The 114,265-nt window shown below is 70.3% G+C and carries 102 protein-coding genes and 4 tRNA genes (1 of these 106 cut by a window edge); 41 read left to right on the forward strand and 65 right to left on the reverse strand.

Features of this window, described 5'->3' with window-relative positions:
* Positions 1-152: 152 nt before the first annotated feature.
* Positions 153-2,744 carry an ATP-dependent chaperone ClpB gene (clpB, locus tag ACGFJ7_RS43900; RefSeq protein ID WP_360248120.1) on the reverse strand — a complete coding sequence of 864 codons (2,592 nt, stop codon included), beginning with the start codon at positions 2,742-2,744 and terminating at the stop codon, positions 153-155.
* A 119-nt stretch (positions 2,745-2,863) separates the two neighbouring features.
* Here clpB and ACGFJ7_RS43905 point away from each other — a divergent pair, with 119 nt between their 5' ends.
* The 4 genes from ACGFJ7_RS43905 (at position 2,864) to ACGFJ7_RS43920 (ending at position 6,320) form a co-directional block, all read left to right on the forward strand.
* Positions 2,864-4,060, forward strand: coding sequence for a sugar efflux transporter (locus ACGFJ7_RS43905; protein WP_360248118.1), 1,197 nt, complete (start codon positions 2,864-2,866; stop codon positions 4,058-4,060).
* Between the two features lie 2 nt (positions 4,061-4,062).
* Entirely contained in the window at positions 4,063-4,560 is a 498-nt protein-coding gene (locus tag ACGFJ7_RS43910; protein ID WP_360248116.1) for a cation:proton antiporter regulatory subunit, read from the forward strand.
* An 8-nt stretch (positions 4,561-4,568) separates the two neighbouring features.
* Complete coding sequence (locus tag ACGFJ7_RS43915; RefSeq protein WP_392648183.1) at positions 4,569-5,771, forward strand: cation:proton antiporter; 1,203 nt, start codon at positions 4,569-4,571, stop codon at positions 5,769-5,771.
* Positions 5,772-5,873: 102 nt separating this feature from the next.
* Entirely contained in the window at positions 5,874-6,320 is a 447-nt protein-coding gene (locus tag ACGFJ7_RS43920; RefSeq protein ID WP_360248113.1) for a hypothetical protein, read from the forward strand.
* 31 nt (positions 6,321-6,351) lie between these two features.
* On the opposite strand, the gene ACGFJ7_RS43925 is transcribed toward ACGFJ7_RS43920, so the two are convergent.
* From ACGFJ7_RS43925 to dnaK, 4 genes are all read right to left on the reverse strand, one after another.
* A complete protein-coding gene (locus ACGFJ7_RS43925) occupies positions 6,352-6,786 on the reverse strand; it encodes a heat shock protein transcriptional repressor HspR (RefSeq protein WP_360248111.1) in 435 nt (144 codons plus the stop codon).
* Positions 6,787-6,808: 22 nt separating this feature from the next.
* On the reverse strand, positions 6,809-8,008 hold the full coding sequence (dnaJ, locus tag ACGFJ7_RS43930) for a molecular chaperone DnaJ (protein WP_392648186.1): 1,200 nt from the start codon (positions 8,006-8,008) through the stop codon (positions 6,809-6,811).
* A gap of 70 nt (positions 8,009-8,078) precedes the next feature.
* Positions 8,079-8,696 (reverse strand): nucleotide exchange factor GrpE, encoded by a 618-nt coding sequence (gene grpE / locus ACGFJ7_RS43935; protein ID WP_360248107.1) that lies wholly within the window; start codon positions 8,694-8,696, stop codon positions 8,079-8,081.
* Positions 8,693-10,579 (reverse strand): molecular chaperone DnaK, encoded by a 1,887-nt coding sequence (gene dnaK / locus ACGFJ7_RS43940; protein WP_360248105.1) that lies wholly within the window; start codon positions 10,577-10,579, stop codon positions 8,693-8,695. The genes grpE and dnaK overlap by 4 nt, the downstream gene beginning before the upstream one ends.
* Positions 10,580-11,062: 483 nt before the next feature.
* On the opposite strand from dnaK, the gene ACGFJ7_RS43945 reads away from it, so the two are divergent.
* From ACGFJ7_RS43945 to ACGFJ7_RS43955, 3 genes are read left to right on the forward strand one after another with little or no spacing between them, the layout of a single operon-like run.
* Positions 11,063-12,700 carry a GTPase domain-containing protein gene (locus ACGFJ7_RS43945; RefSeq protein ID WP_360248339.1) on the forward strand — a complete coding sequence of 546 codons (1,638 nt, stop codon included), beginning with the start codon at positions 11,063-11,065 and terminating at the stop codon, positions 12,698-12,700.
* Positions 12,697-14,379, forward strand: coding sequence for a GTPase (locus ACGFJ7_RS43950; protein WP_360248103.1), 1,683 nt, complete (start codon positions 12,697-12,699; stop codon positions 14,377-14,379). The genes ACGFJ7_RS43945 and ACGFJ7_RS43950 overlap by 4 nt, the downstream gene beginning before the upstream one ends.
* Positions 14,380-14,413: 34 nt before the next feature.
* Positions 14,414-15,625 (forward strand): hypothetical protein, encoded by a 1,212-nt coding sequence (locus ACGFJ7_RS43955; RefSeq protein ID WP_360248101.1) that lies wholly within the window; start codon positions 14,414-14,416, stop codon positions 15,623-15,625.
* A gap of 4 nt (positions 15,626-15,629) precedes the next feature.
* Here ACGFJ7_RS43955 and ACGFJ7_RS43960 read toward each other — a convergent pair whose 3' ends face one another.
* Positions 15,630-17,402: a hypothetical protein gene (locus ACGFJ7_RS43960; RefSeq protein WP_392648190.1), complete on the reverse strand. Its 1,773-nt coding sequence runs from the start codon at positions 17,400-17,402 to the stop codon at positions 15,630-15,632.
* Positions 17,403-17,895: 493 nt separating this feature from the next.
* Here ACGFJ7_RS43960 and pdhA point away from each other — a divergent pair, with 493 nt between their 5' ends.
* The 6 genes from pdhA to ACGFJ7_RS43990 all read left to right on the forward strand — a co-directional run bounded on the left by pdhA (position 17,896) and on the right by ACGFJ7_RS43990 (position 27,731).
* On the forward strand, positions 17,896-19,035 hold the full coding sequence (gene pdhA, locus ACGFJ7_RS43965) for a pyruvate dehydrogenase (acetyl-transferring) E1 component subunit alpha (RefSeq protein ID WP_360248097.1): 1,140 nt from the start codon (positions 17,896-17,898) through the stop codon (positions 19,033-19,035).
* The gene (locus ACGFJ7_RS43970; RefSeq protein WP_392648193.1) at positions 19,035-20,021 is read left to right on the forward strand and encodes an alpha-ketoacid dehydrogenase subunit beta; all 987 of its coding nucleotides are present in this window, start codon (positions 19,035-19,037) and stop codon (positions 20,019-20,021) included. The genes pdhA and ACGFJ7_RS43970 overlap by 1 nt, the downstream gene beginning before the upstream one ends.
* Positions 20,022-20,026: 5 nt before the next feature.
* On the forward strand, positions 20,027-21,472 hold the full coding sequence (locus ACGFJ7_RS43975; protein WP_360248095.1) for a dihydrolipoamide acetyltransferase family protein: 1,446 nt from the start codon (positions 20,027-20,029) through the stop codon (positions 21,470-21,472).
* Positions 21,473-21,648: 176 nt separating this feature from the next.
* Complete coding sequence (locus ACGFJ7_RS43980) at positions 21,649-21,786, forward strand: hypothetical protein (RefSeq protein WP_179855508.1); 138 nt, start codon at positions 21,649-21,651, stop codon at positions 21,784-21,786.
* A gap of 311 nt (positions 21,787-22,097) precedes the next feature.
* On the forward strand, positions 22,098-25,895 hold the full coding sequence (locus ACGFJ7_RS43985; protein ID WP_392648197.1) for a hypothetical protein: 3,798 nt from the start codon (positions 22,098-22,100) through the stop codon (positions 25,893-25,895).
* Between the two features lie 63 nt (positions 25,896-25,958).
* Positions 25,959-27,731 carry an NHL domain-containing thioredoxin family protein gene (locus ACGFJ7_RS43990; protein ID WP_392648200.1) on the forward strand — a complete coding sequence of 591 codons (1,773 nt, stop codon included), beginning with the start codon at positions 25,959-25,961 and terminating at the stop codon, positions 27,729-27,731.
* A 90-nt stretch (positions 27,732-27,821) separates the two neighbouring features.
* On the opposite strand, the gene ACGFJ7_RS43995 is transcribed toward ACGFJ7_RS43990, so the two are convergent.
* The 3 genes from ACGFJ7_RS43995 to ACGFJ7_RS44005 are packed head-to-tail and all read right to left on the reverse strand — an operon-like array spanning position 27,822 to position 30,005.
* Positions 27,822-28,571, reverse strand: a complete 750-nt coding sequence (locus tag ACGFJ7_RS43995; protein WP_392648272.1) for a LamB/YcsF family protein — start codon at positions 28,569-28,571, stop codon at positions 27,822-27,824.
* The gene (locus ACGFJ7_RS44000) at positions 28,567-29,397 is read right to left on the reverse strand and encodes a biotin-dependent carboxyltransferase family protein (protein ID WP_392648203.1); all 831 of its coding nucleotides are present in this window, start codon (positions 29,395-29,397) and stop codon (positions 28,567-28,569) included. Before ACGFJ7_RS44000 ends, ACGFJ7_RS43995 begins: the two co-directional genes overlap by 5 nt.
* Positions 29,394-30,005, reverse strand: a complete 612-nt coding sequence (locus ACGFJ7_RS44005; protein WP_392648206.1) for an allophanate hydrolase subunit 1 — start codon at positions 30,003-30,005, stop codon at positions 29,394-29,396. Before ACGFJ7_RS44005 ends, ACGFJ7_RS44000 begins: the two co-directional genes overlap by 4 nt.
* 53 nt (positions 30,006-30,058) lie before the next feature.
* Between ACGFJ7_RS44005 and ACGFJ7_RS44010 the strand changes: the two genes are divergently transcribed.
* Complete coding sequence (locus ACGFJ7_RS44010) at positions 30,059-30,736, forward strand: hemolysin III family protein (protein WP_360248085.1); 678 nt, start codon at positions 30,059-30,061, stop codon at positions 30,734-30,736.
* Here ACGFJ7_RS44010 and ACGFJ7_RS44015 read toward each other — a convergent pair.
* On the reverse strand, positions 30,715-31,101 hold the full coding sequence (locus tag ACGFJ7_RS44015) for a helix-turn-helix domain-containing protein (RefSeq protein ID WP_360248083.1): 387 nt from the start codon (positions 31,099-31,101) through the stop codon (positions 30,715-30,717). The genes ACGFJ7_RS44010 and ACGFJ7_RS44015 overlap by 22 nt on opposite strands.
* A gap of 101 nt (positions 31,102-31,202) precedes the next feature.
* Between ACGFJ7_RS44015 and ACGFJ7_RS44020 the strand changes: the two genes are divergently transcribed.
* Positions 31,203-32,036, forward strand: coding sequence for an SDR family oxidoreductase (locus tag ACGFJ7_RS44020; RefSeq protein WP_392648210.1), 834 nt, complete (start codon positions 31,203-31,205; stop codon positions 32,034-32,036).
* 72 nt (positions 32,037-32,108) lie between these two features.
* Here ACGFJ7_RS44020 and ACGFJ7_RS44025 read toward each other — a convergent pair whose 3' ends face one another.
* Positions 32,109-32,393 carry a DUF6458 family protein gene (locus ACGFJ7_RS44025; RefSeq protein WP_360248080.1) on the reverse strand — a complete coding sequence of 95 codons (285 nt, stop codon included), beginning with the start codon at positions 32,391-32,393 and terminating at the stop codon, positions 32,109-32,111.
* Between the two features lie 87 nt (positions 32,394-32,480).
* Between ACGFJ7_RS44025 and ACGFJ7_RS44030 the strand changes: the two genes are divergently transcribed.
* Positions 32,481-33,002: a histidine phosphatase family protein gene (locus ACGFJ7_RS44030; protein WP_360248078.1), complete on the forward strand. Its 522-nt coding sequence runs from the start codon at positions 32,481-32,483 to the stop codon at positions 33,000-33,002.
* On the opposite strand, the gene ACGFJ7_RS44035 is transcribed toward ACGFJ7_RS44030, so the two are convergent.
* Positions 32,999-35,911, reverse strand: a complete 2,913-nt coding sequence (locus ACGFJ7_RS44035; RefSeq protein ID WP_360248076.1) for a FlgD immunoglobulin-like domain containing protein — start codon at positions 35,909-35,911, stop codon at positions 32,999-33,001. The genes ACGFJ7_RS44030 and ACGFJ7_RS44035 overlap by 4 nt on opposite strands.
* Positions 35,912-36,071: 160 nt before the next feature.
* Positions 36,072-37,928 (reverse strand): acyl-CoA dehydrogenase, encoded by a 1,857-nt coding sequence (locus ACGFJ7_RS44040; RefSeq protein WP_360248074.1) that lies wholly within the window; start codon positions 37,926-37,928, stop codon positions 36,072-36,074.
* A gap of 286 nt (positions 37,929-38,214) precedes the next feature.
* On the opposite strand from ACGFJ7_RS44040, the gene ACGFJ7_RS44045 reads away from it, so the two are divergent.
* On the forward strand, positions 38,215-38,412 hold the full coding sequence (locus tag ACGFJ7_RS44045; protein ID WP_360248072.1) for a hypothetical protein: 198 nt from the start codon (positions 38,215-38,217) through the stop codon (positions 38,410-38,412).
* Here ACGFJ7_RS44045 and ACGFJ7_RS44050 read toward each other — a convergent pair.
* A complete protein-coding gene (locus tag ACGFJ7_RS44050; RefSeq protein WP_360248070.1) occupies positions 38,409-39,539 on the reverse strand; it encodes a SpoIIE family protein phosphatase in 1,131 nt (376 codons plus the stop codon). The genes ACGFJ7_RS44045 and ACGFJ7_RS44050 overlap by 4 nt on opposite strands.
* Before the next feature lie 100 nt (positions 39,540-39,639).
* On the opposite strand from ACGFJ7_RS44050, the gene ACGFJ7_RS44055 reads away from it, so the two are divergent.
* Complete coding sequence (locus tag ACGFJ7_RS44055; protein ID WP_360248068.1) at positions 39,640-40,194, forward strand: phosphoribosyltransferase; 555 nt, start codon at positions 39,640-39,642, stop codon at positions 40,192-40,194.
* Here the strand turns inward: ACGFJ7_RS44055 and ACGFJ7_RS44060 are convergent.
* A complete protein-coding gene (locus ACGFJ7_RS44060) occupies positions 40,191-40,454 on the reverse strand; it encodes a YciI family protein (protein ID WP_360248333.1) in 264 nt (87 codons plus the stop codon). The two genes, ACGFJ7_RS44055 and ACGFJ7_RS44060, sit on opposite strands and share 4 nt — an antisense overlap.
* Before the next feature lie 33 nt (positions 40,455-40,487).
* Between ACGFJ7_RS44060 and ACGFJ7_RS44065 the strand changes: the two genes are divergently transcribed.
* The 3 genes from ACGFJ7_RS44065 to ACGFJ7_RS44075 all read left to right on the forward strand — a co-directional run bounded on the left by ACGFJ7_RS44065 (position 40,488) and on the right by ACGFJ7_RS44075 (position 42,417).
* Positions 40,488-41,348, forward strand: a complete 861-nt coding sequence (locus ACGFJ7_RS44065; RefSeq protein WP_392648214.1) for an LLM class F420-dependent oxidoreductase — start codon at positions 40,488-40,490, stop codon at positions 41,346-41,348.
* Positions 41,349-41,422: 74 nt separating this feature from the next.
* Positions 41,423-41,917 carry a YcxB family protein gene (locus ACGFJ7_RS44070; protein WP_360248064.1) on the forward strand — a complete coding sequence of 165 codons (495 nt, stop codon included), beginning with the start codon at positions 41,423-41,425 and terminating at the stop codon, positions 41,915-41,917.
* Positions 41,914-42,417: a hypothetical protein gene (locus tag ACGFJ7_RS44075; RefSeq protein ID WP_360248062.1), complete on the forward strand. Its 504-nt coding sequence runs from the start codon at positions 41,914-41,916 to the stop codon at positions 42,415-42,417. Before ACGFJ7_RS44070 ends, ACGFJ7_RS44075 begins: the two co-directional genes overlap by 4 nt.
* A 163-nt stretch (positions 42,418-42,580) precedes the next feature.
* On the opposite strand, the gene ACGFJ7_RS44080 is transcribed toward ACGFJ7_RS44075, so the two are convergent.
* Positions 42,581-42,651 (reverse strand) — tRNA-Gly (locus tag ACGFJ7_RS44080).
* Positions 42,652-42,705: 54 nt separating this feature from the next.
* Positions 42,706-43,200 (reverse strand): pyridoxamine 5'-phosphate oxidase family protein, encoded by a 495-nt coding sequence (locus tag ACGFJ7_RS44085; RefSeq protein WP_360248060.1) that lies wholly within the window; start codon positions 43,198-43,200, stop codon positions 42,706-42,708.
* A 76-nt stretch (positions 43,201-43,276) separates the two neighbouring features.
* On the opposite strand from ACGFJ7_RS44085, the gene dcd reads away from it, so the two are divergent.
* Positions 43,277-43,855, forward strand: a complete 579-nt coding sequence (gene dcd / locus ACGFJ7_RS44090) for a dCTP deaminase (RefSeq protein WP_360248058.1) — start codon at positions 43,277-43,279, stop codon at positions 43,853-43,855.
* A gap of 203 nt (positions 43,856-44,058) precedes the next feature.
* Entirely contained in the window at positions 44,059-44,694 is a 636-nt protein-coding gene (locus ACGFJ7_RS44095; protein WP_360248056.1) for a class I SAM-dependent methyltransferase, read from the forward strand.
* Between the two features lie 22 nt (positions 44,695-44,716).
* Here ACGFJ7_RS44095 and ACGFJ7_RS44100 read toward each other — a convergent pair whose 3' ends face one another.
* The 5 genes from ACGFJ7_RS44100 to ACGFJ7_RS44120 all read right to left on the reverse strand — a co-directional run bounded on the left by ACGFJ7_RS44100 (position 44,717) and on the right by ACGFJ7_RS44120 (position 49,995).
* Positions 44,717-45,412, reverse strand: coding sequence for a hypothetical protein (locus tag ACGFJ7_RS44100; protein ID WP_392648217.1), 696 nt, complete (start codon positions 45,410-45,412; stop codon positions 44,717-44,719).
* A 533-nt stretch (positions 45,413-45,945) separates the two neighbouring features.
* On the reverse strand, positions 45,946-46,665 hold the full coding sequence (locus tag ACGFJ7_RS44105; protein ID WP_360248052.1) for a hypothetical protein: 720 nt from the start codon (positions 46,663-46,665) through the stop codon (positions 45,946-45,948).
* Positions 46,666-46,715: 50 nt separating this feature from the next.
* Entirely contained in the window at positions 46,716-47,546 is an 831-nt protein-coding gene (locus ACGFJ7_RS44110; RefSeq protein ID WP_360248050.1) for a LamG-like jellyroll fold domain-containing protein, read from the reverse strand.
* Positions 47,547-47,621: 75 nt separating this feature from the next.
* Entirely contained in the window at positions 47,622-48,668 is a 1,047-nt protein-coding gene (locus tag ACGFJ7_RS44115; protein WP_360248048.1) for a hemolysin family protein, read from the reverse strand.
* Positions 48,661-49,995, reverse strand: a complete 1,335-nt coding sequence (locus ACGFJ7_RS44120) for a hemolysin family protein (RefSeq protein WP_360248046.1) — start codon at positions 49,993-49,995, stop codon at positions 48,661-48,663. The genes ACGFJ7_RS44115 and ACGFJ7_RS44120 overlap by 8 nt, the downstream gene beginning before the upstream one ends.
* Before the next feature lie 101 nt (positions 49,996-50,096).
* On the opposite strand from ACGFJ7_RS44120, the gene ACGFJ7_RS44125 reads away from it, so the two are divergent.
* Positions 50,097-50,765 carry a GPP34 family phosphoprotein gene (locus ACGFJ7_RS44125; protein ID WP_392648221.1) on the forward strand — a complete coding sequence of 223 codons (669 nt, stop codon included), beginning with the start codon at positions 50,097-50,099 and terminating at the stop codon, positions 50,763-50,765.
* Between the two features lie 4 nt (positions 50,766-50,769).
* Here ACGFJ7_RS44125 and ACGFJ7_RS44130 read toward each other — a convergent pair whose 3' ends face one another.
* The gene (locus tag ACGFJ7_RS44130) at positions 50,770-52,902 is read right to left on the reverse strand and encodes a heterodisulfide reductase-related iron-sulfur binding cluster (RefSeq protein ID WP_360248042.1); all 2,133 of its coding nucleotides are present in this window, start codon (positions 52,900-52,902) and stop codon (positions 50,770-50,772) included.
* Between the two features lie 170 nt (positions 52,903-53,072).
* Positions 53,073-53,336, reverse strand: a complete 264-nt coding sequence (locus ACGFJ7_RS44135; protein WP_097326897.1) for a cell division protein CrgA — start codon at positions 53,334-53,336, stop codon at positions 53,073-53,075.
* A 179-nt stretch (positions 53,337-53,515) separates the two neighbouring features.
* Here ACGFJ7_RS44135 and ACGFJ7_RS44140 point away from each other — a divergent pair, with 179 nt between their 5' ends.
* Positions 53,516-54,328, forward strand: a complete 813-nt coding sequence (locus tag ACGFJ7_RS44140) for a DUF881 domain-containing protein (RefSeq protein ID WP_360248040.1) — start codon at positions 53,516-53,518, stop codon at positions 54,326-54,328.
* Positions 54,329-55,109: 781 nt separating this feature from the next.
* On the opposite strand, the gene ACGFJ7_RS44145 is transcribed toward ACGFJ7_RS44140, so the two are convergent.
* Positions 55,110-56,120, reverse strand: a complete 1,011-nt coding sequence (locus ACGFJ7_RS44145) for a hypothetical protein (RefSeq protein WP_392648224.1) — start codon at positions 56,118-56,120, stop codon at positions 55,110-55,112.
* A 211-nt stretch (positions 56,121-56,331) separates the two neighbouring features.
* Here ACGFJ7_RS44145 and ACGFJ7_RS44150 point away from each other — a divergent pair, with 211 nt between their 5' ends.
* Genes ACGFJ7_RS44150 through ACGFJ7_RS44160 form a run of 3 tightly spaced genes read left to right on the forward strand, consistent with a single transcriptional unit; the run spans position 56,332 to position 58,206 of the window.
* Positions 56,332-57,243, forward strand: coding sequence for a class E sortase (locus tag ACGFJ7_RS44150; protein WP_392648227.1), 912 nt, complete (start codon positions 56,332-56,334; stop codon positions 57,241-57,243).
* Between the two features lie 5 nt (positions 57,244-57,248).
* Positions 57,249-57,554 (forward strand): hypothetical protein, encoded by a 306-nt coding sequence (locus tag ACGFJ7_RS44155; protein ID WP_360248034.1) that lies wholly within the window; start codon positions 57,249-57,251, stop codon positions 57,552-57,554.
* A 1-nt stretch (position 57,555) separates the two neighbouring features.
* Positions 57,556-58,206, forward strand: a complete 651-nt coding sequence (locus ACGFJ7_RS44160; RefSeq protein ID WP_360248032.1) for an aminodeoxychorismate/anthranilate synthase component II — start codon at positions 57,556-57,558, stop codon at positions 58,204-58,206.
* A 7-nt stretch (positions 58,207-58,213) separates the two neighbouring features.
* Here ACGFJ7_RS44160 and pknB read toward each other — a convergent pair whose 3' ends face one another.
* From pknB to ACGFJ7_RS44195, 7 genes are all read right to left on the reverse strand, one after another.
* Positions 58,214-60,061: a Stk1 family PASTA domain-containing Ser/Thr kinase gene (gene pknB / locus ACGFJ7_RS44165; RefSeq protein WP_360248030.1), complete on the reverse strand. Its 1,848-nt coding sequence runs from the start codon at positions 60,059-60,061 to the stop codon at positions 58,214-58,216.
* Entirely contained in the window at positions 60,058-61,374 is a 1,317-nt protein-coding gene (locus ACGFJ7_RS44170) for a protein kinase (RefSeq protein WP_360248028.1), read from the reverse strand. The genes pknB and ACGFJ7_RS44170 overlap by 4 nt, the downstream gene beginning before the upstream one ends.
* Positions 61,375-61,376: 2 nt before the next feature.
* Positions 61,377-62,873 (reverse strand): penicillin-binding protein 2, encoded by a 1,497-nt coding sequence (locus tag ACGFJ7_RS44175; protein ID WP_360248026.1) that lies wholly within the window; start codon positions 62,871-62,873, stop codon positions 61,377-61,379.
* Complete coding sequence (locus ACGFJ7_RS44180; protein WP_360248331.1) at positions 62,870-64,327, reverse strand: FtsW/RodA/SpoVE family cell cycle protein; 1,458 nt, start codon at positions 64,325-64,327, stop codon at positions 62,870-62,872. Before ACGFJ7_RS44180 ends, ACGFJ7_RS44175 begins: the two co-directional genes overlap by 4 nt.
* 79 nt (positions 64,328-64,406) lie before the next feature.
* Positions 64,407-65,786 (reverse strand): PP2C family serine/threonine-protein phosphatase, encoded by a 1,380-nt coding sequence (locus ACGFJ7_RS44185; protein WP_360248024.1) that lies wholly within the window; start codon positions 65,784-65,786, stop codon positions 64,407-64,409.
* On the reverse strand, positions 65,783-66,268 hold the full coding sequence (locus ACGFJ7_RS44190; RefSeq protein WP_360248022.1) for an FHA domain-containing protein: 486 nt from the start codon (positions 66,266-66,268) through the stop codon (positions 65,783-65,785). The genes ACGFJ7_RS44185 and ACGFJ7_RS44190 overlap by 4 nt, the downstream gene beginning before the upstream one ends.
* Before the next feature lie 5 nt (positions 66,269-66,273).
* A complete protein-coding gene (locus ACGFJ7_RS44195; protein ID WP_360248020.1) occupies positions 66,274-67,065 on the reverse strand; it encodes a DUF3662 and FHA domain-containing protein in 792 nt (263 codons plus the stop codon).
* 196 nt (positions 67,066-67,261) lie between these two features.
* Between ACGFJ7_RS44195 and ACGFJ7_RS44200 the strand changes: the two genes are divergently transcribed.
* The 3 genes from ACGFJ7_RS44200 to ACGFJ7_RS44210 all read left to right on the forward strand — a co-directional run bounded on the left by ACGFJ7_RS44200 (position 67,262) and on the right by ACGFJ7_RS44210 (position 69,391).
* A tRNA-Leu gene (locus tag ACGFJ7_RS44200) sits at positions 67,262-67,344 on the forward strand.
* 557 nt (positions 67,345-67,901) lie between these two features.
* Positions 67,902-68,672: a WecB/TagA/CpsF family glycosyltransferase gene (locus ACGFJ7_RS44205; protein ID WP_360248329.1), complete on the forward strand. Its 771-nt coding sequence runs from the start codon at positions 67,902-67,904 to the stop codon at positions 68,670-68,672.
* A 122-nt stretch (positions 68,673-68,794) separates the two neighbouring features.
* Positions 68,795-69,391, forward strand: coding sequence for a hypothetical protein (locus tag ACGFJ7_RS44210; protein WP_360248019.1), 597 nt, complete (start codon positions 68,795-68,797; stop codon positions 69,389-69,391).
* On the opposite strand, the gene ACGFJ7_RS44215 is transcribed toward ACGFJ7_RS44210, so the two are convergent.
* From ACGFJ7_RS44215 to ACGFJ7_RS44225, 3 genes are all read right to left on the reverse strand, one after another.
* Positions 69,388-69,813, reverse strand: a complete 426-nt coding sequence (locus ACGFJ7_RS44215) for a hypothetical protein (protein WP_360248017.1) — start codon at positions 69,811-69,813, stop codon at positions 69,388-69,390. The two genes, ACGFJ7_RS44210 and ACGFJ7_RS44215, sit on opposite strands and share 4 nt — an antisense overlap.
* Before the next feature lie 116 nt (positions 69,814-69,929).
* Positions 69,930-70,154, reverse strand: coding sequence for a DUF397 domain-containing protein (locus ACGFJ7_RS44220; RefSeq protein ID WP_360248015.1), 225 nt, complete (start codon positions 70,152-70,154; stop codon positions 69,930-69,932).
* On the reverse strand, positions 70,118-70,999 hold the full coding sequence (locus ACGFJ7_RS44225; RefSeq protein ID WP_360248327.1) for a helix-turn-helix transcriptional regulator: 882 nt from the start codon (positions 70,997-70,999) through the stop codon (positions 70,118-70,120). The genes ACGFJ7_RS44220 and ACGFJ7_RS44225 overlap by 37 nt, the downstream gene beginning before the upstream one ends.
* A 385-nt stretch (positions 71,000-71,384) precedes the next feature.
* On the opposite strand from ACGFJ7_RS44225, the gene ACGFJ7_RS44230 reads away from it, so the two are divergent.
* Complete coding sequence (locus ACGFJ7_RS44230) at positions 71,385-71,684, forward strand: hypothetical protein (protein ID WP_360248013.1); 300 nt, start codon at positions 71,385-71,387, stop codon at positions 71,682-71,684.
* A gap of 4 nt (positions 71,685-71,688) precedes the next feature.
* Here the strand turns inward: ACGFJ7_RS44230 and ACGFJ7_RS44235 are convergent, their stop codons facing one another.
* Positions 71,689-72,735, reverse strand: a complete 1,047-nt coding sequence (locus ACGFJ7_RS44235; RefSeq protein WP_392648235.1) for a PASTA domain-containing protein — start codon at positions 72,733-72,735, stop codon at positions 71,689-71,691.
* A gap of 167 nt (positions 72,736-72,902) precedes the next feature.
* Between ACGFJ7_RS44235 and ACGFJ7_RS44240 the strand changes: the two genes are divergently transcribed.
* Positions 72,903-75,032 carry a hypothetical protein gene (locus tag ACGFJ7_RS44240; protein WP_392648237.1) on the forward strand — a complete coding sequence of 710 codons (2,130 nt, stop codon included), beginning with the start codon at positions 72,903-72,905 and terminating at the stop codon, positions 75,030-75,032.
* Here ACGFJ7_RS44240 and ACGFJ7_RS44245 read toward each other — a convergent pair.
* Together ACGFJ7_RS44245 and ACGFJ7_RS44250 are read right to left on the reverse strand one after the other, a co-directional pair.
* Positions 75,029-76,492 (reverse strand): glutamate--cysteine ligase, encoded by a 1,464-nt coding sequence (locus ACGFJ7_RS44245; RefSeq protein ID WP_392648239.1) that lies wholly within the window; start codon positions 76,490-76,492, stop codon positions 75,029-75,031. The genes ACGFJ7_RS44240 and ACGFJ7_RS44245 overlap by 4 nt on opposite strands.
* Positions 76,493-76,640: 148 nt before the next feature.
* Positions 76,641-77,219 (reverse strand): YceI family protein, encoded by a 579-nt coding sequence (locus tag ACGFJ7_RS44250; protein ID WP_203774324.1) that lies wholly within the window; start codon positions 77,217-77,219, stop codon positions 76,641-76,643.
* Between the two features lie 104 nt (positions 77,220-77,323).
* Here ACGFJ7_RS44250 and ACGFJ7_RS44255 point away from each other — a divergent pair, with 104 nt between their 5' ends.
* Complete coding sequence (locus ACGFJ7_RS44255) at positions 77,324-77,818, forward strand: MarR family transcriptional regulator (protein WP_360248006.1); 495 nt, start codon at positions 77,324-77,326, stop codon at positions 77,816-77,818.
* 324 nt (positions 77,819-78,142) lie between these two features.
* Here the strand turns inward: ACGFJ7_RS44255 and ACGFJ7_RS44260 are convergent, their stop codons facing one another.
* The 12 genes from ACGFJ7_RS44260 to ACGFJ7_RS44315 form a co-directional block, all read right to left on the reverse strand.
* Positions 78,143-80,572 (reverse strand): helix-turn-helix domain-containing protein, encoded by a 2,430-nt coding sequence (locus ACGFJ7_RS44260; protein WP_360248004.1) that lies wholly within the window; start codon positions 80,570-80,572, stop codon positions 78,143-78,145.
* A gap of 79 nt (positions 80,573-80,651) precedes the next feature.
* Entirely contained in the window at positions 80,652-81,806 is a 1,155-nt protein-coding gene (locus ACGFJ7_RS44265; RefSeq protein WP_392648276.1) for an acyl-CoA dehydrogenase family protein, read from the reverse strand.
* Positions 81,807-81,826: 20 nt separating this feature from the next.
* Positions 81,827-83,344, reverse strand: a complete 1,518-nt coding sequence (locus ACGFJ7_RS44270; protein ID WP_392648242.1) for an acyl-CoA carboxylase subunit beta — start codon at positions 83,342-83,344, stop codon at positions 81,827-81,829.
* Between the two features lie 216 nt (positions 83,345-83,560).
* The gene (locus ACGFJ7_RS44275) at positions 83,561-84,925 is read right to left on the reverse strand and encodes a chaplin family protein (protein WP_360248002.1); all 1,365 of its coding nucleotides are present in this window, start codon (positions 84,923-84,925) and stop codon (positions 83,561-83,563) included.
* Between the two features lie 278 nt (positions 84,926-85,203).
* Entirely contained in the window at positions 85,204-86,250 is a 1,047-nt protein-coding gene (locus ACGFJ7_RS44280; protein ID WP_360248000.1) for a hypothetical protein, read from the reverse strand.
* 145 nt (positions 86,251-86,395) lie between these two features.
* Positions 86,396-87,274: a hydroxymethylglutaryl-CoA lyase gene (locus ACGFJ7_RS44285; RefSeq protein ID WP_360247998.1), complete on the reverse strand. Its 879-nt coding sequence runs from the start codon at positions 87,272-87,274 to the stop codon at positions 86,396-86,398.
* A 7-nt stretch (positions 87,275-87,281) separates the two neighbouring features.
* The gene (locus tag ACGFJ7_RS44290; RefSeq protein ID WP_360247996.1) at positions 87,282-88,610 is read right to left on the reverse strand and encodes a biotin carboxylase N-terminal domain-containing protein; all 1,329 of its coding nucleotides are present in this window, start codon (positions 88,608-88,610) and stop codon (positions 87,282-87,284) included.
* Between the two features lie 5 nt (positions 88,611-88,615).
* The gene (locus ACGFJ7_RS44295) at positions 88,616-89,221 is read right to left on the reverse strand and encodes a TetR/AcrR family transcriptional regulator (protein ID WP_360247994.1); all 606 of its coding nucleotides are present in this window, start codon (positions 89,219-89,221) and stop codon (positions 88,616-88,618) included.
* Between the two features lie 52 nt (positions 89,222-89,273).
* Complete coding sequence (locus ACGFJ7_RS44300) at positions 89,274-92,021, reverse strand: tetratricopeptide repeat protein (protein ID WP_392648247.1); 2,748 nt, start codon at positions 92,019-92,021, stop codon at positions 89,274-89,276.
* Complete coding sequence (locus ACGFJ7_RS44305; RefSeq protein ID WP_360247990.1) at positions 92,018-93,757, reverse strand: HSP90 family protein; 1,740 nt, start codon at positions 93,755-93,757, stop codon at positions 92,018-92,020. Before ACGFJ7_RS44305 ends, ACGFJ7_RS44300 begins: the two co-directional genes overlap by 4 nt.
* A gap of 69 nt (positions 93,758-93,826) precedes the next feature.
* Positions 93,827-94,726, reverse strand: coding sequence for a sulfurtransferase (locus ACGFJ7_RS44310; RefSeq protein WP_360247988.1), 900 nt, complete (start codon positions 94,724-94,726; stop codon positions 93,827-93,829).
* Positions 94,727-94,747: 21 nt separating this feature from the next.
* The gene (locus tag ACGFJ7_RS44315) at positions 94,748-95,521 is read right to left on the reverse strand and encodes an SGNH/GDSL hydrolase family protein (RefSeq protein WP_392648250.1); all 774 of its coding nucleotides are present in this window, start codon (positions 95,519-95,521) and stop codon (positions 94,748-94,750) included.
* 141 nt (positions 95,522-95,662) lie between these two features.
* Between ACGFJ7_RS44315 and ACGFJ7_RS44320 the strand changes: the two genes are divergently transcribed.
* From ACGFJ7_RS44320 to ACGFJ7_RS44335, 4 genes are read left to right on the forward strand one after another with little or no spacing between them, the layout of a single operon-like run.
* Positions 95,663-97,396, forward strand: a complete 1,734-nt coding sequence (locus tag ACGFJ7_RS44320) for a proline--tRNA ligase (protein ID WP_392648252.1) — start codon at positions 95,663-95,665, stop codon at positions 97,394-97,396.
* 28 nt (positions 97,397-97,424) lie between these two features.
* A complete protein-coding gene (locus tag ACGFJ7_RS44325; RefSeq protein ID WP_360247982.1) occupies positions 97,425-97,817 on the forward strand; it encodes a CBS domain-containing protein in 393 nt (130 codons plus the stop codon).
* Positions 97,818-97,841: 24 nt separating this feature from the next.
* A complete protein-coding gene (locus ACGFJ7_RS44330; protein ID WP_360247980.1) occupies positions 97,842-98,276 on the forward strand; it encodes a SufE family protein in 435 nt (144 codons plus the stop codon).
* A gap of 11 nt (positions 98,277-98,287) precedes the next feature.
* A complete protein-coding gene (locus ACGFJ7_RS44335) occupies positions 98,288-98,929 on the forward strand; it encodes a DsbA family oxidoreductase (protein ID WP_360247978.1) in 642 nt (213 codons plus the stop codon).
* A gap of 25 nt (positions 98,930-98,954) precedes the next feature.
* Here the strand turns inward: ACGFJ7_RS44335 and ACGFJ7_RS44340 are convergent, their stop codons facing one another.
* Entirely contained in the window at positions 98,955-99,506 is a 552-nt protein-coding gene (locus tag ACGFJ7_RS44340) for a YbaK/EbsC family protein (RefSeq protein ID WP_360248319.1), read from the reverse strand.
* 104 nt (positions 99,507-99,610) lie between these two features.
* Here ACGFJ7_RS44340 and ACGFJ7_RS44345 point away from each other — a divergent pair, with 104 nt between their 5' ends.
* Positions 99,611-100,204 (forward strand): hypothetical protein, encoded by a 594-nt coding sequence (locus ACGFJ7_RS44345; RefSeq protein ID WP_360247976.1) that lies wholly within the window; start codon positions 99,611-99,613, stop codon positions 100,202-100,204.
* 3 nt (positions 100,205-100,207) lie between these two features.
* On the opposite strand, the gene ACGFJ7_RS44350 is transcribed toward ACGFJ7_RS44345, so the two are convergent.
* The 4 genes from ACGFJ7_RS44350 to ACGFJ7_RS44365 all read right to left on the reverse strand — a co-directional run bounded on the left by ACGFJ7_RS44350 (position 100,208) and on the right by ACGFJ7_RS44365 (position 103,410).
* Entirely contained in the window at positions 100,208-100,609 is a 402-nt protein-coding gene (locus ACGFJ7_RS44350) for an NUDIX domain-containing protein (protein ID WP_360247974.1), read from the reverse strand.
* Between the two features lie 132 nt (positions 100,610-100,741).
* On the reverse strand, positions 100,742-102,034 hold the full coding sequence (locus ACGFJ7_RS44355) for a cyclopropane-fatty-acyl-phospholipid synthase family protein (protein WP_360247972.1): 1,293 nt from the start codon (positions 102,032-102,034) through the stop codon (positions 100,742-100,744).
* Positions 102,035-102,123: 89 nt separating this feature from the next.
* The gene (locus ACGFJ7_RS44360) at positions 102,124-102,660 is read right to left on the reverse strand and encodes a helix-turn-helix domain-containing protein (RefSeq protein ID WP_360248317.1); all 537 of its coding nucleotides are present in this window, start codon (positions 102,658-102,660) and stop codon (positions 102,124-102,126) included.
* Between the two features lie 78 nt (positions 102,661-102,738).
* On the reverse strand, positions 102,739-103,410 hold the full coding sequence (locus tag ACGFJ7_RS44365) for a DUF6461 domain-containing protein (protein ID WP_360247970.1): 672 nt from the start codon (positions 103,408-103,410) through the stop codon (positions 102,739-102,741).
* Between the two features lie 109 nt (positions 103,411-103,519).
* Between ACGFJ7_RS44365 and ACGFJ7_RS44370 the strand changes: the two genes are divergently transcribed.
* Positions 103,520-104,083, forward strand: coding sequence for a DUF4190 domain-containing protein (locus ACGFJ7_RS44370; protein ID WP_392648258.1), 564 nt, complete (start codon positions 103,520-103,522; stop codon positions 104,081-104,083).
* A 98-nt stretch (positions 104,084-104,181) separates the two neighbouring features.
* Here ACGFJ7_RS44370 and ACGFJ7_RS44375 read toward each other — a convergent pair.
* From ACGFJ7_RS44375 to gyrB, 6 genes are all read right to left on the reverse strand, one after another.
* Positions 104,182-104,257 (reverse strand) — tRNA-Ala (locus tag ACGFJ7_RS44375).
* A 20-nt stretch (positions 104,258-104,277) separates the two neighbouring features.
* Positions 104,278-104,406: a DLW-39 family protein gene (locus ACGFJ7_RS44380; protein ID WP_360247966.1), complete on the reverse strand. Its 129-nt coding sequence runs from the start codon at positions 104,404-104,406 to the stop codon at positions 104,278-104,280.
* Between the two features lie 153 nt (positions 104,407-104,559).
* Positions 104,560-104,633, reverse strand: a tRNA-Ile gene (locus ACGFJ7_RS44385).
* A gap of 80 nt (positions 104,634-104,713) precedes the next feature.
* Positions 104,714-105,607, reverse strand: coding sequence for a DUF3566 domain-containing protein (locus tag ACGFJ7_RS44390; protein ID WP_360247964.1), 894 nt, complete (start codon positions 105,605-105,607; stop codon positions 104,714-104,716).
* A 3-nt stretch (positions 105,608-105,610) separates the two neighbouring features.
* Complete coding sequence (gene gyrA, locus ACGFJ7_RS44395; RefSeq protein ID WP_392648262.1) at positions 105,611-108,121, reverse strand: DNA gyrase subunit A; 2,511 nt, start codon at positions 108,119-108,121, stop codon at positions 105,611-105,613.
* A 105-nt stretch (positions 108,122-108,226) separates the two neighbouring features.
* A complete protein-coding gene (gene gyrB / locus ACGFJ7_RS44400; RefSeq protein WP_360247962.1) occupies positions 108,227-110,173 on the reverse strand; it encodes a DNA topoisomerase (ATP-hydrolyzing) subunit B in 1,947 nt (648 codons plus the stop codon).
* Positions 110,174-110,715: 542 nt separating this feature from the next.
* On the opposite strand from gyrB, the gene ACGFJ7_RS44405 reads away from it, so the two are divergent.
* Positions 110,716-111,282, forward strand: a complete 567-nt coding sequence (locus ACGFJ7_RS44405) for a hypothetical protein (protein WP_360247960.1) — start codon at positions 110,716-110,718, stop codon at positions 111,280-111,282.
* An 11-nt stretch (positions 111,283-111,293) separates the two neighbouring features.
* On the opposite strand, the gene ACGFJ7_RS44410 is transcribed toward ACGFJ7_RS44405, so the two are convergent.
* From ACGFJ7_RS44410 to dnaN, 4 genes are all read right to left on the reverse strand, one after another.
* Positions 111,294-111,941: a DUF721 domain-containing protein gene (locus tag ACGFJ7_RS44410; RefSeq protein ID WP_392648278.1), complete on the reverse strand. Its 648-nt coding sequence runs from the start codon at positions 111,939-111,941 to the stop codon at positions 111,294-111,296.
* A gap of 202 nt (positions 111,942-112,143) precedes the next feature.
* On the reverse strand, positions 112,144-113,274 hold the full coding sequence (recF, locus tag ACGFJ7_RS44415) for a DNA replication/repair protein RecF (protein ID WP_392648265.1): 1,131 nt from the start codon (positions 113,272-113,274) through the stop codon (positions 112,144-112,146).
* Between the two features lie 7 nt (positions 113,275-113,281).
* A complete protein-coding gene (gene gnd, locus ACGFJ7_RS44420; RefSeq protein WP_360247956.1) occupies positions 113,282-114,157 on the reverse strand; it encodes a phosphogluconate dehydrogenase (NAD(+)-dependent, decarboxylating) in 876 nt (291 codons plus the stop codon).
* Between the two features lie 40 nt (positions 114,158-114,197).
* A protein-coding gene (dnaN, locus tag ACGFJ7_RS44425; RefSeq protein ID WP_360247954.1) for a DNA polymerase III subunit beta crosses the window boundary here: on the reverse strand, positions 114,198-114,265 show its 3' end. The gene runs 1,066 nt beyond the window's last position; 68 of the gene's 1,134 nt are visible here — the last part of the coding sequence; its start codon lies off the right edge, out of view; its stop codon occupies positions 114,198-114,200.

Raw genomic sequence — 114,265 nt, forward strand, 5'->3', positions numbered from 1 at the left:
CTCGATCACCGCCCACGCCTTGTCCGTCAGCTCACCACGCCCAACACCCGACACATCAACCAGAACTGATCAACTGATCGGCAGGACACGGCCTAAGCGAAAGGCCCCGGGGATGCCCCCGGGGCCTTTTTCTTTCAGCCGCGTCTGACAGTTCAGCCGCGTGTGACAGTCAAGCCGTCCCCGCCGGGGAGCAGGTCGACGACCACCCGGTCACCGTCGAGGATCTCCCCGGCCAGCAGGGCCTTGGCCAGCGAGTCGCCGATCGCCGACTGCACCAGCCGCCGCAGCGGCCGCGCGCCGTAGATCGGGTCGTACCCGTGCTCGCCCAGCCACTCGACCGCCGGCGAGGTCACGTCGAGCGTCAGCCGCCGGTCGGCCAGCCGGGTCCGCAGCCGGCCGAGCTGGATGTCGACGATCGCGGCCAGGTCGTCCTTGGTCAGCGCGTGGAACACCACGATGTCGTCGAGCCGGTTGAGGAACTCCGGCTTGAAGTGGGCCCGTACGACAGCAAGCACCTCGTCGCGCCGCTCCTCGTCACCCATCGTGAAGTCGGCCGTCTGCGACCCCAGGTTGGAGGTGAGCACCAGGATCGCGTTGCGGAAGTCGACCGTACGGCCCTGACCGTCCGTGAGCCGGCCGTCGTCGAGCACCTGCAACAGCACGTCGAAGACGTCCGGATGGGCCTTTTCCACTTCATCGAGCAGGACCACGCTGTACGGGCGGCGGCGCACCGCCTCGGTGAGCTGCCCGCCCTCCTCGTATCCGACGTATCCGGGCGGGGCGCCGACGAGCCGGGCCACCGAGTGCTTCTCGCCGTACTCGCTCATGTCGATGCGGACCATCGCCCGCTCGTCGTCGAAGAGGAACCCGGCGAGGGCCTTGGCCAGCTCGGTCTTGCCGACGCCGGTCGGGCCGAGGAACAGGAAGCTGCCGGTCGGGCGGTCGGGGTCGGCGATGCCGGCGCGCGCACGGCGTACGGCTCCGGCCACCGCCGCGACGGCCTCGCGCTGGCCGATGACCTTGGCCTGCAGTGACTCCTCCATGCGCAGGAGCTTGGCGGTCTCGCCCTCCATCATCCGGCCGGCCGGGATGCCGGTCCACGAGGAGATGACCTCGGCGATGTCGTCGGCGCCGACCTCCTCCTTGACCATCGGCGGCTCGGCGTGGGCCTCCTGCTCGTCGGCCTCGGAGGCGGCCCGCAGCTCCTTCTCCAGGGCCGGGATCACCTCGTAGAGCAGCCGCGACGCCTCGAGCAGGTTGCCGTCGCGCTGGGCCCGCTCCTGCGACGCCTTGGTCTCGTCGAGCCGCTTCTTCAGCTCGCCGACCCGGTTGAGGCCGCCGCGCTCGCGCTCCCACCGGGCGTTCAGCGCGGTCAGTTCCTCCTCGCGGTCGGCCAGGTCGCGCTCGAGGCGGCCGAGCCGGTCGCGGGAGGCCGGATCGGTCTCCTTCTCCAGGGCCAGTTTCTCGACCCGCATGCGGTCGACCTGGCGCTGAAGCTGGTCGAGCTCGACCGGCCGGGAGTCGATCTCCATGCGGAGCCGGGACGCGGCCTCGTCGATCAGGTCGATCGCCTTGTCGGGCAGGAAGCGGTCGCTGATGTAGCGGTCGGACAGCGAAGCCGCCGCGACCAGGGCGGCGTCGGTGATCTGCACCCGGTGGTGCGCCTCGTACCGGCCCTTGAGCCCGCGCAGGATGCCGATGGTGTCCTCGACGGTGGGCTCGCCGACCACGACCGGCTGGAAGCGCCGCTCGAGGGCCGGGTCCTTCTCGATGTGCTCGCGGTACTCGTCGAGGGTGGTCGCGCCGACCATGCGCAGCTCGCCGCGGGCCAGCATCGGCTTGAGCATGTTGCCGGCGTCCATCGAGCCCTCGCCCTTGCCGGCCCCGACGACGGTGTGCAGCTCGTCGAGGAAGGTGACGACCTGGCCGTTGGAGTTGCGGATCTCCTCGAGGACGCTCTTGAGCCGCTCCTCGAACTGTCCGCGGTACTGCGCGCCGGCGACCATCGCGCCGAGGTCGAGCGAGACCAGTTTCTTGTCGCGCAGTGTCTCGGGCACGTCGCCGGCCACGATGCGCTGGGCCAGGCCCTCGACGATGGCCGTCTTGCCGACGCCGGGCTCGCCGATCAGCACGGGGTTGTTCTTGGTACGCCGGGAGAGCACCTGCACGACGCGGCGGATCTCGGTGTCCCGGCCGATCACCGGGTCGATCCGGCCCTCGCGCGCCTGGGCGGTCAGGTCGACGCTGTATTTCTCCAGCGCCTTGTAGGTGGACTCGGGGTCGTTGTTCGTCACCCGCCGGTCGCCGCCGCGGACCTGCGGGAACGCGGCGACCAGGGCCTCCTCGGTGGCGCCGACGTCCTTGAGCGCGCGGCCGACGGCACCGCCGACGCGGGCCAGGCCGGCCAGCAGGTGCTCGGTCGACACATACTCGTCGCCGAGCGGCTGGGCGATCAGCTCGGCCTCGCCGATGGCGTTGACGAACTCGCGCGACAGGCTGGGCTCGGCCGTGCTGGCGCCGCGCGCGGACGGGAGCTGCTCGAGGGCGCGGGCCGCCACCCGGCGGACATCCGCGGGGTTCGCCCCCACCGCGCGCAGAAGGGCCGGCGCGGTCGAACCGCCGGTGTCGAGAAGCGAAAGCAGCATGTGCCACGGCTCCACGGTGGCGTGCCCGCGCCGTCCGGCGTCGGCGACCGCCCCCGTGATGACATCGCGGCTCTTGGTGGTGAGGCGTTCGGCGTTCATGCGCTCCCCTGGATGAGGCAAGACTTGAGCGTAAGCCACTCAACTCTAGCGCGCCCCGCAAGTGATCGTCACCACGAGCCCAAGAGAACACCCCCTCACTCGTTGTAACGTTAAACAACGTGTCGAAACGCCTGCTCCCCCTCGCCCTCATCTTCGTGGCAGTCGGCATCTCGACCTCGTTCGTCGGCCCCTACCTGGCCCTTTTCCTCAGCGACGCGGTACACGCGGGACCGATCCGGACCACCGCGTTCCTGATCGCCGCCCCGCTCGCCGGCGTCCTCGTGTCCTGGCTGATCGGCCGGGTCTCGGACCGCCGGCCCATCCGCCGCAAACTGCTCATCACTGCCGCGCTCGCCGGCCTGGCCGGCACGGCGCTCACCGCCGTCGTCCGCGACTACTGGCTGCTGCTCGCGCTCACCGTGACTCTCACGGCCCTGGCCGGCACGCTTTTCCCACAATCTTTCGCGTACGCCCGTCAGGTGCTCCAGAGCGGCGACCCCAAGAAGGCGGCGCTCGGCATCAGCACGCTGCGCACGCTGTTCTCGGTGGCCTGGGTCGGTGGCCCGCCGCTGGCCGCGCTCGTGCTCGCCGGGCACGGCTTCGGCTGGACGTACGGGCTGGCCGCGATCATGTACGCGGTCACCGCCCTCATCGTGGTCCGCTGGTTGCCCGAGGTCCGCAAGCCCGCCGGCGACGGCGGTCACGACCTGCCGGACGCGATCGCCCCGGTCCCGCCCCGGGCGACGCTGTTCCTGATCGTCGCCGGCTTCACCGTCGTGCAGACCGCGGGCACGCTCGCCGTGCAGGCGATGCCGCTGTACGTCAGCACCGACCTGGGCGGCACGGTGCGGTCGGCCGGCCTGATCCTGGGCCTGTGCGCGGCCCTGGAGATCCCGCTGATGCTCGGCTTCGGCGTGCTCACCACCCGGGTGCCGTCGCGGACGCTGATCCTGATCGGCGTGTGCTGCGCGATCGCCTACCACGCGGTCGCGGCCAGTGCCGGCTCCATCTGGGTGCTGGCGGCGGCCCAGCCGCTCAACGCGGCCGCCATCGCGGCGATCAGCGGGCTCGGCATCTCGTACATGCAGGACCTCATGCCGGGTCATCCCGGCCGCGCCACCACGATGATCACCAACACCTTCACGACCGGGCAGATCCTCGCGGCCCCGGCGTTCGGCCTGGCCCAGGCGTACGGCTTCCGCCTCGCGTACGTCATGAACCTCGTTCTCTGCGCCGTCGGGCTGGTCCTGTTGATCAGCGCGCGACGTGCCGTCGCCGCACCGGAACGGCGGGCCGACGCGCTGTTACCGTTGTGATCGTGCGCGTACGGGTGGAACAGACTCCTCTGCCGGGTATAGGCGTTCGGCACGACCTCGTCACGTCCTCGGGACGGACGGTCGGTGTGGTCTCGCACCGTAACGGCCGGCGCGACCTGGTCCTGTACGACGTCGACGATCCCGACGCGTGCCTGGCGTCGATTCCGCTCACCGACGACGAGGCCGAGGCCCTGGCCGACGTGCTGGGCGCCTCCCTCATGCTCGGCCAGCTCGCCGGCCTGCGCCAGCAGGCGGCCGGGCTGCTCACCGAGCAGATCGGCCTGGGCGCCGGATCGCCGTTCGTCGGCCGCAAGCTGGGCGACACCCGCGCGCGCACCCGCACCGGGGCGTCCATCGTCGCCGTCATGCGCGACCGCGAGGTGATCGCCTCGCCCGGCCCGTCGTTCGTCTTCGAGCCCAACGACGTGGTCGTGGCCGTCGGCACCCGCGAGGGCCTGGACGGCGTCACCGCCATCCTGGCCGGCGACAACGACGGCTAGGCACACGCGTGCACGACACCACGATCCTGCTCATCGAGGTAGGAGCGCTCCTCTTCGCGCTCGGAATGCTCGGTCGCCTGGGCCGCCGGATCGGCCTGTCACCGATCCCGCTCTACCTGCTGGCCGGTCTCGCCTTCGGGCACGGCGGCCTGGTGCCGCTCTCCGCCAGTGAGGAGTTCATCGAGGTCGGCGCGGCCATCGGCGTGATCCTGCTGCTGGTCATGCTGGGCCTGGAGTACTCGGCCGGCGAGCTCGTCGGCAACCTCCGCGCGGCCGCGCCCGCCGGTCTGATCGACGCGCTGCTCAACGCCCTGCCCGGCGCCGGCTTCGCGCTGCTGATGGGCTGGGACTGGCGGGCCGCCCTGGTGCTGGCCGGCATCACCTGGGTCTCGTCCTCCGGCGTGATCGCCAAGGTGCTCGGCGACCTGGGCCGGCTCGGTAACCGCGAGACCCCCGTGATCCTCTCGGTGCTGGTCATCGAGGACCTCGCCATGGCCTTCTACCTGCCGCTGGTCACCGCCGTACTGGCCGGGGTCGGCCTGGTCGGCGGGGCCAAGGCACTGGGGGTCGCGGTGGTCACGGTGGTCGCGGTGCTGGTCGTCGCGATTCGGTACGGCAAGCAGATCAGCACCCTGATCTCGGCTCAGGACGCGGAGGCGCTGCTGCTCGGCGTGCTCGGCCTGACCCTGTTCGTGGCGGGCGTGGCCGAGGAGCTGAAGGTCTCGTCGGCGGTCGGCGCGTTCCTCGTCGGTATCGCGATCTCCGGACCGGTCGCCCACCACGCGACGCAGATGCTGTCGCCGCTGCGCGACCTGTTCGCGGCGGTCTTCTTCGTCTTCTTCGGGCTCTCCACCGACCCGGCCGAGATCCCGCCGGTGCTGCTGCCGGCGCTCGGCCTGGCCGTGCTGACCATGGCGACCAAGGTGGTCACCGGCTACCTGGCGGCGCGGCGGGTGGGCATCGCCCTGCCCGGCCGGCTGCGGGCCGGCCTGGCTCTGATGCCGCGCGGCGAGTTCTCGATCGTCATCGCCGGCCTGGCCGTGGCCTCAGGGGTGGAACCGCGGCTCGCCCCGCTCGCGACGGCCTACGTATTGATCACGGTGGTTACCGGTCCGCTGCTCGCGCGTCTGCCCGATTACCAGTGGTTCAAGAACTTTGTCCGCCGCCGCATGCACCCTCAGCAGGTGCCGGTGCTCAAAGCTACTGACTAGTATCCGATTGTGACGCCGTGACACTTCCGTAGGACATCGTCGGCGCGCTACCGTTCCGCTCCGACAACTACGTGTTATCGGGACTTTCTGGCAGGCGGCGGCGTGACAGTGCGTGAGTCGACTTTCTTCGGGTTCGCCAATCCGGTCGATCCTCGGCCGGAGGAACTCCAGGCGTGGGCGTACCACCCTGATGCCGTGCCGCTCGACGCCATGCCACCCGACTGGGACCTGCTCATCTCCGGCGACGTGCTCGCGCCGGTCCTGTTCGAGCTGGCCATGGACAGGCAGTGCCCGGCCCGGCGCTTCGCGCAGCATTGCCTGTACATCTACGCCGCCGACGGCGTCCGGCAGAACGCGACCGGCCAGCGCAAACGCCGCCTGAAGAAGTTCGTGGAGCGCGCCGACGAGGTCGGCGACGAGCCGATGCAGATCTGGGCGCACAACTGCCGCATGCTGATGAGCCGGCCCGAGATCTTCGATTACTCCGACTGGATCGAGGGCGGCCTGGTCCGCCAGCCCCGGCGGCTCGGCCACTACAACCGGCGCTGAGGCGGCCCTCACCAGACCGCCTCGCGCTCTCCTACCTGTCCGAAGCCCGGCGCGGGCGCCAGACCACCAGCGCCGTCGACTGCCTTTCCTGGCGCACCAGGTCACGGCGGCCGTACGGGCTTTCCATCTGGGCGATCCGGTCGTACGCGGCGGTGAGCTCCTGCTCCAGCTCCTGCACCCGCTGTTGCAGGTCACCGACGAGTTGCTCGAGCCCGATGATCCGCTTCACGCCGGCCAGGTTGACGCCGTCCTCCTGGCTGAGCCTCTGCACCTCACGCAGCAACGCGACGTCCCGCTCGCTGTACCGGCGACCGCCGCCGCCGGCCCGGCCCGGCTGCACCAGGCCGAGCCGGTCGTACTGTCGCAGCGTCTGCGGGTGCATCCCGGCCAGTCGAGCCGCGACCGAGATGATCAGAACCTTCGCGTCGGAGGCCTGCTCGACCGAGATGCTGATCTCCTCATGCATGTGCCACCTCCTTCAACGGGTCCTAGCTGCCCCGGCGAACCCGGGCCTCGAGCCGCTCCCGCCCGGCGGGCGGGGTCAGCTTGGCGAAACGCTCGAGCGCGTCCCGGGCTTCCCCGGTCACCTCGCTCGGCACCTGAACGTCGACGGTGACGATGAGATCGCCCGGCGGTCCGTTCTTGCGGGCCACACCCTTGCCCCGGGCCCGTAGTTTCCGGCCGCTCGGCGTGCCGGGCGGCACCCTCATGGTGACGGGTCCGTCCAGAGTCGGCACTCGCAGATCGGTGCCGAGAACCGCCTCGGCGATGCTGATCGGTACCGACAGCGTGAGATCGTCACCCGTACGACCGAAGATCTCGTCCGGTCGCACCTGGACCTGCACGTAGAGATCGCCCGCCGGGCCGCCCCGATCGCCCGGCTCGCCCCGGCCGCTGAGCCGGATGCGCTGGCCGTCGGCCACGCCCGCGGGGAAGCGGACGTTTATCGTGCGGGCCTTGGTGACCCCGCCCGTGCCCCGGCACTCCGGGCACTTCTCGTCGACGATCGTGCCCGCGCCCTGGCACTCGCGGCACGGCTCGGAGAAGCTGAACGACCCCTGGTTCCGCGAGATCAGGCCGCTGCCCGCGCACTGCGGACAGGTCCGCGGTGACGTGCCCGGCTTGGCCCCGCTGCCATGACAGGTGTCGCACTCGCCGGCTGAACGCAGCGTCAACGGTAGCGTCGTGCCGCGGACCGCCTGAGCGAACTCGAGCGTCACCTCGGTCTCGACATCACGGCCGCGCCGCGGTCCTCGTCGGGCGGCGCCACCACCAGGCCCACCGCCCGAGAATATCGAGCTGAATATGTCCGAGAAGCCGGCTCCGCCGAACCGGCGGTCACCCGCGGCGCCGCCACCGGCCGCGCCCGCGTTGCTGAACCCGCCGAACAGGTCCGACGGGTCGAACTGACCGCCGGCGCCGGAACGGGCGCCGCGCCGGAACGCGCCGGAACCGAACAGCGAGCGCATCTCGTCGTACTCTTTGCGCTTCTTGTCGTCCGAGAGCACGTCGTACGCCTCGGAAGCGGCCTTGAACTTCTCCTCCGCCTCCTTGTTACCGGGGTTGCGGTCGGGATGCAGGTCCCGGGCGAGCTTCCGGTAGGCCTTCTTGATCTCGTCGGTCGGAGCGGACTTGGGCACGCCGAGAACGGCATAGAAGTCCTTTTCGAGCCAGTCCTTCGAGCTCATCCCGCCTCCCCCCTCCTACGGGCAGGTCCCGCCCACCGCGGCGCGGTGGGCGGGACGAACATCTGAGAGATCACTCCGGGTCGGCCACCGCGACCAGAGCCGGCCGCAGCAGCCGCTCGCCGAGCGTGTAGCCCCGGCGCATGACCTCGACACAGGTCGGCTCCGTGACGTCCGGGGACGTCTGGTGCGCGACCGCCTCGTGGCGGTTGGGGTCGAACGCGTCGCCCTTCTCGCCGAAGGCGGCCAGCCCGAGCTTGCCGGTCGCCGTGATCAGCGACTCGGCCACCGAGGCGAACGGACCGACCAGGTCACCGTGCTCACGGGCCCGGTCGATGTCGTCCAGCACCGGCAGCAGGGCGGTCAGCACCGCACCGGTGGTCTGCTCGGCCGCCGCACCCCGGTCGCGGTCGACCCGCTTGCGGTAGTTGGCGTACTCCGCGGTCACGCGCTGCAGGTCGTGGGTCCGCTCCTCCAGGTCGTTCCGCAGGGCCTCCAGCTCGGCGCCGAGGCCGGGCTTGGTCTCCTCCGGATCGGCGGCCTCGGCCGCCGGCTCCGGAGTCTCCCCGGCGTCCTCCGGGTCCTCGGCCCGGTGAGCACCGGCCTCACCCTTCGGATCGATCTTGCGGCGGTCCCGGATGACGACCCGCTCGGTCGCCTGACCGTCGTTCTCGTCGTCCGTGGCACTCACTTCTTGTCGTCCTCCACGATCTCGGCGTCCACGACGTCGTCGGCACCGCCGGCGGAGCCGGCCGAACCGGTCGTGGCGCCACCCGGAGCGGCACCCGGCGCGCCCGGGTCACCCGCGGCACCGGCGCCGGCGGCGGCCTGAGCGGCGTCACCCTGCGAGTAGAGGGCCGAGCCGGCCTCCTGGGAGACCTGCGAGAGACGCTCGTGGGCCGCCTTGATCTTCTCGATGTCGGTGCCGCCCAGCGCGCCGCGGAGCTCGCCCAGCGCCTCGCCGATCTTGGTCTTGCTGTCCTCGGGCAGCTTGTCGCCGCTCTCGGCCAGGAACTTCTCGGTCTGCCACTGCAGCTGCTCGGCCAGGTTGCGGGCCTCGGCGTCCTCGCGGCGCTTCTTGTCGTCGTCCGCGTGGTCCTGAGCGTCGCGCATCATGCGCTCGATGTCGTCCTTCGGCAGCGCGGAGCCGCCGGTGATCGTCATCTTCTGCTCCTTGCCCGTGCCCAGGTCCTTGGCGGACACGTGCACGATGCCGTTCGCGTCGATGTCGAAGGAGACCTCGATCTGCGGTACGCCGCGCGGGGCCGGAGCGATGCCGCTGAGCTCGAAGGTGCCGAGCTTCTTGTTGTACGCGGCCATCTCGCGCTCGCCCTGGAAGACCTGGATCAGCACGGACGGCTGGTTGTCCTCGGCCGTCGTGTAGACCTCGGAGCGGTGCGCCGGGATGGTGGTGTTGCGCTCCACCAGCTTGTGCATGATGCCGCCCTTGGTCTCGATGCCCAGCGAGAGCGGGGTGACATCGAGCAGCAGGACGTCCTTGACCTCACCCTTAAGCACACCGGCCTGCAGGGCGGCGCCGACGGCGACGACCTCGTCCGGGTTGACGCCCTTGTTGGCGTCCCGGCCGGTCATGCTCTTGACCAGCTCGGCCACGGCCGGCATACGGGTCGAGCCGCCGACCAGGATGACGTGGTCGATGTCGGCCAGCTTGACGTCGGCGTCCTTGATCGCGGACTCGAACGGGCCCTTGCAGCGGTCGAGCAGGTCCTGCGTCATGCGCTGGAACTCGGCGCGCGACAGCGACATGTCCAGGTGCAGCGGGCCGTCGGGGCCGGCCGTGATGTACGGCAGGTTGATGCTGGTGGTGGTGGCGGCGGACAGCTCGATCTTCGCCTTCTCGGCGGCCTCGCGCAGACGCTGCAGGGCCATCTTGTCCGAGCCGAGGTCGATGCCGTGCTCACCGCGGAACGTCTTGACCAGGTGGTCGATGATCCGCTGGTCCCAGTCGTCGCCGCCCAGGTGGTTGTCACCGGAGGTCGACTTCACCTCGATGACGCCGTCGCCCAGCTCGAGCAGGGAGACGTCGAACGTACCGCCGCCGAGGTCGAAGACCAGGACGGTCTGCTCCTTGGAGCCCTTGTCGAGCCCGTACGCCAGAGCGGCGGCGGTGGGCTCGTTGACGATCCGCAGGACGTTGAGGCCGGCGATCTCGCCCGCTTCCTTGGTGGCCTGGCGCTGTGCGTCGTTGAAGTACGCCGGCACGGTGATGACCGCGTCGGTGACCGTCTCACCGAGGTACGCCTCGGAGTCGCGCTTCAGCTTCATCAGGACCCGCGCCGAGATCTCCTGCGGGGTGTACTTCTTGCCGTCGATGTCGATCGACCAGTTGGTGCCGACCTCCCGCTTGACCGAACGAATGGTCCGGTCCGGGTTCGTCACCGCCTGGCGCTTGGCGACCTCGCCCACGAGCACCTCGCCGTTACGGGCGAAGGCGACGATGGACGGCGTCGTCCGGGAGCCCTCCGCGTTGGCGATGACGGTGGGCTCGCCTCCTTCCAGAACGCTGACGCAGGAGTTCGTGGTGCCGAGGTCGATGCCGACCGCACGTGCCATGGTGTTCCTCGCTTCTTACAGAGCTCGGTTCTTAACAAGGTTGAGTGGAACCGACTCAATGATGCCACGGGTACGCCCAACGTCAAATCGAAGTTGAGTCTGTCGGGCGCAACTACGATGCTTGCACACGCGCTCCAGCACTTCGGTAGATACCTGTCCGGTCACGGCATACCGGTACCTGTTGTTCTGTCTGCATAGATCGGGCACTCTTTACCCGTGACGACGCACGGTGAGGCGGTCGGTCCGTCGGCCCTGTCCGCCGTGTCCGATGCCACGCTTCCAAGCTCCAGCGCGGTTTCCGCCGATGCCGCGGACCACTCTGATCGTACGGAAACCGTCGTGTCCCGTCAGCCACATCCGGAACCCGCCGCCTCCTCGGCCGGGGAACCGCCAGCCGTCGAGCTGCCGCCGGCTGTGGCGAAACTCGCCGCTGCCCTGACCCGGCTGCGGGCCGCGATCGACACCGCCGCGTACCCGCTGCTCATGCCGTCGGCCGAGGACGCCAAGCGGGTCGGCGCGGCTCTCGTGGCCCAGCTCGACGACTACCTGATCCCCCGGCTGACCCGGCTCGACGCGCCCCTGCTGGTGGTCGTCGGCGGCTCGACCGGCGCCGGCAAGTCGACACTGGTCAACAGCATCGTCCGGGCCCCGGTCAGCCAGGCCGGCGTGCTCCGGCCGACCACCCGCTCCCCGGTCCTGGTGAGCAACCCCGGCGACCAGCCCTGGTTCCGGCAGGGCGAGCTGCTGCCCGGACTGGTGCGCACCCACGAGTCGAGCACCGACGCGCGGACCCTGCAGCTCGTCTCCGCCCCCGGCCTCGGCGCCGGCCTGGCCTTCCTCGACGCGCCCGACATCGACTCGGTCGTCGACCTCAACCGCAAACTCGCCGCCCAACTGCTCGCGGCGGCCGATCTGTGGCTGTTCGTCACGACGGCCGCGCGCTACGCCGACGCCGTGCCCTGGGAACTGCTCACCACGGCCCGCCTGCGCGGCACGGTGATCGCCCTGGTCCTCGACCGGGTGCCGCCGGAAGCGGCCGGCGAGGTCGCCACCCACCTGAGCGACATGCTGGCCGTGCGCGAGCTCGGCGGCGCCCCGCTGTTCGTCCTGCCCGAGACCCGGCTCGACGGCCAGGGCCTGATCCCGGAGGACGTGATCAAGCCGCTGCACGACTGGTTCGGCCAGCTCGCGGCCGACGCCACGGCGCGCGCCGCGGTCGTGCGCCAGACGCTCGACGGCGCGCTGACCGCGCTCGGGCCGGCCGTCGAGGGCCTGGCCGAGGCGGCCGAGGAGCAGACCCGCGCGGCCAAGGCGCTGAACGACCGGGTCGACGCCGCCTACCGCAACGCGCGGCAGACGATGACCGACGGCCTGCGCGACGGCCGGCTGCTGCGCGGCGAGGTACTGGCCCGATGGCAGGAGTTCGTCGGCACCGGCGAGTTCCTCAAGACGCTCGAGAACAAGGTCGGGCAGCTGCGCGACAAGCTCGTCTCGGCGCTCACCGGCCGCCCGCTGCCGGGCCGGAACCTCCAGTCCGCGCTCGAGTCCCAGCTGGTCACCCTGCTGCGGGCCATCGCGGCCGACGCCGCCGAGCAGGCGTACGCGGCCTGGCAGGCCCATCCGGCCGGCGCCGCCCTGCTCGAGCCCGGCCTGCAGCGCACCTCGGCCGACCTCCCCGAACGGGCGGAACGCCTGGTCCGCGACTGGCAGCAGTGGGTGCTCGGCCTGGTGCGCACCGAGGGCGCGGAGAAGCGGGTGGTCGCGCGCGGCGCGGCGTACGCGGTGAACGGCGCCGGCCTGGCCGTGATGATCGCCGTCTTCACCACCACCGCCTTCATCCCCACCGGGCTCGAGGTCGCCAGTGGCGCCGCGACCACGGTGGCGGCGCAGAAGGTGCTCGAGGCGATCTTCGGAGACCAGGCCATCCGTACGCTCGCCACGCAGGCCCGCGAGGACCTGATGTTGCGCGTCGGCGAGCTGCTCGACCAGGAGGCGGCCCGCTTCAGCGAACGCCTTACCGAGGCCGGCCTGTCCTCCGACCCCGGAGCCGAGCTGCGCGCGGCCGCCGTCGAGGTGGAGGATGCCCGTAAGGAGCTCGCGTTGACCGGGAACGCGTCATGAGCCTGGTGGAGAAGGTGCGAGGCGCACACAGCATGGACGACGGCCGCGTCGACCCCGACCGGCTGGTCCAGCGGCTCGAGGCCCTGGGCCGCTTCGTCCGGCTGGTCGACCCCCACCTGCCCGACAGCGAGCTGGTCGCGGCACACACGCTGATCGAGCGCGCCGGCAACCGGCTGTCGCTCTCCCGCGACCACACGGTGGTCGCGCTCGCCGGCAGCACCGGCAGCGGCAAGTCCAGCCTGTTCAACGCGCTGGCCCGGCTCAAACTGTCGCCGGTCGGCGTCCGCCGGCCGACCACCGGCGTCGCGCACGCCTGCGTGTGGGGCCCGCTGGAGCCGGCGAACAGGCTGCTCGACTGGGTCGGCGTGCTGCCGCGGCACCGCTTCATCCGGGAGAGCGCGCTGGACGGCGACGACGAGGCCGCCCTGCGCGGGCTGGTCCTGCTCGACCTGCCCGACTTCGACTCGGTCGAGCGTGGGCACCGGCTCGAGGTCGACCGCCTGCTCGGCCTGGTCGACCAGATCGTCTGGGTGGTCGACCCGCAGAAGTACGGCGACCGGATCCTGCACCAGGCCTACCTGTCCCAGTTCCGGTCCCACGCGGACGTGACGGTCGTGGTGCTCAACCAGGCCGACCGGCTGTCCACCCAGGACACCGAGCTGGTGCTGACCGACCTCAAGCGGCTGCTCGACGACGACGGGCTCGGCTCGGCGCCGGTGCTGGCCACCTCGGCCAAGCAGCCCGGCATGCTGGCCGACCTGCGGGGCGCCCTCGAGACCACGGTGGCGAGCAAGCAGGCCGCGCTGCGCCGGGTGGCGGCCGACGTCGACGCGGTCAGCCAGCCGCTGATGGCCATGATCGGGCCGCCGGCGGCCGAGGACGAGGTCGACCGGGCCACGGTCCGTCAGCTCACCGAGTCGCTCGCGGCCTCGGCCGGCGTGGGTGCGGCGGCCGACGCCGCCGCCGCGGCCTACCGGCACCGAGCCGCGGCCGCCACCGGCTGGCCACTCGTACGTGGCCTGCGCAAACTTCGGCCCGACCCGCTCAAGCGGCTCCACCTCGACAGCGAGACCGAGACCGACGCCGTCTCCACCGACATCGTTCCCCGCACGTCGCTGCCCGAGGCCGACGCGGCCCAGAAATCGGCTGTCGGCCTCTCGGTACGGGCCGTGGCCAGCCGGGCGGCGGCCCCGCTGCCCGAGGTGTGGACCCCGGCGCTGAACAACGCGGCCCGCTCCCGCGCGGCCGACCTGCCCGACGCGCTCGACCGCGCGGTCGGGGCGACCAAACTCGGCCTGGACCGGACTCCGCTGTGGTGGCGTGCCGTCGGCGCGCTCCAGCTGCTGCTGGTCGGCGCGGCCATCGTCGGGCTGGGCTGGCTGCTGGCCGGCTACGGGGTACGGATCCTCGGCCTGCCCGAGCTGCACAATCCGAAGCTCGGCGCGGTCCCCGTCCCGACCGCGCTGCTCCTCGGCGGACTGCTCGCCGGGGTTCTGTTGTGGCTGGTCCTCAAGCCGATCGTCGAGTGGGGATCGAGACGCGCCCGGAAAAAGGCGGAGCAGCGACTGCGTCAGTCGATCACCGAGGTCGCCCGGGAGTATGTGGTCGCTCCGGTCCGTGAGGTGCTCAACGCGTACGCACAAGCGCGTGAAGCTCTCACCGCGGTGCGTTCTGAATAACGCGGGTGGCCCCGGTCACGGGTACGCTCGCGACATGCCGGCACCTCAGACTCCGTACGAAGCGGTCCTGCACGCGGCCCGCGACGTGGCGAAGCTCGACTGCGCGCTGGACGCCGAGATGCTGGGCACCGCCCTGCTCGGCAGTGTCTACTCCGTGGCGGTCGAGGACAGGGCCTCCGCTGTGCGCGCCTTCGTCACCGACTTCCTCGCCGCCACCGCCCGCCGGCGCACCGCCGCGGCCACCACGATCCGCGAGGTCTTCGCGGCCCTGGTGCCCGACGCCGCGGGCGCCGACCAGGTGCGGCGCGGCGCGCAGGCGCCGTCGTGGGTGACGCAGCTGGGGCGCGTGCGGCCCACCGGGTGCTACGCCTACGGCGACGTGTACGGCGATCAGACGTCCTACCTGGTCACGTACGCCTATGAGGACACCGACGAGGGCGGCCCCGAGCACGCGGTCGTGGCCCTGGTCGACCACAACATCGGCATCACCAAGGACATCTTCGTCGGCACGTCGGCCGAACGCATCCTCGACCAGGTACGCCAGATGTGCGCCGACGACGAGCTGACCTGGTTCCGTGAGGAGGACCCGGGCCGGCTGCGCGGCGAGGTCAGCCGCCACCTGGAGATCACCGACGAGCTGACCGACCTGCCCGCCGAGGGCTCGCTCGCCACCGACCGGGCGCTGGCCGCGGCCCGGCTGGCGCTGCTGCCGCCGGCCACCACGCCGCCGCTGACCGAGCCGGCGGCGTCGGGCGGTCACGACCTGGTGCGCGACTTCCTGGCGTCCCCCGAGGCGGCCCGCTTCGGCCTGGACCGGATCACGGCCGACGACGAGCTGGCCTCGCTGCATTTCTGCATCAGCCTGATCCTCGACCACGCGGCGAGCCTGCCCGAGCCCGATCCGCTGCGCTGGAGCCCGGCGGTGGCCGGCCTGTTCCTGCTCGACTGGGTGCACCGGCGCGCGGTCCTCGACATGGACGACGCCGCGATGCTGCCCCGGGTGGCCCGCGCCTGGTCGGCCTACGCGACCCGGCGCCGAGACCTGCCCGAGTCGGCGGCCACACAGACCGACGAGGTCGTCGAGGAGATGATCCCGGAGTTCGCCCGGCTCTACGCGACGGGTGAGCGGCGCAGCCCCGCCACGGCGGCGGTGGCCCAGCTGATCTCCGAGGGCGTCGACCCGAACGACACGGACGCCATCGACGCCTGGATCGAGGCCAACCGCCACCGCCTCGACGGGAACTGACCACCTACCAGTTGGCGGTGTGGTCCTCGGCGTGGTGCCGCCCGACCCGCGAGCTGCGCCGCTGCTCGGGCGTCTGGTCGTCGGCGTGGTGCAGACTGCCGGCGCGATGGGCGCCCCGGTAGGACCGGTTGGCGATCTGGTTCTCCTCGGTACGGGGCTGAACGGTCCGCCCGTGGTAGCCGCCGGTGTTGGCGTAGCTGCGCTCGAGGATGCGGGTGGCGCGGATATTGTGCGGACGTTCGGTCACTGCTGACCTCCGGTGACGGATGACCTTCTTCTCGGGTGTCTTCTGGCCGCGCTCACAGCGACGGTCATGGGAGCGGTCGGGACGGCGGTGATGGGACGGCTTGTCCCCGCAACGCCCCCGCTCGTGGCAAGCGGGCTGCTCATCGGGTACCCGCGGCAGCTCCGGAACATGCGGCTTTCCGGGAATATCGGAATTATCCCCCCAGCCATGGCCGTCCGAGCCGTCGCCGCGATGCGAGCCGCCGTCGTCCGAGCCGTCGCCGCGATCCGAGCCGTCGCCGCGATCCGAGCCGTCGCCGCGATCCGAGCCGTCGCCGCGATCCGAGCCGTCGTCGCCATCCGCGCCATCGCCGCCGGAAGGACGCACCGAGTCACGACCCGAGCTCCCGTCCGAACCTCGGCCCGAGGAATCACCCGAAGGCTCATCCCTGTCGCGGCCCGAAGGCCCGTCCCCATCGCGGCCGGAAGGCTCCTCCTGGTCGTGACCGGAGGGCTCGCCCCCATCGCGGCCGGAAGGCTGGTCGCGGTCGCGGCCGGAAGGCTCGTCGCGGTCGCGGTCGCGGCCCGACGGCTCGTCGTGGTCGGAAGGCTCGTCCCAATCGCGGTCGGAAGGCTCCTCCTGGTCGTAGTCGGAGGGCTCGCCTCCATCGCGGCCGGAGGGCTTGTCGGCCGGGGGTGGGTTGTCTGCCGGCGGCGGGTCCTCTAGTTCGGGCTCGGCGGGGTCGTCCGGGACGGACGGCAGGTTCGGCACGGCGGGGATTCCCAGCCGGACCGGCGCCTCGGACTTCCGCCCTCCGGACCCTTCGGCGGCCGGGTGAGAGCGGTTACCGGAGGGACGGCCGGCCGACGGACCGCCATCGGACGCGTCGCCATCCGATGCACCACCATTCGAGGAGCTGCCGTTCGACGCGCCGCCGTTCGACCAGCCGCCGTTCGACGAGCCGCCGTTCGACGCGCCGCCGTTCGACCAGCCGCCGTTCGACGAGCCGCCGTTCGACGCGCCGCCGTTCGACCAGCCGCCGTTCGACCAGCTGTTGGGGGACTTCAGTGAAGGTAGGCCCGGCACGGGCGGCATGCCCGGGATGGGGGCGAACGGCCTGCCGGCGTAGTTCAGTGGCTCGCGCTTGCCCGCCTGGCCCAGTGGCTGTCGCTTGCCGGCCTGGCCCAGGAGGCGGCCCAGGCGCTTCGCGGCGTCGGCCGCCTGCTGTGCGCCCTTCGACGCCGGGGACTGGCCCGCGGGGGCCGGGCCGGCCGAGGACGAGGCCGACGGTGACACCGCGACCGGGCCGGGCAGGGCGGGGGGCAGCACCGGAACGTCCATTGTGTCGGTTCGGTCGCCGTTGATCTCGTTGGTCCCGGCGGTGATCGCGGCCAGGGTCGGTATCGAGGCCAGCCCCACCAGAAGCGCCACGATCAGCACATACCGGCGAGTGGGACCCGAGAAGCCGGTGTCGGCCCGGTACACGCCGTTGAGGCGCTTCCGCATCACCTTCATCGGCGGCACGAGGTCGTCGTCGCGCTGATCCGGCACGTCCGGTCTCCTCCTGAGGCTGCGAACTAAGGCTGCGAAATGGCGGCGAACTGTGGGTCACTGGCGTGTCACATGCAGGTCGGCGGGGCCGGGGCTGCAATGATCAACATTGATTCGTCACGGTTACCGGGGTGAACGACGCATAGGCGTATCGGCAGCGGCGGAATCGGCCTGTTCGTACGGTAGTGACCGTACGAAAACCACTTAATAGGACAAATATGGGCACCGATGTGACGCGCAAATTTCCCAGTTGTGATCGACCTGACCTGTAACGGGGCTCACGTTCTCTGTCAGGATGGGGGCGACGGCACCGCCGCCGTCGCCTCGTCGATCCAGCGGGGCGGGGGTGGGGGCCGTCACTCCCCGGCGGGGTCTCGGCCCGCGCCGAAACGCTGCGCGGCAACCTCACCCGGGCCAGGCGCGGCGACCGAGGCGGTTCGCCGCGTGGACGGGCAACACCCGCCGCGGCGCTGACACGAAACAGGGAGACACGATGGCGAACGGCGAAAGCGAAGTCGGTGCTGACGCACCGGCAGGCGGCTTCGTCCAACTGCTCACCCCGGAGGGGGAGCGCGTCGACAGCGTCACGACCGCGGACGGCACGACGTACTCCGCCGACTTCACCGACGAGGAATACCGCGGGCTCTACCGCGACCTGGTGACGGTCCGGCGGCTCGACAGCGAGGCGCTCGCGCTGCAGCGGCAGGGCGAGCTCGGCCTCTGGGCCAGCCTGCTCGGCCAGGAAGCGGCCCAGGTCGGCTCCGGACGAGCCCTGCGCCCGCAGGACATGGCCTTCCCCACCTACCGCGAGCACGGCGTCCTCTACACCCGCGGCATCGACCCGATCATGCCATTCGGCTTGTTCCGCGGTGTCGACCAGGGTGGCTGGGACGCCAACAAGTACAAGTTCAACGGCTACACGATCGTGATCGGGGCACAGACCCTGCACGCGACCGGGTACGCGATGGGCGTGACCATGGACGGCAAGACCGGCACGCCCGACGGGGAGGCCGTGATCGCGTACTTCGGTGACGGCGCCACCAGCCAGGGCGAGGTCAACGAGGCGTTCGTCTGGTCGGGCGTCTTCAACGCCCCCATCGTCTTCTTCTGTCAGAACAACCAGTACGCGATCTCCGAGCCGCTCGAGCGCCAGACGCGCATCCCGCTCTACCGCCGGGCCACCGGCTTCGGTTTCCCGGGCGTACGTATCGACGGCAACGACGTGCTGGCCAGCTACGCGGTCACCCGCTCGGCGCTCGACCGGGCGCGCCAGGGCGAGGGCCCGACGCTGATCGAGGCGTACACGTACCGGATGGGCGCGCACACCAGCTCGGACGACCCGACGCGCTACCGGATCGCCAGCGAGGTCGAGTCGTGGAAGGCCAAGGACCCGATCTCCCGGCTCAAGGCCTTCCTGGCCAAGCAGCAGATCGCCGACGAGGCGTTTTTCGCCGAGACCGACGAGGGCGCCAAGACGCTCGCCCTCGAGTTGCGCGAAAAGGTGCTGGCGATGCCCGACCCGCAGCCGATCACGATGTTCGACCACGTCTATCCGAACGGCTCGCCCGATCTCGACGAGCAGCGCCGGCAGTTCACCGACTACCAGGCTTCGTTCGAGGGGAGCGGACACTGATGAGCGACAACATCACCCTCGGCAAGGCGCTCAACCACGGCCTGCGGCGCTCACTCGAGGGCAACGCCAAGGTCGTCGTCATGGGCGAGGACGTCGGCAAGCTCGGCGGCGTCTTCCGGATCACCGACGGCCTGCAGAAGGACTTCGGTGAGGACCGGGTCATCGACACGCCGCTGGCCGAGGCCGGCATCGTGGGCACCGCGGTCGGCCTCGCGATCCGGGGATACCGGCCGGTCTGCGAGATCCAGTTCGACGGGTTCGTCTTCCCCGCGTACAACCAGATCGTCACCCAGGTGGCGAAGATGTCGTACCGCTCGCGAGGCAAGGTCAAGCTGCCCATCGTGATCCGCATTCCGTTCGCCGGCGGCATCGGCGCGGTCGAGCATCATTCCGAGTCCCCCGAGGCGTACTTCGCGCACACCCCCGGCCTCAAGGTCGTGACCTGCTCGAACCCGGCCGACGCGTACACGATGATCCAGCAGGCTATCGCCTCCGACGACCCGGTCGTGTTCTTCGAGCCGAAGCGCCGCTACTGGGAGAAGGGCGACGTCGACCTCGGCGCCGACCTGGCCGGCGCCTACCCGCTGCACAAGTCCCGGGTGGTCCGGCCGGGCACGGACGCGACGGTCATCGCGTACGGCCCCATGGTCCGCACCTCGCTCGACGCGGCCGCCGCCGCGGCCGAGGACGGCCGCAATCTCGAGGTCATCGACCTGCGGTCGCTGTCCCCGATCGATTACGAGCCGGTGTACGAGTCGGTGAAGCGCACCGGGCGCGCGGTCGTCGTGCACGAGGCGCCGGGCAACATCGGCCTCGGCGCCGAGATCGCCGCCCGGATCACCGAGCACTGCTTCTACTCACTGGAGGCTCCGGTGCTGCGGGTGACCGGCTACGACATCCCGTACCCGGCGGCCCGGGTCGAGGAGGAGTACCTGCCCGACCTCGATCGGGTCCTGGACGCCGTCGACCGTTCGTTCGGCTGGTGACGCCGATGTCCCGGATCAAGGAGTTCCCCCTGCCCGACCTGGGCGAGGGCCTCACCGAGGGTGAGATTCTGTCCTGGCTGGTCAAGGTCGGCGACACGATCGAGCTCAACCAGCCGATCGTCGAGGTCGAGACGGCCAAGGCGGCCGTGGAGATCCCGGCGAAATGGGGCGGCGTGGTCGCCCGCATCTTCGTCGAGGCCGGCACGACGGTCGAGGTGGGCTCGCCGATCATCGCGATCGACACCGACCCGTCGGCCGGTCCGCTGCCCGGTCTGGACGGCCCGGTGCCGTCGGCCGAATCGCTGGCGGCGGTGCAGATCGCGCCGGCCGAGGGTGCCGTCGAGCCGGGCATGGCCGGCAGCCCGGCGCCCAACGCCGGTCGCACTCCGGTCCTGGTCGGTTACGGGCCACGGACGACAACGGCGAAACGACGACCCCGATTGGGTACGCCCGCAGCGGCGCCGACGGGCACAGTCACGCCGCCCCCGCCTCCCGTGCCGGCGCCCGTTCCGGCTCCGGCTCCTGCTCCGGCCCCGCATGGGCGGACGGCCGGTCCGGTGCTCGCCAAACCGCCGGTCCGTAAGCTCGCCCGCGATCTCGGCGTCGACCTCGCCGCGCTCACCGGGACCGGGCCGCTGGGGTCGGTGACGCGTGACGACGTACAGCAAGCCGCGTCAGCGCGACAGCAAGCAGCGACCGCGGCACCCACCGTGACCACCGCCCCGGCCGCGGCGGTCTTCGACGCGACCCGCGAGCAGCGCATCCCGATCAAGGGCGTGCGGAAGCTCACCGCGGAGAACATGGTCGCGTCGGCCTTCACGGCACCGCACGTCACCGAGTTCCTGACCATCGATGTGACGCGGTCGATGAAGGCGCTGGAAAAGATCAAGGGACGGCGGGAGTTCCGCGACGTCCGGATCTCTCCGTTGCTCCTGGTGGCCAAGGCGGTGCTGCTGGCCGTCAAGCGTCACCCGATGGTCAACTCGACCTGGTCCGGCGCGACCAACGAGATCGTGGTCAAGGAGTACGTGAACCTGGGCATCGCGTCGGCGACCGAACGCGGCCTGATCGTTCCCAATATCAAGGACGCTGGGCGTCTCACGTTGCGGGAGCTGGCCGAGGCGTTGAACACGCTGGTCCAGGTGGCGAGATCCGGCAAGACGCCCCCTTCCGACATGTCGGGCGGGACGCTCTCGATCACCAATGTCGGGGTGTTCGGCGTGGACACCGGCACGCCGATCCTGCCGCCGGGCGAGTCGGCGATCCTGGCCTTCGGCGCGATCAAGCCGATGCCGTGGGTGCACAAGGGGAAGGTCAAGCCGCGCCAGGTCACGACCCTGGCACTCTCCTTCGACCACCGGATCATCGACGGCGAACTGGGCTCGAAGTTCCTGCGGGACGTCGGCGAGTTCCTCACCGACCCCGAGGGAGCGTTGCTGTCCTGGACCTAGGCACACCGAAGATGCGTAGGCAACCAGTTTTCTTGACCTACGATCGTTAGGCACGTGCGCGACGTCACCCCCTAAATCGATGGCAACTCGTCTCGGTGGGTAGCACAATGGACCTACCGAGACGAGCACCACGATGTGGCCGGATGATCCCGGCACAAAAGGGAAGTGACTTAGCAATGAGCATCGCCGACCGCCTCCGCCGGCGCCGGATGATCAACCGCGAGAACCGTGCCATCGACCGGGCCTGGATGAGCGCGCCCACCCAGTCGATGCGCGATGAGATCGCTCTCATGGCCCAGCGCCGCAACTTCTGACCCCACGGCGCCACGGCCCGTCCGGATTCACTCCGGACGGGCCGTTTGCATTTTCGTGTCACGCTTAAAGATCTCTGTCAGGTCCCCTTCCGGACGTACACCGGGATTCCTCCTGCCGCCCTCGCCCGGTACGGTTGGGCACGGTCAACGAGCCGGCTCGGCCGGTCGGCACGGGGGCCGGGGTTCACGGCCGTCATTCGGCCCGGGAGTCCCGCACGGCCTGGCCTCAGAGCTGGGCACGGCCTCCGGCGCCCGCCGGCGGTCGCGTCCGTGCAAAGCCCGGCACGGCCGAAATGTATGAGGAGGCGCTCATGACGTCCGAGGGGCATTACGCCGGTTCGCGACCGGCCGAGGCCACGTCGGGCGGACCCACGTCGGACGGTTTCCCGCCGGACACCGACGGTCAGCGGGCAGCGGGCCGGGCATCGGCCCAGCCGCCCGCCGATGGTTTCCCCAGCTCGTACGGCCCACCCCCGCAGGCCACACCGAACGGCGGCTCGCCGTTCGTGGTGCCCGCGGTCTCCTCCTTCGGCCCCGCGTCCGGCCCTGACGGCCGCGGCGGGACCCCGTACGGCGCGGCCCGCGTGCCGCAGCCCGAGGAGGGTGGCGCGCTGCCGCAGCGTGGGAGCGCTTCCCCCTACGGCTCGGTCTCACCCGGCGACTCGGCGTGGGCGCCCCAGGTGCGCTCCACCCCCGACGCGGACAACCAGTTCGTCCAGCGCCAGGGCGCTCCGCTCCCGCAGCGGAACGCGAACCCGGGCGGCACGGTGGACAACTTCGAGGGGTTCAACGGCTTCGCCGCCGGCCAGCCCAGCCGCGACCAGCCCAGCCGCGACCAGTCCAGCCGCGACCAGTCCAGCCGTGACCAGTTGAGCCGTGACCAGGCCGATCCGGTCGATCCGTCGACCGGCCGCCCGCCCGGCGTCTCGGCCTTCGACAATCAGCGCGTGCGTGTGCCCGGCGCCACCCTGACCGGCCTGCCCGACGCCCCGCCGCCGGTGCGCCCGACCGGCGCCCCCGAGGCCCCGCGCCCCGCAGCGGCGGCGCCGGCCCAGCCCTCGGCCCCGGCCCCGGCCGACCCGGCCGGCGGTTTCCCGCTGCGCGGCAGCGGCGGCAACGGCTCCGCGTTCCCGACCCGAGGCGGCGGCAGCGGCGGTTTCCCGCTGCGCGGCACGCCCGGCGGCCAGGACGCCGAGGCCCCGTCGGCCGTACCCCAGCAGGGCGGCGAACTGCCCGTCCGCACCCAGCAGTCCCCGTACGGCGAGGGCTCCCCCTCCGGCGGCTTCAGCGCGTTCGGCGGCGCCGCCCCGTCTGCCCCTTCCGCTGGGGAGGAGATCCCGCCTCACCCGTACCGGTCCGAGCCGTTCGCCGACCCGTTCGGTCGCTCGACCCCCGGCGAGCCCGGCCTTCCCAGCCGTGCGCCCGACGGATCCGGTGCGGCGCTGCCCGACCCGTTCGGCCGCGGCACCTCCGACGGTCAGGCACCCTTCGGTTCGGCCCATGCCGCGGCCGAACCGCCGGCGTACGGCTCCGCTCGCCCGGCTCCGTTCGGTGAAAGCGCGCCGGAGGAGAACGCCGGCTCCCCAGCGGCCTACGGCTCGGCCCGCCCGTTCGGGCCGTCCGACGCCGAGTCGCCCTACGGCGCACCCGCGCGTTCCGAGGCCCCCGCCTACGGCTCCAGCTCCGATTCCAGCTCCGATTCCAGCTTCGGCCCCGATGCCAGCTCCGGCTTCGGCCCCGGTTCCGGTTCCGGTTCCGGTTCCGGCTTCGGCGAGGCGGCGGCCGACGAGCACGCGCCCTACCGGCGTCCCGCGCCGACCGGCGACAGCCCGTCCGGATATCCGCAGCGGGTGCCCGGCGCCGCCCTCGGCGCCCTGACCGGCTCGGCCGGCCCCGACTCCCGCAACGGTGCGGTGCCGCAGCCCCGCGATGCCTCCGACCTGCCGCCCGGCGCCCCCGCGAGCGGTTCCGCCTCGGTCAGCCCCGCTCCGGGCTCGCCCTCGACAGGCGCGGCCACCTCCGGCTCGGCAGCACCCGGCGCCCCGGCGTTCGGTTCAGCCGGCGCGGCCCCGGCCGGCTCGTCCGGCGCGGCCCCGGCCGGCTCATCCGGCGCGGCCCCGGTCGGCCCACCCGGCGCGGCCACGTTCGGCTCGGCCGGCTCCCCCGCGTTCGGTTCAACGGATTCCTCCTCGTACGGCTCAGCCGACCCCGGCGCGTTCCGCTCAGCCGACTCCGCCCCGTTCGATTCAGCCGACCCCGGCGCGTTCCGCTCAGCCGACTCCGCCTCGGCGGGATCCGCCGGCTCGGCCTCCGGCGGACCGGCCGGATCCGGTGCGGTCGGTTCGGCACGACCGGTCACGGCCAGCGCGTCGGTGCCGACGACCAGCCGGGTCGCCCCGGTCGAGGCCACCGAACTGCCGCCGCAGGCAGCCAGCCCGCAGGCGCGGGTCTACGGCCGGGCGGCACCCGCCGAGCCCGACCAGGAAAGCGCCTCCTCCGCGAACTTCCCGTCGGCCCCGGCCCAGGACTTCCAGCCGGCCGCCGACTTCAGCGAGCCGACCGGCATGTTCACCGCGCGTCCCGACGAGGGCTTCGGCCAGCGCCCGGACGAGCCCGGCACCCCCGGCGTCGCCCCGCAGTCACCGGCCCGGGCCAGCGCCCGCGTCTCGCCCACCGGCGCCGCTTCGGCCTCGGCGGCGATCCCGGCCGGCGCCCCCGCCGCGCCGGAAACCGCCTCGCCTTACGGCCCCGGCGCGGACGGTTCGCCCTACGGCAACCAGCCCGGCTCCGGCCCGGAGGGCTCGCCCTACGGCGGTGGCACCTACGGCTCGCCCTCCAGCGGTGCGCCCGCCGGCAACGCTCCCGCCAGCGGCTCACCGTTCGGCGGTGGCACCTACGGTTCGCCCTCCAGCGGTGCGCCCACGGGTAACGCCCCCGCCAGCGGCTCACCGTTCGGCGCCGCCCCGGAGAAGCCAGCGAGCGGTTCGCCCTACGGCCAGCCCGGCGACGCCCCGTTCGGCCAGCAGAACGATTCGCCATACGGAGCCCAGCAGGGCGATTCGCCGTACGGCGGACAGCAGGGCGATTCGCCGTTCGGCGGACAGCAAAGCGACTCTCCGTTCGGCGGCCCGCAGGGCGACTCGCCATACGGCCAGCAGAGCGATTCGCCGTTCGGCGGCCAGCAGAACAGTCCGCTGTACGGCGGCCAGCAAGGCGACTCTCCGTTCGGCGGCCCGCAGGCCGACTCGCCATACGGCGCACAGCAGGCCGACTCCCTGTACGGCAAGCAAGGTGACTCGCCGTTCGCTCCGCAAGGCGACGGGCAGCCTGACTCGCCGTACGGGCAGCAGAACGACTCGCCCTTCGGTGCGCCCGCTGGGTCGTCGTTCGGGCCGCGGCCGGGTGAGTCGCCGAACGGCAACTCGCCGTTCGGGCCTCGGCCCGGTGACGCGCCGTTCGGGGAGCGTCCGGGGGCTCGGCCCGATCAGTTCAACGAGCTCACCACCGATGTCGCCGGCCGCGACCAGCAGCCCTACGTGCCCGCGCCCGCGCTGCCGCCGATGCCTCCAGGCCTCAACGGCTTCTCCGGGCCGAACGGCGGTCAGCCGGGCGGCTTCGTGCCGGGCAGTGGGCCCGACGGCGGCTTCGGGCCCGAGACCAGCGGCGGCTTCGGCAGTGCGGCGAGCCGGGCCACGGTGACCCCGCCCAGCCCGAACGACACCACCAGCTGGCCTGGTCCCGACTCCGACCAGGGCAAGTTCGACAGCTTCAAGCCGGACGCCCCGGCGGCGAAGCCGGAGACGCCGCACGTACGGGTGTTCCCGATCCTGCTCGCCGTCGTGCTCGGCGCGATCGTCCTGCTCGGTGTCGTCTTCGGCCTGGTGTTCCTGGTCGCCGGCGGCAAGGACGAGGCTGCCATGAAGACCGGCGACTGCGTCAAGCAGGACGGTTCGGCCGCGGTCAAGGCCGAGTGTGGCGGCAGCAACACCTTCAAGGTCGTCTCCATCGTGGACGACAAAACCCAATGCGCCGACCCGGCCAACCCGTCGGTTCTCACCACCACCGGCGACGGCAAGTCGCAGGTGCTCTGCCTCAAGCCCAACAAGTGACCGCCTTGTCATCCTGACCACCTTCGTGCCGTGCCGGCGTCGCCGGTACGGCACGATGGTCGGATGACTGGACGTGTGCGGGCGCCGGAGCTCCGGGGCCGAGGCTGGCTGAACACCGGTGGCCGGGATGTGACCCTCGCCGACCTGCGCGGCAAGATCGTCATTCTGGACTTCTGGACCTTCTGCTGCATCAACTGCCTGCACGTGCTCGACGAGCTGCGGCCGCTCGAGCAGAAGTACGGTGACGCCCTGGTCGTGATCGGCGTCCACTCACCGAAGTTCGAGCACGAGCGCGACCCGAAGGCGCTGGCCGCCGCCGTGGAGCGGTACGGCGTACACCACCCGGTCGTCGACGACGGCGACATGCACCTCTGGCAGCAGTACGCGGCCAAGGCCTGGCCCACGATCGCGGTCGTCGACCCGACCGGCTACCTGGTCGCCTCGATGGCCGGCGAGGGCCACGCCGAGGGACTGTCCCGCCTGATCGACGAGCTGATCGCCAAGCACACCGCCGACGGCACGCTGCACCGCGGCGACGGCCCGTACGTGCCGCCGCCCGCGCCCGACACCCTGCTGCGCTTCCCCGGCAAGGCGATCGAGCTGGCCAACGGAAACCTGCTGGTCAGCGACTCCACCGGCCACTCGGTGGCCGAGATCGAGGCGGACGGCGAGACGCTCGTACGCCGGTTCGGCCCGTTCAACGAGCCGCAGGGCCTGCTGCTGCTCCCGTCCGACGTCGCCGCCACCGCCGGCTACGACGTGGTCATCGCCGACACCGTGAACCACCAGTTGCGCGGGCTGCGCCTGTCCGACGGCGAGATCACGCTGGTCGCCGGCTCGGGCCGCCCCTGGCGTTCCGCCGTCGACGAGCACCCGCACGACGCGCTCGCCACCGACCTCTCCTCGCCGTGGGACCTGGCCTGGTTCGACGACAAGGTGATCATCGCGATGGCCGGCATCCACCAGCTCTGGTGGTTCGACCCGATCAAGCGCACGGTGGGCGTCTACGCCGGCACCACTGTCGAGTCGCTGCGCGACGGCCCGATTCCCGACGTCTGGATGGCGCAGCCGTCCGGCCTCTCCGTCGGCGGTGACCGGCTGTGGATCGCCGACAGCGAGACCTCGGCCGTCCGCTACATCGAGGCCGGGGTCATGCACACCGCGGTGGGCCAGGGCCTGTTCGACTTCGGTCACGTGGACGGCCCGGCCAAACAGGCTCTGCTCCAGCATCCGCTCGGCGTGGCCGCCCTGTCCGACGGCTCGGTCCTGATCGCCGACACCTACAACGGCGCTGTCCGCCGCTACGACCCCGCCACCGACACGGTTTCGACCGTCGACTCGGGCCTGGCCGAGCCGAGCGACGTGCTGGTCACCTCGACCGGCGACGTGATCGTGGTCGAGTCGGCCGCCCACCGGCTGACCCACCTGGCCCCCGGCGCCGTCCAGAGCGTGGCCGGGGAACGCCACCGCACCGAGCGCCCGCCCACGCCTGTCGCCTCCGGCGAGCTGACCCTGGACGTCATCTTCACACCGGCGCCGGGCCAGAAGCTGGACACGCAGTTCGGCCCGTCCACCCGCCTGGAGGTTTCCGCGTCGCCGCCGGAGCTCCTGCTTTCCGGCGCCGGCGTCACCACGGACCTGTCGCGCCCGCTGGTGATCAACCCCGACGTACCCAAGGGCGTTCTTCAGGTCGTGGCCCAGGCCGCCACCTGCGACGTCGACGTGGAGTTCGCCGCCTGCCACCTGACCCGCCAGGACTGGGGCGTCCCGGTGGTCGTCACCGCCGACGGCCCCGACCGTCTCCCGCTGATCCTCCGAGGCTTGGACGAGGCGTAGCCCAGGGCCCGCCCTCCCAGAAGGGGGCCCCCATCCTCTACAGCCATCCTCCCCGAATCAGCGATGACCGCGAAGAGGGCTGTGGATAACTCACGATCCTGTGGATGAAGCGAACGGCGCAACGGTCAGCCCGGCTTCGCGCAACCCCGCGCGGACCCGGGCGGCCAGCGACACCGCGCCGGGCGTGTCCCCGTGGACGCAGATCGACGTGACCGGCGACGGCACCACCCGGCCGTCGACGGTCTCGACCACCTGCTCGACCGCCATCCGTACAGCCTGATCCACCACCGCGTCCGCGTCGTGCAGCACCGCGCCCGGCTGCGAGCGCGGCATGAGCGTCCCGTCCGCCTGGTAGCCCCGATCCGCGAAGCCTTCACCCACCACGGTCAACCCGGCGTCAACAGCGAGCCGGCTAAGTGTCGACCCCGGCTGGCAGAGGACCGGCAGCGCCGCGTCGTAGGCGCGGACCGCCGCGACCACCGCCCCCGCCTGCACCTCGTCGACCGCCGCCACGTTGTAGAGCGCCCCGTGCGGCTTCACATACGCAACCCGGCCGAAGGCGCTCAACGCCCCGATCTGGTACAGGATGTCGTCGCGGAGCTCGTCCGGCTCGTACTCGATCCGCCGCCGTCCGAAGCCCGCGAGATCGCGATAGCCGACCTGGGCGCCGATCGCCACGCCTTTGGCGGTTGCCGCTTCGCAGACGCGCCGCATGGTGGACGGGTCGCCGGCGTGGAAGCCGCAGGCCACGTTGGCCGAGGTCACGATGTCGAGCAGCGCCTCGTCGTCGCCGAGGCGCCACCGGCCGAATCCTTCGCCGAGGTCGGCGTTGAGGTCAATGGAGGGCACGGAACCGAACCGTAGTCCCCGGCCGCGCCTGCGCGAGTGGGGTGACGTCGTCGACCACGCCGATCACCGGGTAGCCGCCGGTTGTCGGGTGGTCGGCCAGGAAGATCAACGGCTGCCCGTCGGCCGGCACCTGAATCGCGCCCAGCACCACCCCTTCGGAGGGCAGTTCGCCGGCCTTGGTGCGGGTCAGGGCGCTGCCGGCCAGCCGGCAGCCGACGCGGTTGCTCATCGGGCTCACCCGGTACGGGTTCTCGAACAGCTCCCGGCTCTCGTACCAGTCGTCGCGCGGACCGAGCCACACCCCGAGTTCCAGCTCCGTGGGGTGGTTAGCCGGCGAACCACCTTCCACGACCGCCGCCCCGCCGGCCGTTCCGATCGGCAGCGTCGCCCCGTCGGTGAGCTTGGCCGGCCCGAGCCCCGACAGCGTGTCGGTCGATCGGCTGCCCAGCACCGGCTCGACGTCGATCCCGCCGGCCACCGCGATGTAGGACCGCACACCCGTGGCGGCCCGGCCGATGTCGAGCACCGAGCCCGCCGGCACCTCGACCACGCCTTGAGAAAAAGCGCCTTGGAAAGAAGCGCCTTGGAGAGAAGCGCCCGTGACCGCGACCCGCGCCGCCCTCTCGAACCGCAGCGAGCATCCCATCAGCGTGGTCTCCAGCCCGGCCGCCTCCGGCGGGTTGCCGACCATCGCGTTGGCCCGCCGCAGCGCCGGCCCGTCCAGCGCCCCCGACCGGGGAACCCCGAGATGGGCGTACCCGGGCCGGCCGAGATCCTGCACAGTCGTCAAGGGGCCGGCCCGCATCACCGTGATCATGAGGTGGGCACGAGCTTCACGCGAGCTCCCGGGCTGAGTGTGGCCGGCGCGTCCCGGCGTACGTCAAATAATTTCAAGGCCGTACGGCCGACCAGCCGCCACCCGCCCGGCGAAGCTGACGGATAAATCCCGCAATAGGTGTCGGCAAGCGCCACCGACCCGGCCGGAACGCGAGGCCGCGGAGCGGCGAGCCGGGGAACCGCCCATTCCGATGGCAGGCCGCGCAGATAGCCGAAACCGGGAGCAAAGCCGCTGAAAGCCACCGTGAAGTCCGTCGTGACGAGCCGTCCGATCGCCTCGTCCACCGTCACCTGCCAGAGATCGGCGACGTCGGCCAGGTCTTCGCCGTCGAAGACGGTCGGCACTTCCACGAGCGGCCCCTCGACCGCCGGGGCTGCCTCCAGCGACGAGGCCCAGCTCTCCACCAGCGAAGCCGTGCCCGGAGCGACGCCGTCGAGCAGCACGGTCGCCGCCCCCGGAACGATGTCGATCACCGAGAGTTCACCTCGGCCGCGCCGCCGCCAAAGCTCCCGGCGCCACGATTCGACCTGGTCGGAGTCGTGGCACTCGATCAGCAGCGCAGTCGCGCCGACCTGTCGTAGCCTCATCACGACACCCTAGTTCTACTTGCCAGTAACTTACGATACCGTAACCTGGAGTCGTGACGACCTCCGCACCGTTTCGAATGAAGCCGGCCGATCTCGGCAAGCCGCGCCTTCGCGGCCGGTTGCACCAGTATGCGTTCTTCGTCGCCGTCGTCGGCGGCATCGTGCTGTGCTCGATCGCGCTCAGCCGACCGGGCTTCTCGCCGTTCTTCAGCGTCCTGGTCTACAGCGCGACCGTCTGCGGCCTGTTCGGCATCAGCGCGCTCTACCACCGTCGGGTCTGGAGCGAACGCGGCTACCAGATCATGCGGCGGGCCGACCACTCGATGATCTTCATCTTCATCGCCGGCACGTACACACCGTTCTGCGTCCTGCTGCTGCATCCGGGCAAGGCGACGATGATGCTGTCGCTGATCTGGGGCGGAGCCCTCGGCGGGGTGGCCCTCAAGACGATCTGGCCGCACCTGCCGCGCTGGGCCGGGGCGCCGCTCTACCTCGCGCTGGGCTGGGGCGCCGTCGCGATCCTGCCCGACGTCCTGCACACCGGCGGCGTCACCTGCCTCGTCCTGCTCGCGGTGGGCGGGGTCATCTACAGCGTCGGCGCCGTCTTCTACGCGCTGCGCCGGCCCAACCCGTGGCCCGCGGTCTTCGGTCACCACGAGTTCTTCCACGCGTGCACACTGGTGGCCGCGCTCTGCCACCACATCGCGATCTACTTCGCGCTGTACGCGTAGTCGGTCTTGACGCCCGGGTTGTCATAGGCGACCCGGGCCCGCTGCACATCCTCGATGTGGGTCTCGGCCCAGTTCTCCAGCGCCCTGACCAGTCCCAGCAGGCTCTGACCGAGCTCGGTGAGCCGGTAGTCGACGCGCGGCGGCACCTCGGCGTGCACCGTACGGATGATCAGGCCGTCGCGCTCCAGGCCCCGCAACGTCTGGGTCAGCATCTTCGGGCTCACGCCCTGGATCTTCTTCGACAGCGCCGTATAGCGCTGCGGCCCGTCGGCCAGCATCACCACGATCAGGACACTCCACGTGTCGCCGATCCGGTCGAGAATCTGCCGGCTCGGGCAGTCCTTCGCGTACGCGGTCACTTCCATGCGGGTAAGTATTGCACTCCAAGGTGCCTACTATCGAATGGGAAGTGTTGGCTGACCAGGCATGTTGGCTCCAACTGGCAGACCAATCCAGAGGAGCTCCCATGACCATCGTTGTTACCGGCGCCACCGGACATCTCGGCCGCCTCGCCATCGAGTCGTTGCTGGCCAAGGGCGTACCGGCCACTGACATCGTCGGCATCGGCCGCCAGGTCGAGAAGATCGCCGACCTCGGTGTGACGGTCAAGAAGGCGTCATACGAGGACCCGGAGAGTCTGCGAGCTGCCTTCGAGGGTGCGGACAAGGTCCTGTTCATCTCGGCCAGCGAGCCCGGCCAGCGCATCTCGCAGCACACCAACGTCGTCGAGGCCGCGAAGGCCGCCAGGGTCGGGCAGATCGTCTACACCAGCGCGCCGAAGGCCGACACCACCGACATGAAGCTGGCCGGTGAGCACGCGGTCACCGAAAAGCTGATCAAGGACTCCGGGCTTCCGTACGTGATTCTGCGGAACGGCTGGTACGTCGAGAACTACCCGGTCGACCAGGCGGTCGAGCAGGGCCTGGTCGGCGCGTCCGGCGACGGCAGGATCAGCCTGGCTCCCCGCGCCGACTACGCCGAGGCGGCCGCGGCGGTCCTCGTCACCGACGGGCACGAGGGCAGGACCTACGAGCTGGGCGGCGAAGCCCTCACCAAGGCCGAGCTGGCCGCCGAGATCTCCCGCCAGACCGGCAAGCCGGTGACCTACACCGACCTGGACGTCGACAAGTACATCGAGCTGCTGGTCGGCGTGGGCCTGCCGCGCGCGGCGGCCGAGGTCTTCGCCGACGTCGACCGGGCCACGGCGGAGGGCGCGCTCTTCGTTCCGCGCGACGACCTCGAGAAGCTGCTCGGCCGGCCGGCGACCCCGGTCGCGGACGCCGTCAAGGCCGCCGTCTGATCCGCCGGTGAAGCGCGCGACGCCGGCACGGCCGCTAGGGGGAAGCGGCCGGCCGGCGTCGCGGGTCTTTTGTCAGTAACCCGGGGGCGGGGGCGGCGGGGCGTCCTCGCGCCGGGTCTCGCGGTACTCGCTGCGAATCTGCTGGTTCGGAGCGACCACCGGAGCGGCGGTCTGCCGGGTCACCACCGTGCGGCGCCGGCTGTTCCAGTACCAAAGCGTGATGATGAGCCCGACCAGGCCGGCCGCCATCAGGATCCAGCCGATGATGTTGATGTCGAGCCCGCTGATGTCCGCGTTGACGGCGAACGCGAGAATCGCGCCTACCGCCAGCAGGAAAATGCTGCCGCCGATGCCCATCACGGGCCTCCTTGATCATCACCGGGGTCAATGCGTTGATGATGGGTTACCCACCCGCCCGATTCCTCAATCAGACAAACTGTCGGCATGACCGCACGGACGCTCGTTCTGCTCCGCCACGCCAAGGCCGAGATCATCGGCGACAATCAAGACGACTTCGACCGTAAGCTGACCGAGCGCGGTGAGGCCGACGCCGACGCCGCCGGCGCCTGGCTGGCCGACGAGCGCCTTCACCCCGACCTGGTCCTCTGCTCCACCGCCGCCCGTACCCGCCAGACCTGGCAGGGTGTCTCGATCGCGCTGGCCCAGGCCAAGCCGGGCGGCGGCGCTCCTGAGGTGCGTTACGAGGAGTCGCTCTACCTCGGCGGACGCACCGAGGTCTTCGACCTGTTGCGCGCCGTCCCCGACTCGGTTCGCACGGTCCTGGTGGTGGGCCACAACCCCACCGTCTCCGAGGTCTCGCTGCTCCTGATCCCGGACGAGCAGTACGACGGCAACGACATCGTGCTCAAGACAGCGGGGCTCGCCGTCCACCGGGAGGAAGGTTCCTGGTCGACGACGGAGCCCCGCGCCATGCACCTGATCGGGCGGCACACCGCCCGCGGTTAACGCTTGACGGTCACCGCCACGCTGCTGGCCCGGCCGTCGTTGTAGCCGGCCTTGCGGGCCACGACGGTGAGCACGAGCTTCTTGGCGCGCATCGCCTTGGTCAGCTTCAGCTTCGTGCCGGTGCTGATCAGCTTGCCGTTCAAGCGCCACTCGTAGCGGTACGAGTCCGGCTTGAACGACCAGCCGCCGGTGGAGACGGACAGGGTGCGGCCGACCTTGGGCGTGCCGAGGACGACCGGCCGCTTGGTGCTCCGGGGCGCCGCTCCCTTGGCGACCACGGCCGAGGCGGCCGACGTGGCGGCGCCGGACGGGTGACCGGCGCGGCTCGCCGTCACCGTGACGGTCAGGCGCTTGCCGAGCACGGCCGGACCGGGCCGGTACGACTGGAAGACCGCCCCCTTGATCGTCACGCCGTTCGCGGCCCAGCGGTAGGTGTACGCGGTCGGCGCGGGCGTCCAGGCGCCCACGACGGCCTTGACGACCGAGCCGACCGCGACGGCGCCGGTGATCGACGGCGCCCTGGTGGCCTTCACCGGAGCGGGCGGGGCCGGCGGCGCCGGCGGCGCCGCCACACCGGTGGTGAGCGCGGCGCCCTGGCCGTCGGCCGGCTGCACGGTCAGCGACCAGCCGTACGTGCCGTCGGCGACGGCCCGCCCGGCCGAGTCCTTGCCGTCCCAGGTCGCGGTGACCAGGCCACGGGCGGACGTGCCGGAAATCGTACGAAGCACCCCGCCGGCCGAGTTGCGGAAGGTCAGCTGCCAGGACGAGCCCGGCTTCGACAGCCACCAGCTGCCCGACCAGTTGGCGACGGTGGTCGGCACCGTGGAGTCGATGACGCTCAGCGCGGAGGTGGGAACGCCACTCGGGACCACGTGAACGCGCTCGTCCTGGTCGGCCCAGGCGACGCCGCCGCCGAAGCGGTCCACCGTCCACGAGTCACGCGGGCGGGTCGACGGCCCGACCGCGCCGATCACCCGGGCCACCTGACCGGGATGGTAGAGGTCGGTCAGCCTCAGCTCGCCTGCCTCGGTCTGCTCGGCGTAGTAGCCGTCGCCCAGCAGCACCCTCTGCCCCGGAGCGCCGACGTTGGTCTTCGCCACCCGGTCGTAGACGCCGGCGCCGTACACCGTGCCGTACTCGTTGCAGGCCCAGTAGACCCAGCGGCCGACGGCCTGCAGCTCGGTCGGCTTGCAGTCGTTGCTGGTCGTGAAGGACTCCACGGCGGTCGTGCCGGGGATGCGGGTGGCGGTCACCTTGCCGCCCTCGGCCGCGGCGCTCCACAGCGTGTTTCCCCAGACGGCGGCCGAGACGTAGTTGCGCTTCTGCACCACGGACCCCGACCGGAAGTCGCCGACGCTCTGCGCTCCGCCGCCGTTGTCGATCAGCCCGTACCGGCCGGACAGGTCGGTCAGATCGGCGGAGGAGAAGCCGGTGTTCACCGTCGGGCCCGCGGTCGAGGTGGACCCGTTGGCATACAGGACGGTCTTTTCGCTGTACGTGGCTTCGCGGCGCCCGTGGTACCCGGTGCCGTCGGCGAACATGGTGACGCAGGCCGGCTCGCTGCCGTTGATGTAGCAGGACGCGTCGTCGCCCATGAGCCAGGCGTCCTGGGTGCTCTTCTCGATCCCGGGCGTCCCGCCGGTGGCCAGCCAGGTGCTCCGGTACGCGCCCAGGTAGGTCGAGGGCTCGTAGATCGTGCTGTTGACCGCGGTGGTGAGGATGCCGCTGCCCAGCGCGATGCCCCACGTCCGGGCCGGCATCGGGGCCACGTCGGCCACCTCGGCCCGCTTGAGCGAGCCGTCGGCGGCCTGGGTGATCCGGTAGATGCCCCAGTCGAGGTCGCCGTACTGGACGAACTTCGCCGCGCCGGCCACCAGAACCGAGCCGTCCGGCGCCTGGACGATCTCGTGCGCGGCCGGGCTCATGACCTGGGTCAGGCCCGCGTCGGGCTCGTCGACCGGCAGCGACCACAGTTCCTGGCCGCGGTAGAGGTTGTTGCCGGGACCGACCGGGTCGACCGCGAGCAGGGAGGAGCCCACGATGCCGTACGCGGCGTCGGCGGTGAACGGCCCGGACTCGGCGGTCCGCGGCGCGGCCGTCAGATCGTCCCGGTCGAACACGTCCATCTGCGACCGGGCCCACCGGTTCCGCACGATCGACTCGGCGCCGAGCCGGAAGCCCTTGACCTCCCAGCCCTCGTCGTCCGCGCCGAGCCGGTCGGGCAGCGCGGAGGCGGCCGCGGTGGCCAGGTCCACGATGGACCAGTGGGGCCACTGGTCGCCCGCCACCTTGTAGCGCAGAATGACCGAACGGGCGTCACCGTCCTCGACGGTGATCTCGGTGGCGGTGTCGGGCAGCCCCGGCACCGCGGTCGCGGAACCGGCGCGCCAGACGTGGACCTGCTGCGGTCCGTCGCCCTCGCCGGTGCTGGTGAGCACCACGCCGCCGAAGGTGCCCTGGTATGAGTGCCCATCGGGCAGCACGAGCTCGCTGGTGACGGCGCCCGCCCCGGACTGGAGTGTGACCCGCCCGTCCTGGTACACCGCGACCGTGTCGCTGCCGGCGCCGTACCACCCGGGGCTCCATGACGGGCCCGACGGGAAGTTGCCGCCGTCCTGGTTGTACTCGACCTTCCTGGGCAGGCGGAAGGTCAGCGCGGTGGCGACCTGAGTGGCGTAGCTGGTCCAGAGGAGGCGGTCGTCGCCCTCCTGGGCCCAGAGGAAGCCGCTGGTGCCCGCGTTGAGGATGCGGGTCGCACGGGGGACGTACCGGGACGCGGCCGGGACGACCACCTCGCCGGCGGGCGCCGCCGTCGCTCGGGTGACCGGCGCCGCCTGGGCGGGCAGACCGGTCAGGATGATTCCGACGCCTAGGGCCGTTGCGGCCAGACTCCGGATGGCTGGAGCCACCGATCCTCCTGGAGGAGAAGAAAGAGAGGTGTGGTGGCGTTTCCGGAAACCGTCACGGAGCGCGCCCCCGCACGCGTGGAGCGCAGCGTAACAGTCATCTATCTCGAAGATCAACGAAAAAGGCCGGCCTTCCGGCCGGCCTTTCTCCTGGTGGAACGGATCAGAAAACGTCTTCGGACAGGTCCATCAGGTCCAGGGTGGTGTTCTCGATGATGCGGCGGTCGGAGCCGACGCGCGGCAGGATCTCGCGGACGAAGAAGCGGGCCGCGGCGACCTTGCCCTCGTAGAAGTTCTTGTCGGCGGCCGAGACCTCGCGGCCGAGGGCCTTGAGGGCCACGTCGGCCTGGCGCAGCAGCAGCCACGCGAGGACGACGTCGCCCAGCGCGAGCAGGACGCGGCGGGAGCTCAGGCCCACCTTGTACAGCTCGCGGGTGTCGCCGCCCTGCACCGCGGCCAGCCAGCCCATGGTCACGCCGAGGATCTGCTGGAGCTCGCCCAGGGCCTTGCCGAGGGCGAGGCGCTCCTCCTTGAGCTGGCCGTTGCCGGCCTCGCTCTCGATGAACGACTGGATCTCGGTGGCGAGGGTCGCCAGCGCCCGGCCCTGGTCCTTCACGATCTTGCGGAAGATCAGGTCGAGGCTCTGGATCGCCGTGGTGCCCTCGTACAGGGTGTCGATCTTCGCGTCGCGGACGTACTGCTCCAGCGGGTAGTCCTGCAGGAAGCCGGAGCCGCCGAAGGTCTGCAGCGACTCGTGGCCGAGCAGTTCGTACGCCCGCTCCGAACCGACGCCCTTGACCAGCGGCAGCAGCAGGTCATTGACCTTGCTCGCGGCCTTGGCGGCGGCGGTGTCGCCGGCCGCCTCGGCGATGGCGATCTTGTCCTGCCAGGTCGCGGTGTAGATGACCAGCGCGCGCAGGGCCTCGGAGTACGACTTCTGCAGCATCAGCGAACGGCGCACGTCGGGGTGGTGCGTGATCGTGACGCGCGGGGCGGCCTTGTTGTCGTTCTGCACCAGGTCGGCGCCCTGTACGCGGTTCTTCGCGTACTCGAGGGCGTTCAGGTAACCCGTGGACAGGGTGGCGATCGCCTTCGTGCCGACCATCATCCGGGCGTACTCAATGATCATGAACATCTGCCGGATGCCCTCGTGCTTCTCGCCCAGCAGCCAGCCCTTGGCCGGAGTGCCGTGCTCGCCGAAGGTCATCTCGCACGTGTTGGAGGCCTTCAGGCCCATCTTGTGCTCGACGTTCGTGGCGTAGACGCCGTTGCGCTCGCCCAGCTCGCCGGTCTCGGCGTCGAAGTGGTATTTCGGCACGATGAACAGCGACAGGCCCTTGGTGCCGGGGCCGCCCACACCCTCCACGCCGACCGGGCGGGCCAGCACGTAGTGGACGATGTTGTCGGTCAGGTCGTGCTCACCCGAGGTGATGAAGCGCTTGACGCCCTCGATGTGCCAGGAGCCGTCCGGCTGCGGGATGGCCCGGGTGCGGCCGGCTCCCACGTCCGAGCCGGCGTCGGGCTCGGTGAGGACCATGGTCGAGCCCCACTGCTTCTCGACGAAGAGCTTCGCCCACTGCTTCTGCTCCTCGGTGCCCTCCTCGTGCACGACGTGCGCGAACGACGGGCCGGAGGAGTACATCCAGACCGGGGCGTTGGCGCCGAGGATGTTCTCGGCGAGCGCCCACCACAGGGCCCGCGGGGCGAGGGTGCCGCCGAGGCTGCTCGGCAGGTCGAGGCGCCAGAACTCGGAGGCCATCCACTGCTCGAACGACTTCTTGAACGACTCCGACAGCGGCGCGGTGTGCGTGGCGGGGTCGAAGACCGGCGGGTTGCGGTCGGCCTCGGTGTAGCTGGTCGCGAGATCTTCGGTCGCGAGGCGGTGCACCTCGGTCAGAACGTCCTTGGCGGTCTCCGCGTCGATGTCCTCGTACGGCGCCTGGCCGAACGCACGATCAGCCTCGAAGACCTCGAACAGATTGAACTGGAGGTCCCGAAGGTTGCCCTTGTAGTGAGTCATGGTGCTGGCCCCGCTCTCCGAACGCCCGCCGGTCTTGGAGTTACCCGTCAGTAACCCCCACTGTATTACTGATCGGTAGAGGCGGACAAGCCGCAAGCCGTTTCGTGACCGACCACCCGCGTGTGGGGGTCTGTCCGTCGGTTCGCACATCAAACGCCTCCGATCGGGTGGGCAGCAGGACAGCCGTTCGGCTATTTGCGTGCTCCCATGCGCCCCAGACGTATCGGAGGGTTCTTCGGCTCGTTGCTGTGGATAGACGTTCATTCAAGCCGCCAAGGGGGCGCGCATGTTCGCCACGATCAAGAGCCTGATTCCGGAGCCTCGCCAGGCGGACCAGCCACGTCACTACGTCGGGCGCCACCGCAAGCCGGAACCCGTGCCCGTACCGATCTCGCCCGCGCCCGCTCCGCCCACCGGCGAGTCGGTTCCCGAGGGCGACGCTTCGGCTCTCGAGGGCAAGACCCAGGAGATCGCCGCGGCTTAACTGCCCGCGGCGCCGACCTCCCAGCTCGGCATCGGCATCGTCGCGCCGCCGTCCGGGCCCGCGTACTCCAGCAGGACCAGCGCGATGTCGTCCTCGAGACGGCCGTGCACCCAGTCGACCAGGGCGGTCTCGAGCGAGGCGAGACCATCACCGACCGTGCCGTGGCCCAGCAGCCGCCAGGCCCGGTCGGCGGTCGGGAAGAACTCGCCCTCCCGGCGGGCCTCGCCGAGCCCGTCGGTGAACAGCAGCAACCGGTCGCCCGGCTCCAGCCGCTCGACCCGCGCCTTCACCTCGGGCATGAAACCCAACGGGGGCGCCGGCGCCGGCGGCTCCAGCGGAATGACCTGGCCTCGCCGCAGCAGCAGCGGGGCCGGGTGTCCACAGTTGACGATCGTGAGCGTGCCGCCCCGCTCCTCGACCAGGGCCGCGGTCACGAAATCCTCGTCGCCGACGCTGCGCGCGACCGCCCGGTCGAGGTCGGTCACCAGAGCTTTCAGATCATTGCGTTCGTACGCCACGTGCCGGTACGAGCCGAGCACGATGCTGGCCAGGCGGACGGCGTCCAGGCCCTTGCCGCGCACGTCGCCGATGATGATGCGAACCCCGTACGGCGTGTCGAGCGCCTCGTAGAGGTCCCCGCCGATGTCGGCCGCGGCCGTGGCCGAGATGTAACGCCCGGCGACCGCGAGCGAGCCGACCTGCGGGCCGAGCGGCCGCAGAACCGCCTGCTGGGCGACCGCGGCCAGGCGCTGCAACTCGGCGATCTTGTCGTCCTGACGCTGCCTGATCATGGCCACCGCCGACGCGATGCCGGTGGCCAGCAGAATGCCGATCAGGTTGACCATGCCGGCCACGCTGACCGGCCCGGCCGCGCCGACGAAGGCCACCCCGACGATCGTCGCGACGATCCCGACGACGAGAACCGTCTGCCAGAAGGCGAAGACGGCGGCCAGGAACGGGACGGCCGCGAACAGGCCCACGAAGTCGGCGGTGCGCGGGTCGGCCAGCTCCACCGCGGACACGACGGCGAGCAGCACGACGGCCGCGCCGAGGCCGGCGCGGGATCCAGGGCTCAGCGGGCGGCGACGGCCCGACGACGGAGTAGGCATGGTTACGCGACACAGCATGCCCGATCAGAGCGACGGACTGCACTAACTTGACCCGTAGTCTGAGCGGGTTCTGACCGCGCGGCGGAATGCTTCAGCCGCACGATGACAGGATGTCGGCGTGGCGAGCGACTTCCGTGATCACCTTCGTGATCGCCTCAAGGCCGGTTTCCGCTGGACCGACCCCGGCGACGGCAGCGGCTATCTGGTCAGCGACCGGTCCGGCTGGTGGCGCGACCCGGTGATCCTCGACAAGCTCGGCGACGGCCTGGCCGGCCTGTTCCGCGCCGACCACCCGACCGTGGTGGTCGCTCCGGAGGTGACCGGTTTCCTGGTCGGCCCGCTGGTGGCCCGGGCGCTGGGCGTCGGCTTCGTCGAGGCCTACCGGGCCGGGGCGCGACGGCCGATCGCCGAACCGATGATCTGGGCCGAGATCCCGTCCGATCATCGGGGCGAGAAACAGCATTTGGGGGTACGCCGTCAGCTGCTCACGCCGGACGACCGCGTGCTCGTGGTCGACGACTGGGCGTCCACCGGCGCCCAGGCCCGGGGCCTGCGCACCCTGTTCGGCGCCGGCTACGTGGGCACCGCGGTGATCGTGGACGAGACGCCGCCGCCGGTGGCTCGCGAGTTGACCATCCGCGGCCTGCTCAGCGGCGACGACATCGAGCCCTAGTCGGTGACCAGGCCCCGGTTGGCGACGTAGCCGACCGGGGTGTACTCGGCGACACCGGCCTTGACGTACGGGTCCTCGGCGATCAGTTCGAGGGCCCGCTCCCGCTCGGTCACCTTCAGCACGAGCACCCCACCGACCGGCGGGTCCTGCCGCCCGGCCGAGGCGAGCAGTCCGCGCTGCTCAAGCGAGTCCACAAAGGCCAGGTGCTCGGCCCGGACGGCGTCGACCTGCTCGACCGGCACGACGTACTTCGAGATCATCAGATACACGTCCGCAATCGTACGATCAATTTCATGAACGACTTCGGGCAGTACGGCATCTGGGTGCCCGGCCGCTTCTGGCCGGACGACGCCAACGTGGTCGCCGCGGCGGCGCATGAGCTGGAAGAACTGGGCTACGGCTCGGTGTGGATCGGCGGCAGCCCGCCGGACGACCTGTCCCTGCCCGAGGCCATCCTGGCCGCCACGTCGACACTGGTGGTGGGCACCAGCATCGTCGACATCTGGCACAGCGACGGCGACGAGCTCGCGGCCAGCCACTTCCGCCTGAGCTCCCTGTTCCCCGGCCGCTTCTACCTGGGCGTCGGCTCGGGCCACGCCCCCACCGCGGCCTCGGTCGGCGAGGCGTACGTCAAGCCCTTGACCAGGCTCAAGTCCTTCCTCACGGACAAGCTCGAGCGCGTCCCGCACGAGGAACGCCTGATCGCGGCCCTGGGCCCGAAGACCCTGGAGGCGGCCCGCGACCTGACCGCCGGCGCCCTGCCGTACCTGATGCCACCCGCCCACGCCGCCGAGGCCCGCGCGATCCTGGGCCCCGACCGCCTGCTCATCCCCGAACAGAAGGTCTTCGTCGGCACCGATCCCGCCCAGGCCCGGGCGGTGGCCCGCCGGGTCCTGAAGCCCTACCTGACGCTGCCCAACTACACCAACCAGTGGCGCCGCTTCGGCCTGACCGACGACGACCTGGCCCACGACGGCAGCGACGCCTTGGTCGACCTGACGGTCACCTGGGGCGGCCCGGACGCGATCCGCACCGGCATCCGGACCCACTTCGACGCCGGCGCCGACCACGTCGCCATCCAGGCCCTCTCGGCCGACGCCAGCCCGCACCTCCCCCGAGACGAGTGGCGCCGCATCGCCGAGATCCTTTTCTGAGGTTTCTTCCGGGCGGTTCCGGGCGACCGAGCGGCCGATGTTGCCGGACACTTCCGAAAAGTTACCTTTCAGGAGTGTTTTTGCAGATCACCGCGCGACCGGACCCCCGGCTGGTCGCCACCGCCCTGCGCCACGGCCTGCGCCGTCCGGTGCTGATCGCCCGGGTGGCCGGCTGGGCCGCGATCGCACTGGCCGCCCTGCACGTCCTGACCGGCAGCGGCCTGGACATCCCCCTGCTGGCGGTCGGCGCACTCCTGGCCGTAGGCGTCCCCCTCCTCCTGATCACCACCGGCACCCGCCGCTCGGTCGACGCGGGCCATCTGACGACATACGAGATCAGCGACAGCGGCGTGGCCCTCTCCACCCTCGAAAGCCGCCACGCCTACGCCTGGACCGCCTTCACCACAGTCGCTCACCTGCCCCACCAGCTCGTCTTCGCCCGCAGCCGCGCCCGCTTCCTCCCCATCCCCACCACCGGCCTGACCCCGGCCCAGATCGACCAGGTTCTGGGCACCGCCGCCCGCCACGGCCTCCAGATCCACCACAGCCATGGCACCCTCACCCCATGAGACGGTTCTTGGTCGTCCACGACTACGGCATGGGCGGTTTGTGGTGGTGGGTATGGGCCACGTCCCCCGAGGACATCCTGGAAACCATCGCCGAGGTCGAGGTGATCACCGACGAGGCGACCATCCGCGAGATGGGCCCCCTGGCTGAGGAGGAGCTGCACTTGGACGCCCTCTCCGGAACTTCCTTGGCCGACCTGCGAGACCAGCGCACCGCCCATCGCTCACTACCCGGCTACGGCGCCTTAGCCGGCCGTGACCGCGTATACCTACGCGAAGACGAGGACCAAACCATCACCTTCGTGGAGTTGGGCCCCGACGGTCGCCGCCTACGCGAGGTCATAGTGACCCCCCATGGCGCATTCCGCCTGGCCAACGACCTGCCGAACCCGCCGAGAGACCTCCGAGACCCCCGCTACTCCCAGCTCGAGATCACTCACCTCGAGTTCGAGGCGGCATGGAAGCGATCCCTGCCCTACCCCGAAGACGAGGAACACCCCTAAGCCCCAGCCCCGGCCAGCCCCACCCCCACCGACCGCACCCCACCGACCGCACCCCACCGACCGCGCCCCACCGCACCGTGGGGGTCTGGGGGGTCGCCCCCCAGGCATGAAATGCAAGGAGGCCCGGCCCACGTTCTCCGTGGGCACGGGCCTCCTACCTCCGAGCGGGTGACGGGAATCGAACCCGCGCTGTCAGCTTGGGAAGCTGATGTTCTGCCATTGAACTACACCCGCGTAGCGGGCCCCACTGTACCTGATTGCGGCACTCTGTGGCGGGACCGCCCTTGCTCAACTCACCGCGGCCAGCGGGCGCGGTAACTCGGCACGCCACGTGCGTGACAGCGGCGTCACATCCGGCGACAGCGGCAGCGCCCCCGCCGGCCCGTGCCGGCGCAGCGTCGCTGACTCGATCATCAGCTCGTAGAGCCGCCAGTCGACGTCCGGTGACGCGCGCAGCGCTCCCGCCAGGCGGGTGATGACCCGGGGGTCGGTCACGCGGACGGCTCGGCCCGACACGTACGCCTCGTCGTCGCTCTCTTCCGGGGGAAAAGAGTGCAGCGCGTAGCGGCCGTCGCGGTCGAGGTCGCCTCGTTTGGGTGAGGCGACGATGAAGCAATAGAGTCCCTCGTCGGTGATGACCGGCGACACCGGATGGACCCGTGGAGCGCCGTCGGCACGCACCGTGGCCAGGTAGGCCAGGCCGGGGCCGTACTGCTGGAGGAGCGCGCGGATGCCGGCCGCGAGGGTGGGCTCAACAGCGGCGAAATCGGACCAGGAAGCCATGCCGTCATTCTATCGAACATACGTTCGACACGCCCACCAAAACACGCCGAACGGGCAGCTTGGGTATGGTGTTGCGATGCTGCTGTCCGACCGTGACCTGGTCTCCGAGATCAAATCTGGCGACCTGGCCCTGGAGCCGTTCGAGCCGGCACTGATGCAACCGTCCAGCATCGATGTTCGCCTGGACCGATTCTTCCGGGTGTTCAACAACCATCTCTACACCCACATCGATCCGGCCGAGCAGCAGGACGATCTGACCGCGCTCGTCGAGGTCGCCGCCGGCGAGCCGTTCGTCCTGCACCCGGGCGAGTTCGTCCTCGCCTCGACGCTCGAGGTCATCACTCTTGGTGAGCAGCTTGCGGGCCGCCTCGAGGGTAAGAGCAGCCTCGGCCGCCTCGGCCTGCTGACCCACTCGACCGCCGGGTTCATCGACCCCGGATTCTCCGGTCACGTCACGCTCGAGCTGTCCAACGTGGCCAACCTGCCGATCAAGCTCTGGCCCGGCATGAAGATCGGCCAGCTCTGCATCTTCCGGCTCTCCAGCCCAGCCGAGCACCCCTACGGCTCAGCCGTCTACGGCTCCCGCTACCAGGGCCAACGCGGTCCCACGCCGAGCCGTTCCGCTCAGAACTTCCGGACCTGGCCGACTTCCTAAGGCCTGTCGTAGCGGGGTGGGGCGTACGGTTCGCTGCTCACGCCGAGGGCCGCGACGGGGCGAGCAGGGCGCTGCGCGCCCAGAACGCTCACCCCGCCACGGCGACGTGAGTAAGTGGTTGCGATCAAAGACCACAAAACCGGCGGGCTCCCGCCCCTGTGGAGAACTGAGCTCCGGCCCTCCCGCAGCGGCAGAATGAACGCGTGACGACCTCATTGGACAGAACGAGGGCGGCCTACGACACGGTCGCCGCCAGCTACGCCAAGCTGCTCAACGGCACTTCCGTGGCCGAGTCGACCTGGGACAGGGCCGTGCTGGGCGCGTACGCCGAGCTCATCACCGGCCCGGTGGCCGAGGCCGGCTGCGGCACCGGCCGGATAACCGCCCACCTGTCATCCCTGGGCGTCGACATCCAGGGCGTGGACCTCTCACCCGCCATGATCAGGGAAGCCGAGACGGCCTACCCCCACATCCCGTTCGCGATCGGCTCCCTGCTCGACCTGGACCTGCCCGACGCGAGCCTCAACGGCGTCGTCGCCTGGTACTCGTTGGTGCACACCCCGCCGGACCTGCTCCCCAAGGCGTTCACCGAATTCGCCCGAGTCCTGGAGCCCGGCGGCCGCCTGGTGATCGCTTTCAAGTCCGGCGACGCCAAGCGGACCCTGTCCACGGGCTACGGCCACGACATCGACGTGGACGTCTACGAGTACCCACCCGACCGCTTCGCCGCCCTGGCAACCGCGGCCGGCCTCACCGAAACCATGCGTTTGGTGCGAGCGGCCGAGCCCTCAGAGAGACAGCCTCAGGCCTACAGCATGTTCCTCAAGCCCCATCCGTGAGCCACCACACCCTGAGCAAGGATCAGACGGACGCGTTTTCGCCGCTCAGGCGTATGACGTGCTTGATCGATCGAACAGCTCGGGTGGCCTCTGGGACGGTGACGGCCTGCGTCAGGCGTACCGGGACGTCGCGATAGCGGATCCACACCTCCACTACTTGTTCGCGGCGGAGAACCGCAACCAGATACGGGATCTCCACGAGCGTTGTCAGGGCTGTCGCCACCGCGACGATCCATAGCCAGGTGGGGCTGTCCTGCCTCAAGGTCAGCCAGGTGACGAGAGCGGCGAGAAGCGGAAGAGCGAAGACGGCTATCGGCCACAGCCGGCGGATTCGCCGACCTCGGTTGAGCAGAGCGACGCCGGTGATCGAACTGACCGCGAACCTGCGGCCTCCGGCTTCGACGAATGATCTGGACACCACCAGACCGCGGTGCCGGTAGTAAGTCTCGGACTCGGCTGCCGGATCTTCCGGAGGCGGCTCCGAGGTGGGCGGTTCCTCAGTCGGCGGGTCCGTCAGCGTCGTGGTCGAATCGCCGAGTTGCTCCACCAGTCGTTGCCACTCCGCCTCTTCATCCGAGGCGCTGTAGGCGGGCGAAGACCGACCGAGAGCGCGAATGACGGGCGGCCGGGACTGCTCGCTTCCGGCGAAGGCCGGCGTCTGCCGGGCCAACGCGGCGACGATCTGGCGAAGGAACGAGCGAACGGCAGGATCAGCCATCGTCGCTCCCCGCAGCCTGACCAGGGCTTTCAGTCGGGGCGTCTCTCAGCTTCTGGGCGCGAGGGGGACTACGGCGGGGAGTCGGGGCGGGCCTGATGATGTCGGACGGCGCTGTACTCGTCTCCCCCGGTATCTGCCGGGCCATCTGCTCCACGAGCAGCGGCGCGGCCACACCGAACGCGAGGGCACTCAACGCTCCCGCGAGCTGACCGCTCGCCCCCGCGGCGGCCGCGACACCCGCACCGACGCCCAACCGGATCAGAACAGACACGAGCAACGGCCACGGTCCGGGTTCGCCCCGGCGCTTCCACGGCCAGCCTCCGACCCTGCGGATAGCGCCGGCGAACTGCAGCCCTTCGACAGCAGCGGCACCGAGGAGTCCCCAGAGACAAGCTTCGGCAACCGACATCTTCTGGACGGTAGCCGAGCTGAAGGGCTGAGAACAGCGAAGCTCACCTCCGTGTAAAGCAACCGGAACGGCAGAAGGCCCGTGCCCGTGTGAGCGGGCCGGGCCTTTCTGCGAATGGTGCGATCTAGCGGAGCCAGCCGGGGAACCAGCGGCCGGTCTTGAAGCCGGTGGACCACTGGTGTTCGGTGCAGGAGCGGTTCGTGGCGAAGCGCTGCTCGTCCAGGACGGCGGTGGTGCCGGCGTTGTAGGTGCCCAGGCCGAAGCCGATGCCGGTGACGGTCATCTTGGGGTTGGCCGCCACCACCTCGGAGAACTTCAAGGTCGCGGGGCCGCCGGCGGTCTTGGCGAGGCCGGTGATCGTCGTGGACGGGGTCCACAGGGGACCGTCCAGGACGTTCCACTCCGTGCGCACGCGGCGCTGCGGGTTTCCGGCTCCGATCGAGCTCAGGTAGTAGTACGGCTCGAAGACCAGGGTGCCGGGGCCGGCGGGCGTGCGGACGTACAGGTGGTAGGCCGGCAGGGCGGCGTCGTTCACCACGTTGTTGTCGCCGGCCGTGGTGTCGAGCTTGGCGGTCTCGTAGGAGACCTCGTCGACCGTGCTGGCCAGGACGGGGCGGAACGACGACTGCCAGGACACCTTGTCGCTGTTCGACGAGCGGGCCGTCGTCAGCTTGATGCCGTCGGTGCCCACGGTGGCGGTGGCCGTGCCGATCTTCGTGACGCCGGCGGTCGTGCTGTGCTTTTCGACGCCGCAGGGGCGATGGCTGGAAGCACTGGCCGGGACGGCGGGGATCGCGACCAGGAGCGCCGTGGCGACGGTCGCGGTTAACAGGCGAGAAGTCATGTCTGCACTATTCCCATCCAGCAAGTCCGGCAACGTACATATTGTCCGTTTCAGCCGATTGCCACGAAGACGTTGTCGATTTCGCCGGCGAACTGGTCGTTGCCTCGGTTCGTGCCCTTGCCGCCGACGCGCAGCGGCTCGGCGTTGGCGATCGACAGATCAGCGGGCACGGCCACCTCGGCCCGAGGGCTTCCGTCGACGGTCAGCGTGAGGCGTTCTCGCTGGCGTACGCAGGTCAGGTTGTGCCATTGCCCGTCGGCCACGTCGAGCAGGGCCTCGGCGCGATGAATGCCGCCACTTCCGGCCAGAACGCACGACGGGTGGCCCAGACGGTGGTCCACCTGGAGCTTGTATTGACTCACGCCACCGACCGAGTAGCCCTTCTGGACGACGTTGGCGCCGTCGGCCAGGTCCGCGTGCGTCATCAGGACCGACGCGCCGTAGTTGAGCTTTCGAAGGCCGGGGTTCAGCGTGTCGTCCCGTGCCCCCTCGAGGATCGCGCGTGGGCAGTCCCGCTCCCGGGCCAGCCGGCACCGATCGGGATAGGAAACGGCCAGACCCGAGGCCCCTTGCGGCCGTACGAGGCGCAGCACCCCGCCGTTCTCACCGACCGGCCGCAGCTCGTGGCCGCCGTTGACGTCGGTGATCGGCTTGCCGACGCCGCCGTCGAAGGTGTAGCGGATGGAGATCGGCCCGCGGGCGACACTGATCGGCTCCGGCGGCATCGGCGGCGCGGAGGGTGAGACCGCCATGGTCAGCGCGCCGGCCCGGGCCATCGGCGTGTGCAGCGCGATTCCGTACGCCGGAAGGCGATAGAAATAGGCGACGCCGCCGGCCAGCACGACCACCGCGAGCGCTAACCACCACCCTTTTCGTGACATGTCGGGATTGTGCGGCACCCACCACGCATGACGACGGACCGGCAAGCAATCGAACCGGAATTACTCCGGACGAGGTCAGCCGACCGCCCGAGGCGCCGCCGGTACGTGTGGATGAGCGGGCTCCCCCACGACCGCGTGGATCACGTCGTCCAATGTGATCACTCCCAGCGGAGTGCGGCCGTCACTGACCAGCGCGATGTGCAGACGGTCGCGGCGCATGGTCAACAGCAGATCGGCCAGCGTACGGTCGGGCGGCACCACCGCCAAAGGCCTGATGATCTCCGGCGGGATCGGGCGTGTCCGGCGCTCCGCCGCGTACCCCAAAATGTCTTTGACGTGAACGAATCCCAGCACCCGCCGGGTGTTCCGCTGGACCACCGGGAAGCGGGACCGCCCGGTCCGCGTGGCCAGCGCCTCGACGGTCGCGGGTGACACGTCGTCGGCGATCGTGGTGACCGTCGACCAGGGCCGCAGCGTGTCGGCCGCCGTCCGGTCCTGCAGGCCGAGCGCGGCGTTGATCCGGGCGTACTGCTCCGTGCCGAGCAGTCCCTCGGCCCGGGCCTGAGTCACCATCCCGGCCAGTTCCTCGGCCGTGAAGACCGTCTTGACCGCGTCCGTCGACTCGATCTTCCACAGTCGCAGGACGATCTTGGCGGCCCAGCGCATCGCGTTGAGCAGCGGTTTCGTGGCCGTGCAGAAGCCCAGCATGAACGGGCCGAGGATCAGCGCGGCCCGTTCCGGCCCGGCCAGCGTGATGTTCTTCGGGACCATCTCGCCGATCACCGTGTGCAGGAAGACCACGATCATCAGGGCCAGCACGAAGGCCACCGGATGGATCGCGTTCTCCGGCAGCCCCAGCGCCTCGAACGGGCCCTCGAGCAGATGGGCGACCGCGGGCTCGGACAGCGCGCCCAGGCCGAGCGAGCAGACCGTGATGCCCAGCTGCGCGCCGGCGATCATCAGCGGGATCTGGCTCATGGCCGACAGGGCCCACCGGGCCCGTTTGGACGTGGCGGCCAGCGGTTCCAGTGCCGTACGGCGAGACGCGATCAGCGCGAACTCGCCGCCCACGAAGATGCCGTTGCCGATCAGCAGCAGGACGGTGACCAGCAGCTCAGTCATCGGCCGGCTCCGCCGGGATGACGACGCGGACCTGCTCGACCCGGTGCCGGTCGACGGCCATCACGGTGAACTCCCAGCCCCCCGTCTCATACGACTCGCCGACCTCCGGAATGTGGCCGAGCCGGGCCAGCAGGAAGCCGGCCAACGTCTCGTACGGGCCCTCGGGCAGTTTGAAGCCGGTCTGCTCGATCAGCTCGTCCTCGCGCAGCAGCCCGTCGACCAGGAACGTCTTTTCGCCGCCGGGCGCGGTCAACTCGACCGTCGACGTCTCGGCCTGCTCGGCGTCGTACTCGTCGGCGATCTCACCGACCAGTTCCTCGATCAGGTCCTCGACCGTCACCACGCCATCGGTGCCGCCGTACTCGTCCACCACGATCGCCAGGTCGGCGTCGGCCTCGCGCAGCGCCGCCAGCACCTTGTCGAGGCCCAGGCTCTCCGGTACGTACACCGGCTCCCGGGCGATCGTGGAGACCCGCGTCGCGGCCCGCCGTTCGGGTGGCACGCCCAGCGCGTCGGGCACCGCCACCACCCCCGTGACCAGGTCGATCGTGTTCTCGTAGACCGGGAACCGGGTGTGCCCGGTCTCCCGGGCCTTGGTGATCAGGTCGGCCACGCTGGCGGCGACGGTCAGCCCGACCACGTCGACCCGCGGCGTCATCGCCGAGGCCGCCCTCTTCTCGCCGAAGCGGATCGTGCGCCGCACCAGCGTCGCCGTCTCGTTCGGCAGCGTCCCGGCCCGCGCGCTGATCGCCGCGAGCAGGCCCAGCTCCTCGGGCGAGCGGGCGCTGGCCAGCTCCTCCTGCGGTTCGACCCCGATCCGGCGCACCAGCCAGTTCGCCGATCCGTTCAGGGCGCCGATCAGGTATTTGAAGAGCTTCGAGAACGTACGCAACGGGGCCGCGGTCAGCAACGCCGCGCGCATCGGCCGAGCGAGCGCCGCGTTTTTCGGCACCAGCTCGCCGAAGAGCATCGACACGAGGGTGGCCACGACCAGGGCGATCGCGTGGGTGATGCCCTCGGTCGCGTCGCCGCCGATCGGCTCGATCAGCGGCGTGAAGATCTTGGAGAGCGCCGGCTCGGCCAGATATCCGGTGAGCAGCGCGGTGATCGTGATGCCGAGTTGGGTGCCGGAGAGCTGGAACGAAAGCTCGTGCAGCGCGTGCTGCACCGTGCGGGCCCGGCGGTCGCCGGAGCGGGCCCGGGCGTCGATCTCGGGCCGGTCGACCGTCACGAGACCGAACTCGGCGGCCACAAAGAACGCGTTGCCCGCCGTGAGCAGCGCGAAGGCCACCAACGGGAGCACCGCGGTCAGCAGCAGGCCGTCCATGATCGGTTCACCTCGGTCCCCATTGTGCCGGATGCGGGCGATTCCCGGCGTCCGGGCGCTTCCGGGATTGATCTTCGCTCGGTTTGGTTACCGTCGAGGGCATGAACCTTGCCGAGGAGTTCCTCCTACTCGCGTACGACGATGACGGCACCCCGCTCACCGACGGCACGCACCTGGACAACGGTCTCGGCGGGGCGCTGCTGCTGGAGCTCGCGCTGGCGGGCCGGGTCGACGTCGCCGACAAGAAGGTGGTCGTCCTCGACGACGACGCGACCGGCGACACGATCCTGGACCGCGCGCTGGGCCGGATCCTGGCCGAGGACCGTAACCGGCGGCCCGGCCACTGGGTCACGAAGTTTGCCAAGGACACGCGCCCGCAGGTGCTCGACCGGCTGGTCGCCGACGGCGTGCTGACCGTGGAGAAGGACAAGGTGCTCTGGGTCTTCCCGCGCACCCGGTACCCGGCCGCGAACGGTGTCGAGCCGGTGGCCGAGACCGAGGCCCGCCAGCGGATGCAGGCCGCCGTGCTCGAGGCGGGGCCGGTCGATCCCCGTACGGCCGCTCTCTGTGCCCTGGTCGCCGCGACCGACCTCGACCGGAAGGTCTTCACCGGCCTGGACCGCAAGGTGGTCCAGGCCCGGCTGCGCGAGATCGGCGCCGGCTCGTGGGCGGCCGCCGCGGTGAAGAAGACGCTGGACGAGATCCAGGCGGCCGTGATGGTCGCGATCGTCGCCTCGACCACCGCGGCCACCACCAGCACGCCGAACTAGCGGGTCAGACTTCCTGCTTGAGCGAGCGCAGGAGGACCGTCGCGACGTCCACGACCTCGACGTTCTCCTGCTCGCCCTTGCCGGTGACCCCGTCGCCGATCATCGTGTAGCAGAACGGGCAGCCCACCGCGATCGTCTTCGCGCCGGTCGCCAGGGCCTCCTCCGTACGCTCGACGTTGATCCGCTTGCCGATCTTCTCTTCCATCCACATGCGGGCGCCGCCGGCGCCGCAGCAGAAGGACCGCTCCTGGTTGCGCGGCATCTCGATCAGGTTGCCGACCGACTCGCCGAGAACCTCACGCGGCGCGTCGAACACGCGGTTGTGCCGTCCCAGGTAGCACGGGTCGTGGTAGGTCACGTCGCCCTCGATCGGCTGCACCGGGGTCAGCTTGCCCTCCTTGACCAGGTGGGCCAGCAACTGCGTGTGGTGCACGACCTCGACCTCGAGCCCCAGCTGCTCGTACTCGTTGCCCAGGGTGTTGAAGCAGTGCGGGCAGGTGGCGACGATCTTCTTGACCTTCGCCTCCTGAAGAGTCTCCACGTTCTGCTGGGCCAGCATCTGGAAGACGAACTCGTTACCGATTCGCCGGGCCGGGTCACCCGTACAGGTCTCGCCCTCACCGAGAATCGCGTAGTTGACGCCGGCCTCGTGCAGCAGCTTGGCCACCGCCCGCGTGGTCTTCTTGGCCCTGTCCTCGAACGCGCCGGCGCAGCCGACCCAGAACAGGTAGTCGAAGTCCTCGACCTCGCCGACCCGCGGCACCTCGAAGTCCAGGCCCTTGGTCCAGTCCTCGCGGGTGTTCTGCGGGGCGCCCCACGGGTTGCCCTTGTTCTCCAGGTTGCGCAGCATGACGCCGGCCTCGCTGGGGAACGACGACTCGATCAGCACCTGGTAGCGGCGCATGTCGACGATGTGGTCGATGTGCTCGATGTCGACCGGGCACTGCTCGACACACGCGCCGCAGGTCGTGCACGACCACAGCACGTCCGGATCGATCACGCCGTTCTCGTCCACCCCGCCGATCAGCGGCCGCTCGGCCTCGGCCAGGGCCAGCACGTCCATGTGCGCCAGCTGGGCCGCGGTCGCCTTCTCCTCGCCGGTCAGATCTTTGCCGCCTCCGGCGAGGAGATAGGGCGCTTTGGCGTACGCGTGATCGCGCAGGCTGAGAACCAGCAGCTTCGGTGAGAGCGGCTTGGCCGTGTTCCAGGCCGGGCACTGCGACTGGCACCGGCCGCACTCCGTGCAGGTGGAGAAGTCCAGCAGACCCTTCCAGGTGAACTGCTCCACCTGGGCCACGCCGAACTGGTCCTTCTCCGGGTCGGCCTCCTCGAAGTCGAGCGGCTTGCCCCCGCTCATCATCGGCTTCAGCGCACCCAGACCGGAACCGGCCGGCTTCTCCGGGCTGCGCTTGAAGAAGATGTTGAAGAACGCCAGGAACCGGTGCCACGCCACGCCCATGGTCGGGTTCAGCGCGATCGTGATCAGCCAGCCCATCGAGATGAACAGCTTGACCAGCGCGACCCAGGTCGCGCCGTCCCCCCACGACGGCAGCGCGGCGCCGATCGCGTGCGACAGCGGAGCGGCCCAGGTCGGGTAGGGGAAGACGTCGTTGGCGACCTTGAACCCGCGGATCAGGAACCCGCAGACCAGCACGCCGAGGATGACGGCCTCGACGAAGTACGCCTGCCACATCGTCGAGCCGAGGAAGCGCGAACGCTTCTGCCGGATGTTCTTCTGCCGTACGAAGATCAGGTACACGATCCCGAGCAGGCCCAGGATCCCGATCCACTCGGTGACGAACCCGAACACCGTCCAGTGCCCGATGATCGGCAGCTCACCCTTGGGGTCGACGACCTCGAAGTACGCCTCCACGACCAGCAGGAACAGGATCATGAAGGAGACCATCACGAGCCAGTGCGCGGCACCGATGGCCGACCACTTGAGCATCCGCGTGTGACCGAGCGTCTCGGTCAGCATCGTCTTGGTCCGGGTGCCCTTGTCCGCGAAACGCGCGGGCTCCGGCTGCCCCTGGCGGATCACCGCGGTGATCGTCAGGACGGCGCGCACCGCCAGCACGACGGCCACCACCGTGACCAGGCCGGCCAGGACGGTGGCGACGATCTGCGCTATGCCCATCTGGGTTGTGCCTCCTCGGTCGGCAGTCCGACGCGCTTCATGTTACCCACGAGTAATAGACGGCCGCACGCCGCCGGGTCAAGTAGCGCAAAGAGCACCCCGCGCCGTCGGCCCGGGGTGCTTGAATCGGATGAAATCGACAATACCCGCGTTAAGCAGGCTTTACCGGCCTATCGCCAGCGCGACAGGATGCCCAGCGAGGCGACCATGCACCCGAAGCCCACAGCGAGGTTCCAGTACCGCCAGGCCTCGACCGGGTACTGCTGCGACGACAGGTAATACACGACCAGCCAGGCAATACCGATCACGATGAGAGCCACCGCGGTGATCGGCAGCCACATCGGGCTCGGCTTCTTGGAAGCCGCTGTCGCCGCCGGACGAATGTCCGTCGGCGGCGTGTAGACCTTCTTCTTGCGAACCTGAGACTTCGGCACGGTGCATCTCCTGAAGGGCAACAAGTGGTGAACAACCCCACCGCTGAGCGGCTCCGGAGATCCCGAATGCTGCCCGTGGCGATTAATGTTCGACAGCTAGCGTAGTCAAGGCTGCGCTCCGAGAGGCACCCGCCAGGCGAGGAAATTGTCCGGCGCGATTTTCCGGGAGGACCGAAGACGTGGAATACACCACTGGCGCGCCCTCGTGGCGGCTCGTGCTGCGCCGCGCGCTCGGGGGTCTGCGGCCACGCCGGCGCGGCCAGCGCACCCGCGGCTGGTCGGCCGTGGTCCCGCTCATCGCGCTGGCCGCGGGCCTGCTCTTCACCACTTCCGCCCGGACGGCGGACGGCACGGCGCTGCGCGACGACCGGCGCCCCCAGCTGGCCCAGCTGATCGCCGACAAGCGCGCACGCCTCGACGCGCGCGAGAAAACGGCGGCCCGGCTCCGGGCCACGGTCGACCAGGACACGGCCCAGCTGGCCGAGGTCGACCCCCAGGTGGCCAAGGCCCGCAAGGACGCCGACGCGCTGCGATCACCGGCCGGCTTCACCGCGCTCGAGGGCCCCGGCATGACCGTCACCCTCGACGACTCGTCCCGCCGGAGCAACGAGTTCGCCGACACCAACGCCCCCGACAACGACGATCTCGTTGTCCACCAGGGTGACGTTCAAGCAGTGGTCAACGCGTTGTGGGCCGGAGGTGCCGAGGCAATGTCGATCATGGATGTCCGCGTCATCTCGACGAGCGCGGTACGCTGTGTCGGCAACACGCTGCTACTTCACGGCCAGGTCTTCTCGCCACCGTTCAAGATCACGGCGATCGGCGAACCCACAGCGATGCATCGCGCGTTGGAGTCCGCGGAAGGGGTCCAGCAATTCCGGGATGCCGTCGCCGACTTCGGCCTCGGCTACACGGAAAGGGTCGAGAGGAACGTGACAGTGCGGGCGTACGACGGGTCGAGTGACCTCCGATCCGCGCAGGTTGCCGGCTGATGGCCGCTCCGGACAGTCCCACCGGCAGCGCCGGCTCGGGCCGCCACCGAGCCCCCGACGGCGACGCCCAGACGGCTTACATCCCCCGAATCACCGACGCTTCCCCCGACGGGGTACCCGGCGGCCCCTTGGCCCCGCCGATCGGTCTCAGCGGCTCCCAGCCCACCCCGATCCGCCCCCCAGCACCCACAGACCCGCAACCGCCTTCCCCCGTACGACCGGAGCCCAGCCCCCCGGCGTTCCCGCCCCACCCGGAGCCCGCGTCGTCGGCGTTCGCCGAGCCCACGCCGCCCCCAGCCGCGTTCCCGACCCGCCCGAACGCCTCCTCCTTCCCGGAGCAGGACCCCACGTTCTCTCCGGCTAGCTTCCCGGCCCGCCAGGACACCGGCTCCACGCCGTCGACGTTCCCGGCCACACCTCCCCCGCCGCGCCGTGAAGCCCCCCGCGCGGAGCGCCAGGAGAGGTGGTCGACAGCCTTCCCGCAAGCCCAGGACCAGCAGGCGACGTCCGCCCCCGAGCGCACACCCGCCGCCTTCCCCGACCGTCCAGGTCAGACGTCCCCCGCTTTCCCCGACCTCGCCCACCAACCGCCCGCCGCCTTCCCCGAGCGAGCCGCCCAGACGCCCGCCGCCTTCCCGGAGCGAGCCGGCCAGGCGCCCGCCGCCTTCCCAGAACGAGCCGGCCAGGCGCCCGCCGCCTTCCCAGAACGAGCCGGCCAGGCGCCCGCCGCCTTCCCGGAGCGCACCGGCCAGACGGGCGCGGCGTTCCCCGAGCGTTCGGATCAGCCGGTGGCCGCGACGGAGACCGCGGTGCTGCGGCCCGACGCGGCGGCCCAGCAGCGCATCGCCTCGGCCCGCAACACGCCCGACGAGCTGAACGCCGCCGTAAACGCCGCCCGGCAGCGCCCGATCGAGCACGCCGCGCCGTCGCCCCAGCAATTCGACTTCTTCGACGACGCCCCCGACCACCAGCCTCGCTCGAACGCCCCCACGGCACCCACATCCCCGAGCGGCGCCTTCGAGCCGGCATTCAACGGCCACGCCCCCGCGCCAACGCCGACCTCCTTCGGCACCCCCTCACCCACGTCGGGCTCCTTCGGCGCCGCAACACCCGCACCGACCTCGCTGGGCACCGCAACCCCCACGTCCGGCGCATACGGCACCGCAACCCCCACGTCCGGCGCATACGGCACCGCAACGCCCACGTCCGGCGCATACGGCACCGCAACGCCCACGTCGGCCCCGTTGGGCACCCCGACGCCTTCGTCCGGCTCGTTCGGCATCGCCGCACCCGCGCGGACCCCGCTAGGCACCCCGGAGCCAACCTCAGCCTCCTTCGGCACCCCGGCGCCCACCTCCGGCGCGGTAGGTACCTCTGCGCCCGCGTCCGGCGCGTTCGGAACCGCAACGCCCGCGTCAGGCCCCTCAGGACCCGCCACGCCCACGTCAGCCGCGTCCGGGACCGCCGCGCCGACATCAGGCGCCTTCGGCACCGCCGCGCCCCAGTCGGGCGCCTTCGGCACGGCCACCCCGGCGCCACCCACATCGGGCATCTCACCGCCCACCTCGGGCGCCTTCGGGACCGCCGCGCCGACATCAGGCGCGTCCGGGACCGCCGCGCCCCAGTCGGGCGCCTTCGGCACGGCCACGCCGGCGCCACCCACGTCGAGCATCTCAGCGCCCGCGTCGGACGCATTCGGCAGCCCGGCGCCCACTTCCGGCGGGTTCGCCAAGGCGGCGCCCACCTCCGGCGGGTTCGGCGCGCCGGCGTCCACTTCGGCGGCGTTCGGCACGTCCGAGCGGAGCGAACTCGGCAGCTCTTACGCATCTGCCGCCCATAACGATCAAAGCCACCAACCCGCCCAAACCTGGCAGAACGGCTCAAGCTGGCCCGCGGAAGGGATCGGCCGGGCGCCCGACGCGCCTACGAGCCTTCTCCCCGCCGTACCGCCAAGCGCGCCGCAACAGCCGCCCCTGAGAGAAGCCACCGCGCTCTTCTCCGCGGTGCCGGGGAAGGCGGCGCAGGCCGCGAAGGTCAACGCCGAGCCCGACGCGGCCCTCGGCGCCGCCCCGGCCGTCCCGCCGTCGCCGGGTGGCCCCAAGCCCACCGGAGAGGTTGTCGAAGAGGTGGAGCCCAAGCGGGGCGAAAAGGTCGTTCGGCTGCGACCCGAGCAGACCGGTGAGGGTTACAAGAGCGTCTACTCCGAGCTCACCCGGCCCACCGTCGCCTCGCGGGTTCGGGGCGGGATCCGGATCTCGGGCGAGCTGATGATCACCTTCGGGCTGATCGTGCTGTTGTTCGCCGGCTACGAGGTGTTCGGCAACTCGGCCAAGGTTCAGGCCGAGCAGGACACCCTCGCGACCGAGCTCGACCAGGCGTGGAACGACCCGACCGTCGCGCCGGCCGCCTCCGCGCCCGCGGCCAAGGCCCCGGACGCGCCCGGCGCCAACCTGGTCGGCCGGCTCTACATCCCGAAGCTCGACAAGAAGTGGGTCGTCGTCGACGGCGTCACGCCGGCCGACATCCGCTACGCCCCCGGTCACTACCCCGACTCGGCCGATCCGGGCCAGATCGGCAACTTCTCGGTGGCCGGTCACCGGATCAAGAAGATCTTCTGGCGGCTCGACGAGCTCAAGGACGGCGACGTCATCGGTGTGGAGACCCGCACCAACTGGTACGTCTACCGGGTGTACTCGCAGGAGGTCGTGAAGCCGACCGCCGTCGAGGTCGTCGCCCCCGTGCCGGGCAAGCCGAAAGCCAAGCCGAAGCAGGCGCTGCTCACGCTGACCACCTGCAACCCGAAGTACAACAACTACCAGCGCTTGATCATCCACGCCGAGCTCGTCTCGACGACCAAGCGCGACCAGAAGCTGCCCGACGCCGGCATGCCGACCCCGATCAAGACAGGGGTCTGAGGCCGATGTACGCGTGGATCTGGCGCAAGCTTCCGTTCGGTTTCTGGGGCAAGTTGTCCACCTCGCTCGGGCTGATCGCGGCCACTACCGCGCTGCTCTGGTACGTGGTGTTCCCCTGGGCCACCCCGCTGCTGCCCTTCGACGACGTGCAGGTCGGCACGGGCACCGAGCAGCAGGGCCCGGACCCGAACGCGGTCGACTCCGACAGTCCCGATCACGGGCCGGACGAGATCCCGTACAGCACCGAGTCGAACGCTCCGCATCCTTCCGAATCCGCCACCACCGGTGGCGGCGGCCTCCCGGGTGATTGACGTGCGCATTCTGGTCATCGACAACTACGACTCGTTCGTCTTCAACCTGGTGCAGTACCTGGGCCAGCTCGGCGCCGAGTGCGTGGTGCGCCGCAACGACGAGATCTCCGTCGACGACGTCGGCACCTTCGGGGCCGCCGGTGTCCTGCTCTCGCCAGGCCCGGGCTCCCCGGAGCGGGCCGGCATCATGATGGACGTCATCACGTCGTACGCGGGAAAGCTTCCGATGTTCGGTGTGTGCCTGGGCCATCAGGCGATCGGGGCCGCGTTCGGCGCCACCGTCACCCGCGCGCCGGAGCTGCTGCACGGCAAGACCTCGCTGGTGCACCACACCGGTGACGGCGTGCTGGCCGGCCTGCCCGAGCCGTTCACCGCGACCCGCTACCACTCGCTGGCCGTGCTGCCCGAGACGCTGCCGGGCGAGATCGAGGTGACCGGCCGCACCGAGTCGGGCGTGGTGATGGCGATGCGTCACCGCGAGCTGCCGATCGAGGGCGTGCAGTTCCACCCGGAGTCGGTGCTGACCGAGGGCGGTCACACCATGCTGGCGAACTGGCTGGCCTCCTGCGGCCTGCCGTCGGCCCTGGAAAAGGCGCCGCCGCTCGCCGCCGAGGTCGAGTCCCGGCGCCGAGCGGCGTTCGCCACCGCTTAGCGAGAAGTCACTCCGGCCGGTTGCCCAGCAGCGATTCGCTGATCAGGCCGCCGCCCGTGCCGCCGCCGTTGCCGTCACCGGGCGTCGGCGTCGGCGTCGGGGTCTGGCCCGGGTCGGGCGTGTCGGGCGGCGTGCTCTGCTCGGCGATGACCGTCAGGGTCACCTTGCCGCCCTTCTTCACCGACTCGCCGGCCTTCGGGTTCTGGTCGACGACCGTGCCGGGCGTGCCGTTCGGGTCGTCCACGGTCTGGATGCTGACGTTGAACGGCCCGTTGTTGTCGAGGATGCCCTCGGCCACCGCCTGCTGGATGTCGGTCACCTTGGGCATCTTGACGAGCTGGCCGTTCGAGACGGAGACGTCGATGGTGGTGCCCGGCTCGACCTTCTTGCCCTGCTTCTCGACCTTGGTCACGACGCCGGTCGGCTGGATGCTGTCGACCGTCTCAAAGTTGGCCTTCAAGCCCAGCTCGCGCAGTCGGGCGCTGGCGTTGTCCTTCGTGCCGCCGACCAGGTTGGACGGCACGGTGACTGGGTCCGGCTTGATGCAGAGCTGGTAGGTGATCGGCGTGTCGAGGGTGACCTGCTCGCCGGCCTTCGGGCTCTGGCTCTCGACCGTGCCGTCGCAGTCGGTGTCCTGGCGCGGCGTCTCCGGGGAGACGTTCTTGAAGCCCGCTTTCTGCAGCGCCGCGATCGCGTCCTCGTTGCTCTGACCGTCGAGGTTCGGCACGGCGACCAGCACCGGCGTCGACTGGGTGGCCGTCGGCGTGGTGGTCGGCTTGTCGTCTTCGCGGGTCATGGCCAGGGCCACACCGAGCACGATCACGACCAGCACACCGAGCGCGGCCAGCGAGGCCCAGACCCACGACGAGCGGCGGTCCGGCTGTCCCGGCGGCCCGCCGACCGGACGCTGCATGGTCGTCGCCGCCTGCGGCTGCCACTGCCGCGGCTGCGGTCCCTGCTGCAGGGCCATGGTCTCGGCCTGCGACATCACCGGGGTGGCCAGCACCGGGCGCCCGGAGACGGCGCGCAGCGCGTCGGCCCGCATCTCCTGGGCGCTCTGGTAGCGGTTGATCGGGTTTTTGGCGAGGGCCTTGAGCACGATCGCGTCGACGTCCGGCGGAACCTCGTGGTTGATCTCGCTGGGCGCCTTGGGATCTTCCCGCACGTGCTGGTACGCCACGCTGACCGGGCTGTCGCCGACGAACGGCGGGTGGCCCACCAACAGCTCGAACAGCACGCAGCCGGCCGCGTACACATCGGAGCGGGCGTCGACGGCCTCGCCCCGGGCCTGCTCCGGCGAGAGGTACTGCGCCGTGCCGATGACCGCGCTGGTCTGCGTCATGGTGGTCGCGCCGCTGGCCAGGGCCCGGGCGATACCGAAGTCCATGACCTTGACCTGGCCGTTCTGCGTGATCATCACGTTGCCGGGCTTGATGTCCCGGTGGATGATCCCGTGGCGGTGGCTGAACTCCAGGGCGGCGTCGATGTCGGCGATGATCTCGAGGGCGCGGCGCACCGGGATGCGCTGCTCCTGGGCGAGGACTTCCTTGAGGGTCCGCCCGTTGACGAACTCCATGACGATGAACGGCAGTTTCTCACCGGTGGCGGAGATCTCCTCGCCGGTGTCGTAGACGGCCACGATCGCCGGGTGGTTCAGGGCCGCGGAGTTCTGGGCCTCCCGCCGGAACCTCTCCTGGAACGTCGCGTCGCGGGCCAGGTCGGTGCGCAGCATCTTGATGGCCACGTCGCGGCCGAGCCGGAGATCGCGCCCCCGGTGCACCTCGGCCATGCCGCCGTAGCCCAAGAGTTCGCCGACCTGATACCTGCCACCGAGCAGGCGGGCCTGCGCCGTCATAGCGTCTGTCGTCCTTCGTTCGCTGAAATCCAGCCGGGGTTGGCGCCCGTCTGTGTGATTAGACGGTACGACGCCGCCGGCGGTGCCCCGCCATCGACGCCCGTGTGGAATACGGCCGCGTTGTCCTGGCCCTGCTTGAGAAGGAAGGAGATGACCCCCGCGCAGAGCAGGACCAGCAGCGCGAGAACCACGGCGAGCACGATCAGCACCTGCCGCCCGCCGGAGCTCTCCGGCTTGGCGGCCGGGGCCGGCTGTGATTGATACGGCTGACGGTAGGGCTGCGGTTGAACCGGCGGACCGGATGGTACGGAAGCGGCGCCACGGGCGCCGGAGACGGGTCGCTGCGCCGGCGGGTATTGCGGGCGGGCGGCGCCGCCCACGACCGGCGAGCCGGGCATGGCCGGGCCGGACGGCGGCCGGGGGATCCCGGCCGGGCTGACCGGCGGGGCGGCGCGCATCGGCTGGGGCGCGCTCGCCGGTTGCTGGGAGGTGGAGGACAGCGACGCCGCGGCCTGGCGGGCGATGGCGGCCATGGCCGACGCCGACGGCCAGCGGGCGGCCGGGTCTTTCGCCATGGCGCGGTCGACGATGCTGCGCACCGCGGGCGGGATGTCGCCGGGCAGCGGGCGCGGGTTGTCCCGGACGTGCTTCATCGCGATCTCGAGCGGCGTGGCCCCGTCGAACGGCCGGTGGCCGGAGAGGCACTGGTAGGCGACCACGCCGAGCGCGTACACGTCGGAGGCGGGTGTGGCCACGGCGCCGGAGGCCTGCTCGGGCGAGATGTACGACGCGGTGCCGAGCACCGAGCCGGCGACGGTCAGCTGCCCGACCAGGGCCGACCGGGCGATGCCGAAGTCGGTGAGCACGAGCGTGCCGTTCGGGCGGACCAGCAGGTTGCCCGGTTTGACGTCGCGATGCACGATGCCGTTCGCGTGCGCGGCCTGGAGCGCGTCGGCGGCCTGGGCGACCAGCGCCATCGTGCGGGCCGGGGTCAGCCGGCCGACCCGGCTCAGCGTCCGCGAGAGGGCGTCGCCTTCGACGTACTCCATCACGAGGAACGCGAGCTGCTGGTCGCTGCCGTAGTCGTAGACGTCGACGACCCCGGGGTGATTGATCGTGGCCATGGTGCGTGCCTCGCCCCGGAACCGCTCGGCGAAGCCCGGCTCGTCGAGCAGCGCGGGCAGCAGGATCTTGACGGCGACCGTCCGGCCCAGCACCTCGTCGGTGCCGCGCCACACGTCGCCCATCCCACCGCCGGCGATGCGCTCGTCGAGACGGTAGCGCCCGCCGAGGGTCACCCCAGGGCTGATCATGCTCAGTCCCCTCCCCGACCGGCCGCGGCCTTCATGATGAGCCCGGCGATCCGGGCCGCCTCGGCGCTGGCATGGCCGCCGGGCACGTTCTCCAGCATGACGCAGACCGCGGAGACCGCCTCGCCCTTCTCGTTGTAGGCGAATCCGATGAACCAGCCGTGCGGGTCGGCGCCCTCGGCGTTCTGCGCCGTACCGGTCTTGCCGCCCACCTCGAAGCCGCTGATCTTGGCCTTCTTGCCGGTACCGCTCTTGACGACGCTGACCATCATCTCTTTGAGATCGGAGGCGACGGACTCGTTGATCGGCGTACGCAGGGTCTTCGGCTCGGCGTTGTAGATCGAGCGACGGTCCGGGCTGAGCAGCTGCTGCACCAGGTACGGCCGCATCTGCTTGCCGCCGTTGGCCACGGTGGCGGCCATGAGCGCGCCCTGCATCGGCGTCATCCGCACGTCACGCTGCCCGATCGACGACTGGGCCAGGGCGCCCTTGTCGACGCTGCCGTCCGGGTTGGCGATCTTGCCGGTGTCGCTGGCCGCGACCGGCAGGCCGTCGCCCTCGAGGTTGCCGACCTCGAGGCTGTCGTCCTCGAAGCCGAACGCCTTCGCCGTCTCGAGGACCTTGTCGCGGCCCAGCTTGACGCCGAGCTTGGCGAAACCGGTGTTGCAGCTCTCGGTCAGCGCCTCCTTGAGGGTGACCTCGCCGTCGGGGCAGACCTCGTCCTCGGCGTTGCGGATGACCGCACCGCTCTCCTTGTAAACGCTGCCGGCCGGGATCTCGGTCTGCTGGTTGTAGCCGTTCTGCAACGCGGCCGCCGACACGATCACCTTGAAGGTCGAGCCGGGCGGCAGCGTCTCCTGCGTGGCCCGGTTCAGCAGCGGCTGGTCCTCAGCTTTGTTGAGCTTGTTGTACGCCGCCGCGGCCGCCTTCTCGTCGTGGCTGACCAGTGGGTTCGGGTCGTAGCTGGGAATCGAGACCATGGCCTGCACGGCGCCGGAGCGCGGGTCGATCGCGACCGCGGCGCCCTTCTCCACGTCGCGCTCGTTGTTGAGCAGCTGCTTGTACGCCGTCTCCTGCGCGCTCGGGTTCAGCGTCAGCACGACGTTGCCGCCACCGGTGTCGTTGCCGGTGAACATGTCCTTCACCCGGTCGGCGAACAGCTTGTCGCTCTCCCCCGAGAGGAAGTCGTTCTCGCTGTTCTCGATGCCCGTGGCGGCCAGGCCGACCGGCCGGTAGCCGAGCACCGGCGCGTAGACCTCCTTCTTGGGGTACACGCGCAGGTACTTCAGGGTGTCGTCGGTGACCTTGTTGGTGGCCAGCCCGATGCCGCCCGCCTCGATCACACCGCGCGGGCGCTCGTACTGCGCCACCACGACGCGGCGGTTGTACTCGTTCGTGCGGTAGGTGTCGGCCTTGTAGGCCTGCACCCAGTTGAGGTTGGCGAAGAGCAGGCCGAACAGAACGAGGATGACCACGCCGGCCCGCCGGAGGGGTGCGTTCACGGCTTGATCACCTCCGTCATGGCGCCGTGGAGCTGGGTGGGAGCCTTCTTGGGTCCGCCGGGGCGGTCGCCGCCACCACCACTCCCCGCGGGCCCTCGGGCCGCGTTGGAGATTCTCAAGAGCATCGCGATCAACAACCAGTTCGCCATCAGTGACGAGCCACCCGCCGAGAGGAACGGCGTGGTCTGGCCCGTGAGCGGGATCAGTCCGGTGATGCCACCAAGGATGACGAAGACCTGCAAACCGAGGGTGAACGCGAGGCCGCCGGCGACCAGCTTGCCGAACGAGTCGCGCACCGCGAGGCCGGCCCGCAGGCCGCGCTCGACGATCAGCAGGTAGATCACCAGCAGCGCGGAGAGACCGAACAGGCCGATCTCCTCACCCATGCCGGCGAAGATGAAGTCGGTGCGCACCTCGGGCACGAAGCCCGGCGACCCCGAGCCCGGACCGGACCCGAACAGCCCGCCCGTGCCGAGCGCGAGCAGGCCCTGCACCAGCTGGTAGCTGCCGCCGACCCGGTCGTAGTTCTCGGTCGCGAACGGCTCGAGCCACACCTCGGCGCGGTCGTAGAAGTTCGCGAACGGGCCGCCGACCGAGGCGCCCAGCAGGTAGGCCAGGTAGACGCCGCCGAAGAACAGCAGCAGGCCGATGATCAGCCAACTGGCCCGTTCGGTCGCCACGTACAGCGTCACGACGAACAGGCCGAAGTAGAGCAGCGCGGTGCCCAGGTCCTTTTCGAAGACCAGCACCAGGAGGCTGAGCAGCCACACCGTGACGACCGGTCCGAGGTCGCGCCCGCGCGGGAAGTCGATGCCGAGGAACCGGCGGCTGGCCAGCGAGAGCACTTCTCTCTTGTGGACCAGGTAGTACGCGAAGAACGAGACCAGGGCCAGCTTGGCGAACTCGCCGGGCTGGATCGAGAACGAGCCGACCCGGATCCACAGCTTGGCGCCGTTGATCTCGGACAGGCTCGACGGCAGCACGGCCGGGATCATGACGAGCACGATGCCGACCAGGCCCAGGGTGTACGCGTACCGGGAGACCACCTTGTGGTCACGCACCACGAGCAGCAGCACCGCGGCCAGGATCAGCGCGGCCAGCGTCCAGGCCAGCTGCCGCCCGCCCGTGCCGGCGAAGAAGCCCGGCTCGGGCTCGTTGTTGGCGATCGAGCGGGCCAGGTCGAGGCGGCGCAGGAAGCCCACACCGAGCCCGTTGACCAGGGCCACGGCCGGAATCAGGACCGGGTCCGCGTACGGCGCGGTGTAGCGCACCACGACGTGCAGCCCCAGGAAGAGGACGCTGAGCAGCGCCGCCGGCACCCAGAAGGTCGCGGTGATCTTGTCGAACTGGTTGGCCTCGACGATGGCGCCGTACGCCGCGACGAGCGCCATGGCGAACGCGAGCAGACCCAGCTCGGCGTTGCGCTGGGTCTTCATTCCCGGGATACGCGACATCTCACCCGTGGAGCTGGGCGTGGGAGCCGGTACGGCGGGCGCGGTCAAGAGGTATCCCCAGACGTTGTCGAGCCGGAGCTCAGTTGACGGTCCGGCACCCGACCGGATCGACGACCGGGGGCGCTGACTCGGTGACCTGAGCTGACGGCGGGAGAGCGGGTGCGGTGGTGGCGGCACCCGCCGGCGGCGCCGTGGGCGCCGGAGTGGTGGGAGCCGCGGCCGCGGCGGCCGCGGTGCTGCACAGCGGCTTCAGGTTCGGGTTGGACGGCTGGTCGACGGTGAGCTCGGTCAGCACCCGCTGGGCGTCCGGCCGGTCCTCGGCGTGGATGCCCTGCTTCACCCTGTCCTGCGCGACCAGTGTCAGGTCGTCGAGCCGGGTCGGGCTGGTCTCGTTCACCGTCGACAGATCGAGGCCGGCGACCTGCCCCGGCACGCCGCGGAATATCGCGATCTGACCGGCGTCGGTCGCGCCGACGTAGTACTGGTCCTGGGTGTAGCGATAGCCCAGCCAGAGACCGCCGCCGAGCACGCCGAGCAGCACGAGCACCAGCAGGCTGGTGCGGACCGGGTGGCCCTTGGGCGCCGGCTCCTCCGGCTGCTGCGGCTCGGGCTGCGGCTGCGCCGGCCGTGGGGCCTGCAGCGCGGCGGCCCGCGAGGCCGGGGTGGAAGTGTCGGCGACCGTGTTGTTGCCCCGGTCGATCGAGGCGGCGCCGCCGACGATGGGCGCCTGCTCGACGATGTCGGCGTCGGTCGCGTCCGCTATCACCACGGTGATGTTGTCCGGACCGCCGCCGCGCAGCGCGAGCTGCACCAGCCGTTCCACGCAGGCCTGCGGGTCGGCGATCTCCCGCATCGTCTGGCCGATCGTGTCGGCGCTGACGACACCGGAGAGACCGTCGCTGCAGATCAGGTAGCGGTCACCCTTGAGCACCTGGCGAACCGAGTACTCCGGGTCGATGTCCCGGCCGTCGAGGGCGCGGGTCAGCAGCGACCGCTGCGGGTGGCTGCTCGCCTCCTCGGGGCTGACGCGCCCCTCGTCGACGAGCATCTGCACGTACGTGTCGTCCTTGGTGATCTGGGCGAACTCACCGTTGCGCAGCAGGTAGGCCCGGCTGTCACCGATGTGCACCATGCCGAACTTGCTGCCCGAGAAGAGCACCGCGGTCAGCGTGGTGCCCATCCCCTCGAGCTGCGGGTTGGCGTCGACGGTGTCACGCAGATGCTGGTTGGCGAGACCGACCGCGTGGCGCAACGCGTCCACCAGAGCGTCACCGGGGACGTCCTCGTCGAGCGGAGCCATCGCGGCGATGACGATATTGGAGGCGACGTCTCCGGCGGCCATGCCGCCCATCCCGTCGGCGACAGCAAGCAGCCGCGGCCCGGCGTAGACGGAGTCCTGGTTCAGGTCTCGGATCAGACCGCGGTCGCTCTGAGCGGCGTAGCGCAGGGTCAGGGTCATGGCCGTAACTCGAGTGAAGTGCGACCGATACGGATCGGTACGCCAAGGGGGACGGGAGTAGGTCCGGAGACCTTACCGCGGTCGAGGTACGTGCCGTTCGTCGAGCCGAGATCCTCGACGAACCACTGACCGTCCCGCGGCACGAGCCGAGCGTGCCGAGCGGAGGCGAAATCGTCGGTGATGATGAGGGTGGAGTCCTCAGCACGACCGATAGTGATCGGAGCCTCACTCAGCGTGATTCGCGTACCGGCCAGCTGGCCGGCGGTCACCACGAGTTGCCGTGCCGCCTTACCGCGCTTGGCCTTCGCCGGCGGCGGACCCGCGGGCACCGTGCCACCCACCCCCCGAGGGCTGGCGACGATGCCCTTGGACCGAGCCCCGGCGAAGAGATCCTTACGGATCACCCCCACCACCGTGAACACGAAGATCCACAGAAGGATGAGGAAGCCGAACCGGGCGACGGTGAGGACGAATTCGGGCAAGGTCGCTAGCCGTCCACTCGGAAGGTGAGCGTGGTCGTCCCGAGCTGGATCATGTCGCCCGGGTTGAGGGCCACGGCCGAGACGCGCTGCCCGTTGACCATCGTCCCGTTCGTCGACCCGAGATCGGTCAGCACGACCTGGTTGCCGTCGTAGTCGAGCCGCGCGTGCCGCCGCGAGATGCCGACGTCGGGCAGGCGAAGGTTCGCCTGGTCGCCACGGCCGATCACGGTCGAGCCCATCTGGAGCGGGTACGTACGCCCGTCACCCGAGATGAGGCCCACGCTGCCGCGCCCGTTCGGCATGCCGCCGCCACCGTGCTGCTGGTAGCCACCCTGGTCGTACGGCGGGTACTGCGGCCCGGCGTCGTAGGCCGGCTGCTGCACCGGGGCGACCTCGCCACCCGTGTAGACCTCGGCCGTCACGCGGAACATGCCCGTGTCGAGCCCGTCCCCACGCTCGATCTCGACGATCACGTCGCCGTAGACCGTCCAGGCCTGCTCACCGATGAACTCGGCCTGAGACTGGGCCAGCTCCTGGGCCAGCGCGGCGGCATAGGGCGCCAGCCGGCTGTGGTCATAAGGTGAGAGGTCGATCACGTAGCGGTTCGGCACCAGCGTGCGGCCACCGGCCAAGATGGCCTTGTGCGCCTCTGCCTCCCGCTGCATGGCATTCAGAATCTCCACAGGGTGCACGACACCCTTGAAGACCTTGGCGAAGGCCCCTTCGACCAGGCCTTCCAATCGCTTCTCAAAGCGCTGCAGCACGCTCACCGGCTCCTCCTCGGCTTCCGAGGACATGATGGTATCCGGCCGCCGCTTGCGCATCTTTAGCTCAAGGACGACCGGCACTTCTGACCCTCGTATGACACCCGTAGACGCCGTGCTAGTCTTCTCGGCGTCACAGGCGATATCAACTCGCATGGTGACGTGCGACAGCGTAGTCTGTCGCAGCTAGTAACAAAAAGGCAGGCCTTCGGGCAGGCTTTATAGCCACGGGGATGTGGCGGAATGGCAGACGCGCACGGTTCAGGTCCGTGTGTCCGAAAGGACGTGGGGGTTCAACTCCCCCCATCCCCACGAGTCGCAGGCGCCCCTGTGTCCGCTGAGAAGCGCGGACCGGGGCGCCTCGTCATATCTGCCTGGGGGGCGACCCCCCAGACCCCCACGGTGCGGTGGGCGCGGTGCGTGAGTCGGTTGCGGTGGGCGCAGCGGGTACCCGCGTGGGTGAGTTTCTTTGGTGAGATTTCTTCAGTCTGAAGTTTCGTCGGAGCGCGAGATCACGATTTGGATTCGTGGACGTGTCGCGGGCGCCGGGCGCGTCGGCGGAGTTGAGTGATTTGTCTCTTTTAGGGGTTTGGGTGGGTCCCGTCGCAACGGGACCCACCCAGACCCCAGCCACCCTCCAACCGCAACCAGAACGACAGCCCCCCGGGGTCCCAGCAGCGATGGCCAAGGTCTGGGGCAGAGCCCCAGGAATAACAGCCCCCACCAAAGCGCTCGCCTGCCCAGGTGACTCCCCTACCCCCCGCTATGCTCGGCGGCGAAAATCGACAGGTGGCCAAAACCCCATGGAGCGTGCTGTGACCGCCAACCAGACCGACGTCCGATCGGGCAAGCGCAGCGTCCTGGGAGTAATGGTCGACATCACCGACTACGCCACCGCCACCCAGCAGATCATCGAGGCGGCCCACGCCCGGCGCCCGTACGCCGTGACCGCCCTGGCCGTACACGGCGTCATGACCGGCGTGGAGGACAAGGCCCACAACGCCCGCCTCAACTCCTTCGACCTGGTGACCCCCGACGGCCAGCCCGTCCGCTGGGCCCTCAACCTTCTCCACCACGCCAACCTGGCCGACCGCGTCTACGGCCCCACCCTCACCCTGAAAGTGGTGGAGAGGGCCGCCGCCGACGGCCTGCCGATCTACCTGTACGGCTCGACGCAGCCGACCCTCGACCGCCTGGTGCCCGCCCTGGAGCGCATGTTCCCCGCGCTGAAGATCGCCGGAGTCGAGGCCTCGAAGTTCCGGACCAGCCACCCCGGTGAGGCCGAGGAGATCGCCGAGCGGATCAAGGCGTCCGGCGCCCGGATCGTTCTGGTCGGTCTGGGCTGCCCGCGGCAGGAAATCTTCACGTACGCCATGCGCCCGCTTCTCGACATGCCGCTTCTGGCCGTGGGTGCCGCCTTCGACTACCACGCCGGCCTGCTGAAGAACCCGCCCGCGTGGATGCAGAAGTACGCCCTCGAGTGGCTCTGGCGTCTCGGCCTGGAGCCCAAGCGCCTGTGGAAGCGGTACGTCCTGCTCAACCCGGCCTACCTGGCCCGCCTGGCCGCTCAGCGCAGCGGACTGTGGAAGGCGACGCCGCCCGCGCCGGCCACCGAGCCGGTCACTTCCTTCGCGGTCTAGGACAAACCGCTCCACTGTGGGCGCTCGGGGTTTACCCGCGTGTCGGAGAACACTCCCCTACGGGTGTCGGTCCGGTGATAACCCGGTTTCGCTTCGTGCGCGCCGGGTGAAGGCTGGTCGATGTGAACACCGTTGCGGACCTCATCCTCGCCGGCGCCCTGGTCGCCGTCTGGCTCACCGCCGGACTGCTGGCCGACAGGCTGTCGGCCGCCCGTTCGGCGCGTGAGCTCCGCCGCCGCGCCGGCACTCTCACCGCGCTGGTCGCGGCGGGCGCCTCGGTGTTCGTCGCCGTCCCGGTGGTGACCGGTCTTCTGCCGGGCGATTCGGCGGCTCCGGCCGCCGCGCTGGCCTCGGCCGTGCCGGCTCTGATCGTGCTCACGGCGAGCCTGCACAGGTTGAGCCGGGTACGTCGCGGCGCGGGCGCGTTCGCCTCGGCCCCGCAGACTCCGGTTCCGCCCGGCCTGCGTGCCGCCGCCGCGCACCCGTTGATGCTGGTTCCGTTGCAGGTGACCGCGCTGGCCACATTGCTCGGTCTGCCGATCGCGGCGCGGGTGGTGGAGGTGCCCGGCGCCGACCTGGCCGGCATCGCGATCACCGTGGTGGGTGTGGCCGTGCTGGCCATCGGGATCCGGGCGGCCCTGCGGCACAGCCGGCTCAGCGTGCTGGTGCTCGCGCCGATGGGGCGCGGCCGGCCGAAGATTCCGGCCGGCATCCGCTAGTTCTTCTTGGCTTCCTGCACGTAGAGCAGTTCGAGGATGGAGCGCGCCGCCTCGAACCAGCGGTCCAGCCAGTCCGACGGCGGCAGCGTGCCACGTGCCGGCAGTTCCATCAGCAGGCCGCGGAGCAGCGGGTGGTCGGCCATCGACTGGGAACTGGAGTCGGGCCAGCCACTCGACGGGAAGACCGGCTCGGACAGCCCTTGAAGGTCGAGCGACGGCAGCTTGGCCGCGCGGTCGAGCGGGCTGGTGGGCTCGATGCTGTGCGACCGGCCCGGCGATCGCACGGGCAGCCCCGACGAACTGTCGCTGTTGTCCGAGAGTGCGTCGCGCCGGTTCTGGCGGTACGCGCTGACTCCTCCACTGAACCGGTCCTGCGCCGTGGAGGAGGAACCGCTGCTGAGGTTTTCCGAACCAATCGTCATATGTCTGCCCTGCCTCGCTAGCTTTTGGCGGTTCAACGAGGCGGCTGCGCAAATGACTACGGCCGGCTCTCCCGCTCGGCGGGAGGGCCGGCCGCGTCGCGACGCCGACCGCGAGGTCAGAGGTCGAACTCGCCGTCCTTGGCACCGCCGACGAACGCGTCCCACTCGGCGGCGGTGAAGATCAGCGCCGGACCGTCCGGGTTCTTGGAGTCGCGCACCGCGATGGCCTCATCGACGAACGCCACCTCGACGCAGTTGTCGGAGTTGGGGCCGCTGCGCGTGCTCTTGAACCACTGTGCGTGGCTCAGATCGAGCCGGAAACCCTTCGATTCGACTTCCACAATGGCTCCTCTACCAGCATTTCAATCATCTCGATGGACTCCTCCGGGGGGAGGGCCGTCGCCTGGATGCTCTCGAAGATGGAGATGTACTTACCGAGCTCCTCGGCCTTCTCCAGAAACAGTCCGCCGGTCGCGCTGTCGATGTAGACCACGTCCGCGTCCCCCTCCTCTTCGAACTCGAGAATGGCGAACGTGCTGTCCATGCTCGCATGCGCGCCGACCGCGAACGGCAAGATCTGCAACGTGACGTTCGGCAACCGTGCGGCGTTGATCAATTTCGCCAATTGATCAACCATGACCGCGTCGCCGCCGACCGGCCGGCTCACCACCGCCTCATCGAGCACCACCCAAAGATCGATCGGATCGTCCTGAATCAATAACGACTGCCGCTCCATCCGGACGCGCACTCGCTGCTCGATTTCCTGGTCGTTGTCCCCCAACCGGGCGGCCCGAATCATCGCAATTGCATACTCTTCGCTCTGCAGAAGACCAGGGATGACCTGCTGTTCGTACGTCCGGATGCACCTGGTCGCCGCCTCGAGTCCCACATAGGCGCCGCTCAAAACCGTCGAAAAGGGATGCCACCATCCCTTTTGCCTTGCTTCTCGGGCAATTTGGACAAGTTCTTGCGCCACGGCGGCACTTACGCCATAAATGTCCAACATGGCCGAAACATCGCCAGGCGTGGCGCTCGTATGGCCCGTCTCGATTCGGGATACTTTGGACGTGGAACATCCGAGTCGCTCGGCCACCATGTCGATCGTGATTCGGGCCGCCTCCCGGTGCCGGCGCAACTCGACCCCGAGCCGGCGACGGCGAATGGTGGGACTGCGATGCTGATTCACAAGCACCAGTCTCCTGTCGATCATTTAATGATTCAAGTTGACGGCCGCCAAGACCAACAATCACGGATGGCTGACATGCAACTTGCATCGATCCGACTCGTGGTGCAATCTTTTCGGTATGGCTCGTATCACTCTGTCAACTCGGAGGATGCGACCAAGCGCGGCCCAGTGCACCGATACGGCGCCGATTGCACGGTGCCGATCCTCACCACGTCCGAATTGGACTGATCCACTAGGGATCCTTGAGCAGGATCAGTCATGGTGACGTTCCGCAACGCTTTCGGTGATTGGCATCATCGGATGCTTGCAATGGCGTTTCTGCCGTGCACACTTGTTGCTTCCGTGTCAAGGTTCACCCCGAGACGATTACAGGGCAGGAGTTGACGTGTTACCTCGGTCCGGTGATGTCATACACGTGACAAAGGCGGCCAGCGTCCAGTTCGCGGCGCCGATGCTCTTCCGTGTCATCCGGGTCCATGACTGGCCCACCTACGAGGGCTGGATCTGGCTGGACGGTTACGAGCTCAACCCCACGGGAGACGCGGTCGAGCGACGATCGATCTTCGTCCAGGTCAGCGGTCTACGTGCCGTCGGCAAGGCGCCCGACCCCCGGGCGCGCAACGGCCGGCAGCCGGGCCTGGGCAGCGGTGTCGTCCAGAACCGCGCCGCACGCGCCAACCGCTGAGGCGTCACTGACCGTCCGTATCGGCGCCCGGCGTGGCGCCGGTGGTCGCGGTCGTCGGTACGGTCGTCGCGGCATCAGCGGCGACCACGAGCGTGACGACAGTGTCCGGTGGTACTTCCTGCCCCTCCGCCGGATCACTGTCGACCACGGTCCCCGCCGGCGCGTTCACCGCACGGTATTTGATCCGATAGTTCAGGCCGGTCTCGTTCAGCGCCGATTCCGCCGCCGCTAGCGCCAAGCCGCGCAGCGCGGGCACGGTGACCTCCGTGTCCGTCGGGTCGGTGGTGGTCGGAGTCGGCGCGGTGGTCGTCGTCGGCGGCGCCGTGCTGGGCGCGGTGGTCTCCGTGGTCGCGCTCGTGGCCGTGGTGGCCGTCCGCGTCGGTGCGGCCGCCGACGACGTCGTCACCGCCGGCGTCGGCGTGTCGTCGCTGTCGTCGTCCTGCACGATCAGATAGATCGCCCAGCCCAGGACCCCGAGCAGAACGAGCGCGATGATGCCGACCACGATCGGCATCCACCAGCGGTCGCGCCCGGGCGGCTCGGCGTCGGCCGCGGCCCAGTCGACCTCGGGATACCCCCGGCCCGGCTGCGGCGCGCGCACCTCGGCCCGCCCCGACCAGGCCGGGTTGGCCCGGCTCGGCGCCCAGTCGTCGACCGGCATGACGGCGGTCGGCGCGTCTTTGACCGGCGTGTCTTTGTAGGCCGGCACCGTGCGTACGTCGTCAAGCGTGTCGTCAGTCCGGGCGCCGCCCGACAGCGTGTCCTCGTCCGACGGCGGCGGCGCCTTCGCCGGCTCGACCTTGGTCTCGTCATCCGTCTCGTCGTCGGCGGCGGGTACGGCCTTCGTCTCGTCGGCGGCGGGTACGGCCTTCGTCTCGTCGGCGGCGGGTACGGCCTTCGTCTCGTCGGCGACGGCAGGCAGGTCGAGCCGGGTCGCGTCGCCGGCCTTGCCGGGCCCGGCGGCGTCGGGCTTGCCCGGGCCGGCGGCAGGCTTGTCGGGCCCGGTCGAGTCCTCCGCCGCGGGCTCGCCGGGCCGCTTCTCGTCGGACATCAGCCACTCCTCCGGCTAGGTCACCCGCATGGGTCAACGTATCGAATCTTGGGGGACGTGTCTGGCCTCCGCAGGACAAACACACCAGGTGAGCCCGGGTGAAACGGCCATCCGTGCGGTTACCGACGGATTAGCAGGCATCGGCGCTTACCGCTACAGTGCCCGGCATGGCCGACAAACGGGCCGGCAACAAGGCCGACGATGGCTGGATCGTGCGAGTGGCCACCGCCGCCGGAGTGGCGGCGGGCGCCGGCGCCGCCCAGCTGGGCCTGGGCTACGGCCTGGGCGTGGTGGCGTGGCCGAGCGCCACGACGCCGGACGACAGCGTCTGGCTCGGCAGTCTCGGCTGGGCCACGTGGATAGCGGCCAGCGCCACGGTCTTCGGCGCCGTCATCGGCAGCCGGGTCCGCGGTGGTCCGGGTCCTCGGTCAACGGCCGCTTGGCGCTTCGCCCTGGCCGCCTGCGCGGCCCTGGGCGCCCTGGTGACGGTCGCGCTGATCGCTCTTCCGGCTCGTTCGGCCGTACGCCCGGACACGTTCACACCCCAGGTGATCGCCGGCGGCTACGCCGCGATCGGCCTGCTCCTGGGCTTGATAGTCGCCTTCTGGGCCGTCTCCTCGACCCCAGTGGCGGCCAACCTGATCGCCACCACCGGATGGCTCTGGGCCTTGGCGATCGCCGCCATCATCGTCGAGCTGGCCACCAACCGAACGTCAGCCACGTACCTGACAAGCTGGCAGTTCGCCGAGGTCGCCTCGAGCGGCCGCTACGGAGCCATCTACTGGCCGAGCGCCCTGCTGACCTTGGCCGCCGCCTTCCTGGTCGGCGCCATCACCGTCGCCCCCGCCGCCCGCCGCGGCGACCTCAGCGCCGCCGCCGCCACCTCGGGCGCGGCCGGCCCGCTGCTGGTCGCCTTCGCATTCCTGGCCCTGGCCCCACGCCTGACCGGCGCCCTGGGCCCGATCGAGTCCGCCTACTTGATCGCCCCCTACGCCGTCCTCACCGGCCTGGCCGGCTCCGCCTTGACCGTCACCGCCACCCGCTCCACCATCACCCGCCGAGCCACCCGCTCCGCCGCCGCCTCCTCTTCCACCGCCGCCGCCTCCTTCTCTTCCTCCGCCGCTGCCTCCTCTTCCGCCGGCTCCTCCTCCTCCTCTTCCTCCGGCACCGACGACACCACCGCCGCGGTGCCCCTCACTTCCCGCTCCGCCCACACCCCGCCCGCGGCGGTACCAGCACCTACGCCCTCTCCGCGGCCAGCACCCTCGGCGTCACCCGTCTCGACAGCCTCTCCGTCACCCATCGCGACCGCGCCGCCCACGCCTTCGGCTTCGCCCGCACCGGCCGAGGCATCGCCCAAGCCCTTCTCGGGTCCTGCGCCGACCGCTGAAACCGCGTCCGCAAAACCCGCCAAGGTGAAACGCGGACTATTCGGTCGCTCGAAAGTTCCCGCCTCGTCAGGTGTCGCACAAACGGACGAATCGCCGCTGGCACAGGACCGCTCGACTGCGGACACTCCCGAAATCGCGGCCGTTCCCGTAGCCAAGGCCCGCCTCGCAGCCAGGGACGCCTCCGCAGCCAGGGACGCCTCCGCAGCCAGGGACGCCTCAGCAGCCAGGGACGCCTCCGCAGTCAAGGCCGTTCCCGTGGCCGAAACCCTCCCCACAGCTAACACCGCTCCCGCAGCCAACACCGTTCCCGCGGCCAGGGCTGTTCCCGAGACCAAGACCGGTCCCCCGGCCAAGGCGGTTCCCGCAGCCAAGGCTGTTCCCGCGGCCGCCAGCCGGAACGCCGCACAAGCCACCTCCCGCGTCGGCGACAAGCCCAAGCGATCGACCAGAAAGCCGGAGCAATCCAGCGACGACCTCGGATTGGTCAGCGGCGCACCCGAGCAGCTCAGCGACCAGCGTGAGCGGGTCGTCGACCAGCCCGGACGAGTCAGCGACAAGCCCGGACGAGTCAGCGACAAGCCCGGACGAGTCAGCGACAAGCCCGAGCGGATCGCCGACGCGTCCGAGCGGATCGCCGACGCGTCCGAGCGGATCGCCGGCGCACCCGATCGGGCCGCCGACACGTCCGGGCGGGTCGCCGGCGAATCTGGGTGGAGCTCCGAGAAGACCGCCGAGATCAAGCCCATCGGCAACGCGCCGGTTGTCGACCCGGAGATTGCGGCCGCTGCCCGTCCTACGCGGGGCCGGCCGGCGAAGAAGGCGGCTCCGAAGTCGACGGTCACTCCGCCGCCGTCCACTCCGACCATTGCGCAAATCAACCCGAAACCCCCGCAGCAGCGGGACTAAGCACTGGGCCAGGTGTGGACCGGCTCGTCGGTCTGTTGCAGAGACCAGTAGCGGAGCAGCATCTCGCGGAGGGCGGCCGGACGGGTCAGGCCCCGGTGGTGTTCGGCGTGGCGTACGAAATCGGTCTGCCAGGTGGCGCCGTTGCGGGCTAGCCGGCACCGTTCGTCGATGACCGCGAGCAGGCGGTCGCGCAGGGAAGGGTCGACGCCGTAGAGGTCCAGGCCGGCATACGCCTTCGGCAGCAGCACCGAGCGCACCAGGTCGGTGACCGCTATCTCGCCCCGGCCGGGCCAGGTCATCGTCGCCTCGATGCCGCCGCGGGCGCCGGCGTGGAAGTTGGCGCGGGCCGCGGCGAAGGGCAGGCGGGACCAGATCGGCCGTTCCTCCTCGGCCAGTTGGCGCACCACGCCGTAGTAGAAGGCCGCGTTGGCCAGCAGGTCGGTCAGGGTCGGCCCGGACGGCAGCACCCGGTTCTCCACCCGCAGGTGGGGGCGGTCCTCCGTGACGTCGTAGACGGGCCGGTTCCACCGGTAGACCGTGCCGTTGTGCAGGCGCAGTTCCCCCAGGTGGGGCACTCCGCCCGCCCGCAGGACCTCGAACGGATCTTCGCGGTCCAGGATCGGCAGCAGCGGCGGAAAGAATGTGACGTTCTCCTCGAACAGGTCGAAGACGGACGTGATCCACCGTTCGCCGAACCACACCCGTGGGCGTACGCCCTGCGCCTTGAGCTCGTCCGGGCGCGTGTCGGTGGCCTGCTCGAACAGGGCGATCCGGGTTTCCGCCCACAGCCGGCGTCCGTACAGGAAAGGCGAATTTGCCCCTATCGCCACCTGGGGGCCGGCGATCGCCTGGGACGCGTTCCAGAATCGGTGGAAGCGGTCCGGCGGCACCTGAAGGTGGAACTGCACGCTGGTGCAGGCCGCCTCCGGCGTGATCGAGTCGCTGGCGCTCTGCAGTCGTTCGACGCCGTGGATGTCGACGCGGAACTGTTCGCCGCGCGCGCCGGCCATCTCGTCGTTGAGCAGGCGGTAGCGCTCGTTGGCGGAGAGGCTTTCGAGCACCAGGTCGCCGGGGGTGAGGGTGGGCAGCATGCCGATCGTCACGAGCCGGCAGTCGGCTTTGGCGGCGGCCCGGTCCAGGCTGTCGCGCAGCGCGTGTTCATAGTCGGCGAGGCCGCGGCCGGTGATGGGGCGCGGCGGGACGTTCAGTTCGAGGTTGAACTGGCCGAGCTCGGTCTGGAACGACGGGTCGTCGAGGCGGGCCAGGACTTCGGCGTTGCGCATGGCCGGCCGGGCGTCGGCGTCGATCAGGTTGATCTCGATCTCGAGGCCGGTCATGCCGTCACGCGAGGCGAAGGCGCCCTGGTCGAGCATCTGAGCGAATGCGTCGAGGCAATGCCGCACTTTGTGTCTGTACTGCACGCGATCTTCGGGTGCGAAACCCACTTGCCCTCCCGGCACGGCCAGGGACGAAACGGACGTCGATCACCACTCTGTGAGCGAACCTTTACGCCCGGTCCACCTTGCCATCCCGGCGGGCGGTAACACCAGTAAACGAAGAGCCGCCGTCCGACATGCGGACGGCGGCTCCGAAGTAGAGCGTCAGGCCTCAGGCGCGGCGTACGGCCTCGCCCTCGATCTCGATCTTGATCTTCTTGCTGACCATGACGCCACCGCTCTCGAGGGCCATGTTCCAGGTCAGGCCCCAGTCCTCGCGGTCGATCTCGGTGTGCGCGCTGAAACCGAAGACCGACTGGCCGTACGGGCTGGTGCCGGCACCCTCGAACTCGACGACCAGCTCGACCGGCTTGGTCACGCCCTTGATGGTGAGCTCACCGTCGAGGACGAACTCGGCGCCGGAGTGGCTCTTGATGCCGGTGCTGCGGAACTCGAGGGTCGGGTACTTCTCGGACTCGAAGAAGTCGCCGCTGCGGAGGTGGTTGTCGCGGTCGACCTGGCCGGTCTCGATGCTGGCGGCGTTGATCGACGCGGTGACCGAGGACTGCAGCGGGTCCTCAGCGATGGTGATCACGGCGCTGGCCTCGGCGAACTGGCCGCGGACCTTGCTGACCATGAGGTGTCGCGCCACGAACCCGACGCGCTTGTGCGCGGCATCCAGGTCGTAGGTGCCGGCGGCCGGGATCTGCAGACCCTCGAAGGCGCGAGTGGTGGCGACGGACTCGGTCATGACAATTCCTTCTCTCGAAGCACGGGACGGTCGGTGTTTGTCTGACACAGCAACTATATGCCAAGCAATATTCCACGTGTCAAGGGCCGGTGTAGGATGGTCATGTGAGTACGAACCTGGATGACCCCCGCTTCACCGCCATCGGGCTGTTCACCGAAGCGTTCACGGGGCTGACCAATCGTTTCGCCGCCCAGTTCGAGGAACACCGCCTCTCAGCCGTCGAGTTCGAGGTGCTGATGAGGCTCGCCCGCTCCCCTGGTCACCGGCTCCGCATGACCGACCTCGCCGGTCAGACCTCTTTGTCCACTAGTGGTGTCACCCGTGTCGTCGACCGGATGGACCGCGACGGCCTGGTCCGCCGCGAGGCCTGTGCCACCGACCGCCGCAGCTCGTACGCGGTGATCACCGATGACGGCCGGCAGCGGCTCGACGAGGTGCTGCCGGGGCATCTCGAGCTGCTTCAGCAGTGGTTCATCGGCCAGCTCAGCCCGGCCGAGCTGGACGGGATGATGACCTCGCTCCGCCGCATTCGGGACGCCGTCAACCCGTGCGCGACGGCCGGCAGCACCGACGCCGAGGAACCCGCCGCAGCCGCCTGATCACGGCCGGTGGCGCCGCCGGGCGACAACCGGCAGAAGTACCGGCAGGATCGGGCGACGCGGTGACCAAAAGGGACAAATCTCCCCGTTTTCCCGGCCCTGCGCGGCTACTGTGATCGCGCAGGGGGATGCGGCGCGACCGAGGCGCGTGCGGGGCTGACGGGGGAGCTTCGTTCTCGCCGCGTAACTGGTGGGGCGTTGCGACGGCCGGCGCGTGGGGGGCACGATCGCCGGCCGTCGCCGCCCCTCCTCCGCCAAGAAAGCGCCGTCAAGACAGCGCCGCCTAGACAAGGCCGCCTAGACAAGGCCGCCTGGACAAGGCCGTCAGAACAGGTCGCCGAGCCTCGCGCGATCTCGCGGCAGCAGGGTGATCCCGCCGGTCCGGCAGAGCTCCCGCAGCCGCTGCTCGGCCGCCTCGCGCTCCTCGGCGTTGGGCGTGCTGACGATCAGGCCGACCAGAGCCTCGACCGTGTCTCGAGGATCATGGCTTCCCTCGTACGCGTCGACAGCCGCCGAGAAGCACTCGGCCGCCCTCTTGTTCTCGCCCCGGCGCAGCGCGATCGCCGCCTCCACGATCGCGGCCGGGCCGTCCGGCGGTTGATCGCCCTCGGGGCGGAGCTGGTTCCGCACCGCGCTCGCCTCGGCGACGCGGCCCGACTCGGCCAGCGCCTGGCCGATCGTGGCCAGCAGCCGCCGCCGATGATTCGGGTCGCCGACCTCGCTCAGCTCGGTCATCGCGCTGCGCCCCAGCCGCTCGGCCTCCTCGGGATGCCCGTCCAGGCGCGCCACCTCGGCCAGGTTGGCCAGCGCCACCGCGCGCAGCCGGAGCTCGCCGCACGCGCCGGCCAGCTCGTCCACCGCGGCCAGGCGGCGCCGCGCGGCCGGCAGGTCGCCCTCCCTGATCTCGTGCCAGGTCAGGTTGTTCTCGGCGATGGCCATGTCCCGCGTACGGCCACCGCGGCGGGCCAGGAGCAACGCCGCCTCGCCGTGTCGCCGTGCCTCGCCGAACCCGCCGGTGGTCATCCACAGGGACGCGAGCTGGGTGTGCGCGGTGAGCTGGCCGGCCGCCGAGCCGAGCCATTCGAACTCGGCCAGCGCCGCGGTCGCCGAGCCGATCTCCTCGGCACCGGCGCCGTGTTCGAGCGCGAGCTGGGCCAGGCCGATACGTGCCCAGGCCCGGACGGCCGGGTCGGCGTCGGCGGTACGGGGATCGTCGACGAGCCGGCGCAACCACTGCCGCCCCGTGACGTCGCGCCCGCGGAACCGCCACCAGCGCGGCAGCGCGGCCGCTATCCGCAGCGCGGTGTGCGGGTCCTCCCGCGCCGCGAACGCCAGCGCCGCGCCCAGGTCGCCGGCGACGCTGTCGAGGCGGTCGGCCGCCTCGGCCAGCCGGACGCCGATCAGGTCGGGCGCTGTGCGCTGGGCGAGATCGGCCAGGGCCAGCGCGTGCCGCCGCCGCGCCTCGGTCAGCTCGCCCTCGGCCGCGGCCCGTTCGGCCGCGAAGTCGCGCACCACGTCGAGCAGCCGGAACCGGAAGGCCCGGCGGCCGCGCACGCTGAGCAGGCCCAGCTCGAGCAGCCGGTCGAGCAGGTGCACCACGTCGGCGTGGTCGTCGCCGATCAGCTGCTCGGCCAGCTCGAGCGACCAGCGGTACCGGAACATGGCGAGCCGGCGCAGGGCCCGCTGCTCGCCGTCGTCGAGCAGCCGGTAGCTCGCCGCCACCGCCTCGCGCAGCGACACCACGGTCTCGCGGGCGGGCAGCCCGGAACCGGGACGGTCGAGGTCGAGCACCCGGTCCCCGTACCGGTCGAGGATCTCGGGAACGGTCAGCACGCGCCCGCGCGCGGCGGCCAGTTCGATGGCGAGCGGCAGCCCGCCGAGCCGGCGGACGAGCGCGGCCAGGGGTGTCACCTCGTCGGGCTCGAGCTCACGGCCCAGACGCTGGAGGAAAAGACCGACCGCGGGGTACGCCGCCACGTCCGGCCGGGCGTTCGTGGTCTCGGAGGGCGGTGCGGTGAGCGGGGCGACCGGCCACACTCTTTCCGCCCGCAGGCCGACCGGGTGCCGCCCGGTGGCGAGGAACCGCAGCTCGGGCAGGCGTTCGAGGAGGCGGGCCAGGCTCTCGGCGGCGGCCTCGGGTGAGCGCTCGACCGCGTCGACGAAGAGCAGGGCAGCCCGGCCACCGAGCCGTTCCCGCAGGTCGTCGGGGCCGCCCACACCGAATTCGGCGGCGATGCTGCCGAGCATCTCGCCGACCGTGCTGCCATCGGTGATCACCACGCCGGCCACGCCGCCGGGGTAGGTGCGGGCGACCCGGCGCGCGACCACGAAGGCGAGGCTGGTCTTGCCGACCCCGGCGATGCCGACCAGGGTGAGCCCGCGCGGGCCGTCGGGATCGGTCAGCAGGGTGTCGAGCTCGGCGATGTCGTCGTCGCGGCCGATCAGCTCGACGGTCTGCAGAACCCGGAGGAAGCCGGTGGACGGCGGCGCCGGTTCCTCAGTGGACTGGCCTCGGGCCGCGGCCAGGAACGCCTCCCGCTCGGCGCCGGCCAGACTCAGCGCGGCCGCCAGCAACTCGGCCGTCGTGCGCTGAGGGCGGGACGCCCGGCCGCGTTCCAGATCGCGAACGGTCCGGACGCCGATGGCGGCCCGGGCGGCCAGTTCCTCCTGGGTCAGCCTGGCGGTGAGCCGGTGGCGGCGCAGCACGAGGGCGAAGCCGGAACCCGCCCGGTCGTCCACCTCGTCAGCCGCCATGAGACCGAACCTATGCAGGGCGGACGTCACCCGCGAGCAGAGATCCGCTCTTGTCGGAAAGCGGACGCCCGGATGGGCCCTAAAGCCCCAGTCCGCGGGCGATCAGCATGCGCTGGACCTCCGACGTGCCCTCGCCGATCTCCAGGATCTTCGCGTCGCGGTAGAAGCGGCCGACGGCCGACTCGTTCATGAAGCCGTAGCCGCCGTGCACCTGGGTGGCCCACCGGCTGTTCTCCATGGCGGCGTTGCTGGCGTTCAGCTTGGCGATCGCCGCGTACCGCTTGAAGTCGGCGCCGGCCAACATGCGGGCGGCGGCGTCGTAGTAGCCGAGACGGGCCGTGTGGGCGCGCATCTCCATGTCGGCGATCATGAACTGGACGGCCTGGTAGTTGCCGATCGTCTTACCGAAGGCGGTGCGCTGGCTGGCGTACTTCACCGACTCGTCGACACAGCCCTGGGCCAGCCCGACCGACAGCGCGGCGATCGCGATCCGTCCCTCGTCGAGGATGCGCAGGAACTGGGCGAAACCGCGGCCGCGCTCGCCGAGCAGGTTGCCGGCGGGGACGCGTACGTCGTCGAAGAAAAGCTCGTGGGTGTCCGACGCGCACCAGCCGACCTTGGAGTAGCCGGGCGCCACCGTGAAGCCCGGAGTACCGGAGGGCACGATGATCGTGGACAGCTCCTTCGAGCCGTCCGGGTTGACGCCGGTGACCGCCATGACGGTGACCAGGCAGGTGATGTCGGTGCCGGAGTTCGTGATGAACGCCTTGGTCCCGTTGATCACCCATTCGTTCGTGGTCTCGTCGAGCACGGCCCGGGTGGTCGTGCCGGCCGCGTCGGAGCCCGTGCCGGGCTCGGTGAGGCCGAAGCCGGCCAGCGCCTCGCCCGTGGCCAGGCGGGGCAGCCACTGCTCTTTCTGCTCGGGGGTGCCGAATCGGTAGATCGGCATGGCGCCGAGCGACACCGCTGCCTCGAGGGTGACCGCCACCGAACTGTCCACTCGGGCCAGCTCCTCGAGAGCGACGCAGAGCGCGAAGTAGTCGCCGCCCATCCCGCCGAACTCCTCGGGGAAGGGCAGGCCGAACAGGCCCATCTTGCCCATCTGCCGAACCAGGTCGTACGGGAAGGTCTTGTGCTCGTAGTGATCGGCGATCACCGGCGCGACCTGTTCCACGGCGAAGTCCCGGACGCTGGCGCGCAGCGCCTCCTGCTCCTCGCCGAGCCGGAAGTCCACCATGACGTGCTCCTTGAAGGTCAGACGGGCGTGACGCCGTGCCGGCGCCGGGCGAAGCCGCGATCTTTGCCCCGCGCGGCGCGGTAACGGCGGATCAGCTCGTCGCGCAGGTCTCCCGGCTCGACGACGGTGTCCACGACCAGCTCGCTGGCCAGCCGCATGATGTCGATGTCCTGCTCGTACTCGGCGCGGCGCTCGGCCACGAAGGCGGCCCGTTCCTCGTCGGTCGGCAGGGCGGCGATCTTGTTGGCGTAGACGGCGTTGACAGCGGCCTCCGCCCCCATCACCGCGATCTTGGCGGTGGGCAGGGCGATGGTGGCCTCGGGGTCGAAGCCGGGACCGGCCATCGCGTACAGCCCGGCTCCGTACGCCTTGCGGACCACCACGCAGATCTTCGGCACCGTGGCCTCGGAGATCGCGGTGACCATCTTGGCGCCGTGCCGGATGATCCCCTGTTTCTCCACCGCCGACCCGACCATGAAGCCGGGCACGTCGCAGAGGAACAGCAGCGGAACGTTGAAGGCGTCGCAGAGCTGCACGAAGCGGCTGGCCTTGTCGGCCGAGTCGGGGAAGAGCACGCCGCCCTTGAACATCGAGTTGTTGCCGACGACGCCGATCACCTCGCCGTCGAGCCGGGCGAACCCGATCGTGAGCTCCTTGGCCCACAGGGCCTGAATCTCGAAGAACGAACCCTCGTCGACCAGGCCCTTGACGTACCGCCGCATGTCGAAGGCCTGACGCTCGCTGACCGGGACCATGGCCGCGAGATCGGCGCCGTTGCTCGCGCGCGACTCGGCCGCGGGCGGGCGCTGCTCCCAGTTCGAGGGCATGAAGGAGAGGTACGTCCGTACGACGTCGAGCGCGTCCTGCTCGGTCTTGCAGAGGAAGTGGCCGACGCCGGACTCGGTGCAGTGGACCTTGGCCCCGCCCATCGCCTCGAGCGTCGTCTTCTCCCCGGTGACCATCTCGACCATGCGGTCGGAGCCCAGGTACATGCTGGCGTTGCCCTCGACCATGGCCACGACGTCGCAGAAGGCCGGCATGTAGGCACCACCGGCCGCCGACGGGCCGAACAGCGCGCAGGCCTGCGGGATGGCGCCGGACGCGCGCACCTGGGTGTGGAAGATCTTCCCGGCGCCGCGGCGGCCCGGGAAGAGGTCGACCTGGTCGGTGATGCGGGCGCCGGCCGAGTCGACCAGGTAGATCATCGGTACGCCGTACTCCACGGCCCGCTCGATGATGCGGATGATTTTTTCGACCGTGCGGGCGCCCCAGGAGCCGGCCTTGACTGTCGAGTCGTTGGCCATCAGGCAGACGTCGCGGCCGTCGAGCCGGGCGACTCCGGTGATCACGCCGTCGGCCGGCAGCCCGTCGGCCAGGCTGTTGGCGAACAGGCCGTCCTCAACGAAGGAGCCCTCGTCGACCAGCAACGCGATGCGCTCGCGGGCGAAGAGCTTGCCTTTCGCCGCGTTGGCCGCGTGGTAGCGCTCGGCGCCGCCGGCCAGCACGCGTTTGCGCGTCTGCGCGAGGTCGTCCACCAGAAGCTCCCCTGAACGATCGTTAGGCTTAACGACCGTTAGGGTAGCTCACCTGTCAAGGTCACGGCAACGACGGACGGGAGCCCCCGCCGGCTGCGGAGACTCCCGTCCGTTTTCACTGCTCCGGTGCCGTGGAGGGACACCGGGTACTGCTCGACGCCTCCTGGCGTCGTCGGGTCGCACCCGGGACCGGCGCGACCCGGTCTATGCGGGTGCTCAGCGCAGCGTGTTCAGCAGGCCCAGGCCCGTGGCGTCGCCGACGGTCCCGGCCAGGTCGGTCACCGGCGAACCCTCGGTCATGGCCTTGCGGCCACCGGTGGCCTTGCTGTCCGAACCGGTAGCGGCCGGCTTGGTGTAGCCCTTGGTCGGCTCCTCGTCCATGGGCTCCTCGGCCGCGGGCTCCTCGCCCTGCTGCGCGCCGTAGCCCTTGTCGTCGTCGCCGCGAACGTTGTCGTCACCCTTGACGCCGCCGTTGCCCTTGTAGTCGTCCGGGTCCTCGCCCTGGGCGCCACCGAAGTCGTCGTCGTCGTCGCCGTGGTGGTGACCCGGCCGGCCGTGGCCGTGGTGACCGTCCCAGTCGCCGTCCCAGTCGTTGCCGCCGCCCCAGAAGCCGCCACGGACCCGGCCGTCACGGTCGTCGCTGAGGTCGTTGACGCACGCCGCCGACGACTGGGCCGCGCCCAGGATGCCGATCGAGGTGCCGCAGACGTTGATCGGCACGTTGATCGGGACACCGATCTGGGTGCCGTTCAGGATGCCGTTGTTGTCGCCGTTGCTCTGGATGAAGTCATCGTCGTGGTGACCGGTGCCCTTCTCCAGCTTGTTGACGGAGACGGCGCGGGAGCTCGAGGCGCCGAGGACGGCGACCGAGGTGCCCGACAGGTTCACCGGCAGGCTGATCGGCGCGTACAGCTGGGTGCCGTTGGCGATCCCGTTGTTGTCGCCGTTGCTCTGCCAGGCGCTCTCCTTGCCCCGGGACTTGCCCTTGACCGAGCCGCTCTCCAGGTCGTTCACGCACAGCGCGCGGCTGTCGGCCGCACCGAGCAGCGCGATCGAGGTGCCGCAGACGTTGATCGGGACGTCGATGGGCGCGTACAGCTGGGTCCCGTTCAGGATCCCGTTGTTGTCGCCGTTCGACTGGATGTCGCCGTCACGGTCACGCCAGCCGTGCTCGGTGGTCCGGCCGCTCTCGAGCTTGTTGGCGCCGACGCCGGAGGCCTGCGCGTGGCCGGCGACAGCGGCCGCCGTGCCGACGACGTTCACCGGAACGTTCACCGGCAGGTACGCCTGGGTGCCGTTCAGGATGCCGTTGTTGTCCCCGTTGGACTGGACGCCGCGGCGACCGCTCTCGAGGTGGTTGACACCGGCGCCGCGGGAGTCGGCCACACCGAGGATGCCGACCGAGGTGCCGACGACGTTGACCGGGACGCGGACCGGGACGGCGAGCTGGGTGCCGTTGAGGATCCCGTTGTTGTCGCCGTTCGACTGGATGACGTCGGCCTGCGCCGCGGCCGGGGCGAACAGCAGGGCGCCAGCGGCCAGGACGCCGACGCTCAGAGTCTTACGAACCCAAGTCTTCATGAGGAAAGAAATGCCTTTCAAGAATGTTTCGGCAAAAATGCATGCGTATTCAATTGGGCGATGTGTTTCGGGCGCAGCGGTGCCCTGGCTCGTTTCTTTCTGCCCTGACTCCGCTTGTCGACGTGCGCCCACAAGGCGCTTCGGTGCGGTGCGTGTGATTCAGGCGTCTGCGATTCGCCGCTTGTTCGCAAGCGGTTCGGGAATCGGGCCCGACCGCGGTCACCGAAGCCGGTGCCGGCCGGTCGTCGGCGGTCGGGCGGACCGCCGAGCGCCATCACTCAGTCAGGTGAGACGGTCGGTGCCTCGGCGTCGTGCTGCCGGGCCTCGACATCGGACGCGATCGCGGCGAGATGGCTGGCCATCGCGCTGCCGGCGATCGCAGCCGGCAGGAAGGCCGCGGAGCCACCTTCCGTCGGTGTCCCCGACCCAGTGGTCGGGGTGCCGCTGACGTCCCCGAGACGCAGCCGCAGAGGAGCGGCTGGTTCGTCACCGCCGGGCGTGCTTTCCTCCCCGGCCCGCTCCGGCGCCACGACCTTCGCCGCCTGAGCGGCGCGGGCGTGGTGGTGGTGCCGGTGGGCCGGCGGTGCGGAGGAGACCTTGTCGCGCTTGACCGGCATGGCGGCGTGGTGGCCGGCGACCGGGGCGCGGAAGGTCTTGGTGATCGGGACAGGACTCATCGCGGCGGCGTGGGCCGGCTCGCCGGCCGGCTGTGGCCGTTCCTCTTCCGAAGGCTCCGGCCGCTCGGCGGCCGGGCTCTCGGTCTCGATGACCGCGTCGGTCACCGCGGTGAGCCGCTGCGGGGTCTCCGGGCCGCCGATGAGGCGGATTGTGCCGGTGACACCCGACAGGACCTGGTCGACGTCGCTCACGGCGGCGTCCACCGGGTCGGTGTCGTCGGTGACCTCGTCGACAGTCTCCGCCGGATGGGAGAGAACCCGCCGGGGAACGTCGAGGATGTCGGTCACGACGTGTCGCTGGTGGTCCGGTTGTTCCGACTCCAGCGGCTGGACAGCCGCCTGCAGGAGACCGGTGACCGGAGCTGTGGTGTCGGCGCCGATGACGGAGCCGAGCAACGAGCCGTCCGGCCCGTCGACCCGGTCCGCGGCCTGCGCGGCGGCACCGGTGAGCAGCCAGGCCGCACCGGCCAGACCGCCGACGACGAGGACTCGCAGGCTCCACCGGGATCCGGTGTGCCGGCGCGCGCGGCGCTCCGAACGCCACTCCGCCCCCTGGATGTGAGGCGGCACGGGCGTGGATTCGCCGGCGGGCGGCACGATCGGCAGTGGGTACGCCGTGCGCGTACGCCCGACCCCCAGTCCCGTCATGTTCCGCCCCTCGTCGTTTCGACTCGAACCGGTGGCGGATCCGCCGTATTCGGCGATATCGGCCACTCGGTATTGGTAACGAAACGACGGGACAGCGGTCACGCGGACGAATCGGAAAAATGATCGCAGCGTGCTGCGGGGGAAATCACACCAATCTCGTTCGTGGCCCCGCGCGTAGAACACCGGACGGCAGGGTACGGCCGAGCAGTTTCTCGGCCTCCCCGGCGACGGCGATCAGACGGTCGAGGTCGATCCCGGTGTCGAGGCCCATGTCGTGAAGCATGTGGACGACCTCCTCGGTGGCCACGTTCCCCGAGGCGCCGGGCGCGTAAGGACAGCCACCGATACCGCCGACGCTCGCGTCGAACTCGGTCACCCCCAGCTCGAGCGCGGTGAGGATGTTGGCCAGCCCCGTACCCCTGGTGTTGTGGAAATGAAGAAGGTCGGGGCGGACGGCGGAAAGCAGGTCACGGACCCGGCGAGGAGTCGCCATGCCGGTCGTGTCGCCGAAGGCGATGCGGTCGGCGCCGTCGGCGCGGACCCGGGCCACGATCCCCGCGACCCGGTCGGGATCGATGTCGCCCTCGAACGGGCAGCCGAAACTGGTCGCGACGATCACCTCGACCGTCGCGCCGGCCTCGTGGATCAGCGGGACGAGCGAGGCGATGTCGTCGAGCGACTCGTCGGTGGAGCGGTTGAGGTTGCGCCGGTTGTGAGTGTCCGACGCGGACACGACGACCTCGATCTCGCGGAAGCCGGCCGCCAGGGCCCGCTGCGCGCCGCGGGTGTTCGGGATCAGCGCCGAATAACGGATCTCCGGATTTTTCGCGGCCCGTGACCAGACCTCGTCGGCGTCGGCCATCTGCGGGATCGCCTTGGGATGGACGAACGAGACGGCCTCGATTCGCCGTACGCCCGTCCCGCTCAGCGCGTCGATCAGCGCGACCTTGGCGTCGGTCGGGATGGGCTCCTCGTTCTGCAACCCGTCCCGCGGCGCGACCTCTCGGATGCTCACGGACGTCATCGGGGGATCACCTCATTCGGGACACGATGCCGGTGTCGTAGTCGCCGGACAGGAACTCCGGATTCTCCAGCAGCTCGGCGAAGAAGGGCAGGTTGTTCTTGGGGCCGGCGATCTGGAAACCGGCAACCGCGTCCCGGGCCCGCGCCAGCGCCTCGTCCCGGTCGGCGCCGACCACGATCAGCTTGGCCATCAGCGAGTCGTAATGCTGGGTGACCGCCGTGCCCTCGGCGTAGCCGGAGTCGACGCGGACGCCCTCGCCGCTCGGCTCGACCCACGTGGTGATCTGCCCGGGGCCGGGGAAGAAGCGTTTCGGGTCCTCGGCGTTGACGCGGAACTCGATGGCGTGGCCTCGGGTCGCTGTCGTGACGTTCACCGGCTCACCCGAGGCGATCCGCAGCTGCTCCTCGACCAGGTCGATGCCGTGGATGATCTCGGTGATCGGGTGTTCCACCTGGAGGCGCGTGTTCATCTCGAGGAAGAAGAACTCGCCGGTGGTGGGGTCGAGCAGGCACTCGACGGTGCCGGCGTTGCGGTACCCGACCGCCTCGCCGGCCCGCACCGCGGCGGCCAGGAAACGCTCGCGCAGCTCGGGCGACACGGCCGGGCTGGGCGTCTCCTCCACCAGCTTCTGGTTGCGGCGCTGCACCGAACACTCGCGCTCGGACAGGGCGATCACCCGGCCGTCGGCCAGGCCGAGAATCTGCACCTCGACGTGGCGTACCCGGGGGAAGTAGCGCTCGATCAGCACCGAGCCGTCGCCGAACATGCGCTCGGCGAAGCCGCGTACCTTGTCGTACTCGGCGCGCAGCGCCTGCTCGTCGCCGGCGACCGCCATGCCCATGCCGCCACCGCCGGCGGCGGCCTTGACCATCACCGGGTAGCCGATCTCGGTGGCCGACGCGACAGCGGCGTCCACAGTGGCCGCCGGATCGTGTGAGCCCGGCGCGACCGGCACACCGGCCGCGGCCATGATGTTGCGCGCGTTGATCTTGTCGCCCATCGCGGCGATGGCCTCGGGACCCGGCCCGACCCAGATCAGGCCGTTGGCCTCGACCGCCCGGGCGAAGTCGGCGTTCTCGCTGAGGAAGCCGTAGCCGGGGTGGATCGCCTGAGCGCCGGTCGATTTCGCGGCGGCCAGGATGGCCTCGGCGTTGCGGTAGCTCTGAGCCGGGTTGGCCGGGCCGACGCAGACCGCCTCGTCGGCCTCGAGCACGAACGGCAGGCCGGCATCGGGCTCGGAGTGCACGGCGATCGTGCGGATGCCGAGCCGGCGCGCGGTCCGGATGATCCGCCGGGCGATCTCGCCCCGGTTCGCGACGAGCAGCGACTCGATCATCGGCCTCAGCGCCCCGTCAGCGCGTGGACGGCGGCCTCGCGCAGCAGCGCGGCCCGCCGGCGCCGGTCGACCTCACCGCCGAGGAACGGTGTCGAGTTCATGAGACCGAACGCCGCGTGCGCGAGCACCCGGGCCTCGGCCGCGTCGAGCTCGGGACGCAGCTTGCCCAGCACGCCCACCCACTCCTCGACGTAAAGCCGCTGAAGCTTGCGGATCTGACGCCGCGGCTCCTCGGGCAGGCGGTCGAGCTCGTGCAGATGCAGCGCGATGACGGCCGGGTTGGCCAGGGCGAACTCGACGTGGAAGTCGATCAGGTCGGCGAGCGCGGCGCTGGCGTCGTCGGGGTGCAGCGCGACGCGGGCCTCACCGCCGTGCAGCAGGCCCTCGCTCACCGGGATGAGCGCCGCCACGAGCATCGCCTCTTTGCCGGCGAAGTGGTGATAGAGCGCCGGGCCGGTCACCCCGGCCGCCGACCCGATGTCATCCATCGAGACACCGTGATATCCACGGGACGCGAACAGGCCTACCGCGATCTCCAGGATCTCGTCGCGGCGCGACCGGCGCCGGGGCGTGGGCGGCCCCGGGCGCTGCTGCTGATCAACCGTTGTCACGAGGTCACTCTAACCCTCTGTCAAGCCGAATGCTTAACGTGCGTTAAGGATTCTACTCATCAGTAGTGTTTCGCGCCTCTTCCAGCATGTTCTCGATCGCGGCCGCATCCTCCTCGGCACCGATTGCCCGCAAACGCTCCGGCAAACCCTCCAGAAGAGGCACGGCTTCGGCATGCCGTCCGCGGGCCAACAGCAGGCCGGCGGCCTCGCGGGCGACCATCGAGCGCTGCCAGACCGCGTTCGGCTCGGCGGCCAGCTCGGGCGGAAGCTCGGCGTAAAGCCTCTCGGCCTGCTCGGCGACGGCCAGCCCGGTGGGCGCGTCGTCGGCGAAGTGCAGGGCACTCACCCGCCGGCGCAGGAGCCGCAGCTCGCCGATGAGGTCACCGGCCTCGTGCAGCGCCTCGGCCGCGGCCTGGAAAACCTGGGCCGCTTCGGCGTCACGGTCGAGGTCGTACAGCAGCGCCCCGGCCTGCTCACCGACCTGGCCCCGCCCGGCCGGGTTGTCGGCCAGACGCTCGATCAGCGCCTGGTAGATGGTGAGGGCGCCGTGCTGATCACCGATCTCCCGGTAGAGCCCGGCGAGCAGAAACCGCACGTCGTCGGCCGGACCGTCGAGTTCGAGTCGTTCGAAGAGCAGCAGTGCCTCCTCGGCGACCTCGGCCGCCTCGACCGGACGGCCCGATCGCATGTACGCGATGGCGAGCTCCTGCCGAACAACGGCACCGTTCCGCTCTTCGCCCTGCTCGGCGCAGAGGGCAACGGCCTCGACCAGGTCGGGTACGGCCTCGGCGGCCCGGTCGAGGTGGAGAAGCGCCCGCCCGCGCCCGGCCCGGGCCATCAGCGCCACTTGGGAACCGCCACCGGCCAGCGCCTCGCCGAAGGCCTCGGCCACCTGCTCGGCGTCGGTGGAGAGGTCGGCGACCATCAGCGCGGCCTCGGCCAGCCGGGACGCCGGGCCGTGCTCGCGGTAGAAGTCACGCGCACGCATCGCCGCGGCCAGAGCCCGCCCGCGCCGATCCAGCCCCTCCGAGGCCGATTCGGCGGGGACCGATTCGCCGCCGGCCGATTCACCGCCGGCCGACTCGGCGGAGACCGATTCGTCGGCGGCCGATTCGTCGGCGGCCATGAGGATGCGGACGCGCCAGATCTCGTTGTCGGCGCGGTGCCGTGGCAGGCCGGCGGCCTCGGCGAACTCGTCGGCCCGGTCGAGGCTGTCACCGGCGGCGGCGAAGTCGCCGGCCAGGAACTGGGCGACGGCCAAGCGCGACCAGGCACTCGACCGGCGGCGGTCGTCGCCGTGCTCCGTCATGTGCGCCACCTCGGCCCGCACCAGGGCGAATCCCTCGTCGGGCCGGTCGGTCAGGCAGTAGAGGACGCCGAGCCGACCACCGGTCGCGGCCGCCCGCTCGGCCGAGCCGGCCTCGGTCAGCAGGTCGAACGCGCGGCGCCAGGTCCGTTCGACCGCCTCGGGGTCCTCGCGCCAGTCGAGGGCCGCGCCCTCGAGGGCGGCGCGCCGGCCGGCCTCCTCGCCGGCGGGCTCGGGGAACCGCCGGTCGAACTCGGCCAGCGCCGCCACCATGGCGTCGTCGCGATCGGCCCCGGCGTGCTCCTCGGCCAGGTCGAGCAGTTCGGCCGCACTCAGATCCTCGGAAATATCAGGAATGTCCACCTTGAACGGCGGTGGGGCCGGTGTGACCCGCTGGGTCGGTGACAGGGGTACCTCGACACCGAAGGGCTCGCGGGCCAGCCAGCCGGCGATGCGAGCGCTCTGGGCCGTGGTGCCGTTGCGGGCGTCGAACCGGGCGGCCAGGTCGGTGGCCTGGGTCGCGAGCTCGGTGGCGAGCTCGGCCGCGGTGATGTCGGGGCGGTCGAGGCGGCGCACGACCGCGTCGCCGTGGCCCAGGTCGGTGACGCGGCGAAGCAGGTGGCCGCCGGCCGCGGCGAACTCCATCGCCGCCGCGGGTGACGGCGCCTTGTCGAGCCAGTCGATGTGCCGTTGCAGGATTTCCAAGCCGCGGTGCTCGTTGCCGGTGCGCGCGCAGAAGGTGATGTGGCCGGCGACGTCGGCCATGTCGGCCAGGTTGGCCCGCTGAAGACGGTACGAGCGGCGGTGTGCGTCGGCGGCGTCGGACTCCCGGCCGGTCAACAGGTACGGAACCATCAGCTCCTCGAGGATCGCCTGCGGCTGCTCGGTGCAGTTGAGCGTGCCCTCGAGCACCGGGTGGGCATGCTCGACGGCCTCGGCGAACCGGCCGCGGGCGGCGAGATAGCCCGCGACGTCGGTCGGATCGCAGCCGACGCAGTCGGAGAGGCTGTCGCGCGGGGCGGCCTGCCACTTCTCATACCAGGAGTCGGCCTCGTCGCGCAGCCCGACGTGGTCGGCCACGACGTAGCGGTATTTGTAGAGCGCGCCCAGGCCCTGCCCGTACTCCCGGTAGCGCCGCTCCATGTCGTCGAGAACCGCGTACGTCCGGGCCAGCGGCACCTCGGGGAACTTGGTCAGCGCGTTGACCATGGTCTTGAACAGCCAGAGCAGATTGTGCTGGGCGCGCTGGTGGTAGGGCTGGGGGTTGCGGTCGAAGTCGCTGACGCACCAGGAGAAGGTGACGAAGCCCTTGGCCGGCTCACCACCGTAGACGAAGCTGTTGGTGGCGATCAGCCGCGCCATGAAGGACAGGAACGGGTCGCCGGCCGCGTCGACGTGGCGCAGGATCTGCTCGGCCAGGGCGGTGCGAGCCGCACCGTACGGCATGTCCTCGGCCTGGGACAGCAGGTCCCGCAGCTCCTCGGCGGTTTTCATCGGTCCTCCTGGGGGACGGCGCGCTCCAGGAGGCCCAGGAACGACGTGGTCAGCAACGCGGCGTCGGCCGGCTTGATCGGGTGGTGACCGAGCAGCAGGGCCTGGCCGTAGAGGGACTCGACGGCGAGGCCGATCAGCTCCGGGTCGGCGATGGCGATCACCCGGCGCACCAACGGATTGCGGTGGTTGAGCACGAGTTGCGGGCGGTCGGGCGGCGCCGTGTGGGCGAGCGCGTCGAGCACGCCGCCCCACAGGTCGTCGGCGCGGTCACGGCCGGCGGTGAACTCCTCGTGGAAGGCGGCCGACCGGCTCACCAGGTAGAGCGCGGGCAGGCTGGCCGGGTCGAACGCGCGGACCTGGACCTCGCAGCCGAGCCGGTCGAGCCGGCGCTGGGCCGCGGTGAGGAACGGGCGCAGCCGCAGCTCGGTCTCGGTGTCGACGGCGGTGAACCGGGTGGCCAGGTCGGCCGGCTCGAGCCTTTCGACCCGAACGTCGGAGTCCACTGTGGTCAGCCGCTGAATCAGGTCGGCGTCGTAGACGTAGCCGCCGTTGATCAGGGCCACCTCCTGGGCCGCGGCCACGGCGGCGAGCTGACGGAACTCGTCGGTGGTGGCCGCGTAGCGGATCACGCCGTACCGCTCGCGGAACTCGGCCAGCGTCAGCCGGCCCATGTTGGTCTCCATCGCGAACCACTGCTCGACCAGGCGCAGCATCTCGTCGTCGTGCAGCGCGAGCGCCTTGACCCCGAGGTGGTGGACCTCGAGGAAGCGGGCCAGCCGGCGCGGATCGGTGGCGGCGAGCCGGACCAGCCAGCCGCGCAGCTGATCGGCGATCGCCTCCCGGGTGTCGGCCAGCAGGCCGTCGTCGTACAGCGCCTCGCGGCTCGCGGTGGGCCGCAGCTCGGTGCTGTCGACCACGCAACGGGCGAAGAACGCCCACTCCGGCAGCAGGCCCTCGACGCCCTCGGAGAGCAGCATGCGCTTGAGATAGACCCGGTGACCACCGCGGGTGGCCGGGTTGACCGGTGTCGGCAGGATGAACGCGACGCCGGTCAGGCCCGCCTCGGGCACGGCGAGCTCGACGGTGTCGAAAGGCCGGAAACCGAAGACCTTTTCCCCGTACGCCGTGAGGGCCGCGTCCTGGTGTTCCCACGGCACCGCGCCGGTGGTCACCCGCTCACCGTCGACCTCGACCCGCACCGGCAGCAGCGAGCCGTAAAGCTCGGCGAGCTCACGAACTGTCGTACGGCTCAGTAAATGCTCCGAGCCGCGGCGCGGCAGCAGGGTGACCGTCGTCCCGGGCTCGCGGCCGTCACCGGCGCGAACGTCGTAGCGGCCGTCGGAGTAACCGGTCCACAACACGGGCTCGGCGCCGGCCCGGCGGGTGTGTACCCGGATCTCGTCGGCGACCAGGAAGCACGAGAGCAGGCCGATGCCGAACTGGCCGAGGAACTCGTGTCGCGCGAAGCCGAGCTCGTCGCGTTTCGAGCTGCGGCCGATGGTGGCCAGCAACTCGTGCACCTGAGCCTCGGTGAGCCCGATGCCGTTGTCGTCGACGCGCAGGCCGTGGTCGCCGGTGGTGATCGTCACCGAGCCGGACGCGAGGTCACCGGTGGCGGTGATCGCATCGACCGCGTTTTGAAGCAGCTCGCGGACGTAGACGCGTGGGCTCGCGTAGAGGTGGTGACTCAGCAGGTCGACGATGCCCCGGAGATCGACCTGGAACGTGTTGCTCACGGCGGACAAGGTACCGCCACCCACCGACAAGAACGGGGCGGTTTTCGACGCCGCCCCGTTCGTCGCCGGCTAGCTGAGGCCGCCGGGCTCCGTGCCCTTCGCGATGGGTGCCCGCACGAGGTTGCCCCACTCGGTCCACGAGCCGTCGTAGTTGCGGACCTGCGGGTAGCCGAGCAGGTGGTGCAGCACGAACCAGGTGTGGCTCGACCGCTCACCGATCCGGCAGTACGCGATGATGTCGTCGCTCGAGTCGAGCCCGAGCTCGTCGCTGTAGATCTTGGTCAGCTCGTCGGCCGGCTTGAAGGTGCCGTCCTCGTTGGCCGCCGATTTCCACGGCTTGCTGACCGCGCCGGGGATGTGCCCGCCGCGCAGCGCGCCCTCCTGCGGGTAGGCCTCCATGTGGGTCAGTTCGCCCGTGTACTCCTGCGGGGAGCGCACGTCGACCAGCGGGCGGCCGCTGCTGATGTGGGCCATGACCTGGTCGCGGAAGGCGCGGATCTCGGCGTCGTTGCGGACCGGCACCGGGTAGTCGGCGGCCGGCCGCTCGGTGCGGTCGCGGGTCAGCGGGCGGCCCTCGGCCGCCCACTTCTGGCGGCCGCCGTCGAGCAGGCGGACGTCGCGGTGGCCGAAGAGCTCGAAGACCCACAGGGCGTACGCGGCCCACCAGTTGAAGTTGTCGCCGTAGAAGACGATCGTGTCGTCGCGGCCGATGCCCTTGGCCGACAGCAGCGCGGCGAACGCGGCCGGGTCGAGGTAGTCGCGGGTGAGCTGGTCGTTGAGCTCCAGATGCCAGTCGACCTTGACGGCGCCCGGGATGTGGCCGGTGTCGTAGAGAAGCACGTCCTCGTCCGACTCGACCACCACCAGGCCCGGGGTGTCGAGGTTGGCGGCGAGCCACTCGGTGGTGACGAGCTTGTCGGGATGGGCGTACGCCTGAAGCGCCGGCGCCGGATCGTTCGCAACGGACATGGTTGCCACGCTAGTCCTTCGCTAGGCCGCGATGTCGCCCGTCACGGGGGCCAGTTGCGGGCGCTTGGCCACGACGTGTTCGCCCGACGAGTGGCCACGCAGATGCCGGCTGACCCAGGGTGCCAGGTGTTCCCGGGCCCACCGCAGGTCGGCGCCGCGGGCGAGCAGCCACGGGGTGGGCTCCGGGTTCGGCGGCACCAGCATCCACTGGTCGTCGCAGCCGACGCCGAGCGCGTTCAGCACGTGGCCGGCGACACGGCGGTGACCGGCGGGCGAGAGGTGCAGCCGGTCGGGCGCCCACATGTGCGGATGGCGGAAGGCGTTGTCGGCGAACAGGTCGACGACGTACGCGCCGTACTTCTCCCCCAGCGCCCGGGCCCCGTCGTTGAGCACCGCGGCCCGGCGCCCGAGCATCGCGGGCAGGTTGACCGTGACGTCGGCGAAGCGGAACAGGATCATGTCGGCACCCGTGGCCCGTACCCGGGAAACGACCGATTCCATCCGCTCGACCAGCGCGTACGGGTCGACGCGGGGCCGCAGCGAGTCGTTGCCGCCGGCCGCGAAGCTGACCAGGCCCGGCCGCATGGCCAGCGCCGGCTCCAGCTGCTCGTCGACGATCTGGCCGAGCAGCTTGCCGCGGATCGCCAGGTTCGCGTATCCGAAGTCGGGTCCCGCGTCGACGGCCATGCGGGCGGCCACCAGGTCGGCCCAGCCCCGGAAACTACCGTCCGGGTAAGCGTCGTTCAGCCCCTCGGTGAAGCTGTCCCCCATTGCCACGAAGCTTTTCCAGGCCATCCGGCGGCCCCCCTTAACGTGCTTTCACTTTTGCTCGTGGGGAACACGTTTCCACCGAAGCAAGGCCGTCGGTAGCGTGACGATGGCGACACGGAGTAAAGCGGTGGCCTCACCCCCGGCAGGGTATCTACGCTGCTCCGCATGCTTCTGCGAATGTCCACCTTGCTGCTTCGCACCCTTCGTGAGGAGCCGGCCGAGGCTGAGGTGCCGAGTCATCGGCTGCTGCTGCGCGCCGGGTACATCCGCCGCGCCGCCCCGGGTGGATATACGTGGCTGCCGCTCGGCAAGCTCGTGCTCGACCGGGTCGCCGCGATCGTCCGGGACGAGATGGAGGCGATCGGCGCGCAGGAGGTGTCGTTCCCGGCGCTGCTGCCGCGCGAGCCCTACGAGGCAACCAACCGCTGGACCGAGTACGGCGACGACATCTTCACGCTCAAGGACCGGCGCGGCGCCGATTACCTGCTCGCGCCCACCCACGAGGAGATGTTCACCCTGCTCGTGCAGGACATGACCAGCTCCTACCGCGACTTCCCGCTGCTGCTGTTCCAGATCCAGACGAAGTACCGCGACGAGGCCCGTCCCCGGGCCGGCCTGCTGCGCGGCCGCGAGTTCCTGATGAAGGACGCGTACTCGTTCTCGCTCACCGACCAGGAGCTGACGTCGGCCTACGGCGAGGTGCGCGCGGCCTACCAGCGCGCGTTCGCCCGCCTCGGGCTCGAGCACACGATCGTCTCGGCCGTGTCGGGCGCCATGGGCGGCTCCGCCTCCGAGGAGTTCCTGGCCGAGAGTGAGGTGGGTGAGGACACGTACGTCGGCTGCACCTCATGCTCGTACGCGGCGAACACCGAGGCGGTCATCACACCCGCGCCGGCGCCTTCGGCTCGTGAGCTCGACCACCTCTCCGTGCACGACACCCCCGGCACACCGACGATCGCCTCGCTCGTCGACCTGGCCAACGCCCGCGCCCTCGGCGGGCGCACCGACTGGACGGCCGCCGACACGCTGAAGAACGTGGTGGTCACCGTGCACCGCCCCGGCGCGGAGGACGAGCTGCTGGTGATCGGCGTGCCCGGCGACCGTGAGGTCGACCTGAAGCGGCTCGACGCCGCGCTGGCGCCGGCCACCGCCACCCTCTTCGACGACTTCGACTCCCGGCCCGACCTGGTCAAGGGCTACATCGGCCCGCAGGGCATCAAGGTGCGCTACCGGGCCGACCCACGGGTGGCCCCGGGCACGGCCTGGCTGACCGGGGCCAACGAGCCCGGCCGCCACGCCGTGAACGTGGTCGCCGGCCGCGACTTCACCGTCGACGACACGATCGAGGCGGCCGAGGTGCGCGCCGGCGATCCCTGCCCGGCCTGCGCGGACGGCGCCCTCACCATCCGCCGGGGCATCGAGATCGCGCACATCTTCCAGCTCGGCCGCCGCTACACCGAGGCGTTCAAGGTGGACGTGCTGGGGGCGGACGGCAAGCCGGTGCGGCCGACCATGGGCTCGTACGGCATCGGGGTGTCCCGCGCGGTCGCCGCCATCGCCGAGCAGCACCACGACGAGCGGGGACTGCTGTGGCCGGACGAGGTGGCTCCGGCCGACGTGCACATCGTGGCCGCCGGCAAGGACGGCCAGATTCAGGCGGCGCTGTCGCTCGGCGCCGCGCTGCGGGACGCGGGACTGCGGGTTCTCGTCGACGACCGGCCGAACGTGTCACCCGGCGTGAAGTTCACCGACGCCGAGCTCATCGGGGTCGCCCGGTCCGTCGTGGTGGGCCGGCGACTGGCCGAGGGATTCGCCGAATTTCGCGATCGCCGCACAGGCGCCCGCGAAGAGGTGCCGATCACGGACATACCGCGTGTAATCACGTCGGCACTCGGGTAACTCCATTCACAACATGGGAGGTGTGCGCATGGCGAGACCATCGGTCGCTGATGTCATGACCCGACAGGTGGTCTACCTGCCAGAGGCGACCATGCTGGACGAGGCGGCCCAGGTGATGCGCGATCGCGCCATCGGCGACGTCGTGGTGACCCGCGGGCCGACGATGGTCGGCCTGGTCACCGACCGCGACATCGTGGTGCGGGCCATCGCCGAGAACCTGCCGGTCAAGACGACGTCGCTCGGCGACGTCACCTCGCACGAGCTCATCATGGTGGAGCAGTCGGCCACCGTGGACGAGGCCGTGCAGGCGATGCGTGAGCGCGGCGTCCGCCGGCTGCTGGTCTGCGACGCCGACCGCAAGGTGGTCGGCATCATCAGCCTCAGCGATGTGGCACTCCTGCCGACGTCCGCGCCGGCCTGAGTCCGGCCTGAGTAGGGTCACTTTGTGACCGACATGCCAGTAAGACTCGCCGAGATCGTCGACGAGTTCGCCTCGGCGCCGCGTGACGTGGTGCTCGAGATGTTGCTCGAGTTCGCCGACTCCATGCCGCCGCTCCCGGCCGACCTGGCCGGGCACGACGGCATGGAGCAGGTGCCCGAGTGCCAGACCCAGTTCTTCCTCAAAGCCACGGTGCAGCCGGACGACACCGTGGTCACCTGGTTCGACTGCCCGCCCGAGGCGCCGACCACGCGGGCCTTCGCCGGCATCCTGGCCGAGGGCCTGGCCGGCGCGACGACCGCCGAGATCCTCGCCGTCCCCGACGACCTCTACGCGCGAATGGGCCTGGCCCAGGCGATCAGCCCGCTGCGCATCCGTGGCGGCTCGGCGATTCTGGCCCGGCTCAAGCGGCAGATCGCCGCCCAGGTCGCGGCACGTTAGGGTTCCGTCTCGTGGATATTCAGGTCTGGTCCGACGTCGTCTGCCCCTGGTGCTACCTCGGCCGGCACCGCCTCGACAAGGCCCTGGCGGAGTACCCGGGCGACGTCACGGTCACCTACCGCGCGTTCCAGCTCGACCCGGCCCCGGTGCCGGAGCCACTGCCTATCAAGCAAGCCATGACGGCCAAGTTCGGCGGCGCCGAGCGGGTCGACCAGATGCTCGGGCACGTGACCTCGATCGCCGACGGCGAGGGCATCACGATCGACTACGACCGGGCCGTCGCGGCCAACACGTTCGACAGTCACCGGCTGATCGCGTGGGCCGCGAACCAGGGCCGCCAGGCCGAGATGCTGGACGCGCTTCAGCGGGCGCACTTCGCCGAGGGCATCGACGTCGGCTCCCGCAAGGCGCTGGCCGGTGTGGCCGGCTCGATCGGCCTCGACGAGACGGCGGCGGCCGCCTACCTCGACACCGACGCCGGCACGAGCGCGGTCGAGACCGACCTGACCGAGGCGCGCGAGCTCGGCATCTCCAGCGTTCCGTTCTTCGTGGTGGACGGCAAGTACGCCATCCAGGGCGCCCAGGACTCGGCCACGATCCTGACCGCCCTGGAGGAGATCGCCCGCCGCGAGGCCGTCGACGCGGGTCGATGATGTTCCACGTGAAACAGTATTGACGTTAGTCGATCGGCTTCGCCAGGTCGGGGATCACCTCGGCGCCCGGCAGGGCACCGAGGGCCGGTCCGGCGATAGCGATCTTGCTGTGCCGGACACCCGATCCGACGATCACGTGCGGCGCGGCCGCGACCCGGGCGTCGACCAGGATCGGCCAGTCCGCGGGCAGGCCGATCGGGGTGATCCCGCCGTACTCCATCCCGGTCAGGCGGACCGCGTCGTCCATCGGGGCGAAGCTCGCCTTGCGCGCGTCCAGGTAGCGGCGGACGACGCCGTTCACGTCGGCCCGGGTGGTGGCCAGGACGATGCAGGCCGCGTAGCGGGTCACCTCACCGCGGCGACCCGCGACGATCACACAGTTGGCCGAGACGTCCAGACCCACGTCGTACGCCTCGCAGAACGCCGCCGTGTCGGCCAGCTCGGGGTCGATCGGGGCCACCAGCACCTGGTCGGCGTCGACCGGCGCGTCCTCGGGCCAGACGGCCAGAGCCTTGGAGACCGGCGCGGCCAGCAGATCGGGGCGGGACTGGGCGGGTTCGAGCTTCAGGCTTCCCATCACGTCCGCCATCCTCGCTCAATACTCCGCTCGCCTGGTAGTCCTCCCACCCCGGGGTGAACTAGTCCTCAGGCCGGGACCGATCGTGCCGACTTACAGAGGCTGTGGAGGAACGTCGTAGCTCTCGTGTAGGTACCGTCAGCGGCCTGGCTCTGCTGGCCGGCGGTACCGCGATAGCGGCCGCCTCCGGCGGGGGCACCCACTCCGTCTTCGCCACGTTCCTGCTCATCGTCCTGACCGCCGGGCTGACCCATTCGCTCGCCGTGGAGATCAAGCGGCAGGCCCGCCGAGGGTTCCCGGCCCGCTGGAGCCGGTCCGACACGGTGAACGCGGTGCTGCTCGGCCTGTGGGCCGAGCTGGCCCTGATGATGGCCATCGTGCAGACCGGCGCCGAGCAGTACGTGGGGCTGGGACTGGCGGCCGCCTACGGCGCCGCCTGCGCCTTCTTCGTCACTCAGCGCCGCCGCGCCGCGCGGAACCGGCCGGCCCAGGGTCCCGCGATGGCCGCCGCCGCGGCGCCATCCTCCACGCCGGCTCCGGTCACCCGGATGGTGCACGCCGCCGCTCGCCTTCAGACCGCGACCTCGAACCACACCGCCGCCGCGTCCGCCCCCGACCGCACCCCGGACGGCGCCCCAGACCGGGCCTCAACCCGGGCCTCCGGCCGCACCCCCGATCGGGCCGGGGCGGCCCGATAGCTCTTACGCCGCCGGCAGCACGACGATCATCGGCGGGACCGGAACCCCGCCGTGCGTCTCGATCGGCAGCTCCGGCGCGGGCAGCCAGTCGAGCCCCAGCGGCTCCGGCCCGATGCCGTCGTCGGCGCCCACCCGGGGCTCGCCGTCGGCCACGGTCACCGAGAAGACCGAGGTCATGCCCGACGGGTACGGCATCTCGAGGATGTGCCGGGCCTCGCCGACCACCAGGCCGGTCTCCTCGAACACCTCCCGCCGGACGGCCTGCTCGGCGGTCTCGCCCGGCTCCAGACCGCCGCCGGGCAGGGTCCACCACTCGCCGCCACCGGATCGCCGGCTGCGCTCGTGCACCATCAGCACGCGCCCATCCCGCACGATCACGGCGGCGGCCCGTTTTCGTTCGTCCACGATCGCAGGCTAGCCGGATGCCGAGGGTTCACGCACGACCAGAGCAAAAACCTGTGGATAACGTCCGGATTCGTTCCTACGTAGTCGAACCGTCACCGACCGAAATGGACTGGTGGACGGTAACGGGATCGATCACACCGAATAGGAACTGCGGGTAGCGGGCATATCGCTCGTACCGTCCCGGTGCTCCTTGACCGCGAGGACCTGGTTCACACCGATTCGTGCCTGTTCGAAGGCGAGCGCCGAGGCCGCCATGTAGAGCCGCCACACCCGGGCGCGACCGGGACTGGTCAGCTCCATGGCCTCGGCCCAGTCGGACTCCAGGTTCGCCACCCACGCCCGCAGGGTGCGGCCGTAGTGCTCCCGGAGCGCGTGCACGTCGCGTACCTCGAAACCGGCTTCTTCCAGCAGCGTGGTCGTGGTGCCGATGGGCGCCAGCTCGCCGTCCGGGAAGACGTACGCGTCGATGAAGGAACGCTGCTGATGCGGCTGCTTCTCGGCCAGGCGCAACCGGGAGATCTGGTGGTTGAGCAAGCGGCCGCCGGGCTTCAGCTGGCCGTAGAGGATCTGCGCGTACTCCCTGTACGGCCCGGTGCCGACGTGCTCGGCCATGCCGACGCTGGAGATCGCGTCGAACGGCCCGTCGTCGAGGTCGCGGTAGTCCTGCACCCGGATCTCGACCTGGTCGGTCAGGCCGGCCTCGGCGACCTGCTTACGGGCGTACTCGGCCTGCTCGGTCGAGAGCGTGATGCCGAGGACCCGGACGCCGTACTCGCGGGCGGCGTGGATGGCCAGGCTGCCCCAGCCGCATCCGACGTCGAGCAGGCGCATGCCAGGCTCGAGGCCGAGTTTGCGGCAGATCAGGTCGAGCTTGTCGCGCTGCGCGTCGGCCAGCCCGTAACCCGGCTCGTCGGACGTCCAGTAGGCGCAGGAGTAGACCATGCTCGGCCCGAGCACGATCCGGTAGAAGTCGTTGCCGACGTCGTAATGGTGGCTGATCGCCTGCCGGTCCCGCCGCTTGCTGTGCCGGTTGCCGGAGACGACCATCTCCTCCGCCGGCGGCTTCGGCTGGGTGCCGAGCAGGCCGAGGCGCACCAGGTCGCCGAAGACCGAGCGGATCGGGATGTCCCGCAGATCGGGGGCGCGCCAGATCAGGGCGGCCAGCCGCGTCAGCGCCTCGTACAGGTCGCCCTCGAGGTCGATCTCGCCCGAGACGTACGCCCGGGCCAGCCCGAGCTCGTTCGGCTGCCAGATGATCCGGCGCAGCGCCCGCTTGTTGCGGATCACCAGCACCGGGGCGTCGGTGGGGCCGGCCTCGGAGCCGTCCCAGGCTCGCAGCCGTACGGGCATCGGCGCCTGTAACAGCGATTCGAGCAGATCCTTGAGCCGCGTGGCGGTGTTCAGAGAAGGAATGGTCGTCGGCATCGGTACCTCCCCGGGGGTGCAGACGATCTCCACTATCTGCCCGGATCCGCGAGATACATAAGGTCCTGATGCAGTTTGTGATCGACGACTCACACTGCGCGCATGACCCGCTCCAACGTTTCCAGGCGCATCGGTCTTGCCTGGTCACGACGGCTTTCGGCGAGTGCCCACAGCACCGCCCGCCGCTCCGCCTCGGACAGCACGCCGGCGAACGGCGACGTGCTGCGCAGCTTCACCGCATGCTCCGCCGGAGAGGTCAACACGTCTATGACCGCGGCCACGCCACCGTCCAGCAGCGCCTCCCAGCGATCGAGCCACGTCCATTCCGCGCCCTCGGGGTGCAGCTGCCGCAACCGCCGCAGATTGATCGCCGCCGCCGCCAGGACGGCCGGCGGATGGGCGGCCAGCTTCGCGGCGATCGCCCGATGCAACCACAGCTGCTCGGTCTGTTCCCGAGTCAGCACAGGGTGAATCAGAGCCTCCACATCGGACCGGCGCACCCGGCGCTGCGGACCGACATTGACGTACGGAAGAAAGCCCCGCGCACACAGATCAAGCACGCGCCACCGTGGAAACCGCATGAGAACCGCGGCCTCGCCGATCGAAAGGAACTCCGGTGTGCGCATCGTCACACGTGGATATTGGCCCGCCGCAACCGGGACTGCAACAACCGAACGGCCAATGACTCTTTCACCGCGACTCTTTCACCGCGGGGTCGAGCTGAACAGGTACGTCCGTTCCTTCAAAAGGTCCAGGGTCAGGGGTACGCCGGTGAGCCGCTCCGCCAGCGCGAAAGCGGCCGCCTGCGAGGTCTTCGGGTTTTTCGCGGTGAAGCCGACCGCGTTGATCACCGAAGCCAGCTCCGCCGCCCGGGTACCCAGGCGCCGGCCGTCCGCCGTGGGATCGAACTCCAGCTCGACGACCCGATCGGCCATGACCAGGAAGCGGCTGCGCCCCCGGGGGTCGTGGTAGTCGCAGACCACTGTCGTGCCCACGGAGAGCTCGGAGAGCAGCTGGTCGGCCAGCCCGAGAGTCCCGTTGTCCTCGACGATCAGGGACGTGGTGCCGATGCCGGCGACGCCGAAGAAGTACTTGCCGCCGCTGACCCGCTGACCGTCGCCGGCCCCCACGAGCTGCTGCCAGGCGACCCGTTCCAGCTCCGTGGCCTTGAGCCGCTCCAGCGCCTGCCCGGTTCCGGTGTTGGCCACCCAGACGAAGCAGTAGCCCTTGTCGAGATCGGTGACCCCATCGAACCAGGCGTAGTCGGCCGCCGTGGCCTGCCGCCTGATGGCGGCCGCCGACGGTTTCGGATCGTGCTTGTTGCACGCGGCCAGAAGCCCTAAGGCTGCTAGTCCCAGGAGGTTCCGTCGGCGCACGGCTGGTAGTAGATCACGAAAGGCCCCGCGGGCTCTGCCCCCGAGCTCCCGCTTTTGCCCGTAGCATGCGTGCGCTCAAGTATGTTGATCTTCTGATAGGACCGTCGCAGTGACGCAACCCCCTGCCCCGCAGCCCGCTCAGCCCGGTTTCGCCCCGTCCTACCCAGCCGCGCCGGCGCCCGCCGCGCCGCCGCGGGGATTCAGCGGCCTCGCCATCGCCGGCGTGATCCTGGCGATCTTTGTGCCGTTCGTCGGTTTCATCCTGAGCCTGATCGCCATTTTTCAGACCGGCGCCACCAAGAAGCGCGGACGTGGCCTGGCCATCACCGGCGTCGTGCTGTCGGTCGTCGTCATGGCCTCGGCCGGCGCAGTGATCTATTCGCTGTCGAAGTCGACGGTCATCGACCCCGGTTGCACCGCCGGTAAGGCCGCCATCTTCAAGCTCGACGCGAACGCCACCCCGGCCACGCTGGACACCGCGATCGCCGAACTGAACGCGGCCGCTGACAAGGCCAAGAACGACGACGTCCGTAAAGCCATGAAGACCCTGGCCGACGACTACACCAAGCTCATGGCCGACGCCAAGGCCGGCAAGGCCCCCGACAACGTCGCCATGCAGCGCATCACCGCTGACGGCCAGGCCATCGACGACCTGTGCACCATCGGCTCCTGACATGAGGACGGGGCGGCGCTGTTCCACAGCGCCGCCCCGTACAAAGCAAAAGGGCACAACCCGGGTTGTTCCCCAGCTTGTGCCCTGCGATATCTGTTTGGTGGAGCCCAGGGGACTTGAACCCCTAACCCCCGCCTTGCAAAGGCGGTGCTCTGCCAGTTGAGCTAGGGCCCCCTAGACCACGCTACCGACTTCTACCGAAGATCAGGAGTGGTAGTCGCCTCGTGCCACAGCGCCCGCTCATCGCTAGACGCCTTGACCTTCTTGAACACCAGAGCCGCCGCACCCACAAGCCCGGCCACGATCAGGAGCTTCTTCAGCATCACTAACCCCCTAGTTGAGCCCCACTGAGAAAGCGCAAGCGACGCACTCACCGCGCCCACCGTAACGTGGGGGTCTGGGGGGTCGCCCCCCAGGCAGATATGACAAGCGACCTGCGTCCGCGCTTTCTGCGGACACAGGACGCCTGTCGCGCGTGGGGCTAGCTGGAATCGAACCAGCGACCTCAGAGTTATCAGCTCTGCGCTCTAACCGACTGAGCTATAGCCCCTCAGAAGCGACACCGAAGGTTACCGCACGGGGGTGGGGGCCGCCAAAACGGGGGTGGCCCCCAAACCCTCCGTGGTTACGTCAGTCCCTCTCGGCGAGGGTCAGCTCTACGCCGCCGACCAGGTCGGCGCAGACGTTGTAGATGAAGGCGCCGAGGGTGGCCAGGGCCGTGAACAGGACGACGTTCACGGCTCCGATCAGCATCGACGTGCCGATGACGCCCCAGGCGGTGATCTGGAAGCCGCCGCTGGCGGAGGCGTCGTCGCCGCCGCTGGCGGAGACGAGCTCCTTCAGGCTCGTGTTCACCTCGCCCCAGACGCCCATGGCGTCGAGGGCCAGGTACAGCACCGATGTGGCGACCACCACGACGATGAAGAGCACGACGGAGACGGCGAACGAGAACTTCATCACGGACCAGGGGTCGATCCGCTTGAGGTTGAGCCGGGCACGGCGAGGGCCGCGGGCGGCCGCCGAGGTGACCGTGGCGCGGGCCGAGCGGACCGTCTCGGTGACCCGGGCCGCGCCGACCGCGTTGCCGCCCTGAGGCTGCTGCTGCGGGCCGGCCGGGCGGGCCTTGCCGGAGGTGGTCTGCCCGGGCGCCGGCGCCGCCGCGGCGCTACCGGGGCGCTGCTGCGGGCCGGTGGCGCCGCCTGGCTTGGCGGCACCGGGCACGCTGACGCGCCCCGAGGTGCTGCCGGGGGCAGCGCCCTTGCCCTTGGTGACTGTCGGCACAGTGGCCGAGCCCTTCACGATGCCGCCAGGGCGTTTCGTGTCGTCACTTTCGGCGTTGGGCTCACCGGGGGGCGGGGCCATGCCCGGCGCCCGGGTGAACTTCGGCGGGGACGGGGCTTCGGCGGGGGCCGCCGTTCGAGCCGCGGCTGACTCGCGTCCGTTCTTGGCGGCGTCCTTCTTGGCCGCTTCGTCCGGAGTCGCTGAGCTCCCCGTGGCCCCCGACTTCGCCTGTGTCTCCGGCATCAACTAGTCCTGTTCGTCAGGCTCGTCGGCATTGCGAGCAAGCGCCACGATGGTTACACCTTCTGGGAGGTCCATCAGCTTGACCCCCATTGTGTTCCGATCCCTCGTGCGCCGTACAGGCTTCACGGGAGTCCGGATGACACCACCATTGCTGGTGATGGCAAATAGTTCATCCTCCGGGCTGATCACGAGGGCGCCCACCAGTCCACCACGGCGCTCCGTGATCTTCGCGGTGAGGACGCCCTTGCCGCCTCGGCCCTGCACGGGATACTCCTCGATCGGCGTGCGCTTCGCATACCCACCGTTGGTGGCGACCAACACATCCATGCCCTCGCGCACGACTTCCATGGCGAGGAGCTCGTCGTTGTCGCTGAACCGCATCCCGATCACGCCGGAGGTGGCCCGGCCCATCGGGCGCAACGCCTCGTCGGTGGCGTTGAACCGGATGGCCTGAGCCTTCTTGGAGACCAGCAGCAGATCGTTCTCCGATGCCGCCAGGGCCGCGCCCACCAACTCGTCGTCCTCCCGCAGGTTGATGGCGATGATGCCACCGCTGCGGTTGGAGTCAAATTCCTCGAGCCGGGTCTTCTTCACGAGGCCATTCTTAGTGGCGAGCACAAGGTAGGGCGCGACCTGGTAATTCGGGATCTGGATGACCTGCGCGATGTGCTCGTCGGGCTGGAAAGCGAGCAGGTTGGCGACGTGCTGGCCCTTCGCCACGCGGGCCGCCTCGGGCAGCTCGTACGCCTTGGCCCGGTAGACCCGGCCCTTGTTGGTGAAGAACAGCATCCAGTCGTGCGTCGAGATGACGAAGAAGTGCGACACGATGTCGTCCTGCCGCAGCGTAGCGCCGCTGACGCCCTTGCCACCGCGCTTCTGCGACCGGTACAGATCGACCTTCGTCCGCTTCGCGTAACCGGTACGTGTGATGGTCACCACAACGTCCTCGCGCGCGATGAGATCCTCCATGGAGACCTCACCGTCGAACGGGATGATCTGCGTGCGCCGCTCGTCGCCGAACTTCTGCACGATCTCGCCGAGCTCGTCGGAGACGATGGCCCGCTGCCGCTCCGGCTTGGCGAGGATGTCCTTGAGGTCGGCGATCTCGATCTCGATCTTGCCGAGCTCGTCGATGATGCGCTGGCGCTCGAGGGCGGCCAGGCGGCGCAGCTGCATGTCGAGGATCGCGGTGGCCTGCACCTCGTCGACGTCGAGCAACTGCATGAGGCCCTGCCGGGAGTCCTCGACGGTCGGCGAGCGCCGGATCAGGGCGATGACCTCGTCGAGCATGTCGAGCGCCTTGACCAGACCGCGCAGGATGTGCGCGCGCTCCTCGGCCTTGCGCAGGCGGAACGCGGTCCGCCGGCGGATGACCTCGATCTGGTGGTCGACGTAGTAGCGGATGAACTGCGCCAGGTTCAGCGTGCGCGGCACGCCGTCGACCAGGGCGAGCATGTTCGCGCCGAAGGTCTCCTGGAGCTGGGTGTGCTTGTAGAGGTTGTTCAGCACGACCTTGGCGACCGCGTCGCGCTTGAGGACCAGGATCAGGCGCATGCCCGTACGGCCGGAGGACTCGTCCCGGATGTCCGCGATGCCGGTGAGCTTGCCCTCCTTGACCAGCTCGGCGACCCGCTCGGCGAGGTTGTCCGGGTTGACCTGGTACGGCAGTTCGGTGACGACGAGGCAGGGCCGGCCGCGCGGGTCCTCCTCGACCTCGACCACCGCGCGCATCCGGATCGAGCCGCGACCGGTGCGGTAGGCGTCCTGAATGGCCTGCTGGCCGACGATCAGGCCGTGGGTCGGGAAGTCGGGACCCTTGACGATCTCGAGCATCGCCTCGAGCGCGGTGGCCTCGTCGGACTCGGGGTTGTCGAGCTGCCACTGCACGGCGCCGGCGATCTCGCGCAGGTTGTGCGGCGGGATCTTGGTCGCCATGCCGACGGCGATGCCCTCGGAGCCGTTGACGAGCAGGTTGGGGAACCGCGCGGGCAGGATCGTCGGTTCCTGGGTACGCCCGTCGTAGTTGTCCTGCATGTCGACGGTGTCCTCGTCGATGTCACGCAGCATCTCCATCGCCAGCGGCGACAGCTTCGACTCGGTGTACCGCATGGCGGCCGGCGGGTCGTTGCCCGGCGAGCCGAAGTTGCCGTTGCCGTCGATCAGCGGGTAGCGCAGCGACCACGGCTGACCCATCCGGACCAGGGCGTCGTAGATCGACGAGTCGCCGTGCGGGTGGTAGTTGCCCATGACGTCGCCGACGACGCGCGCGCACTTGACGTACCCACGGTCGGGCCGGAAGCCGGAGTCGTACATCGCGTAGAGGATCTTGCGGTGTACCGGCTTGAGGCCGTCGCGGACGTCGGGCAGCGCTCGGCCGACGATGACGCTCATCGCGTAGTCGAGGTACGAGCGCTGCATCTCGACCTCGAGGCCGACGGGCTCGACGCGCTGGGTCACGCCACCGGTCGGCTCCGTGGCTTCGTCGCCGCCGGGGGGTTCGGGAGTGTCAGTCACTGTTAACCCTTACTCAAGGTGAAACCAGACATATACGGCAAACGCCCACGTATCGCTGTGGATAACGTTGTGGAAAGTGGGGAGACGCTGTGGATACTCGGCAACCTAGATGTCCAGGAACCGCACGTCCTTGGCGTTGCGCTGGATGAACGAGCGCCGCGCCTCCACGTCCTCGCCCATCAGGACGCTGAACAGCTCGTCGGCCACCGCGGCGTCGTCGAGCGTGACCTGACGCAGCGTGCGCGTCGCCGGGTCCATGGTCGTGTCCCACAGCTCGTGGAAGTTCATCTCGCCGAGACCCTTGAACCGCTGGATGTCGTCCGGCTTGGCGTTCGGCTTCTTCTGCTGGCGCAGCGCGATCAGGCCGTCCCGCTCCCGGTCGGAGTAGGCGTACTGGGCGTCGTCGCCGCGCTTGTTCCACTTGATCTTGTACAGCGGCGGCGCGGCCAGGTAGACGTGGCCCATCTCGACCAGCGGCCGCATGAAGCGGAACAGCAGGGTGAGCAGCAGCGTCTGGATGTGCTGGCCGTCGACGTCGGCGTCGGCCATCAGCACGATCTTGTGGTAGCGCAGCTTGGCGATGTCGAAGTCGTCGTGGATACCGGTGCCCATGGCGGTGATCAGCGCCTGGACCTCGTTGTTCTTCAGCACCCGGTCGATACGGGCCTTCTCCACGTTCAGGATCTTGCCGCGGATCGGCAGGATGGCCTGGATACGGCTGTTGCGGCCCTGCTTGGCCGAGCCGCCGGCCGAGTCGCCCTCGACGATGAACAGCTCGGACTCGCGCGGGTCGGTCGACTGGCAGTCGGCCAGCTTGCCCGGCATCGAGCCGGACTCCAGCAGCGACTTGCGCCGGGCCAGCTTGCGGGCCTGCTGAGCGGCGATGCGGGCGCGCGCCGCCTGCGACGCCTTGGTGATGATGATCTTGGCGTCGGTCGGGTTGCGGTCGAACCAGTCGGCCAGCTGCTCGTTGGCGACGCGCTGGACGAAGCTCTTCATGTCGGTGTTGCCGAGCTTGGTCTTGGTCTGGCCCTCGAACTGCGGGTTCTGCAGCTTGACCGAGATGATCGCGGCCAGGCCCTCGCGGATGTCCTCGCCGGAAAGCTTCTCGTCCGCCTTGAGGAACTTCTTCTCGGCCCCGTACCGGTTGACGAGGCCGGTCAGCGCCGCCCGGAAGCCCTCCTCGTGCGTGCCGCCCTCGTGCGTGTTGATCGAGTTGGCGAAGGTGTAGACCGACTCGCCGTACGACTCGTTCCACTGCATGGCGACCTCGACGGCCATGCCCTCCTCGGCCGACTCGGCGCTGAAGTCGATGACCGACTTGTGGATCGGGGTCTTCGTGGCGTTGAGGTGACGGACGAAGTCGGAGATGCCGTCCGCGTACATGAAGGTGACCTTGCGGTGATTGCCGTCGTCGTCGACCGTGCGCTCGTCGGTGAAGTTGATCGTGAGCGCCTTGTTGAGGAACGCGTACTCCTGGAGACGACGGTAGATCGTCTGGAAGTCGTACTCGGTCGTCTCGAAGATCGTCGGGTCGGGCCAGAACTGCACGGTCGAGCCGTGGGTCGAGGTCGCCTCGCCCTTCTCCAGCGGGCTCGGCTTGGACGCGGTGTAGTCCTGCCGCCAGACGAAGCCGTCCTTGTGGATCTCGACGTGCATCTTGGTGGAGAGCGCGTTCACGACCGAGACGCCGACGCCGTGCAGACCGCCGGACACCTTGTAGGCGGTGCCCTCGAACTTGCCGCCGGCGTGCAGGATCGTCAGCGCGACCTCGACGCCGGGCTTCTTCAGCTTCGGGTGCAGGTCGACCGGGAAACCACGGCCGTTGTCGGTGACCGAGACGCCGCCGTCGGCCAGCAGGACCACGTCGACCGTGTCGCAGTAACCGGCCATCGCCTCGTCGACCGCGTTGTCGACAACCTCCCACACCAGGTGGTGCAGACCGCGCTCGCCGGTGGAACCGATGTACATGCCCGGGCGCTTGCGGACCGCCTCGAGGCCCTCGAGAACGGTGATCTGACCGGCACCGTATTCCTGGTTGTTCTCTGTCACCCTCGGCCACTTTCTCGCGATGGGACCGTGAGGTCCCACACGGGGAGGGCGGGCGCGCGGCGGGCGGCGACGGGCATGGTGAGCCACAGATGACAACCCGCGGGGAGAAGCGGACCACCGGTGGAACCATGCTCGCCGGTCGCCGCGGCAGGCCCGCGGATCGTGATCGGCTGGAAAAACCGCGTAGCGTGACAGCGGCCAGCCTTGATCGGCCGTCCGCGAGCCTTCCACACATGTTTTCCCGGTCTCCGTCGATTCTACTCCGCTGAATCGAGTTGGCGAGGGTCCGGCACCCCTTCCGGGTGCCTCAGATTGCCGTAGCCGGATTTGGGGCGCCTCCTAAGTCCTCCCCTACACGGAACCGGCACCCGGCGGCAACGGCAAGTGATCCGGGCGCCGCTGTCCGGGGCGCGCCTTCCGGCCCCCGCCGCCGCGCGCTGCCACACTGCCTCCCAGCGGCGAGGGTTTGTGTCGTAACCTCCCCGCGCGGGCCGGTGCTTGGCCGGACGGCCGCGAATGGTCTAGGAGGGATGGGGCCCCCAATGGCGCACGACAAGGGGCTGGAGAACGTCGCGGTGCATTGGCCGCGGACCAACCAGTACTACGACCCGGTAGCTCCCGCCGAGTTCGTCGACTTCGGGGCGATCGCCGACGCCCCCGAGATCGCCGCGCCCACGGGAGCGCTGGCACTGCACATCGCCAAGACCGGCACGGTGCGCGCCACGGCGTACACCGAGCTGGTCGATCTGCTTCTCGGTCTCAACGGCGTGCTGTACGCCACCGAGGCCGCCGCCGAGGACGAGGACCCGGTCATCGACCCCGACGGCTGCGCGTGGATCGCCGGCGGTCTGGAGCGGTTCGTCGAGGGTCACGAGAAGTACGGCGACCTCGTCACCTTCGACAGCGTGGCCGAGGTGATGCGCAACGCGGTCTCGGCCGGACGGCTGGCCGAGCAGCAGCTGCGCTGGCTCGATCAGCGCCTGGCCGCCCTGCGCGACGAGGCGGGCAACGCGCCGCACTGGAGCTTCGCCCGCTCCGAACTGGCGATTCTGGCCGGCTTCTACCGCCGCTGCGCCGAGCGCGGCTTCGCGGTCTTCGCCGACTACTGAAAAAACCTTGTTCAGCCGTACGTGTCCCGGGGGCCCCTGCCTTGCACGCGGCGGGGGCCCTTGCTCCAGGACGGCGCGGCCGGTCCGTGGATGTTGAGCTTGGTGACCACGTTGTGGCCGACCTCGCCGGCGATGTTGCGCAGCAGAGTGGCCGCGAGCAGGCGCAGCTGCGTCGCCCAGGCCGTCGACTCGGCCTCGACGGTCAGCACACCGCCGTCGAGCTTGACCGGGCGGCTGTGCGAGGCGATCTCCGGGCCGACCACCTTCTCCCAGGCGCCGAAGACGGTGGCCTCCGCTTTCGGGCGCTCCCAGCCCCGCGCTTTCATGAGCCGCTGGAGCACGTCACCGAAGAGTGCGGGGTCCCGCGGGTCGGGCCCGGACCCGGAGTAACCGCGGAGCCGTTTCTCGCCCTTGGCGCCGGTCGTGCCGCGCCGGGGCTTACGGGCGGCGTTCTCCCGGCGCCGTGCGAGGGCGGCGTCGAGCACGGCCCGGGCGAGATCGGGGCCGGAAACGCCCTCAGTGCCCTCCTGCGCCCCGGAAGACGCCTCACCCTGGGTGGACCCAGCGTCGGGGCCTTCCGCGCCTTCTGAGCGCCACCGAGCCGGTTCGGGGGTGGAAGTGGCCGCGGTCTCGGCGGCGTACCAGCCGTCGTCGGCCACACCGAGCTCCTCCCGGGTCAGCGCGTCGGGACGGGCCTGTGGATAAAACCGCTCGGCTGTGGACGGCGGCTGGGGACGGTCGCCGTGCGCGGGCGGGCGGTGCTCGCGGCGCAGGTCGTCGTGCCGGCTCCGCTCGCGGACCAGGTCGTCGTGGCGGGTCCGGTCGTCCCGCTGGGTGGGGTCGTCATCGTCGTTGCGGTGGTCATCCGGCACGGCTCACCGATCCCGTCGTGACGTCGAAGCGGGCGCCGCGCAGGGCCGCCGGCACGTCCTCGGGGACGGCGCAGGTGACCAGAAGCTGGGCGGCGTCGGAGACCAGGGCGGCGAGCCGGTCACGGCGGCCGCCGTCGAGCTCGGCGAAGACGTCGTCGAGGACCAGGACCGGCTCGATGCCGTCGGAACGCAGCAGGTCGTACGCGGCCAGGCGCAGCGCCAGAGCGAACGACCAGGACTCGCCGTGGCTCGCGTAGCCCTTGGCCGGCAGGTCGCCCAGGTTCAGGGCGAGATCGTCGCGGTGCGGGCCGACCAGGGTGACGCCCCGCTCGATCTCGGCCGTCCGGCGCTCCTGGAGCGACTCGAGCAGGGCCCGTTCGAGGGCGGGGCGGTCGGGGGTGAGCCCGTCGCCGAGTTTCGCCGCGTACGTGATCGAGGCGGCCGTCCGGCCGGCCGCGACCGCGTCGTACGCCTTGGTGAGATGAGGGGCGAGAGCCGCGACCAGCTCGAGCCGGCCGGCCAGCAACTCGGCGCCGTGATGGGCCAGGTGTTGGTCCCAGACGGCCAGGGTGGACAGGTCCTGGCCGCGGTTGCCGCCGACCTTGCGGGTCAGGTACGCCGTACGCAGCAGGGCGTTGCGCTGCTTGATCACCCGGTCGTAGTCGGCGCGGACGCCGGCGTACCGGGGCTGGCGGGCGACGAGAAGATCGTCGAGGTAGCGGCGGCGCTCCGACGGGTCGCCGCGGACCAGCTCGAGATCTTCCGGGGCGAACAGCACCATGCGCAGGGCGCCCAGAATCTCCCGCGGGCGGCGTACCGGGGAACGGTTGAGCCGGGCCCGGTTCGCCTTGCCGGGAACGATCTCCAGCTCGACCAGGAGTTCCCGTCCTTCGTGGACGACGGCGCACCGGATCACCGCGCTGGCGGATCCGGCGCGGACCAGCGGGGCATCCGTGGCCACCCGGTGACTGTCCAGAGTGGCCACGTAACCCAGCGCCTCGATGAGGTTGGTCTTGCCCATGCCGTTCTGGCCGACCAGCACGGACACGCCGGGTTCGAGATCAACCGCGACCCGCTCGTACGAGCGGAAGTTGGTCAGCTCGACCCGGCGTACGTACACGGCTTGCTCAGACGGACTTCACGGCGTGACCGCCGAACTGGTTGCGCAGCGCGGCCACGGCCTTCATCGCGGGCGAGTCGTCCTGACGGGACTCGAACCGAGTGAAGATCGAAGCGGCCAGGACGTGGGCGGGAACGGCCAGGCGGACCGCCTCGTCCACCGTCCAGCGGCCCTCGCCGGTGTCCTCGACGTAGCCCTTGATCTGCGCCAGCTCCGGGTCCGCGTCGAGCGCCCGGTCGAGCAGGTCGAGCAGCCACGACTTGACGACGCTGCCCTCGCGCCAGCTCTTGATGACGGCCGGCACGTTGTGGACGAGCTCCGAGGCCATCAGGATCTCGTAGCCCTCGCCGTACGCCTGCATCATGCCGTACTCGATGCCGTTGTGGATCATCTTGGCGTAGTGGCCGGCGCCGTGCGTGCCGGCGTGCGCGAAGCCGAACTCACCCTCCGGCTTGAGCGCCTGGAAGATCGGCAGGCAGTGCTGGACGTCGGCCTCGTCGCCGCCGACCATCAGCGCGTAGCCGTTGGTCTTGCCCCAGATGCCACCGGACACGCCGACATCGAGGTAGTGGATGCCCTTCGGCTTCAGCCGCTCGGCGCGCGGGGCGTCGTCGGTGAACTTCGAGTTGCCGCCGTCGATGATGATGTCGCCCTCGGACAGCAGGTCCGCGAGCTCGTTGATGGTGTCCTCGGTGATCTTCCCCGCGGGCACCATCGTCCAGATGACTCGCGGCGAGGCGAGCTTCTCGACCAGTTCGGCCAGGTTGGCGACGTCGCTGTTCTCCGGGTGGTGGTCGTAGCCGACAACCTCGTGACCGGCTGCGCGAAGGCGATCGCGCATGTTTCCACCCATTCGGCCGAGACCGATAAGGCCGAGCTGCATGGTGTTCCCCCTAGATCGTGCGTTTCTCTCAGGCCCAGTATCAGCGGGTTACCCTGATCGGCATGATCAGATAGCGGTATCCGGGGATGATTTCGCCCTCTTCCGTTG

The organism is Actinoplanes sp. NPDC048988 (assembly GCF_043197815.1).
GTDB lineage: Bacteria > Actinomycetota > Actinomycetes > Mycobacteriales > Micromonosporaceae > Actinoplanes.

Coding starts and splice junctions, on each gene's coding strand:
- clpB (WP_360248120.1), bottom strand. CDS start 2,744: ATGAACGCCGAACGCCTCACCACCAAGAGCCGCGATGTCATCACGGGG.
- ACGFJ7_RS43925 (WP_360248111.1), bottom strand. CDS start 6,786: ATGCATGAGGAGATCAGCATCTCGGTCGAGCAGGCCTCCGACGCGAAG.
- dnaJ (WP_392648186.1), bottom strand. CDS start 8,008: ATGAGCTCGAAGGACTGGCTCGAAAAGGACTTCTATGCCGTTCTCGGC.
- dnaK (WP_360248105.1), bottom strand. CDS start 10,579: ATGGCACGTGCGGTCGGCATCGACCTCGGCACCACGAACTCCTGCGTC.
- ACGFJ7_RS43945 (WP_360248339.1), top strand. CDS start 11,063: ATGCCGTCGGCCGAGGACGCCAAGCGGGTCGGCGCGGCTCTCGTGGCC.
- ACGFJ7_RS43950 (WP_360248103.1), top strand. CDS start 12,697: ATGAGCCTGGTGGAGAAGGTGCGAGGCGCACACAGCATGGACGACGGC.
- ACGFJ7_RS43955 (WP_360248101.1), top strand. CDS start 14,414: ATGCCGGCACCTCAGACTCCGTACGAAGCGGTCCTGCACGCGGCCCGC.
- pdhA (WP_360248097.1), top strand. CDS start 17,896: ATGGCGAACGGCGAAAGCGAAGTCGGTGCTGACGCACCGGCAGGCGGC.
- ACGFJ7_RS43970 (WP_392648193.1), top strand. CDS start 19,035: ATGAGCGACAACATCACCCTCGGCAAGGCGCTCAACCACGGCCTGCGG.
- ACGFJ7_RS43975 (WP_360248095.1), top strand. CDS start 20,027: ATGTCCCGGATCAAGGAGTTCCCCCTGCCCGACCTGGGCGAGGGCCTC.
- ACGFJ7_RS43980 (WP_179855508.1), top strand. CDS start 21,649: ATGAGCATCGCCGACCGCCTCCGCCGGCGCCGGATGATCAACCGCGAG.
- ACGFJ7_RS43985 (WP_392648197.1), top strand. CDS start 22,098: ATGACGTCCGAGGGGCATTACGCCGGTTCGCGACCGGCCGAGGCCACG.
- ACGFJ7_RS43990 (WP_392648200.1), top strand. CDS start 25,959: ATGACTGGACGTGTGCGGGCGCCGGAGCTCCGGGGCCGAGGCTGGCTG.
- ACGFJ7_RS44000 (WP_392648203.1), bottom strand. CDS start 29,397: ATGATCACGGTGATGCGGGCCGGCCCCTTGACGACTGTGCAGGATCTC.
- ACGFJ7_RS44005 (WP_392648206.1), bottom strand. CDS start 30,005: ATGAGGCTACGACAGGTCGGCGCGACTGCGCTGCTGATCGAGTGCCAC.
- ACGFJ7_RS44015 (WP_360248083.1), bottom strand. CDS start 31,101: ATGGAAGTGACCGCGTACGCGAAGGACTGCCCGAGCCGGCAGATTCTC.
- ACGFJ7_RS44020 (WP_392648210.1), top strand. CDS start 31,203: ATGACCATCGTTGTTACCGGCGCCACCGGACATCTCGGCCGCCTCGCC.
- ACGFJ7_RS44025 (WP_360248080.1), bottom strand. CDS start 32,393: ATGGGCATCGGCGGCAGCATTTTCCTGCTGGCGGTAGGCGCGATTCTC.
- ACGFJ7_RS44030 (WP_360248078.1), top strand. CDS start 32,481: ATGACCGCACGGACGCTCGTTCTGCTCCGCCACGCCAAGGCCGAGATC.
- ACGFJ7_RS44040 (WP_360248074.1), bottom strand. CDS start 37,928: ATGACTCACTACAAGGGCAACCTTCGGGACCTCCAGTTCAATCTGTTC.
- ACGFJ7_RS44045 (WP_360248072.1), top strand. CDS start 38,215: ATGTTCGCCACGATCAAGAGCCTGATTCCGGAGCCTCGCCAGGCGGAC.
- ACGFJ7_RS44050 (WP_360248070.1), bottom strand. CDS start 39,539: ATGCTGTGTCGCGTAACCATGCCTACTCCGTCGTCGGGCCGTCGCCGC.
- ACGFJ7_RS44060 (WP_360248333.1), bottom strand. CDS start 40,454: ATGATCTCGAAGTACGTCGTGCCGGTCGAGCAGGTCGACGCCGTCCGG.
- ACGFJ7_RS44065 (WP_392648214.1), top strand. CDS start 40,488: ATGAACGACTTCGGGCAGTACGGCATCTGGGTGCCCGGCCGCTTCTGG.
- ACGFJ7_RS44075 (WP_360248062.1), top strand. CDS start 41,914: ATGAGACGGTTCTTGGTCGTCCACGACTACGGCATGGGCGGTTTGTGG.
- ACGFJ7_RS44085 (WP_360248060.1), bottom strand. CDS start 43,200: ATGGCTTCCTGGTCCGATTTCGCCGCTGTTGAGCCCACCCTCGCGGCC.
- dcd (WP_360248058.1), top strand. CDS start 43,277: ATGCTGCTGTCCGACCGTGACCTGGTCTCCGAGATCAAATCTGGCGAC.
- ACGFJ7_RS44100 (WP_392648217.1), bottom strand. CDS start 45,412: ATGGCTGATCCTGCCGTTCGCTCGTTCCTTCGCCAGATCGTCGCCGCG.
- ACGFJ7_RS44105 (WP_360248052.1), bottom strand. CDS start 46,665: ATGACTTCTCGCCTGTTAACCGCGACCGTCGCCACGGCGCTCCTGGTC.
- ACGFJ7_RS44110 (WP_360248050.1), bottom strand. CDS start 47,546: ATGTCACGAAAAGGGTGGTGGTTAGCGCTCGCGGTGGTCGTGCTGGCC.
- ACGFJ7_RS44115 (WP_360248048.1), bottom strand. CDS start 48,668: ATGACTGAGCTGCTGGTCACCGTCCTGCTGCTGATCGGCAACGGCATC.
- ACGFJ7_RS44120 (WP_360248046.1), bottom strand. CDS start 49,995: ATGGACGGCCTGCTGCTGACCGCGGTGCTCCCGTTGGTGGCCTTCGCG.
- ACGFJ7_RS44125 (WP_392648221.1), top strand. CDS start 50,097: ATGAACCTTGCCGAGGAGTTCCTCCTACTCGCGTACGACGATGACGGC.
- ACGFJ7_RS44130 (WP_360248042.1), bottom strand. CDS start 52,902: ATGGGCATAGCGCAGATCGTCGCCACCGTCCTGGCCGGCCTGGTCACG.
- ACGFJ7_RS44155 (WP_360248034.1), top strand. CDS start 57,249: ATGTACGCGTGGATCTGGCGCAAGCTTCCGTTCGGTTTCTGGGGCAAG.
- pknB (WP_360248030.1), bottom strand. CDS start 60,061: ATGACGGCGCAGGCCCGCCTGCTCGGTGGCAGGTATCAGGTCGGCGAA.
- ACGFJ7_RS44170 (WP_360248028.1), bottom strand. CDS start 61,374: ATGATCAGCCCTGGGGTGACCCTCGGCGGGCGCTACCGTCTCGACGAG.
- ACGFJ7_RS44180 (WP_360248331.1), bottom strand. CDS start 64,327: ATGTCGCGTATCCCGGGAATGAAGACCCAGCGCAACGCCGAGCTGGGT.
- ACGFJ7_RS44185 (WP_360248024.1), bottom strand. CDS start 65,786: ATGACCCTGACCCTGCGCTACGCCGCTCAGAGCGACCGCGGTCTGATC.
- ACGFJ7_RS44195 (WP_360248020.1), bottom strand. CDS start 67,065: ATGTCCTCGGAAGCCGAGGAGGAGCCGGTGAGCGTGCTGCAGCGCTTT.
- ACGFJ7_RS44205 (WP_360248329.1), top strand. CDS start 67,902: ATGGTCGACATCACCGACTACGCCACCGCCACCCAGCAGATCATCGAG.
- ACGFJ7_RS44215 (WP_360248017.1), bottom strand. CDS start 69,813: ATGACGATTGGTTCGGAAAACCTCAGCAGCGGTTCCTCCTCCACGGCG.
- ACGFJ7_RS44235 (WP_392648235.1), bottom strand. CDS start 72,735: ATGTCCGACGAGAAGCGGCCCGGCGAGCCCGCGGCGGAGGACTCGACC.
- ACGFJ7_RS44240 (WP_392648237.1), top strand. CDS start 72,903: ATGGCCGACAAACGGGCCGGCAACAAGGCCGACGATGGCTGGATCGTG.
- ACGFJ7_RS44250 (WP_203774324.1), bottom strand. CDS start 77,219: ATGACCGAGTCCGTCGCCACCACTCGCGCCTTCGAGGGTCTGCAGATC.
- ACGFJ7_RS44260 (WP_360248004.1), bottom strand. CDS start 80,572: ATGGCGGCTGACGAGGTGGACGACCGGGCGGGTTCCGGCTTCGCCCTC.
- ACGFJ7_RS44275 (WP_360248002.1), bottom strand. CDS start 84,925: ATGAAGACTTGGGTTCGTAAGACTCTGAGCGTCGGCGTCCTGGCCGCT.
- ACGFJ7_RS44280 (WP_360248000.1), bottom strand. CDS start 86,250: ATGACGGGACTGGGGGTCGGGCGTACGCGCACGGCGTACCCACTGCCG.
- ACGFJ7_RS44285 (WP_360247998.1), bottom strand. CDS start 87,274: ATGACGTCCGTGAGCATCCGAGAGGTCGCGCCGCGGGACGGGTTGCAG.
- ACGFJ7_RS44290 (WP_360247996.1), bottom strand. CDS start 88,610: ATGATCGAGTCGCTGCTCGTCGCGAACCGGGGCGAGATCGCCCGGCGG.
- ACGFJ7_RS44300 (WP_392648247.1), bottom strand. CDS start 92,021: ATGAAAACCGCCGAGGAGCTGCGGGACCTGCTGTCCCAGGCCGAGGAC.
- ACGFJ7_RS44310 (WP_360247988.1), bottom strand. CDS start 94,726: ATGTCCGTTGCGAACGATCCGGCGCCGGCGCTTCAGGCGTACGCCCAT.
- ACGFJ7_RS44315 (WP_392648250.1), bottom strand. CDS start 95,521: ATGGCCTGGAAAAGCTTCGTGGCAATGGGGGACAGCTTCACCGAGGGG.
- ACGFJ7_RS44320 (WP_392648252.1), top strand. CDS start 95,663: ATGCTTCTGCGAATGTCCACCTTGCTGCTTCGCACCCTTCGTGAGGAG.
- ACGFJ7_RS44325 (WP_360247982.1), top strand. CDS start 97,425: ATGGCGAGACCATCGGTCGCTGATGTCATGACCCGACAGGTGGTCTAC.
- ACGFJ7_RS44340 (WP_360248319.1), bottom strand. CDS start 99,506: ATGGGAAGCCTGAAGCTCGAACCCGCCCAGTCCCGCCCCGATCTGCTG.
- ACGFJ7_RS44355 (WP_360247972.1), bottom strand. CDS start 102,034: ATGCCGACGACCATTCCTTCTCTGAACACCGCCACGCGGCTCAAGGAT.
- ACGFJ7_RS44360 (WP_360248317.1), bottom strand. CDS start 102,660: ATGCGCACACCGGAGTTCCTTTCGATCGGCGAGGCCGCGGTTCTCATG.
- ACGFJ7_RS44380 (WP_360247966.1), bottom strand. CDS start 104,406: ATGCTGAAGAAGCTCCTGATCGTGGCCGGGCTTGTGGGTGCGGCGGCT.
- ACGFJ7_RS44390 (WP_360247964.1), bottom strand. CDS start 105,607: ATGCCGGAGACACAGGCGAAGTCGGGGGCCACGGGGAGCTCAGCGACT.
- ACGFJ7_RS44405 (WP_360247960.1), top strand. CDS start 110,716: ATGGCGCACGACAAGGGGCTGGAGAACGTCGCGGTGCATTGGCCGCGG.
- gnd (WP_360247956.1), bottom strand. CDS start 114,157: ATGCAGCTCGGCCTTATCGGTCTCGGCCGAATGGGTGGAAACATGCGC.